99 protein-coding genes, 1 tRNA gene and 1 pseudogene (1 of these 101 only partly in view) are annotated in these 115,343 nt (G+C 73.2%); 35 read left to right on the top strand and 66 right to left on the bottom strand.

What is annotated here, in order from left to right; all coding sequences use genetic code 11:
• On the top strand, positions 1–107 hold the 3' end of the coding sequence (locus J5Y05_RS28545; protein WP_210876173.1) for a methylated-DNA--[protein]-cysteine S-methyltransferase. It extends 448 nt beyond the left edge of the window; 107 of the gene's 555 nt are visible here — the last part of the coding sequence; its start codon lies beyond the left edge, outside the window; it ends in the stop codon at positions 105–107.
• 25 nt (positions 108–132) lie between these two features.
• Here the strand turns inward: J5Y05_RS28545 and J5Y05_RS28550 are convergent, their stop codons facing one another.
• Positions 133–561 carry a VOC family protein gene (locus J5Y05_RS28550; protein ID WP_210876174.1) on the bottom strand — a complete coding sequence of 143 codons (429 nt, stop codon included), beginning with the start codon at positions 559–561 and terminating at the stop codon, positions 133–135.
• 201 nt (positions 562–762) lie between these two features.
• Here J5Y05_RS28550 and J5Y05_RS28555 point away from each other — a divergent pair, with 201 nt between their 5' ends.
• Entirely contained in the window at positions 763–1,671 is a 909-nt protein-coding gene (locus J5Y05_RS28555; protein WP_210876175.1) for a pseudouridine-5'-phosphate glycosidase, read from the top strand.
• A complete protein-coding gene (locus J5Y05_RS28560) occupies positions 1,668–2,612 on the top strand; it encodes a carbohydrate kinase family protein (protein ID WP_210876176.1) in 945 nt (314 codons plus the stop codon). Before J5Y05_RS28555 ends, J5Y05_RS28560 begins: the two co-directional genes overlap by 4 nt.
• Before the next feature lie 157 nt (positions 2,613–2,769).
• On the opposite strand, the gene J5Y05_RS28565 is transcribed toward J5Y05_RS28560, so the two are convergent.
• Positions 2,770–3,564 carry a methyltransferase domain-containing protein gene (locus J5Y05_RS28565; RefSeq protein WP_210876177.1) on the bottom strand — a complete coding sequence of 265 codons (795 nt, stop codon included), beginning with the start codon at positions 3,562–3,564 and terminating at the stop codon, positions 2,770–2,772.
• A 157-nt stretch (positions 3,565–3,721) separates the two neighbouring features.
• On the opposite strand from J5Y05_RS28565, the gene J5Y05_RS28570 reads away from it, so the two are divergent.
• Complete coding sequence (locus J5Y05_RS28570; RefSeq protein ID WP_210876178.1) at positions 3,722–4,852, top strand: magnesium and cobalt transport protein CorA; 1,131 nt, start codon at positions 3,722–3,724, stop codon at positions 4,850–4,852.
• Positions 4,853–5,018: 166 nt separating this feature from the next.
• Here the strand turns inward: J5Y05_RS28570 and J5Y05_RS28575 are convergent, their stop codons facing one another.
• Positions 5,019–5,651: a nucleoside/nucleotide kinase family protein gene (locus J5Y05_RS28575; protein ID WP_210876179.1), complete on the bottom strand. Its 633-nt coding sequence runs from the start codon at positions 5,649–5,651 to the stop codon at positions 5,019–5,021.
• 520 nt (positions 5,652–6,171) lie between these two features.
• Here J5Y05_RS28575 and J5Y05_RS28580 point away from each other — a divergent pair.
• Complete coding sequence (locus tag J5Y05_RS28580) at positions 6,172–7,662, top strand: glutamate synthase subunit beta (protein ID WP_210876180.1); 1,491 nt, start codon at positions 6,172–6,174, stop codon at positions 7,660–7,662.
• A gap of 359 nt (positions 7,663–8,021) precedes the next feature.
• Here the strand turns inward: J5Y05_RS28580 and J5Y05_RS28585 are convergent, their stop codons facing one another.
• Positions 8,022–8,297, bottom strand: a complete 276-nt coding sequence (locus tag J5Y05_RS28585; RefSeq protein ID WP_210876181.1) for a DUF397 domain-containing protein — start codon at positions 8,295–8,297, stop codon at positions 8,022–8,024.
• Positions 8,298–9,158, bottom strand: coding sequence for a Sco1979 family transcriptional regulator (locus tag J5Y05_RS28590; protein ID WP_210876182.1), 861 nt, complete (start codon positions 9,156–9,158; stop codon positions 8,298–8,300). It lies immediately after the preceding gene.
• 247 nt (positions 9,159–9,405) lie between these two features.
• Between J5Y05_RS28590 and J5Y05_RS28595 the strand changes: the two genes are divergently transcribed.
• The gene (locus J5Y05_RS28595; RefSeq protein ID WP_210876183.1) at positions 9,406–10,047 is read left to right on the top strand and encodes an ATP-binding protein; all 642 of its coding nucleotides are present in this window, start codon (positions 9,406–9,408) and stop codon (positions 10,045–10,047) included.
• Positions 10,044–10,478, top strand: a complete 435-nt coding sequence (locus tag J5Y05_RS28600) for a hypothetical protein (RefSeq protein ID WP_210876184.1) — start codon at positions 10,044–10,046, stop codon at positions 10,476–10,478. The genes J5Y05_RS28595 and J5Y05_RS28600 overlap by 4 nt, the downstream gene beginning before the upstream one ends.
• A 148-nt stretch (positions 10,479–10,626) precedes the next feature.
• On the opposite strand, the gene J5Y05_RS28605 is transcribed toward J5Y05_RS28600, so the two are convergent.
• The 4 genes and pseudogenes from J5Y05_RS28605 to J5Y05_RS28620 form a co-directional block, all read right to left on the bottom strand.
• Positions 10,627–10,815, bottom strand: a complete 189-nt coding sequence (locus J5Y05_RS28605; protein ID WP_210876185.1) for a DUF8839 family protein — start codon at positions 10,813–10,815, stop codon at positions 10,627–10,629.
• A 319-nt stretch (positions 10,816–11,134) separates the two neighbouring features.
• Positions 11,135–11,695, bottom strand: a pseudogene (locus tag J5Y05_RS32705) (nucleotidyltransferase domain-containing protein); the annotation flags it as partial.
• 42 nt (positions 11,696–11,737) lie between these two features.
• Positions 11,738–12,700, bottom strand: a complete 963-nt coding sequence (pip, locus tag J5Y05_RS28615) for a prolyl aminopeptidase (protein WP_210876186.1) — start codon at positions 12,698–12,700, stop codon at positions 11,738–11,740.
• Positions 12,701–12,732: 32 nt separating this feature from the next.
• Positions 12,733–13,473, bottom strand: a complete 741-nt coding sequence (locus tag J5Y05_RS28620) for a uracil-DNA glycosylase (protein ID WP_210876187.1) — start codon at positions 13,471–13,473, stop codon at positions 12,733–12,735.
• 202 nt (positions 13,474–13,675) lie between these two features.
• Between J5Y05_RS28620 and J5Y05_RS28625 the strand changes: the two genes are divergently transcribed.
• Positions 13,676–14,179 carry an RNA-binding S4 domain-containing protein gene (locus tag J5Y05_RS28625; RefSeq protein ID WP_210876188.1) on the top strand — a complete coding sequence of 168 codons (504 nt, stop codon included), beginning with the start codon at positions 13,676–13,678 and terminating at the stop codon, positions 14,177–14,179.
• Between the two features lie 62 nt (positions 14,180–14,241).
• Here J5Y05_RS28625 and J5Y05_RS28630 read toward each other — a convergent pair whose 3' ends face one another.
• Positions 14,242–14,934, bottom strand: a complete 693-nt coding sequence (locus J5Y05_RS28630) for a class I SAM-dependent methyltransferase (RefSeq protein ID WP_210876189.1) — start codon at positions 14,932–14,934, stop codon at positions 14,242–14,244.
• 226 nt (positions 14,935–15,160) lie between these two features.
• On the opposite strand from J5Y05_RS28630, the gene J5Y05_RS28635 reads away from it, so the two are divergent.
• A complete protein-coding gene (locus J5Y05_RS28635) occupies positions 15,161–15,424 on the top strand; it encodes a DUF6343 family protein (protein WP_210876190.1) in 264 nt (87 codons plus the stop codon).
• 89 nt (positions 15,425–15,513) lie between these two features.
• On the opposite strand, the gene J5Y05_RS28640 is transcribed toward J5Y05_RS28635, so the two are convergent.
• The 4 genes from J5Y05_RS28640 to rpsA all read right to left on the bottom strand — a co-directional run bounded on the left by J5Y05_RS28640 (position 15,514) and on the right by rpsA (position 19,296).
• Positions 15,514–15,894, bottom strand: coding sequence for a tetratricopeptide repeat protein (locus J5Y05_RS28640; RefSeq protein WP_030417932.1), 381 nt, complete (start codon positions 15,892–15,894; stop codon positions 15,514–15,516).
• Between the two features lie 85 nt (positions 15,895–15,979).
• On the bottom strand, positions 15,980–16,585 hold the full coding sequence (gene coaE / locus J5Y05_RS28645; RefSeq protein ID WP_210876191.1) for a dephospho-CoA kinase: 606 nt from the start codon (positions 16,583–16,585) through the stop codon (positions 15,980–15,982).
• Positions 16,586–16,663: 78 nt separating this feature from the next.
• Positions 16,664–17,602 (bottom strand): PAC2 family protein, encoded by a 939-nt coding sequence (locus J5Y05_RS28650; RefSeq protein ID WP_210876192.1) that lies wholly within the window; start codon positions 17,600–17,602, stop codon positions 16,664–16,666.
• Between the two features lie 200 nt (positions 17,603–17,802).
• Positions 17,803–19,296 carry a 30S ribosomal protein S1 gene (gene rpsA, locus J5Y05_RS28655; protein ID WP_210876193.1) on the bottom strand — a complete coding sequence of 498 codons (1,494 nt, stop codon included), beginning with the start codon at positions 19,294–19,296 and terminating at the stop codon, positions 17,803–17,805.
• Positions 19,297–19,518: 222 nt separating this feature from the next.
• Here rpsA and J5Y05_RS28660 point away from each other — a divergent pair, with 222 nt between their 5' ends.
• Together J5Y05_RS28660 and hrpB are read left to right on the top strand one after the other, a co-directional pair.
• Entirely contained in the window at positions 19,519–20,511 is a 993-nt protein-coding gene (locus tag J5Y05_RS28660; RefSeq protein WP_372450534.1) for a class I SAM-dependent methyltransferase, read from the top strand.
• A gap of 171 nt (positions 20,512–20,682) precedes the next feature.
• Entirely contained in the window at positions 20,683–23,187 is a 2,505-nt protein-coding gene (gene hrpB, locus J5Y05_RS28665) for an ATP-dependent helicase HrpB (RefSeq protein ID WP_210876194.1), read from the top strand.
• Positions 23,188–23,247: 60 nt separating this feature from the next.
• Here the strand turns inward: hrpB and J5Y05_RS28670 are convergent, their stop codons facing one another.
• Complete coding sequence (locus J5Y05_RS28670; protein ID WP_210876195.1) at positions 23,248–25,035, bottom strand: lytic transglycosylase domain-containing protein; 1,788 nt, start codon at positions 25,033–25,035, stop codon at positions 23,248–23,250.
• 245 nt (positions 25,036–25,280) lie between these two features.
• On the opposite strand from J5Y05_RS28670, the gene J5Y05_RS28675 reads away from it, so the two are divergent.
• Entirely contained in the window at positions 25,281–26,141 is an 861-nt protein-coding gene (locus J5Y05_RS28675) for a DUF4184 family protein (protein ID WP_210876196.1), read from the top strand.
• A 751-nt stretch (positions 26,142–26,892) separates the two neighbouring features.
• Here the strand turns inward: J5Y05_RS28675 and polA are convergent.
• Positions 26,893–29,619, bottom strand: coding sequence for a DNA polymerase I (polA, locus tag J5Y05_RS28680; RefSeq protein WP_210876197.1), 2,727 nt, complete (start codon positions 29,617–29,619; stop codon positions 26,893–26,895).
• Between the two features lie 267 nt (positions 29,620–29,886).
• Here polA and J5Y05_RS28685 point away from each other — a divergent pair, with 267 nt between their 5' ends.
• The 7 genes from J5Y05_RS28685 (at position 29,887) to J5Y05_RS28715 (ending at position 39,469) form a co-directional block, all read left to right on the top strand.
• On the top strand, positions 29,887–32,166 hold the full coding sequence (locus tag J5Y05_RS28685; protein WP_210876198.1) for an FdhF/YdeP family oxidoreductase: 2,280 nt from the start codon (positions 29,887–29,889) through the stop codon (positions 32,164–32,166).
• A 63-nt stretch (positions 32,167–32,229) separates the two neighbouring features.
• Positions 32,230–32,715, top strand: a complete 486-nt coding sequence (locus J5Y05_RS28690) for a hotdog fold thioesterase (protein WP_210876199.1) — start codon at positions 32,230–32,232, stop codon at positions 32,713–32,715.
• An 897-nt stretch (positions 32,716–33,612) separates the two neighbouring features.
• Positions 33,613–34,851 (top strand): branched-chain amino acid ABC transporter substrate-binding protein, encoded by a 1,239-nt coding sequence (locus J5Y05_RS28695; RefSeq protein WP_210876200.1) that lies wholly within the window; start codon positions 33,613–33,615, stop codon positions 34,849–34,851.
• A gap of 112 nt (positions 34,852–34,963) precedes the next feature.
• On the top strand, positions 34,964–35,896 hold the full coding sequence (locus J5Y05_RS28700; RefSeq protein WP_210876201.1) for a branched-chain amino acid ABC transporter permease: 933 nt from the start codon (positions 34,964–34,966) through the stop codon (positions 35,894–35,896).
• Positions 35,897–35,901: 5 nt separating this feature from the next.
• Positions 35,902–37,728 carry a branched-chain amino acid ABC transporter permease gene (locus J5Y05_RS28705; protein WP_210876202.1) on the top strand — a complete coding sequence of 609 codons (1,827 nt, stop codon included), beginning with the start codon at positions 35,902–35,904 and terminating at the stop codon, positions 37,726–37,728.
• 5 nt (positions 37,729–37,733) lie between these two features.
• The gene (locus J5Y05_RS28710) at positions 37,734–38,756 is read left to right on the top strand and encodes an ABC transporter ATP-binding protein (protein WP_210876203.1); all 1,023 of its coding nucleotides are present in this window, start codon (positions 37,734–37,736) and stop codon (positions 38,754–38,756) included.
• Entirely contained in the window at positions 38,753–39,469 is a 717-nt protein-coding gene (locus J5Y05_RS28715) for an ABC transporter ATP-binding protein (RefSeq protein ID WP_210876204.1), read from the top strand. Before J5Y05_RS28710 ends, J5Y05_RS28715 begins: the two co-directional genes overlap by 4 nt.
• Positions 39,470–39,607: 138 nt before the next feature.
• Here the strand turns inward: J5Y05_RS28715 and J5Y05_RS28720 are convergent, their stop codons facing one another.
• Complete coding sequence (locus tag J5Y05_RS28720) at positions 39,608–40,264, bottom strand: ANTAR domain-containing response regulator (RefSeq protein WP_210876205.1); 657 nt, start codon at positions 40,262–40,264, stop codon at positions 39,608–39,610.
• 101 nt (positions 40,265–40,365) lie between these two features.
• On the opposite strand from J5Y05_RS28720, the gene J5Y05_RS28725 reads away from it, so the two are divergent.
• A tRNA-Leu gene (locus tag J5Y05_RS28725) sits at positions 40,366–40,439 on the top strand.
• A 135-nt stretch (positions 40,440–40,574) separates the two neighbouring features.
• Here the strand turns inward: J5Y05_RS28725 and pyk are convergent.
• The gene (gene pyk / locus J5Y05_RS28730; RefSeq protein WP_210876206.1) at positions 40,575–42,020 is read right to left on the bottom strand and encodes a pyruvate kinase; all 1,446 of its coding nucleotides are present in this window, start codon (positions 42,018–42,020) and stop codon (positions 40,575–40,577) included.
• Between the two features lie 339 nt (positions 42,021–42,359).
• Here pyk and J5Y05_RS28735 point away from each other — a divergent pair, with 339 nt between their 5' ends.
• Positions 42,360–44,162, top strand: a complete 1,803-nt coding sequence (locus J5Y05_RS28735; RefSeq protein WP_210876207.1) for a bifunctional metallophosphatase/5'-nucleotidase — start codon at positions 42,360–42,362, stop codon at positions 44,160–44,162.
• A 46-nt stretch (positions 44,163–44,208) separates the two neighbouring features.
• On the opposite strand, the gene pepN is transcribed toward J5Y05_RS28735, so the two are convergent.
• Together pepN and J5Y05_RS28745 are read right to left on the bottom strand one after the other, a co-directional pair.
• A complete protein-coding gene (pepN, locus tag J5Y05_RS28740; RefSeq protein WP_210876208.1) occupies positions 44,209–46,719 on the bottom strand; it encodes an aminopeptidase N in 2,511 nt (836 codons plus the stop codon).
• Between the two features lie 154 nt (positions 46,720–46,873).
• Positions 46,874–47,224 carry a chorismate mutase gene (locus J5Y05_RS28745; RefSeq protein WP_210876209.1) on the bottom strand — a complete coding sequence of 117 codons (351 nt, stop codon included), beginning with the start codon at positions 47,222–47,224 and terminating at the stop codon, positions 46,874–46,876.
• A 119-nt stretch (positions 47,225–47,343) separates the two neighbouring features.
• Between J5Y05_RS28745 and J5Y05_RS28750 the strand changes: the two genes are divergently transcribed.
• The 3 genes from J5Y05_RS28750 (at position 47,344) to J5Y05_RS28760 (ending at position 50,344) form a co-directional block, all read left to right on the top strand.
• The gene (locus J5Y05_RS28750; RefSeq protein WP_210876210.1) at positions 47,344–48,240 is read left to right on the top strand and encodes a hypothetical protein; all 897 of its coding nucleotides are present in this window, start codon (positions 47,344–47,346) and stop codon (positions 48,238–48,240) included.
• A 275-nt stretch (positions 48,241–48,515) separates the two neighbouring features.
• Positions 48,516–49,445 carry a rhomboid family intramembrane serine protease gene (locus tag J5Y05_RS28755; protein ID WP_210876211.1) on the top strand — a complete coding sequence of 310 codons (930 nt, stop codon included), beginning with the start codon at positions 48,516–48,518 and terminating at the stop codon, positions 49,443–49,445.
• Positions 49,442–50,344 (top strand): chitosanase, encoded by a 903-nt coding sequence (locus J5Y05_RS28760; protein WP_307854138.1) that lies wholly within the window; start codon positions 49,442–49,444, stop codon positions 50,342–50,344. Before J5Y05_RS28755 ends, J5Y05_RS28760 begins: the two co-directional genes overlap by 4 nt.
• 122 nt (positions 50,345–50,466) lie before the next feature.
• Here J5Y05_RS28760 and J5Y05_RS28765 read toward each other — a convergent pair whose 3' ends face one another.
• The 14 genes from J5Y05_RS28765 to hisI all read right to left on the bottom strand — a co-directional run bounded on the left by J5Y05_RS28765 (position 50,467) and on the right by hisI (position 67,296).
• Positions 50,467–51,930, bottom strand: coding sequence for a glutamate synthase subunit beta (locus J5Y05_RS28765; protein ID WP_210876212.1), 1,464 nt, complete (start codon positions 51,928–51,930; stop codon positions 50,467–50,469).
• Positions 51,923–56,536: a glutamate synthase large subunit gene (gene gltB / locus J5Y05_RS28770; protein WP_372450535.1), complete on the bottom strand. Its 4,614-nt coding sequence runs from the start codon at positions 56,534–56,536 to the stop codon at positions 51,923–51,925. The genes J5Y05_RS28765 and gltB overlap by 8 nt, the downstream gene beginning before the upstream one ends.
• A 405-nt stretch (positions 56,537–56,941) precedes the next feature.
• A complete protein-coding gene (locus J5Y05_RS28775; protein ID WP_210876213.1) occupies positions 56,942–57,673 on the bottom strand; it encodes a VIT1/CCC1 transporter family protein in 732 nt (243 codons plus the stop codon).
• Between the two features lie 281 nt (positions 57,674–57,954).
• Positions 57,955–59,001, bottom strand: coding sequence for a prolipoprotein diacylglyceryl transferase (gene lgt, locus J5Y05_RS28780; protein WP_210876214.1), 1,047 nt, complete (start codon positions 58,999–59,001; stop codon positions 57,955–57,957).
• Between the two features lie 111 nt (positions 59,002–59,112).
• Positions 59,113–59,886: a DsbA family protein gene (locus tag J5Y05_RS28785; protein WP_210876215.1), complete on the bottom strand. Its 774-nt coding sequence runs from the start codon at positions 59,884–59,886 to the stop codon at positions 59,113–59,115.
• Between the two features lie 85 nt (positions 59,887–59,971).
• A complete protein-coding gene (gene trpA, locus J5Y05_RS28790) occupies positions 59,972–60,787 on the bottom strand; it encodes a tryptophan synthase subunit alpha (protein WP_210876216.1) in 816 nt (271 codons plus the stop codon).
• On the bottom strand, positions 60,784–62,070 hold the full coding sequence (trpB, locus tag J5Y05_RS28795; protein ID WP_210876217.1) for a tryptophan synthase subunit beta: 1,287 nt from the start codon (positions 62,068–62,070) through the stop codon (positions 60,784–60,786). The genes trpA and trpB overlap by 4 nt, the downstream gene beginning before the upstream one ends.
• A gap of 275 nt (positions 62,071–62,345) precedes the next feature.
• Entirely contained in the window at positions 62,346–62,519 is a 174-nt protein-coding gene (trpM, locus tag J5Y05_RS28800) for a tryptophan biosynthesis modulator TrpM (protein WP_210876218.1), read from the bottom strand.
• Positions 62,520–62,540: 21 nt separating this feature from the next.
• The gene (gene trpC, locus J5Y05_RS28805; protein WP_210876219.1) at positions 62,541–63,350 is read right to left on the bottom strand and encodes an indole-3-glycerol phosphate synthase TrpC; all 810 of its coding nucleotides are present in this window, start codon (positions 63,348–63,350) and stop codon (positions 62,541–62,543) included.
• 118 nt (positions 63,351–63,468) lie between these two features.
• Positions 63,469–63,831: a DUF2752 domain-containing protein gene (locus J5Y05_RS32710; RefSeq protein ID WP_210876271.1), complete on the bottom strand. Its 363-nt coding sequence runs from the start codon at positions 63,829–63,831 to the stop codon at positions 63,469–63,471.
• Between the two features lie 352 nt (positions 63,832–64,183).
• Entirely contained in the window at positions 64,184–64,426 is a 243-nt protein-coding gene (locus J5Y05_RS28815; protein ID WP_210876220.1) for an HGxxPAAW family protein, read from the bottom strand.
• A gap of 250 nt (positions 64,427–64,676) precedes the next feature.
• Entirely contained in the window at positions 64,677–65,318 is a 642-nt protein-coding gene (locus tag J5Y05_RS28820) for a TIGR02234 family membrane protein (protein WP_210876221.1), read from the bottom strand.
• Positions 65,319–65,380: 62 nt separating this feature from the next.
• Positions 65,381–66,871 carry an anthranilate synthase component I gene (locus tag J5Y05_RS28825; RefSeq protein WP_210876222.1) on the bottom strand — a complete coding sequence of 497 codons (1,491 nt, stop codon included), beginning with the start codon at positions 66,869–66,871 and terminating at the stop codon, positions 65,381–65,383.
• Positions 66,872–66,882: 11 nt separating this feature from the next.
• Positions 66,883–67,296, bottom strand: a complete 414-nt coding sequence (gene hisI, locus J5Y05_RS28830) for a phosphoribosyl-AMP cyclohydrolase (protein WP_210876223.1) — start codon at positions 67,294–67,296, stop codon at positions 66,883–66,885.
• Positions 67,297–67,377: 81 nt separating this feature from the next.
• Between hisI and J5Y05_RS28835 the strand changes: the two genes are divergently transcribed.
• Complete coding sequence (locus J5Y05_RS28835) at positions 67,378–68,013, top strand: TIGR03085 family metal-binding protein (RefSeq protein ID WP_210876224.1); 636 nt, start codon at positions 67,378–67,380, stop codon at positions 68,011–68,013.
• A gap of 10 nt (positions 68,014–68,023) precedes the next feature.
• Here J5Y05_RS28835 and J5Y05_RS28840 read toward each other — a convergent pair whose 3' ends face one another.
• From J5Y05_RS28840 to hisD, 9 genes are all read right to left on the bottom strand, one after another.
• On the bottom strand, positions 68,024–69,301 hold the full coding sequence (locus tag J5Y05_RS28840; RefSeq protein ID WP_210876225.1) for an MFS transporter: 1,278 nt from the start codon (positions 69,299–69,301) through the stop codon (positions 68,024–68,026).
• 113 nt (positions 69,302–69,414) lie between these two features.
• On the bottom strand, positions 69,415–70,170 hold the full coding sequence (gene hisF / locus J5Y05_RS28845) for an imidazole glycerol phosphate synthase subunit HisF (RefSeq protein WP_210876226.1): 756 nt from the start codon (positions 70,168–70,170) through the stop codon (positions 69,415–69,417).
• A complete protein-coding gene (locus J5Y05_RS28850; RefSeq protein ID WP_210876227.1) occupies positions 70,167–70,571 on the bottom strand; it encodes a Rid family hydrolase in 405 nt (134 codons plus the stop codon). Before J5Y05_RS28850 ends, hisF begins: the two co-directional genes overlap by 4 nt.
• Positions 70,568–71,293 carry a bifunctional 1-(5-phosphoribosyl)-5-((5-phosphoribosylamino)methylideneamino)imidazole-4-carboxamide isomerase/phosphoribosylanthranilate isomerase PriA gene (priA, locus tag J5Y05_RS28855; protein ID WP_210876228.1) on the bottom strand — a complete coding sequence of 242 codons (726 nt, stop codon included), beginning with the start codon at positions 71,291–71,293 and terminating at the stop codon, positions 70,568–70,570. The genes J5Y05_RS28850 and priA overlap by 4 nt, the downstream gene beginning before the upstream one ends.
• A gap of 2 nt (positions 71,294–71,295) precedes the next feature.
• Complete coding sequence (gene hisH, locus J5Y05_RS28860; protein ID WP_210876229.1) at positions 71,296–71,976, bottom strand: imidazole glycerol phosphate synthase subunit HisH; 681 nt, start codon at positions 71,974–71,976, stop codon at positions 71,296–71,298.
• Positions 71,973–72,137 (bottom strand): CG2302 family histidine operon protein, encoded by a 165-nt coding sequence (locus tag J5Y05_RS28865; protein WP_210876230.1) that lies wholly within the window; start codon positions 72,135–72,137, stop codon positions 71,973–71,975. Before J5Y05_RS28865 ends, hisH begins: the two co-directional genes overlap by 4 nt.
• Positions 72,138–72,141: 4 nt before the next feature.
• Positions 72,142–72,744, bottom strand: a complete 603-nt coding sequence (gene hisB, locus J5Y05_RS28870; RefSeq protein WP_210876231.1) for an imidazoleglycerol-phosphate dehydratase HisB — start codon at positions 72,742–72,744, stop codon at positions 72,142–72,144.
• On the bottom strand, positions 72,741–73,865 hold the full coding sequence (locus J5Y05_RS28875) for a histidinol-phosphate transaminase (protein ID WP_210876232.1): 1,125 nt from the start codon (positions 73,863–73,865) through the stop codon (positions 72,741–72,743). Before J5Y05_RS28875 ends, hisB begins: the two co-directional genes overlap by 4 nt.
• Entirely contained in the window at positions 73,862–75,187 is a 1,326-nt protein-coding gene (hisD, locus tag J5Y05_RS28880) for a histidinol dehydrogenase (protein ID WP_210876233.1), read from the bottom strand. Before hisD ends, J5Y05_RS28875 begins: the two co-directional genes overlap by 4 nt.
• A 209-nt stretch (positions 75,188–75,396) precedes the next feature.
• Here hisD and J5Y05_RS28885 point away from each other — a divergent pair, with 209 nt between their 5' ends.
• The 4 genes from J5Y05_RS28885 (at position 75,397) to ybaK (ending at position 79,497) form a co-directional block, all read left to right on the top strand.
• Entirely contained in the window at positions 75,397–76,974 is a 1,578-nt protein-coding gene (locus tag J5Y05_RS28885) for an oxidoreductase (RefSeq protein WP_210876234.1), read from the top strand.
• Between the two features lie 204 nt (positions 76,975–77,178).
• A complete protein-coding gene (locus tag J5Y05_RS28890; RefSeq protein WP_210876235.1) occupies positions 77,179–78,192 on the top strand; it encodes a hypothetical protein in 1,014 nt (337 codons plus the stop codon).
• Between the two features lie 11 nt (positions 78,193–78,203).
• On the top strand, positions 78,204–78,941 hold the full coding sequence (locus tag J5Y05_RS28895; RefSeq protein ID WP_210876236.1) for an LON peptidase substrate-binding domain-containing protein: 738 nt from the start codon (positions 78,204–78,206) through the stop codon (positions 78,939–78,941).
• 55 nt (positions 78,942–78,996) lie between these two features.
• Positions 78,997–79,497 (top strand): Cys-tRNA(Pro) deacylase, encoded by a 501-nt coding sequence (ybaK, locus tag J5Y05_RS28900; RefSeq protein ID WP_210876237.1) that lies wholly within the window; start codon positions 78,997–78,999, stop codon positions 79,495–79,497.
• 31 nt (positions 79,498–79,528) lie between these two features.
• Here the strand turns inward: ybaK and J5Y05_RS28905 are convergent, their stop codons facing one another.
• From J5Y05_RS28905 to J5Y05_RS28920, 4 genes are all read right to left on the bottom strand, one after another.
• A complete protein-coding gene (locus J5Y05_RS28905; RefSeq protein ID WP_210876238.1) occupies positions 79,529–80,233 on the bottom strand; it encodes an ABC transporter permease in 705 nt (234 codons plus the stop codon).
• A 34-nt stretch (positions 80,234–80,267) separates the two neighbouring features.
• Complete coding sequence (locus tag J5Y05_RS28910) at positions 80,268–81,092, bottom strand: ABC transporter permease (protein WP_210876239.1); 825 nt, start codon at positions 81,090–81,092, stop codon at positions 80,268–80,270.
• 146 nt (positions 81,093–81,238) lie between these two features.
• A complete protein-coding gene (locus tag J5Y05_RS28915; protein ID WP_210876272.1) occupies positions 81,239–82,213 on the bottom strand; it encodes an ABC transporter ATP-binding protein in 975 nt (324 codons plus the stop codon).
• Between the two features lie 120 nt (positions 82,214–82,333).
• A complete protein-coding gene (locus J5Y05_RS28920) occupies positions 82,334–83,560 on the bottom strand; it encodes an NYN domain-containing protein (RefSeq protein ID WP_210876240.1) in 1,227 nt (408 codons plus the stop codon).
• A gap of 226 nt (positions 83,561–83,786) precedes the next feature.
• On the opposite strand from J5Y05_RS28920, the gene J5Y05_RS28925 reads away from it, so the two are divergent.
• Positions 83,787–83,945 carry a hypothetical protein gene (locus J5Y05_RS28925; RefSeq protein WP_210876241.1) on the top strand — a complete coding sequence of 53 codons (159 nt, stop codon included), beginning with the start codon at positions 83,787–83,789 and terminating at the stop codon, positions 83,943–83,945.
• Positions 83,946–84,029: 84 nt separating this feature from the next.
• Here J5Y05_RS28925 and dnaE read toward each other — a convergent pair whose 3' ends face one another.
• Positions 84,030–87,569, bottom strand: a complete 3,540-nt coding sequence (dnaE, locus tag J5Y05_RS28930) for a DNA polymerase III subunit alpha (protein ID WP_210876242.1) — start codon at positions 87,567–87,569, stop codon at positions 84,030–84,032.
• Between the two features lie 212 nt (positions 87,570–87,781).
• Between dnaE and J5Y05_RS28935 the strand changes: the two genes are divergently transcribed.
• The 3 genes from J5Y05_RS28935 (at position 87,782) to J5Y05_RS28945 (ending at position 90,785) form a co-directional block, all read left to right on the top strand.
• Positions 87,782–89,128 (top strand): DUF2252 domain-containing protein, encoded by a 1,347-nt coding sequence (locus tag J5Y05_RS28935; protein ID WP_210876243.1) that lies wholly within the window; start codon positions 87,782–87,784, stop codon positions 89,126–89,128.
• Positions 89,129–89,206: 78 nt separating this feature from the next.
• Positions 89,207–89,911 carry a hypothetical protein gene (locus J5Y05_RS28940; RefSeq protein WP_210876273.1) on the top strand — a complete coding sequence of 235 codons (705 nt, stop codon included), beginning with the start codon at positions 89,207–89,209 and terminating at the stop codon, positions 89,909–89,911.
• 73 nt (positions 89,912–89,984) lie between these two features.
• Positions 89,985–90,785, top strand: coding sequence for a DsbA family protein (locus J5Y05_RS28945; protein ID WP_210876244.1), 801 nt, complete (start codon positions 89,985–89,987; stop codon positions 90,783–90,785).
• Positions 90,786–90,831: 46 nt separating this feature from the next.
• On the opposite strand, the gene J5Y05_RS28950 is transcribed toward J5Y05_RS28945, so the two are convergent.
• Positions 90,832–91,467 carry a dienelactone hydrolase family protein gene (locus J5Y05_RS28950; protein WP_210876245.1) on the bottom strand — a complete coding sequence of 212 codons (636 nt, stop codon included), beginning with the start codon at positions 91,465–91,467 and terminating at the stop codon, positions 90,832–90,834.
• Positions 91,468–91,572: 105 nt separating this feature from the next.
• Between J5Y05_RS28950 and J5Y05_RS28955 the strand changes: the two genes are divergently transcribed.
• Complete coding sequence (locus J5Y05_RS28955) at positions 91,573–92,709, top strand: mechanosensitive ion channel family protein (protein WP_210876246.1); 1,137 nt, start codon at positions 91,573–91,575, stop codon at positions 92,707–92,709.
• A 50-nt stretch (positions 92,710–92,759) separates the two neighbouring features.
• Here the strand turns inward: J5Y05_RS28955 and J5Y05_RS28960 are convergent, their stop codons facing one another.
• The 4 genes from J5Y05_RS28960 to J5Y05_RS28975 form a co-directional block, all read right to left on the bottom strand.
• Positions 92,760–94,346 carry a Na+/H+ antiporter gene (locus J5Y05_RS28960; RefSeq protein ID WP_210876247.1) on the bottom strand — a complete coding sequence of 529 codons (1,587 nt, stop codon included), beginning with the start codon at positions 94,344–94,346 and terminating at the stop codon, positions 92,760–92,762.
• Positions 94,347–94,502: 156 nt separating this feature from the next.
• Complete coding sequence (locus J5Y05_RS28965) at positions 94,503–95,447, bottom strand: RluA family pseudouridine synthase (RefSeq protein ID WP_210876248.1); 945 nt, start codon at positions 95,445–95,447, stop codon at positions 94,503–94,505.
• Positions 95,448–95,592: 145 nt separating this feature from the next.
• Positions 95,593–96,192, bottom strand: a complete 600-nt coding sequence (gene lspA / locus J5Y05_RS28970; RefSeq protein ID WP_210876249.1) for a signal peptidase II — start codon at positions 96,190–96,192, stop codon at positions 95,593–95,595.
• A gap of 89 nt (positions 96,193–96,281) precedes the next feature.
• The gene (locus J5Y05_RS28975; protein ID WP_210876250.1) at positions 96,282–97,040 is read right to left on the bottom strand and encodes a TraR/DksA family transcriptional regulator; all 759 of its coding nucleotides are present in this window, start codon (positions 97,038–97,040) and stop codon (positions 96,282–96,284) included.
• A 636-nt stretch (positions 97,041–97,676) separates the two neighbouring features.
• Here J5Y05_RS28975 and ileS point away from each other — a divergent pair.
• Positions 97,677–100,823 (top strand): isoleucine--tRNA ligase, encoded by a 3,147-nt coding sequence (gene ileS, locus J5Y05_RS28980; RefSeq protein ID WP_210876251.1) that lies wholly within the window; start codon positions 97,677–97,679, stop codon positions 100,821–100,823.
• A gap of 196 nt (positions 100,824–101,019) precedes the next feature.
• On the opposite strand, the gene J5Y05_RS28985 is transcribed toward ileS, so the two are convergent.
• The 13 genes from J5Y05_RS28985 to J5Y05_RS29045 all read right to left on the bottom strand — a co-directional run bounded on the left by J5Y05_RS28985 (position 101,020) and on the right by J5Y05_RS29045 (position 115,213).
• A complete protein-coding gene (locus J5Y05_RS28985; RefSeq protein ID WP_210876252.1) occupies positions 101,020–102,285 on the bottom strand; it encodes a DivIVA domain-containing protein in 1,266 nt (421 codons plus the stop codon).
• Positions 102,286–102,340: 55 nt separating this feature from the next.
• On the bottom strand, positions 102,341–102,625 hold the full coding sequence (locus tag J5Y05_RS28990; RefSeq protein WP_030417863.1) for a YggT family protein: 285 nt from the start codon (positions 102,623–102,625) through the stop codon (positions 102,341–102,343).
• Between the two features lie 72 nt (positions 102,626–102,697).
• Entirely contained in the window at positions 102,698–103,339 is a 642-nt protein-coding gene (locus J5Y05_RS28995) for a cell division protein SepF (protein WP_030417862.1), read from the bottom strand.
• A 129-nt stretch (positions 103,340–103,468) separates the two neighbouring features.
• On the bottom strand, positions 103,469–104,188 hold the full coding sequence (locus tag J5Y05_RS29000; protein WP_210876253.1) for a YggS family pyridoxal phosphate-dependent enzyme: 720 nt from the start codon (positions 104,186–104,188) through the stop codon (positions 103,469–103,471).
• Between the two features lie 6 nt (positions 104,189–104,194).
• On the bottom strand, positions 104,195–104,923 hold the full coding sequence (gene pgeF, locus J5Y05_RS29005; protein ID WP_210876254.1) for a peptidoglycan editing factor PgeF: 729 nt from the start codon (positions 104,921–104,923) through the stop codon (positions 104,195–104,197).
• On the bottom strand, positions 104,920–106,122 hold the full coding sequence (ftsZ, locus tag J5Y05_RS29010) for a cell division protein FtsZ (RefSeq protein WP_210876255.1): 1,203 nt from the start codon (positions 106,120–106,122) through the stop codon (positions 104,920–104,922). Before ftsZ ends, pgeF begins: the two co-directional genes overlap by 4 nt.
• Before the next feature lie 287 nt (positions 106,123–106,409).
• Positions 106,410–107,204, bottom strand: coding sequence for a cell division protein FtsQ/DivIB (locus J5Y05_RS29015; RefSeq protein ID WP_210876256.1), 795 nt, complete (start codon positions 107,202–107,204; stop codon positions 106,410–106,412).
• Positions 107,205–107,229: 25 nt separating this feature from the next.
• The gene (gene murG, locus J5Y05_RS29020) at positions 107,230–108,324 is read right to left on the bottom strand and encodes an undecaprenyldiphospho-muramoylpentapeptide beta-N-acetylglucosaminyltransferase (protein WP_210876257.1); all 1,095 of its coding nucleotides are present in this window, start codon (positions 108,322–108,324) and stop codon (positions 107,230–107,232) included.
• A 6-nt stretch (positions 108,325–108,330) separates the two neighbouring features.
• Positions 108,331–109,701: a putative lipid II flippase FtsW gene (gene ftsW / locus J5Y05_RS29025; RefSeq protein ID WP_210876258.1), complete on the bottom strand. Its 1,371-nt coding sequence runs from the start codon at positions 109,699–109,701 to the stop codon at positions 108,331–108,333.
• A 74-nt stretch (positions 109,702–109,775) separates the two neighbouring features.
• On the bottom strand, positions 109,776–111,182 hold the full coding sequence (gene murD, locus J5Y05_RS29030; protein ID WP_210876259.1) for a UDP-N-acetylmuramoyl-L-alanine--D-glutamate ligase: 1,407 nt from the start codon (positions 111,180–111,182) through the stop codon (positions 109,776–109,778).
• A gap of 8 nt (positions 111,183–111,190) precedes the next feature.
• Complete coding sequence (mraY, locus tag J5Y05_RS29035; protein ID WP_030417854.1) at positions 111,191–112,282, bottom strand: phospho-N-acetylmuramoyl-pentapeptide-transferase; 1,092 nt, start codon at positions 112,280–112,282, stop codon at positions 111,191–111,193.
• On the bottom strand, positions 112,282–113,688 hold the full coding sequence (locus J5Y05_RS29040) for a UDP-N-acetylmuramoyl-tripeptide--D-alanyl-D-alanine ligase (protein WP_210876260.1): 1,407 nt from the start codon (positions 113,686–113,688) through the stop codon (positions 112,282–112,284). Before J5Y05_RS29040 ends, mraY begins: the two co-directional genes overlap by 1 nt.
• Positions 113,689–113,692: 4 nt before the next feature.
• On the bottom strand, positions 113,693–115,213 hold the full coding sequence (locus tag J5Y05_RS29045; protein ID WP_210876261.1) for a UDP-N-acetylmuramoyl-L-alanyl-D-glutamate--2,6-diaminopimelate ligase: 1,521 nt from the start codon (positions 115,211–115,213) through the stop codon (positions 113,693–113,695).
• Positions 115,214–115,343 lie beyond the last annotated feature (130 nt).

The raw sequence follows: 115,343 nt of genomic DNA on the forward strand, positions 1-115,343 counted from the left end.
ACCGGGTCGTCGAGAGGGACGGCGGCATCGGCGGGTTCGGCGGCGGGGTGGAGACCAAGCGGCGGCTGCTCGCGCTGGAGGGCGTGCTGCCCGAGCCCCTGTTCTGACGGGCGGAGCGCCCACGGCTCCCGCCTACGCGTAGTGCCGGGCCTCGAAGACGTTCCCGTCGGGGTCCTGGAAGTAGAAGCCGCGCCGGGCCGGGCCGCGGGCGCCGTAGGCGTCGTGGGTGTAGCCGGTGACGGGGACCGACCGCTCCTCCAGCCGGGCACGCAGGGCGTCGAAGCCGTGCTCGGTCAGAGCCAGGCACACGTGGTTGACCGGGTGTCCGGCGGCGTCGGCGGCGCCGGGCAGCATCCCCATGCCTTCGGCCATCGTCAGCGGCGCCAGGTCGATGATCGTCTCCTCGTTGACGCGCACGGAGGGGAAGCTCACCGCGCCCTCGGTGTACTCGGCGACGCGCAGGGGCTCCAGACCGACGGCCTTCTCGTAGAAGTCGGCGGCGGCGACCGGGTCGCGCACCCACAGGACGACGTGGTCGAGACGTGTCGTGTTGTCCGTCATGGCTCCCAGGCTGGTCGCGAGCGGGGAGCGGCGCAAGAGGCCGGGGCGGGCCGGGGCCGGGGCCTGTGCCGGCGCGTGGGGCGTCCGGGCTCTCGTGGTTCTGCCGGGGCCGGCGGGGGCCGGTCACGGGGTTTGGCGCCGGGGCCGGCCCGCCAGGGATGAGGGGGAGCCGACGGACGCCGACGGGCAGGAGGCAGACGCGTGGTGCTGATGGTGTCGGAAGAGGTACGGGAGACGGTCGACGCACACCGTCCCGTGGTGGCCCTGGAGTCCACGATCATCGCGCACGGACTGCCGCGCCCGCGCAATCTCGCGGTCGCGCGCGAGCTGGAGGAGACGGTACGGCGGGAGGGCGCCGTACCGGCGACGATCGCCGTACTGGACGGCAGACCGCATGTGGGGCTCGATCCGGCACAACTGGAGCGGATCGCGTACGAGGACGGCATCCGCAAGCTGGGCCACCGCGATCTGCCCCTGGCGGTGGCCGCCGGGGACAGCGGCGCGACCACGGTCTCGGCGACCGCCCTGCTGGCGGCCCGCGCGGGCGTGCGGGTGTTCGCGACCGGCGGACTCGGCGGGGTGCACCGGCAGTGGACCGTGACGCAGGACGAGTCGGCCGACCTCGGCCTGCTGGCGCGCACCCGCGTCACGGTGGTGTGCGCCGGTGTGAAGTCGATCCTGGACGTGGCGGCGACGCTCCAACGGCTGGAGACGCTGGGCGTCGCGGTGGCGGGGTACGGCACGGACCGCTTCCCCGGCTTCTACCTGTCCGACTCGGGACATCCGGTCGACTGGACGCTGGACACCCCGGAGCAGGTGGCCGAGGTCATGCGGGCGCAGGACGCGCTGGGCGGTGCGCGGTCGGCGCTGGTCGTCGCCAACCCGGTCCCCGAGGCGGAGCAGCTCGATCCGGACCTCCACGCGCGCGTGCTCGCCGACGCGCTGCGGGCGTGCGAACGGGAGGGTGTCACCGGCCAGGCGGTCACGCCCTTCCTCCTCGCCCATCTGGTGCGCCACACCGACGGTGCCTCGCTGAGCGCGAACCTGGCCGCCGTGCGGGGCAACGTGCGGCTGGCGGGGCGTGTCGCGGCGGCCTGGGCCGGGCCGTGACCGCCGGGCCGGGCGGGGCGCTGCTGGTCGTCGGGGACGTGATCACGGATGTCGTGGCCCGGCACCGGGGGCCGCTGGCCGTGGGCACGGACACGGCCGCCTCGATCCTGCGGCTGCCCGGCGGCGCGGGCGCCAACGTGGCCTGCTGGGCGGCGTACTCCGGGCGCGGGGACGTACGGCTGCTGGGGCGGGTCGGCGCGGACGAGGCACGCCGGCACGCGCGGGAGCTGGAGGCGCACGGGGTGCGCCCCTTGCTGGCCGTCGACGCCGAGGCGCCGACGGGGACGGTGATCTGCCTGGTCGACGCGGGGGCCGGGGCGGAGCGGACGTTCCTGGCGGACAGCGGGGCGTCGCTGCGGCTCGGCCCCGGCGACTGGTCGGAGGCGCTGCTCGACGGTGTGGCCCGGCTGCATCTGTCGGGGTACCTCCTGTTCTCCGCGTCGAGCCGTGCCCTGGTGGCGGACGCTCTGGCCGGGGCGCACGCGCGCGGGGTGCCGGTCAGTCTCGATCCGGCGTCGGCGGGCTTCCTCACGGAGCTGGGTTCCGACCGCTTTCTGAGCCTGGTGGGGGCGGTGGACGTCCTGCTGCCCAGCGATGGCGAGGCGTGCCTGCTCACCGGCCGGTCCGACGCGGCCGAGGCGGCGGCCGAGCTGAGCCGGCACGTTCCGCTGGTCGTGGTCACGCGGGGTGCCCAGGGGGCGCTGGTGGCCCGCTCCGGCGCGGTGTGCGCGCGGGTGCCCGCCGTTCCCGCCGTCGCCCGGGACAGCACGGGCGCGGGTGACGCCTTCACGGGGGCGTTCCTCGCCGCGCTGCTCGCTGGGGCGGGGGCCGAGGAGGCTGCGGCGGAGGGCTGCCGGGCAGGGGCGCTGGCCGTCGCCCGGGTGGGCGGACGGCCCCCTGCGGGAGGGGAGCGCCGGGAGACCGTGGGGACGGCGGAGTGAGCGCCCGGGGCGGCCCGGGTGGTGGGGATGGGGAAGGCGGTCCCCCGGTGGCGTGGCGCTGCGGGCGGCTGGGGCCCGGGGCGCGCGGGCGGCGGGTAGCAGGCAGCGGGCGGCAGGCGGCAGGCAGGGCTTGCGGCAGGTGACAGGCGGTGGGCCGCTACCCCTTCCGCCCCCAGGCGGAGATCATCGGGGCGGTCGCCAGGTCCATGGTGCCGGTGGCGACGTTGGCGAGGTGGCGGTCGATGTCCTCGTGGGTCGCCAGTCCCGCCGCGACGAGCTGATCGCGGATCTGCCGGACCGTGGCGCTCTCCAGGGCCGTGCAGGCGGGTGAGGTCACCGGGAAGTAGGCGTCGGCCTCCACCCCGAGCAGCCCGGCCTCCCGTAGCAGCCTCGGGAGCCGGCGGCCGTAGGCGAGGTCGGCGCCGCGCTCGGCGAGCAGGTGGCGAAAGCCGCGCCGCAGCCGGTTCGCCAGTTCCTCCGCGGGCCCGTGCTCGTCGGGGCAGAGCAGGGGCTGCAAGGAGGGGTCGGCATCCTCGACCAGCAGGTGCCCGCCGGGGCGCAGCGCCTGGATCATGGAGCGCAACGCCCGTTCGCGGTCGGGGACATGGACCAGGACGAGCCGGGCGTGCACCAGGTCGAAGCCGTCCTCCGGGAGGTCCTCCGCGCCCACGTCGTGCACCCGCACCTCGACGGGCGGCCGGCCGGCCGGGGCGACGTGCGTGGTGTCGATGTCGGTCGCCAGGACGCGGCCGGCCGGTCCCACCTTCGCGGCCAGCCAGGACACCACGGAGGTGCCTCCCGCACCGACTTCCCAGTAGCGCCGGTCCGGTCCGGCGCCGAGCGCTTCGAGGTGACGGAACGTGATGGGGTCGAAGAGGGTGGCGAAGGCGTCGAAGCGCTCCGCCGCCTCGGCCCGCCGGTTGTCGAGGAGGTACCCGTCGGCTCGCGTCATGCGGGGATCATCCCAGTTACCGATGGTTCTCCACAGCCGGGAACCAAGCGGAATTCCCCCTTTCCACAGGCCCGGACGGGGATCGGGGCGACCTGGCAGACTGACGAGTCAGGCGCGGGAGGCACGGCGCGAGGGGACCCACGCAAGGAGTACGCGGATGCCGATGGCCGGCAATGTACGGAGAGTCACGCAGCTCGGGCGGGTCAGGGGGCTGCGCGGGGTGGCACGGCTGACCCGTCGGCGTCCCCCCGTCGACCTGAGTCATCACGCCCGCTCGCCCCTCGGTTCCTCGGTGGTGGACTGCGTGGTCTACCGCGACGGGGTACGGGTCCACGACGGCGGCGGCGACCCCGCCGAGGCCGTGGAGCGGATGCGGCACAAGGGCTCCGGGTTCCTCTGGCTGGGCCTGCACGAGCCGACGGACGAGGAGTTCGCGGGCATCGCGGACTTGTTCCACCTGCATCCGCTGGCGGTCGAGGACGCGGTGGAGGCGCACCAGCGCCCGAAGGTGGAGCGGTACGGGGAGACGCTCTTCGCGGTGTTCAAGACGGTCCGCCACGTCGAGCGGGAGGAGTTCGCGGCGGGCGGGGAGGTGGTGAGCACCGGCGAGATCATGGTGTTCGCCGGCGAGGACTTCGTGGTCACGGTGCGGCACGGCCGGCACGGCTCGCTGGGACCGGTGCGTGAGCATCTGGAATCCCAGCCCGCGCGGCTCGCGAAGGGGCCGTCCGCGGTGCTGCACGGGATCGCGGACCACGTGGTCGACGACATCCTGCACGTCATCGAGGAGCTGGAGGCGGACATCGAGCAGATCGAGGCGGAGGTCTTCGCGGAGAACGGGACCCGGGTCGAGCCGGGCAGGATCTATCCGCTCAAGCGGGAACTCCTGGAGCTGAGACGGGCGGTGGTCCCGCTGGGGCACCCGCTGCACCTGCTGGCGGCGCGGCCCTACCCGGTGGTGGCGGCGGAGATACGGCCCTACTTCCGCGACGTGTCCGACCACGTGTCGCGGGCCACCGAGCAGATATCCGCCTTCGACGATCTGCTCAACTCGATCCTCCAGGCACACCTCGCCCGGATCAGGGTCGCGCAGAACGAGGACCTGCGGAAGATCACCGCCTGGGCGGCGATCGTCGCGGTGCCCACCATGGTCTGCGGGGTGTACGGGATGAACTTCGACCCCATGCCGGAACTGCCCTGGCGGTACGGGTACGGCCTCGCCCTCGGCGTGATCGCCGCCGCCTGCCTGACACTGCACCGCGGCTTCAAGCGCAACGGCTGGCTCTGACCGGCCGACGGGTCCGCCCACACCGGGCACCTCACCGACGGGACCGCCTCGCTCCCCCGGCCCCGCCACCGTGCCGCCGGACCCGTCCCGTGGGCGCCGCGCTGCCGGGTCCGTACCGCGGGAACCGCCGGGCCCGGCGCCGCCTCAGGGCCGGGCAGGGCATGGCTCAGCCGTTCCACGCCGGACGGCGGGGGTCGTCGGCGCGCACCAGGACGTCGGCGGTGCCGGAGGGGTCGGCCTCCCGTTCGTAGCGTTCGAAGGCGGGCAGGGTCCAGTGTTCGCCGTCGGGCGTGCGGCGGCGCAGGGCGGCCGGGGTGAGGAGGAGATGCACGCTCAGGTCGAAGGGGAACCAGTGACGCAGCAGGAGGGGACCGTGCAGCAGCAGAACGCCTCCCGGCGGGAGGTGGGTGTAGGGGCTCCGGGTGGCGCGGTCGGTGACCGGGTCCCACAGGTCCGGCAGCACCCGCCCGCTCTCGCCCGGCTGGAGGGGATCGAAGACCTCGCGCCACAGGGCGCCGGTGTCGTACCAGCCGTCGTAGTAGGCGTCGACGTCCTGGTGGCCGTACTCCAGGCGGACCGAGGCGGGGCGCAGGAAGCCGTCCGCGCCGACGACGAGGCTGGGGCGTCCGCGCAGCCGCAGCGCCTCGGCGACCCGTTCGGCGAGGTCGCCGGGGCGGGCGGCGGGGGCGCCGTCGACGGCGACGCGGCGCCAGGGGGCGGCGTCGGCCGGCTCCAGGTCGAGCAGCCTGTCGGCGAGGCGGTCGCCGAGCCGGTCCCAGGTGATCGCTTCCAGTCGCACAGGCCCATGATGCGCCGTCCCCCGGACCGGCTGCCCGGAGGGCCGCGCACGGTCGCCCGCCGTCGCCGGGGCGTGCCGTTCATCCGGGGTCCGGCGCGGACCGGCCGGGCGGCCGACGGACGCCCTGATCCGTGCCGGTCGGGCGACCACCACCATGAGGCGCCCCCGAGTGCCGACGGTGGGAGACCCGCGAGGGCCGATGGCGGCGGACCCACGGATGCCAAGGGCGGCAGGCCCACGGGCACCGAGGGAGCCGGGTCCGCGAGGGCCGGTGCCGGCAGGCGCACGGGCGCCAAGCGAGCCGAGCCCCCGAGAGCCGGTGCCGGCGGGCCCACGGGCGCCGAGGGAGCCGCGGTCGCGAGGGCCCGTGGTCGGGTATTCGTGCCGCTGTCCTGCGGCGATGCGGCCGGGACGGCCCCGTCCCGCGTCCTGCGGGCCGGGCCGGACGGACGTATCGTGGCCGCAGGAGCGCCGCACGCCGACGCACGGCCTGCCATCCGCGCACGCAAGGGAGACGGCCATGGCCGATCCCCAGGGATTCATGAGCACCCCCCGCGAGGAGTGGCCCCGCAGACCTCCCGGGGAGCGCGTCCGGGACTGGCACGAAGTGTACGTACCGGGTGCGCTGCTGCCCCTCGTCGGCCGGCAGGCCGGCCGCTGCATGGACTGTGGCATCCCCTTCTGTCACGACGCCTGCCCGCTGGGCAACCTGATCCCGGAATGGAACGTCCTGGTCGCCCGGGGCGACTGGCGGGCGGCGAGCGAGCGGCTGCACGCGACGAACAACTTCCCGGAGTTCACGGGCCGGTTGTGTCCGGCACCCTGCGAGACGGGGTGTGTGCTGGCCATCAACCAGCCGGCGGTCACCATCAAGAACGTCGAGTGCGCGATCGCCGACAAGGCGTGGGAGGAGGGCTTCCTGCCCCCGCGTCCGCCGGACCGGCTCACCGGTCAGAGGGTGGCGGTGATCGGCTCGGGTCCCGCCGGGCTGGCGGCGGCCCAGCAGCTCACCCGGGCCGGGCACACGGTCGTCGTCTACGAGCGGGCGGACCGGCTCGGCGGCCTGATGCGGTACGGGATACCCGCGTTCAAGATGGAGAAGCACCAACTGGACCGGCGCATCGGCCAGATGCGGGACGAGGGCACCGTGTTCCGTACGTCGACGGAGATCGGGCGGGACGTCGACGCCGCCGGGCTGCGGGCTTGCAACGACGCGGTGCTGATCGCCACCGGCGCCGCCGCCTGGCGGGAACTGGACGTGCCGGGGCGGGAGTTGGCCGGGGTCCACCAGGCGATGGAGTACCTGCCGCTGGCCAACCGGGTGTGCGAGGGCGACCTGGATGTGTCCCCGCTGTCGGCGGCCGGGAAGCACGTGGTGATCGTCGGCGGTGGTGACACGGGCGCGGACTGCCTCGGCACGGTGGTGCGCGAGGGGCCCGCCTCCGTGACCCAACTGGACATCTACGGACGGCCGGGCGCCTACCGCGACCAGGGGGCCGAGCCGTGGCCGACGTATCCGAAGGTGTACCGGCTCTCGGTCGCGCACGAGGAGGCGGAGCACCTGCGGTCGGCTCCGGAGGCGGACGCGGACGCGCGTCTGTTCGCGGCGTCGGCACTGCGTCTCACCGGGGATGCCCGGGGGCACGTGCGGGAGATACGGCTGGTGGGGGTGGACGCGGCACGGCGTCCGGTGCCGGGGACCGAGCGGACGCTCCCCGCCGATCTGGTGCTGCTCGCGCTGGGCTTCTCGGGGCCGGACCGCGGCGACGGCTTGATCGACCGGCTGGGGCCGGCGCTGGACCCGCGCGGGACGATCGCCCGCGACGAGGACTTCGAGACCAACGTCCCCGGCGTGTTCGCCGCCGGGGACGCCGCTCGCGGGCAGTCGCTCATCGTGTGGGCGATCGCCGAGGGACGGGCGGTGGCGGCGGCCGTCGACCGCCGTCTGACGGGCGGGGACTCGCGGCTGCCGGCACCCATCGGCCCCTCGGACCGTCCGATGACGGCCTGAGGCTTCCCCCGCTCCCCCTCCTCCGGCCCCACGCCCACCGGCCGCGCCCCGTCCCGGGCCGCCGCCGAGCGCCCCGCGCACCCCGACGTACGGGTCCGCGGCCGGGAAGGCCGGGTCCCGGCACGGCGGGGCGTCGGGGGGTCTGCGGAGGCCGGAGGGTCGGGGAACGGGCGGTGATCACCTCCCGGCGTTCCCCCGCCCTCCCGGTGAGGGAAGGCGGCGGAGCGACGGAACGGAACGGGGGGACGGGAGGGAAGCGGGTGGACCGGGACCGAAGGAGAAGGAGAGGGAGAAGGGACGGAAACGGTGTTACGTCAAGAAAAGCTGCTCAAAAAACAAGGCTTAACAGGGCGCGCGTTTCAGGAGAGCAGGAAATCCGCCTCTCCGGCCTTGGCTCCTTGGATGAACGCCGTCATCTCGGCGGAGGTGTAGATCAGCGCGGGTCCGTCGGGGTCGGTGGACTGCCGTACCGCGATGCGGCCGTCGGAGAGCTTCATCGCCTCCAGGCAGTTGCCTCCGTTCCCGCCGCTCCACGGCTTGTGCCAGCCCTCGCTTCCCAGCTCGCGTGCCGGCATGCCGTTGTATATCCGCTGACCGCGCGTCCTCGGGGAACGCTGGGTCGTGATCTGGTTCATTCACAGCTCCTTGCGGAGATCCCGGAGGATCTCCTTCGTGCGATGTGCCGTGGCGGCCTGCGCCGCCATGCGGTCCATGACCTCGAGGTGAGTGGCCACCTCGGCGCGCGCGTCCAGGTAGACGGCGCCGGTCAGGTACTCGCTGTAGACCATGTCCGGGAGTTCCGGCACGGCGAATCGGAACAGCACGAAGGGCCCGTACGTGCCGGGGTGCGGCCCGTTGGCGAACGGGGCCACCTGAAGCGTCACGTTGGGCAGCTTCGTGGCGTCGAGCAGTTTGTCGATCTGGGCCCGCATCACCTCCGGGTCGCCGACCGGCCGGCGCAGCGCGGTCTCGTCCATGACGGCCCAGAGCCTGGGCGCGTCCTTGCGGGCCAGGAGTTCCTGACGCCGCATGCGCAGGTCGACGTGGCGCTCGATGTCCTCGGGCCGGGTCTGGCCTACGGCACCGGAGCGGAGCACCCCGCGCGCGTAGTCCTCGGTCTGGAGCAGGCCGGGGACGAAGTGGGGCTCGTAGGAGCGGATGAGGGCGGCGGCGCCCTCCAGGCTGACGTACATCGAGAACCAGCCGGGGAGGATGTCGTGGAAGCGCTGCCACCACCCGGGCTTGTTGGCGTCCTCGGCCAGCCGGACGAAGGCGACGGCCTCGTCGTCGGCGACGCCGTACGCCTTCAGCAGGAGCTGGAGGTACGGGATCTTGAGCGCGACCTCGGCCATCTCCATGCGGCGGACCGTCGCCGGGGCGACGTGCAGGATGCGGGCGGCCTCCTCGCGTTTGAGGCCCGCGCGTTCCCGCAGGTCCAGCAGGCGCCGGCCGAGGACGACCTGGCCGACCGTCGGCGCGGATCTGGGCTCGCTCACCCGCCCCACCTCCCGAAGAGTGCTGAAAGTCCTGTGATCACGGTTCGTGCGGGTCCGGCCGCGGTGTGCGGACAGCCCTGCGGCGCCATTCGAAGACCTTTTCGAATCTCCGGGTGGATGTTCGATGGTCTGAAGTGGCGCCGCTCGACGTGCTGTTGCGAGCAGTGTGCCATGTCCGTCCAGACCGTCACACAGCACTCTGCAATTTTCAGAGTGACACTTGCCAAGTGTTCACGGCGGGGCGATAGTGGCAAGCGTGATTCCGTCCCCGCCTTTAGGAACAGACGCCACCGCGGGCCGCCTGGGCCGTGGCGCGGCTCTGGCAGCCGGCCCCTCGGGGGCCATGGCCGCCGAGCGCCGGTTCCGTTTCGAGCTGGCCGCACACCCAGGCTCTCCCGCGCAGGCCAGACGCCTGACAAGAGCCCGGTTGACCGGCTGGTCGGTGTGCGAGGACATCTGTGACACCGCGGCCCTGGTCATCTCCGAGCTGGTGACGAACGCGATCGTGCACACCGCGAGCCGCCACATAGTGTGCGAGCTGCACGACGGTGCCGATCTCGTCCGGATAGCCGTCCGCGACGAGGGCTGCGCGCCGGGTCAGCCGCATCCGTCGGCCGACCAGCAGCCCGAGGACGAGCACGGCCGGGGTCTCCTGCTCGTCGACGCCCTGTGCGGGGCATGGGGCGCGCACGAGCACGGTCCGGGCCTGCTGGTCTGGGCCGAGCTGCCGTACAAGGACGACACGCCGCGTGACGGCTCCGAGCCGCGGAACGATCTGGGCTGGGGCGCGCGTCCGAAGCCCGGCCCGGCCGACGGTACGGAGAACGGGGGCACCGCGGAGGGCCGCCGCCGGACGCCGCCTCCCGGGACGGGGGCCCCGTGGCGATGAGTACGGCGTCGGGCGGCCGTCCGCTCGGCCTGGACACTCTGGTCCGGCTGCAACGCGGCCGGCGCGCACCCGCGGCACCCCGCCGGCTGCCCGTGCCGGACGGCATGACGGCCCCGCTGGGCTGCGACGCGGTGGCGGTGCCCGCTCGGTTCGGTCCCCTGGTGATGCCGCGGCTGCCGCGGGTCGGGTGCGTCTACGCCGACGAGGCGCACTGGTGGTGGATCGTCCCGTCCGATTCCGACTACGCGCTGGAGTGGCCCGCGCCCGCCCGGTACGCCACCGGCGCGGTCGTCCCCGACACACCGGCCGTGCCCGGCCTGATCCACCGGCCGGACGACACGGTTCCGTACACCCCGCCGATCCCGCTCTACCTGGCGCTGTGCCGGCTGACCGGGACGACGCCGACGTGGTCGCGTCCGGTGAGCGCCTGACCGACATGCCGTAGGGGGCGGCAGGGGGATCTCTCGGGTATGCGGAGCGGCGGGAGACCGACACGCCCGGGACCGTGAACAGGCGCCACAGGGCGACACGGCACGCGGAGCCGCGACGGCGTGTCGGCACACCGCCGACACGCGCGAATCAGGCGGCGGCGTCGCCGGCCGCCTCGCCACCACCGCGGACGACGACCAGGAACATGTCCGACGCGAGGTCCATCACGACCTCGGCGGGCAGGCCCTCCTGACGCCGCGCGTGGGCGAACTCCTCCGCCGGCCAGGACCCGCGCGGCCCGCCGGCGGGAAAGCGTTCGAGCACCCTCCGCCCGTTCACCCGGCACCTCCCTGTAGCGCTGTACTCGTAGAGTTAAACGCCCATCAGGGAGGGAACGTCTCGTGACGTGACGGGACTGAGACATACCCGACACCCGTTCACCGCACAGCGCGTTCAGTACGTCACCCACCGCTCCTCTCGCTCACACGGTGTAGCACCCCCGCGGGTCGGCACGCGAAACGATCTCGGGGAGCGACAGGGGTTCCTCCTGTGCGACGGCCCGTCAGCGGCAGTGACCGACGGGCCGACGGGAAGAACGGACCCCACGCCGTCGTGCCGGCACAGGAGCTCCACCGCGGACAGCCTCCGGCCTCACCGGTCAGGACATGTCACGGGCCGGGAAGTGAGTCAGCCGCTCCGCTTCCGTCGGGGTCCGGATAAGGATCTCCGGGTCGGAGGTCAGACCGGTCGTCAGTGCGTCGACGGCGTCCGCCAGGCCGGCTCGGGCGAGGAGCCCCTTCTCCTTGGTCACCCACTCCCCGCGTGCGGCGAGGACGGCGTGGGCGGTCTGTGCCGCGGCGAGCACCAGGGCGCCCGCGACCTGGGTGACGGCGCCCCGGGGAGCGTGGCCCGCCTTGGCGTGGGCGAGGGTGGCGGTGGCCATGCCGTGCCGGCGCTCGGGGGCGGTGGCACGCAGGGCGTCCGGGTAGGCGGGGCGCGGGAGCGTGCCGCGCGGTACCTCGTTGACGGCGAGTTCGGCGACCGGCAGAGGCGACCGGCAGACAGGTGGGGATGCCGGCCAGGTGGAACGTGAGCGGCCCGCCTCGGCGTTGGCCCGTCACGCTCCCCCGTTGAAGACACCGCCGCCCCAGGAGCCGATCTCGCCGACCTCTCCGGGCCGGCCGAGGGCGCGTACGCCGGCCGGGTCGAAGGCGCCCCGGTTAGTCGGCGGCGGCAGCGAGCGCCGTACGGAGAAGGCCGGTCAGGTGGTGGGGCGCGCGTAGGTGTCCGTCGCTCGCAGCAGGGCGTCGTCGCCGACGGCGCCTGCGTCGTGTCCGGCCTCGTCGACGATCACCAGGCGGCTGCCGGGCCAGGCGTGGTGGAGCCGCCAGACGATGCCGAGCAGGTTGCCGAAGTCGAGGCTGCCCTGCACGAGGGTGCCGGGGACGCCCTCCAGCAGGTGGGCGTCGCGCAGGACCACGCCCTGGTCGCCGCCCTCGCCGAGGAAGTGGTCGTGGGCCCAGTAGTGCGTGACGGTGCGGGCGAAGCCGAGGCGGAACTCCGGGTCCTCGTACCGGGCGACCGAGCCGGGCGGCGCGGGGATGGTCGCGGTCTCCCAGTCGGTCCACGCCCGCGCGGCACGGGCCCGGACCCGCGGGTCGGGCGACTCCAGCAGGCGGTGGTAGGCGGCGACCGGGTCCTCGCGCTCGCCCTCGGGCAGCTCGGCCAGGAACCGTTCGTGGGCCGCCGGGAAGATCTTGCCCAGTCCGCGGGTCAGCAGTTCCACCTCGGCGCGGGAGCCGGTGGCGACGCCGGTCAGCACCAGTTCGGAGACGACGCCGGGGTGGGTCTGCGCGTACCGCAGCGCGAGCACGGACCCCCAGGACACGCCCCACACCAGCCACCGTTCGATGCCCAGGTGCCCGCGCAGCCGCTCCAGGTCGGCCATCACGTGGGCGGTCGTGTTGACGCTCATGTCGGTGTCGTGGTCGCTCGCGCGGGGCCGCGACCGTCCGGCGCCGCGCTGGTCGAGCAGCACGATCCGGTAGGCGGCGGGGTCGAAGTACCGCCGGTGGTTGGCGCTGGTGCCCGAACCGGGGCCGCCGTGCAGGACCACGGCCGGTTTGCCGTCCGGGTTTCCGCAGGTCTCCCAGTACACCCGGTTGCCGTCGCCGACGTCGAGGAGGCCGTGGTCGTACGGCTCGATCGGTGGATGAAGGCCCATCGGGGCACCCTAGCGCCGCGGGCCCGGACCGCTCATCGGATTTCCGCGGTGCCGCTCTCGTCCGTCGTGGGCAGGCCGGCGGCGCCGGCCGCGGTGCGCAGGACGTCGCGGAGCATGTCGGGGGTGAGACGGCCGGTGAAGGTGTTGCGCTGGCTGACGTGGTAGCAGCCGAAGAGGTGCAGGGGCTCCTCGTCGGGGGCGTCCAGCAGGACGTGCGCGCCGTGTCCGAAGGCCGGCCGGGGCCGGGGCACGGTCCAGCCGGCCGCCGTGAACACGGGCAGCGTGGCCTGCCAGCCGAAGGCGCCGAGCACCACCACGGCCCGCAGGGTCGGCCGGAGCAGCCCCAGTTCCCGGACCAGCCAGGGCCGGCAGGTGTCGCGTTCGGCGGGCGTCGGCTTGTTGGCGGGCGGGGCGCAGTGCACGGGCGAGGTGACGCGTACGCCGTGCAGCGCCAGGCCGTCGTCGGCGGTCACGGAGGTGGGCTGCGAGGCGAGGCCCAGCTCGTACAGCACCCGGTACAGGACATCGCCGGAGCGGTCGCCGGTGAACATCCGGCCCGTACGGTTGCCGCCGTGGGCGGCGGGGGCGAGGCCGATGATCAGCAGGCGTGCGTCCGGCGGGCCGAAGCCCGGCACCGGGCGGCCCCAGTACGTCCAGTCGGCGAAGGCCGGCCGTCTGGTCCGGGCCACCTCCTCCCGCCAGGCGACCAGCCGTGGACAGGCACGGCACCCCGTGATCCGCCGGTCGAGTCGGGCGAGGCCGCTGGTCTCCATGCCTCCACGGTAGGACGCGGGTGGGACGGGCCGCCCGCCGGTGCCGGTAGCGTCGGGTGCCATCCTTGTCGCCCCGCCCCGCCCCCGCCCCTCCCCCCTCCGGGACCCGGCGTGGCATGACCGCCACGACGGCCCTGGCGGCGCGAGCGAGGCGGCAGGAAAGCCGCTCCCGTGTGCGGGGCCGGACGGCTAAGGTCGGAGCATGGCTTCCGAGCATGACGAGGGCGGGCGCGACGCCGGTGCCCCCGGCGGGGAGACCCCCGATCCGAAGACGACCACCGCCGTCGCCGCCGCCGAGGCGGCCCGGCCGCAGCACGGCGAGACCGTCCGCGTCGACAGTTGGATCTGGGCCGTCCGCCTGATCAAGACGCGTTCGCTCGGCGCGACCGCCTGCCGGGGCGGCCACGTCCGGGTGAACGGGGAGCGCGTCAAGCCCGCGTACGCCCTGCGCGTCGGTGACGAGGTGCGCCTGCGGCACGACGGTCGGGAGCGGGTCGTCGTCGTGAAGCGGCTGATCCGCAAGCGGGTCGGCGCCCCCGTCGCCGTCCAGTGCTACCTCGACAACTCCCCGCCGCCCCCGCCCCGGGAGGCCGTCGCCCCGGCCGGTATCCGGGACCGCGGCACGGGACGCCCCACCAAGCGCGACCGCCGGGAGATGGAGCGCCTGCGCGGACTGCACGCCCCCGGCCACCCGGAAGGGCACTGACTCCACGGCGCCGGGCACGGCCGCCCGCACCCGCCTCCATCCGCTGAGCCGGGCCGGTCAGGTCAGGTCATCGGCACCGCCCGCACCCAGGTCTCGTCGTCGGTCAGATACCGGTCCACGCGCAGCCCCGCCTCTTCGAGCGCCGTCTCGAACTGTTCCCGCGTCAGTGCCCGGGAGCGGAAGGTCTGCGTCCAGACCGTCTCCGGGAACACGTACTCCGCGCGGACGCGGTCGACGCCGTCGCCCTCCGGCTCCACCGACGCGATGCGTATGGTGAAGCCGGCCGGGTCCGGGCGTTCGCGCGGGACGTCGGTGTGGGCGTCGGCCCTCTCGCGCTGGATCAGGACGCAGCCGCCCTCCGCGACATGGCGGACGCAGCTCCGCAGCAGGCGGCGCCGCAACTCGGTGTCGCCGGTGTGGACGAGGCACGAGGCCAGCATCACCGCGTCGAAGGTCTCGGCCAGGTCCAGGTCCTCGATGGCCGCCCGTATGGTCCGTGCGCCGCGCACGCGTTCCAGCATCTCGGCGGATTCGTCGACCGCCGTGACGGTGAATCCGCGCTCCAGCAGCGGGTGGGTCACGCGGCCCACTCCGCAGCCCAGTTCGAGGATGCGCGCGCCCGCGGGCACCGCCGCCTCGACGATGTCCGGCTCCGGGCCGACGGACAGCCGCGCGTACACCTCCACGGCGCAGCCGTCCGGGGTGATGGCTCCGGGTCCTGTCCCCTCGTGTCCCGCTCTCGTCTTCGCCTCCATGCCCGTCCAACGGGCCGGGTCCGCACAGCCGTTCCCCCTCCGAACCGATTCACTCGAACGAGAACGCGATGGCCTGCGGCGCGTTTCCCGGGGAGCTTCGCGTGACCGGTACACGGCGGAAGGTCCTCGGTCAGGGCCGGCCCGCCGACCGGGTCGGGGCAGAGACCGGCCCACCGACGTCCCCGACACGTCCGCAGTACCGTGGCCGTAGGAGTGGGTGGTAGCCATGCGTACAGGCAGTGAACCGGCCACCGCGCGCAGTGCGCTGCGGGCGCGGTTCTGGCTGAGCCTGTGGGGCCTGGTCTGGGCGGTCTTCGGCACGACCGTCTTCGCGCTCACCGGGCGTCCCGGCTGGGCCGCCGCGTGCGGTGTGCTGTGGGTGATCGTCATGGTCGACCTGGGCGTGATCGTCCGGCACATCCGGCAGGGCCCGCACTACCAGCCCGGCCGCGACATCCCGCCCTACCGGCCCCCGCGGGACCATCCGTAGACAAGCCCCGTCAGAACCCTCGGCGGTCTCAGGCAGCGCTCGCCCCGCCCCACGCCGTCCGCACCCTCACCCCGTCCTCACCATCGCCCTCACCCGTCGAACCGTGCCTGCTGCACGTACTCCGGGTTCGGGTCCAGGGCCGCGGCCAGCCGGAAGTGGCGTCGGGCCTGGTCGGGACAGCCCCGGCGTTCGTAGGTACGGGCCAGGGCGAAGTGCGCGAAGGCGTTGTCCGGCTCGCGTTCCAGGACGATGGTGAACTCCAGCTCCGCCGGCCGGAGCTGCGCCGCCGCGAAGAAGGCCCGTGCGCGCAGCAGCCGGGCCGCGGTGTTCTCCGGGTGGGCGGCGATGACCCCGTCGAGCAGTTTCACCGCTCCCCGTGGGTCCCGGGCCGCGAGCAACTGCTCGGCGGCGCGGAAGTCGATGACGTCCGTTTCCGGAGTGCGTCCGGTCGAACCGCGGTTCTCGGCCACGACAGAGTCCTTCCTTCGCCGGAAACAGCGGTCAACGCCCGTACGCCGGCCGGTATTCCCGGGGGCGGCCGGAACCGGGTCGTCCTCAGGCGGTGGTGTGGGCCCGGCGGGCCAGTTCGTCCCACACCTCGCGTACGCGGCGCCGCAGTTGGTCCAGGGGTACGTCGTTGTCGATGACGATGTCCGCGACCGCCCGGCGCTCCTCCCGGGTGGCCTGCGCGTTCATGCGGGCGCGGGCATCCGCCTCGGTCATGCCGCGCAGCCGCACCAGCCGGTCGAGCTGGGTGGCGGGGTCGGTGTCGACGACGACGACCACGTCGTAGAGGGGGGCGAGCCCGTTCTCGGTGAGGAGGGGGACGTCGTGGACGACGACGGCGTCACGCGGAGCGGCGGCCTCCAGCTCACGGGAGCGGGCGCCGACCAGCGGGTGGACGATACCGTTGAGGACGGCGAGCTTCTCCGGGTCGGCGAAGACCAGGGAGCCGAGTTTCGGCCGGTCGAGGCGGCCGTCCGCGGTGAGGACGCCGTCGCCGAACGCCTCGACGACGGCGGCGAGTCCGGGCGTCCCCGGCTCGACCACCTCGCGCGCGATGCGGTCCGCGTCGACGAGTACGGCCCCGTACTCGACGAGCAGCCGCGACACCTCGCTCTTGCCGGCGCCGATTCCACCGGTCAGGCCCACCGTCAGCATGGACGGCAGCTTAGGCCCTGCCCCTCACACCGCCCTGAGACGGGGCCCGCCTCCGGCGGCAACGTCCCGCCGGGCACGTCAGCCCTCGCCCTCCCGCTCGGCCAGGAACCGTTCGAACTCGCGGCCGATCTCGTCCGCCGAGGGGATCTCGACGGGCTCGGCGAGCATGTTGCCCCGGCTCTCGGCGCCGGCGGCGGCGTCGTACTGGTGCTCCAGGCCCTGGATGAGGGCGGTCAGCTCCTCGTCGCCCTCCTGGACCTGGCGGTCGATCTCGGTCTGGGTGCGGTGGGCCTCGGTGCGCAGGGAATGCGCGATGCCGGGCAGGACCAGGCCGGTCGCGGCCGTGATGGTCTCCAGGACGGTCAGCGCCGCGTCCGGGTACGGGGAGCGGGCGATGTAGTGCGGCACGTGCGCGGCGACGCCGAGGACCTCGTGGCCGGCCTGCATCAGCCGGTACTCGACCAGCGCCTCGGCGCTGCCGGGGACCTGGGCCTCCTCGAAGGGGCTGCGGTGACCGGGGACGAGGTCGGTGCGGTTGCCGTGCGGGGTGATGCCGACGGGACGGGTGTGGGGGACGCCCATGGGGATGCCGTGGAAGTTCACGGCGAGGCGGACGCCGAGGCGTTCCACGATCTGCCCGACGGCCGCGGCGAAGCGCTCCCACTCGACGTCCGGTTCGGGGCCGGAGAGCAGCAGGAAGGGTGCCCCGGTGGTGTCCTGGACCATCCGCACCTCGATGACGGGGTCCTCGTACTCCGTCCAGGTGTCCCGCTTGAAGGTCAGCAGGGGACGGCGGGCGCGGTAGTCGACGAGCCGGTCGTGGTCGAACCGGGCGACGACCTGGTGGGGCAGCGAGTCCAGCACCTGGTCGACGATCTGGTCGCCGGTCTCGCCGGCGTCGATGTAGCCGTCGAAGTGGTAGAGCATGACCAGTCCGGCCGACTCCTGGGCCAGCGCCAGGTCGACGACCGCCAGGCCCTTCGGCTCCCATGCGTACAGCTCCCGCGGATCAAGCACGTGACCGCTCCCCTCCTCGTGTTCGTCACTCACAACGCGGGCCCCTGCCCGGACATTCCCCGTGGGCGCCGCCGAACAGGTGCTCCCCTCGCGGGCCCGGGTCCCCTCGGCGGACGCGGCGAGGGCCCGCACCCCGATCGGGGTGCGGGCCCTCGCTTCACGAGCTACGGCTCGCCGTGGAGCCTCTGCTCAGCGCGCGCTCAGCTCTGGCCGCCGGCCAGCTTCTCGCGCAGCGCGGCCAGCGCCTCGTCCGACGCCAGGGCGCCGGAGTTGTCGCCGCCCTCGGACGAGTACGAACCGCCACCGGACGCGGCCGGAGCGGCGGCCTCGCCACCCTCGGCAGCGGCCTTCTCGTCCGCCTCGCGGGACTTGATGACCTGCGCCTGGTGCTGCTCGAAGCGCTGCTGCGCCTCGGCGTACTGGGTCTCCCACGCCTCGCGCTGGGTCTCGTACCCCTCGAGCCAGTCGTTGGTCTCGGGGTCGAAGCCCTCGGGGTAGATGTAGTTGCCCTGGTCGTCGTAGGACGCGGCCATGCCGTACAGGGTCGGGTCGAACTCGACCGCGGACGGGTCGGCACCGAACGCCTCGTTGGCCTGCTTCAGCGAGAGGCTGATGCGGCGGCGCTCGAGGTCGATGTCGATGACCTTGACGAAGATCTCGTCGTTGACCTGGACGACCTGCTCCGGGATCTCCACGTGGCGCTCGGCCAGCTCGGAGATGTGGACCAGGCCCTCGATGCCCTCGTCGACGCGGACGAACGCACCGAACGGAACCAGCTTCGTGACCTTGCCGGGGACGACCTGGCCGATCTGGTGGGTCCGGGCGAACTGCTGCCACGGGTCTTCCTGGGTCGCCTTCAGCGACAGGGAGACGCGCTCGCGGTCCATGTCGACGTCGAGGACCTCGACCGTGACCTCCTGGCCGACCTCGACGACTTCGGAGGGGTGGTCGATGTGCTTCCAGGACAGCTCGGAGACGTGGACCAGACCGTCGACGCCACCCAGGTCCACGAAGGCACCGAAGTTGACGATCGAGGAGACGACGCCGGACCGCACCTGACCCTTCTGGAGGGTGGTGAGGAAGGTCTGGCGGACCTCGGACTGGGTCTGCTCCAGCCAGGCACGGCGGGACAGGACCACGTTGTTGCGGTTCTTGTCCAGCTCGATGATCTTCGCCTCGAGCTCCTTGCCCACGTAGGGCTGGAGGTCGCGGACGCGGCGCATCTCGACCAGGGAGGCCGGGAGGAAGCCGCGGAGGCCGATGTCGAGGATGAGACCACCCTTGACGACCTCGATGACGGTACCGGTGACGATGCCGTCCTCTTCCTTGATCTTCTCGATGGTGCCCCAGGCACGCTCGTACTGGGCGCGCTTCTTCGAGAGGATCAGGCGGCCTTCCTTGTCCTCCTTCTGAAGGACCAGGGCCTCGATCTCGTCGCCGACGGCAACGACCTCATTGGGGTCGACGTCGTGCTTGATCGAGAGCTCGCGGCTCGGGATGACACCTTCGGTCTTGTAACCGATGTCGAGCAGGACCTCGTCCCGGTCGACCTTCACGATGACGCCGTCGACGATGTCGCCGTCGTTGAAGTACTTGATCGTCTCGTCGATCGCGGCGAGGAAGGCTTCCTCGTTACCGATGTCGTTGACCGCTACCTGCGGGGTGGTGGCGGTGGTCTCGGTGCTGCTCGTCATGTGGGAAAGGGCTCCGGTACGGACATTGAAGTCGTAGGCACTGCTTGCGCCGGGAGCCCTTTTCGCTCTGAAGAAGCCGGACAGCCAAGGAAGCGCCCCGAAAATCAGTGGCGCCTCAAGAACCGAGGGGACATACAACAGATGCGAGCGCGACCTGCTACGTCTGAGGTGCGCAGGCCCGCAGCGCAACTTGTAGCATACGTGGGCAGCCGGGCAGGGTCAATGCGCGAAGCCGCACACCCGGGACAGATCCTCGCATACCCGGCGGACGAGTCGTCTCCGGAAGCCACAGGGACGCTTCCGCGCCCCGTGCGCGACGTCCGGACCCGGCGTGTCGCACGAGCCGAAAGACCTTCGGAAGAGCCGAAGACTAGTACGAGGGAGCCCGCCATCCAAGAGCCCGAAGGACCCCGGACCGAGGTGCCCGAGCCCGAGGCCACCCGCCGCGCCGCGGGGGTCACGGAGAGTTCCCGCGCCAACCGCGGCTGGTGGGACAGGAACGCGGACGAGTACCAGACCGAGCACGGCACCTTCCTCGGCGACGCGCGTTTCGTGTGGTGCCCCGAGGGGCTGGACGAGGTCGAGGCGGAGCTGCTCGGCCCGTCGGAGGAGCTGACGGGCAAGGACGTCCTGGAGATCGGCGCCGGCGCCGCCCAGTGCGCGCGCTGGCTGGCCGCCCAGGGCGCCCGCCCGGTCGCCCTGGACCTCTCCCACCGCCAGCTCCAGCACGCGCTGCGGATCGGCGGCTCCTTCCCGCTGGTCTGCGCCGACGCCTCCGTCCTGCCCTTCGCGGACGGCTCCTTCGACCTGGCGTGCTCGGCCTACGGGGCGCTGCCCTTCGTCGCCGATCCGCGGCTGGTGCTGCGGGAGGTGCGCCGGGTGCTGCGGCCCGGCGGGCGGTTCGTCTTCTCGGTGACGCATCCGCTGCGCTGGGCCTTCCCGGACGAGCCGGGCCCCGAGGGGCTGTCGGTCTCCGGCTCCTACTTCGACCGCACGCCCTACGTCGAGCAGGACGAGGAGGGCCGCGCGGTCTACGTGGAGCACCACAGGACGATCGGCGACCGGGTCCGGGACGTCGCCACGTCCGGGTTCCGGCTGGTGGACCTGGTGGAGCCGGAGTGGCCGGAGTGGAACACCTCCGAGTGGGGCGGCTGGTCCCCGCTGCGCGGGCACCTCATCCCCGGGACGGCGATCTTCGTCTGCGAGCGCGACTGAGCCACCCCGCGCGCCCCGGCGTCCGCCACGCGCGCGTTCCCCGGCACGCCCGGCCGCCGGCCACGCGCGCGTCGCGCACCCCCGCCTCGCCGCGCGCCACGCGCGCGTAGGGAACGGCCCCCGGCACCCTGGCCGTACGGGGCACCCCGGGCGGCGTACGACACTGGGGGCGTGATCCGTGACGACGCCCTGGACGCCCTGCCCGTACGCGCCGCCCTTCCGGCGTTGCGCGACGCCCTCGCGGACCACGGCACGGCCGTGCTGGTCGCGCCGCCCGGCACCGGGAAGACCACGCTGGTGCCGCCGGCCCTGGCGGGCCTGTTCGGCGACGGGCCGCCGCGGCGGGTGATCGTGGCCGAGCCCCGGCGGATCGCGGCGCGCGCGGCGGCCCGGCGCATCGCATGGCTGCTGGGCGAACGGCCGGGCGGGCGTGTCGGCTACACCGTGCGCGGCGAACGGGCCGTGGGGCGGGACACGCGCGTGGAGGTCGTCACGACCGGCGTGCTGCTCCAGCGGCTCCAGCGCGACCAGGAGTTGACCGGTGTCGACGCGGTGGTGCTCGACGAGTGCCACGAACGGCATCTGGACGCGGACACGACGGCCGCCTTCCTGTGGGACGTGCGGCAGACGCTGCGGCCGGATTTGCGGCTGGTGGCCGCCTCCGCGACGACGGACGCGCAGGGCTGGTCCCGGCTGCTGGGCGACGCGCCGGTGGTCGAGGCTCCGGGCGTGTCGTACCCGGTCGAGGTGGTGTGGGCGCCGCCGGCCCGCCCCTTCCGGCCGCCGCACGGCACGCGCGTGGACCCGGCGCTCCCCGCCCACGTGGCGACGGTGATCCGCGTGGCCCTGTCCGAACGCGACGGTGACGTGCTCTGTTTCCTGCCCGGCGTCGGGGAGATCGCCCGGGTGGCGGGGGCCCTCGGGGACCTCGGCGGCGTGGACGTGCTCCAGGTGCACGGGCGGGCGCCCGCCGCGGTGCAGGACGCGGTGCTGAGCCCGGCCGCGCGGCGCCGGGTGGTGCTGGCGACCTCGGTGGCGGAGTCGTCCCTGACGGTGCCGGGCGTACGGGTGGTGGTGGACGCGGGGCTGGCGCGGGAGCCGCGGGTGGACCACGCGCGGGGGCTGAGCGCGCTGACCACGGTGCGCGTCTCGCGGGCGTCGGCGCGGCAGCGGGCCGGGCGCGCGGGGCGGGAGGCGCCGGGCGTGGTGTACCGGTGCTGGACGGAGGCGGAGGACGCGCGGCTGACGCGGTTCCCGGCGCCGGAGATCAAGGTGGCCGATCTGACGGCGTTCGCGCTCCAGGCGGCCTGCTGGGGTGATCCGGACGCCTCCGGTCTGGCGCTGCTGGACGCGCCGCCGGCCGGGGCGATGGCCGCGGCGCGGTCGGTGCTGGCGGCCGTGGGCGCGGTGGACCCCGCCGGGCGGGCCACCGCGCGGGGTGTCCGGCTGGCGCGGCTGGGGCTGCATCCCCGGCTGGGGCGGGCGCTGCTCGACGCCGGGGGCGCGGAGGCGGTGGCCGAGGTGGTGGCGCTGCTCGGCGAGGAGCCGCCGCGCGAGTACGGGGACGATCTGGCGTCCGCCGTACGGGCGGCCCGGCGGGGCGGGGACGCCTACGGGGCCCGGTGGCGGACCGAGGTGCGCCGGCTGCGGTCGGCGGCGGGCGGGGCGGGCGGACCGGCGCCGGGCGTGGTGGTGCCGTCGGCCGGGGACGCGCTCGCGGGGCTCGTGGCGGCGCTGGCGTACCCCGAGCGGGTGGCGAGGAAGGACGGCGGCTCGCACCTGATGGCGTCCGGGACGCGGGCGGAGCTGCCGGAGGGGTCGGGGCTGCGGGACGCGCCGTGGATCGCCGTGGCGGTGGCCGACCGGCCGGTGGGCCGGGGGCACGCGCGCGTGCGGCTCGCCGCCGCGGTCGACGAGGAGACGGCCCGGCTCGCCGCGGGGGCGCTGCTGACGGAGCGGGACGAGGTGCGCTGGGCGGACGGCGACGTGGTCGCCCGGCGGGTCGAGGCGCTGGGCGCGGTCGAGCTGGCCGCGCGGCCCCTGCGCGACGCGGACCCCGCGCTCGTGCGGCAGGCGCTGCTGGAGGGGTTGCGGCGGGAGGGGTTCGGGCTGCTGCGCTGGTCGGCCGAGGCGCGGGTGCTGCGGCAGCGGCTGGCGTTCCTGCGGCTGCACCGGGGCGAGCCGTGGCCGGACGTCGGCGAGGAGGCGCTGCACGCGCGGGTGGATCAGTGGCTGGAGCCGGAGCTGAGCCGGGCGCGGCGGCGGGCGGACCTGGCGCGGATCGACGCCGGGCAGGCGCTGGCGCGGCTGCTGCCGTGGGCGTCGGGCGAGGCGGGGCGGCTCGACGCGCTCGCACCGGAGCGGATCACCGTGCCCAGCGGCTCCCGGGTCCGGGTCGACTACGGCGATCCGGAGCGGCCGGTGCTCGCGGTGAAGCTCCAGGAGATGTTCGGGCTCCAGCGCTCGCCGGAGGTGGCGGGCGTCCCGCTCCTGGTGCACCTGCTCTCCCCGGCCGGTCGTCCGGCCGCGGTCACCGCGGACCTGGCGTCCTTCTGGCGGGAGGGCTACCGCGGTGTGCGCGCGGAGCTGCGCGGCCGGTATCCGAAGCACCCCTGGCCCGAGGACCCGGCGTCGGCGGAGCCGACCCGGCACACCAAGGCGCGGCTGGGGCGGTGACCCGCCCGGGACACCGTCAGGGGCGCCCCGGTGCGGGCGACACGCCCGGCGCGAGGCCGGTCAGGGCGCGTCGGTGCCGGTGGACGGGCCGGGGGACGGTTCCGCCTCGGGCTCGGCGACCTCCAGGAGGACGTCGAGCGTGGCGCCGCCCGCGGTGGTGAGGCGGAGCACGAAGGTGCCGGTGGTGTCGTCGGCGTACAGCTCGGGCAGGGTCAGCAGGCCGTCGGCGTCGGTGCGCAGCCCGGTGAGGGTGCGGACGGGGTTGCCGTCGGCGTCCTTGAAGTGGGGGCCCTTGTCGTTCTCGGCCGGGTCCTCCTCGGAGGTGACGAGCGTGGCGGTGACGGCGACCTTGCCGGCGGCTTCGCCCTCGCGGGTGGCCTTGACCCGGACCCGGTCCTCGAACCGCTCGCCGGGCACGCAGGTGAGCGGCGTGTCGGCGGTGCGGACGAGGGTGTCGGCGGTGCGTTCGGTGACGGTGGCCCGGTAGGAGAGGCCGGGTATCAGGCGGCCGACGACGGTGGCGCGGACGGTGAAGGCGCCGGTCTTCTCGCCCGCCCGCAGTTCGGGGGCGTGGGCGACGCCGGAGGCGTCGGTGCGGACCGTGGCGACGGCCTCCCCGTCGGCGAAGACGGCGTCGGTGTCGCCGGTGACGGTGAAGCGGACCCGGACGCCGGCGACGGCCTCGCCGTCCTCTGTCACGGCCCGGGTGCCGATGCGCTGGGCGAAGGCGTCGCCCGCGGTGGCGGTGAGCCGTGGCGTGCCGGCGTTCTCCAGGTGGTGCACCGTGTCGGTGGGCGTGGGTGTGGGCGTGGGCGTCCCGGTCGGCGGGTCGCTCGGTTCGGGCTTCGGGGAGCCGGTGCCGGGCGGGGTGGGCTCGGTGGGCCGGGGCGGCGTGCCGGGGGCGGGGGCCGACGGGCTCGGGGTGGTGCCGGGGGTGGCGCCCGGCGCCCGGGGGCCGGTGGAGCCGCCGGTGCCGGTGCCGGGGGTGGTCGGTCCGGGCCGGGTCGTGCCGCGGCCGGAGTCGCTGCGGGCGCCGGGCAGCGGGCCGGTGCCGTCCGGGATCTCGTGGGTGTTCTTGCGGTAGTACTCCAGCCAGGACAGGACCGTGCGGTAGTAGTCCTCGGAGCCGTTGTAGCTGAGTACGGCGCGGCGGAGGTCGGCTTGCCGGGAGAGGTCCCAGCCGTTGCGGCACAGGTAGTGGCCGGCGGCGAGGGTGGCGTCGTAGATGTTGTTCGGGTCCTCGACGCCGTCGCCGTTGCCGTCGCGGCCCGCCCAGGCCCAGGTCGACGGAATGAACTGCATGGGGCCGACCGCGTTGTCGTACCGGCTGTTGCCGTCGTACCGGCCGCCGTCGGTGTCCTTGATGAGCGCGAAGCCGTTGCCGTCGAGCTGGGGGCCGATGATCCGGGTGAGGGTGGTCCCGTCGGCGCCGAGGCGCCCGCCGCCGGCGTGGCCGGATTCCACCTTGCCGATGGCGGCGAGGAGTTGCCACGGGAGGTTGCAGCCGGGCTTGTCCCGGCGCAGCGCCGCCTCGGCCTTCTTGTAGGCGTCGAGGACGGTCGCGGGTATCCCCGCCTCGGCCGGCCCCCGGGATTCGGGGGTGCCGGTGGCCGGTGCGGGTTTCGGGCTGTTGAGCGGCGGCAGTTCGGTGTAGTAGGGCGAGTTGCCGGTGGCGCTGTCGTCGCCGTCCGGGCCGCCTGGGGCGGCGGTGTCGGAGGTGGTACCCGTGCCGGGTCCGCCGGCGGCCACGTCGGGGGCCTGGGACGCGGACAGCGCCGCGACCGCGACCGCCGCCACGGTGGTGGTGACCGCGCCCTTGCGGAGTCGCCTGCCGAATTGCGCCGCCATAGAGTGAACCCCTCCCGTGGACGCCCTCGCGCCCTCGTCCGTCCGTCCCGGCCGCGGTGGTCGCCGAGCCTCTCCGCCCTGGGGGTGACGCTCGGTCCGCGCCGGGGGTTGCACCACGCCGTCCGCGCCGTGGTGTTCGTCTGTTCGACCAGTACGGTGCCCGCAGGCGACCCTACGGCAACTTCCTTTGCGCGGGCACCCGTTCATGTCCGATTTTCACCACTTGCCCCTATGAGGAGCCCGCGTTGCCGTTCACGCTCAGTCATGCCGCCGCCGTGCTGCCCGGAGTGCGGGCCGACGGGACGGGACGGGGACGACTGGTTCCGGCCGTTCTCGTGGCGGGCTCCTTCGCTCCGGACCTGACCTATTACGCGGCCAGTTTCGTCTCCGGGGCGATGGGGTTCGGGGACGTGACGCACTCCCTGCCGGGGGTCCTCACCGTCGACGTCCTCCTCGCCTGGGCCCTGGTGGGGCTCTGGCTGCTGCTGCGGGAACCGCTGGTGGCCCTGGTCCCCGGGTCCTGCCGGGGCCGCGTGGCGGCGCTGGTCCGGTGCGGGGCGCCGCGTGCGCGCCCTCGGGCGTCGCTGGTGGCGTGGTGGTACGGCTCGGCGGTGCTGGGCGCGCTGACGCACGTGGTGTGGGACGCCTTCACCCACCCCGGCCGGTGGGGGACGCGGGTGGTCCCGGCACTCGCCCGGGACGTCGCGGGCTCACCGCTGTACTGGTGGGTGCAGTACGGCAGTTCCGCCGTGGCCGCGGTGGCGATCGGCGCCTTCCTGGTGCGGGCGCTGCGCCGCGTGCCGGCGGGCCGGGCGGCGGGCGTTCCGGACCTGTCCGTACGGGACCGGGTCTGGGCCGGGGTGCTGCTCGGCGGCTGCGCGGTGGCGGGCGCGGTACGGCGGGCGGACCGGTGGTGGGAGGTCTGGGGCGCGGTCGCGGCCCCGTGGGAGCTGGTCCCGTCCCTCTGCTTCGGCGCGGGCGCGGGGCTGGCCCCGGCGCTGCTGCTGTACGCGGTGGCGGTACGGGCGAGGCGTCCGGTGGGGGGCGGCGAGGACGTGGACGGAGAGGCGGAGGCGGCGGGGGCGAGGGGGACGGCGGTGCGGTGAGGGGCGCGTCGGCCCCGCCCTCGTCCGTACGCCTCGCCCCCGGCGCCGACGGCCCACGTGATCGGCCTCGGGTTCAGGGCGCGGCGTCCGGTCCGGCCGGGCGGGGAGCGGGAGGCGAGGCGGGGGCGGGGTTCGGGCGCGCGCCGAGGGCGCCGGAGGCCGTCGTCCGTACGGTCCGGGCCCGCGCCCGCAGACCGTCGGCGAACACCCGGCCCGCACGGGCCAGCCCGGTCCAGCGCCCCGGCGCCGCCCGGCGTGGGGGCACGGTGGGCGATGCCCCGGACGGAGGGGCCGGTGCGGCCCGGTCTCGCGGGGGTGAGCCGGCCGGCTCCCGGCGGCGGGAGGCCGGGGCCCGGCGGCGGAGGTCAGGGGCCCGGCGGGCGAGGCGGCGCAGGGCGCCGGCCGTGCGGCGGGGGGCCGTGGCGAGGGTGAGGGGGACGCGGAGGGTGCTCGCCCTGGGCGCGACGGCCCGGACCGGTGAGAGGGACGGACGGCCGGGGCCGCCGGTCCGCGTCCGTGCGGGTGCGGTCCGTCGCAGGAGCAGCAGGCGTATACCCATGCCCGCATCCTCAGGGCCGCCTCGTGGTGATGCCCCTTTCGCGGGGGCCACCTGAGTGACGGCGCTCTCGTGCGCCCCCGTGGGGCGGGCGGGGCGGCAAGGCCCCCGGAGGAGGGGGCACCGCCGGCCCGGCCCTCCCCCGGGCCCCGCACCCGCACCCGCACCCGCACCCGCACCCGCACCCGCCGGAGGCTAGTGCGCCGCGGATTCCCAGTCGTCGCCCACGCCGACCGAGACGCCGAGGGGGACCTTGAGGGTCACCGCGTCGGCCATTTCGCGGCGGACCAGGGCTTCCACGGCGGACCGCTCGCCGGGGGCGATCTCCAGGACGATTTCGTCGTGGACCTGGAGCAGCATGCGGGAGGTGTGGCCGGCCTCGCGCAGCGCCTTGTCCAGGTTGAGCATGGCGATCTTGACGATGTCGGCGGCCGTGCCCTGGATGGGCGCGTTGAGGGCCATGCGCTCGGCCATCTCGCGCCGCTGGCGGTTGTCGCTGTTGAGGTCGGGCAGGTACCGGCGGCGGCCGAAGACCGTCTCCGTGTACCCGGTGGCCCGCGCCTCGTCGACGACCCGGCGCAGATAGTCGCGGACTCCGCCGAACCGCTCGAAGTAGGCGTCCATGAGGCCGCGGGCCTCGGCCGCCTCGATGTTGAGCTGCTGGGAGAGGCCGAAGGCCGACAGCCCGTAGGCGAGGCCGTACGACATGGCCTTGATCTTGCGGCGCATCTCCGCGTCGACCGCGCCGGGCTCGACGGAGAAGACCTGCGCGGCGGCGGTGGTGTGCAGGTCCTCGCCGGAGGTGAACGCCTCGATGAGCCCCGCGTCCTCGGAGAGGTGGGCCATCACCCGCAGTTCGATCTGGCTGTAGTCGGCGGTCATCAGGGACTCGAAGCCCTCGCCGACGACGAAGCCGCGGCGGATGGCCCGGCCCTCGTCGGTGCGCACCGGGATGTTCTGGAGGTTCGGGTCGGTGGAGGAGAGGCGGCCGGTCGCGGCGACGGTCTGGTTGAACGTGGTGTGGATGCGGCCGTCCGCGGCGATGGTCTTGATCAGGCCCTCGACGGTGACGCGCAGCTTGGCCTGCTCACGGTGGCGGAGCATGATCACCGGGAGTTCGTTCTCGGTCTGGCCGGCGAGCCAGGCGAGGGCGTCGGCGTCGGTGGTGTAGCCGGTCTTGGTCTTCTTGGTCTTCGGCAGGTTCAGCTCGCCGAAGAGGACCTCCTGGAGCTGCTTGGGCGAGCCGAGGTTGAACTCGCGTCCGGCCGCGGCGTGGGCCTCCTTCACCGCCTGCTGCACGGCGCCGGCGAACATCTGCTCCATGGTCTCCAGGTGGGCCCGGTCGGCGGCGATGCCGTGCCGCTCCATGCGGGCGAGCAGGGCCGAGGTGGGCAGCTCCATGTCGCGCAGCAGGTCCGCGGCGCCGACCTCGCGCAGCCGGTCCTCGAACGCCTCGCCCAGATCGAGGACGGCACGGGCCTGCACCATGAGCGCCTCGGCCTCCGCCTCCTCGTCCGCTCCGAAGGCGAGCTGCCCGTCGGCCGCGGCGGCCGGGGCCAGCTCGCGGTGCAGGTACTCCAGGGAGAGGGCGTCCAGGTCGAAGGAGCGGCGGCCCGGCTTGACCAGGTACGCGGCGAGGGCGGTGTCCATGCCGACGCCGGCGACGCTCCAGCCGTGCTCGGCGAGGACCCGCATGGCGCTCTTGGCGTCGTGGAGGACCTTGGGCCGCTCCGGGTCGGACAGCCAGCCGGCGAAGGCCCGCTCGTCGGCCTCGTCGAGCTGCGCCGGGTCGAACCAGGCGGCCGGTCCCGCCCCCGTGGCGAGGGCCACCTCGGCCACCGAGCCGGCGCCCAGCGCCCAGGTGCCGACCAGCGCGACACCGAGCGGCTCGGCGGCGTGCCCGGCGAGCCAGCCGGCCAGTTCGCCGGTGCCGAGGACGGTGCCGTCCAGTTCGACGCCGTCGGCGACGACCGGGGTGGCCTCCGCCTCCTGGGCGCCGGGGTCGACGGCGTAGAGCCGCTCGCGCAGCGACGGGTTGCGGATCTCCAGGGTGTCCAGGACCAGGGCGACGCCCTTGCGGTCGTAGGCGGTGCGCTCCAGGTCGGTGACGGCCTTCGGCAGCGCGACCCGGCGGTCCAGCTCGGTGAGGCGGCGGTTGAGCTTGACGGACTCCAGGTGGTCGCGGAGGTTCTGCCCGGCCTTGCCCTTGACCTCGTCGACGCGCTCGACCAGGTCCGCGAAGGAGCCGAACTGGTTGATCCACTTCGCGGCGGTCTTCTCGCCGACGCCGGGGATGCCGGGCAGGTTGTCCGAGGGGTCGCCGCGCAGGGCGGCGAAGTCCGGGTACTGGGCGGGGGTCAGTCCGTACTTCTCGACGACCTTCGCCGGGGTGAACCGGGTCAGCTCGGAGACGCCCTTGGTCGGGTAGAGCACGGTGGTGTGGTCGCTGACGAGCTGGAAGGAGTCCCGGTCGCCGGTGACGATCAGCACCTCGAAGCCCTCGGCCTCGGCCTCGGTGGCGAGGGTGGCGATCACGTCGTCCGCCTCGAAGCCCTCGACGGCGAAGCGGGAGACGTGCATCACGTCGAGGAGTTCGCAGATCAGCTCGACCTGGCCCTTGAACTCGTCCGGGGTCTTGGAGCGGTTCGCCTTGTACTCCGTGAACTCCTCGGAGCGCCAGGTCTTGCGGGACACGTCGAAGGCCACCGCGAAGTGCGTGGGCGCCTCGTCACGCAACGTGTTGGCGAGCATCGACGCGAAGCCGTAGATCGCGTTGGTCGGCTGGCCCGTCGCGGTCGTGAAGTTCTCCGCGGGGAGCGCGAAGAACGCGCGGTAGGCCAGGGAGTGCCCGTCCATGAGCATGAGGCGCGGACGGCCGCCGCCGGGGGTGCTGTCGGTCTTCTTCGATGCTGTCTCTGCCACGTCCCCGATCCTCCCACGTGCCACCGACAGCCGGGCCCGCCCCGGCCCGGTCCGGCGCGCGGCCCGCTCCCGCCGCCGGGCGCGGCGGTACAGGCGTACGCCCTCCGAGCGGGTGCCCGGCCCCTCCCCCGGCGGGTTCCGGCACGGCTGCGCAACCACCGTCTTCACGACCGCCACCGCATCCCCCCACGGCCGGACGGCCGGGCCGGCGGCGGCCCGTGCGAGGATCGGAGACGTACCTCACACGTGAAAGCGAAGGAGCGAGCGATGGCCAGCAAGCCGCCCAAGAGTGATCCGGTGCAGGACGCGCCGCAGGTCGCCGAGCCCAAGCACGCGGCGGCGGGTCTGACGGCCATCGGCCACAGCCTGCGCATGGCACAGGCGCAGATGGGTGTGAAGCGGACGGCGCTGACACTGCTGAACGTCAACCAGAAGAAAGGTTTCGACTGTCCGGGCTGCGCCTGGCCGGAGCCGGAGCACCGGCACACGGCGGAGTTCTGCGAGAACGGCGCGAAGGCCGTGGCCGAGGAGGCCACGCTGCGCCGGGTGACACCGGCGTTCTTCGCCGAGCACTCGGTGGCCGATCTGGCGACCCGCAGCGGCTACTGGCTCGGGCAGCAGGGCCGCCTCACCCACCCCGTGTACCTGCCCGAGGGCGGTGAGCACTACGAGCCGGTCACCTGGGAGCGCGCCTTCGACATCGTCGCCGAGGAGATCACCGCCCTGGACTCGCCGGACGAGGCCCTCTTCTACACCTCCGGCCGCACCAGCAACGAGGCCGCCTTCCTTTACCAGCTCTTCGCCCGCGAACTGGGCACCAACAACCTGCCGGACTGCTCCAACATGTGCCACGAGTCGTCCGGCTCGGCGCTGTCGGAGACGATCGGCGTCGGCAAGGGCAGCGTCCTGCTGGAGGACCTGTACAAGTCCGACCTGATCATCGTCGCCGGGCAGAACCCGGGCACCAACCACCCGCGCATGCTCTCCGCCCTGGAGAAGGCGAAGGCCAACGGCGCGAAGGTGATCAGCGTCAACCCGCTGCCCGAGGCCGGGCTGGAGCGGTTCAAGAACCCGCAGACGCCCAAGGGGCTCACCACCGGCGCCTCGCTCACCGACCTGTTCCTCCAGATACGGCTCGGCGGCGACCAGGCCCTGTTCCGGCTGCTGAACAAGCTGATCCTGGAGACCGAGGGCGCGGTCGACGAGAGCTTCGTCAGCGAACACACCCACGGATTCGAGGAGTTCGCCAAGGCCGCGCGCGAGGCGGACTGGGACGAGACCCTCACGGCGACCGGCCTGAGCCGCGAGGACATCGAGGCGACGCTGCGCATGGTGCTCGCCTCCGAGCGCACCATCGTCTGCTGGGCGATGGGGCTCACCCAGCACAAGCACTCGGTGCCCACGATCCGCGAGGTCGTGAACTTCCTGCTGCTGCGCGGCAACATCGGCCGCCCCGGCGCCGGCGTCTGCCCGGTGCGCGGTCACTCCAACGTGCAGGGCGACCGCACGATGGGCATCTTCGAGCGTCCCGACCCGGCGTTCCTGGACGCCATGGAGAAGGAGTTCGGCTTCGCGATGCCGCGCGAGCACGGGTACGACGTGGTGCGCGGCATCCGGGCGCTGCGCGACGGCGCGGCGAAGGTGTTCTTCGCGATGGGCGGCAACTTCGTGTCGGCCTCCCCCGACACGGAGGTCACCGAGGCGGCCATGCGGCGGGCGCGGCTCACGGTGCACGTGTCGACCAAGCTGAACCGCTCCCACGCGGTCACGGGCGCGCGGGCGCTGATCCTGCCGACCCTCGGGCGCACCGAGCGGGACACGCAGGCGGGCGGCGACCAGTTCGTGACGGTCGAGGACTCGATGGGCATGGTGCACTCCTCGCGCGGGCGGCTGGACCCGGCGAGCCGGCACCTGCTCTCCGAGCCGGCCATCGTGTGCCGGCTGGCCCGGCGGGTGCTCGGGGAGAAGAGCACGGTGCCGTGGGAGGAGTTCGAGCGGGACTACGGGGCGATCCGTGACCGCATCGGGCGCGTGGTCCCCGGTTTCGAGGACTTCAACGCGCGCGTGGCGCACCCCGGCGGCTTCACCCTGCCGCACGCCCCGCGCGACGAGCGCCGCTTCCCGACGGCGACCGGCAAGGCCAACTTCACGGCGGCGCCGGTGGAGTTCCCGGAGCTGCCCGAGGGGCGGCTGCTGCTCCAGACGCTGCGCTCGCACGACCAGTACAACACCACGATCTACGGGCTGGACGACCGCTACCGGGGTATCAAGAACGGCCGCCGGGTGGTCCTGGTCAACCCGTCGGACGCCCGCGACCTGGACGTGCTGGACGGCTCCTACGTGGACCTGGTCGGCGAGTGGTCGGACGGCGTGGAGCGGCGGGCGCCGGGCTTCCGGGTCGTGTACTACCCGACGGCGCGGGGGTGCGCGGCGGCGTACTACCCGGAGACCAACGTGCTGGTGCCGCTGGACGCCACGGCGGACACCAGCAACACCCCGGCCAGCAAGTCGGTCGTGGTCCGTCTGGAACAATCGACGGCCGGCTGAGCGTTCGCTCGGCAGGCCGACGTACGGATCGGGCCGACGGATCACGACGATTGGAGCCGGCTCATGGGTGAGCGGCAGCAGGTGCAGTTCCCGCAGGAGATCGTCGACGAGTACGCCGCGCTCGGCGTCGACCTGCCGGCGTTGTTCTCCGCCGGGCACCTCGGGACGCGGATGGGTGTGGAGATCGTCGAGGCATCGGCCGAGCGGGTCGTCGGCACGATGCCGGTGGAGGGCAACACGCAGCCGTACGGGCTGCTGCACGGCGGCGCCTCGGCGGTGCTGGCGGAGACGCTCGGGTCGGTCGGCTCGATGCTGCACGGCGGCAGTTCCAAGATCGCCGTCGGGGTCGACCTGAACTGCACCCACCACCGCGGGGTCCGTTCCGGTCTGGTCACGGGTGTGGCCACGCCGGTGCACCGGGGCCGCTCGACGGCGACGTACGAGATCGTCATCAGCGACGAGGAGGACCGGCGGGTGTGCACCGCGCGGCTGACGTGCCTGCTGCGGGACGTGTCCCCCGGCGGGGCGCCGGCCGGCGCGGCGGGGTGAGCCGGGGGGCGCCGCCGGTGCGGCGCCCCTGGGCGGAGGGCCGGGCGGGTGCGGACACCCGTCCGGCCCTCCGCCGTTCCGGCCCCAGCCGCCGGCCGTTCAGCCAACTCCCCTATAAAGGGGACGCCTTGGGCCCCACGAGGGGTGGCCCGGACCCTCTCCTCAGCCCCGGCCGTCCGTGGGGGAGCCCCCGGCCGTCCGGGGGCTCCCCCACCTCCCTCACGGACCCCACGAGGCCCGCCGCCCGCCAACTCCCCCTCGCCGCAGCCCTCCTGAGTCGGCGTCACCGTCGCGGCACCACACCGCCGTCGCCCCCGCCCCCGCAGCGCCCCGCCTCTCGGCCTCGGGTCCCGGGCCCGGGGCGCTCTCGGTGTCCGCGATCCCCGCGGCACCTTTCCAGACATAACCGCATTCCACCCGCAAGATCATTCCCGCGTTCCAGGTGGCGAAATACGGAAAGATCTCGCGGAATGCCGGACTCCTATTCTCGGGGCGTCACGCTGCGTAATGCATGTGTAATACACGTGAACAGTTTCACCCCGAGTACGCGCTATGCCCGACACCTCTCCGAGGCCCCACAGGTCGCCTACAGCAACGATTCCGCGTAATCACCAAAACGCCCGAGACGCCTGAACATGCCCCCTCGGTCCTGCGGGTTCTCAAGATGCGGACCGGGCGAATCAGCCGGAATTCAGCCCTTCTTCCCCACTGTCACCGCTCTGCAATACCCCGTGTCATAACAAGAGAGTCACAGCCTCTGTCAGACCCTCCTCGACCTTCACTACCCGCGCTTAGAGTCACGGCCAGTCACGGCGCAGTCGGAATGTCACTTCGGCGCAGCGCTCGACTCGGCCGTATCCACACGGGGAAGCGGCTGTGCCAGGGAAAGGACTGATCGTGCGTCAACGTTCGCTCATCGCCATCACCGCCGCTCTGGCGGCCGGAGCCCTCACCCTCACCGCCTGCGGCTCACGCGACGACGACGGCGGTTCCGACTCCGGGAACGGCGGTTCCAAGGGCACCACCGTCGTCATCGGCGTCGACGCCCCGCTGACCGGCGACCTGTCCGCGCTCGGCCTGGGCATCAAGAACTCGGCCGACCTCGCCGCCAAGACGGCCAACAAGCAGGAGTTCGTCAAGGGCATCACCTTCGAGGTGCAGGCCCTCGACGACCAGGGCCAGCCCTCCGCCGGCCAGCAGAACGCCGCCAAGTTCGTCGCCAACAAGGACGTCCTCGGCGTCGTCGGCCCCCTGAACTCCTCGGTCGGCGAGTCCATGCAGAAGGTCTTCGACTCGGCCAAGCTGGTCGAGGTCTCGCCGGCCAACACCGGCCCGTCCCTCACCCAGGGCCCGGACTGGCGCACCAAGAAGGTCCGCCCGTACACGTCGTACTTCCGCACCGCGACCACGGACGCGATCCAGGGTCCCTTCGCCGCGCAGTACGTCTTCAACAAGGCCAAGAAGACCAAGGTCTTCGTCATCGACGACAAGAAGACCTACGGCGCCGGACTCGCCGGCACCTTCACCGACGAGTTCAAGAAGCTCGGCGGCAAGGTGGTCGGCACCGAACACATCAATCCGGACACCAAGGACTTCTCCTCGGTCGCCACCAAGGTCAAGAACTCCGGCGCCGATGTCGTCTACTACGGCGGTGAATACCCGCAGGCCGGACCGCTGAGCAAGCAGATCAAGGACGCCGGCGCCAAGATTCCGCTGGTCGGCGGAGACGGAATCAAGGACGACACGTTCATCAAGCTCGCCGGCGCGCAGAGCACGGGTGACCTGTCGACTTCCGTCGGCGCCCCGGTCGAGGAACTGGATTCGGCCAAGAAGTTCGTCGAGGACTACAAGGCGGCCGGTTACAAGGAGGACTACGCCGCTTACGGCGGATACTCCTACGACTCCGCCTGGGCGGTCATCGAGGCCGTCAAGAAGGTCGTCGAGGACAACGGCGGGAAGCTGCCCTCCGACGCGCGGGCCAAGGTCACCGAGGCCATGCAGAACGTCTCCTTCGACGGAGTGACCGGCAAGGTCTCCTTCGACGAGTTCGGTGACGCCACCAACAAGCAGCTCACCGTGTACGCCGTCAAGAACGGGGTCTTCGAGGCCGTCGACTCGGGCACCTACACCGGCTGACCCCACCGCACCACTGCCCACGAGCCGCGCGGGGCGCTGTTCCACAGGCGCCCCGCGCGGACTCGCATCCGGGCCACATCCGTCAACATCCGAACGTCTCGGAGGACATGCGGTGAACGAACTGCCGCAGCAGCTGGTCAACGGCCTGCTACTGGGATCCATGTACGGGCTGATCGCCATTGGCTACACGATGGTCTACGGCATCGTCCAGCTCATCAACTTCGCCCACGGCGAGATCTTCATGACCGGGGCCTTCGGCGCCCTCACGGTCTACGTGTACATCCTGCCCGACGGCACCTCCATGTGGATCGCCCTGCCCCTGATGCTGGTCGGCGCCATGATCGTGGCCGTCACGGTGGCCGTCGGGGCGGAACGGTTCGCCTACCGTCCGCTGCGCGGGGGCCCCCGCCTCGCCCCCCTCATCACGGCCATCGGCCTCTCCCTCGCCCTCCAGCAGGCGGTGTGGGCCTGGTACCCGGAGGCGAAGTCCGCCCGGACCTTCCCGCAGATCCCGGGCGGCCCCTTCCAGATCGGCAGCGTCACCATCCAGACCGGTGACGTCTTCCTGCTGATCGCGGCGCCGGTGAGCATGGCGTTCCTCGGCTACTTCGTGATGCGCACCCGCACCGGGCGCGGCATGCAGGCCACCGCGCAGGACCCGGACACCGCCAAGCTGATGGGCGTCAACACGGACCGCATCATCGTGGTCGCCTTCGCCCTCGGCGCCACGTTCGCCGCGGTCGGAGCCCTCGCCAACGGCCTGAAGTACGGCCAGATCGACTTCCGTATGGGCTTCATCCTCGGCCTCAAGGCGTTCACCGCGGCCGTGCTCGGCGGCATCGGCAACATCTACGGCGCCATGATCGGCGGGGTCGTCCTCGGCATCGCCGAGACCCTGGCCACCGCCTACATCTCCGACATCCCCGGCATGGGCCAGTTCGGCAGCCAGTCCTGGGCGGACGTCTGGGCCTTCATCCTCCTCATCCTCGTACTGCTGTTCCGGCCACAGGGCCTGCTCGGCGAGCGCGTTGCGGACAGGGCGTGACACCGATGACCACACAGACCACCCCTCCCAAGAGCCCCGACATCCCCGCGGCGGGCGCCCCCGCCGGCCTCATCGGCATCCCCGAGCGCATCGCCCGCGCCCTCGCCACCGGCGGCGGCGTCCTGGCCGTCGTCTCCACCTTCCTCGCCTGGACCTGGACGGACGAGTTCCCCGGCGACCTCACCTTCTACGGCTACCCGGGCGGACTCCAGGTCCTGGTCCTGATCGGCGGCGCCCTCACCGCGCTGTTCGGCCTGGCGACCTACGGGGTCAAGGGGCTCGGCTGGCTCACCCCCGCGGGCGGTGACGCGGCGCTCAAGCTCACCTCCCTGGCCACCTTCGCCACCGCCTGGTACACCGTCCTCGCCATCAGCTTCCGGCTCGGCGGCGTGGTCAACCTGGAGCCGGGCGGCTACGTCGTCGCCGTCGTCACCCTGGCCGGGGTCCTCGGCGCCCTGGCGCTGCCCTTCGAGCGGCCCGAGCCCGACCCGATCGACCCCGAGGCGAGCCGCGGGGAGCGCTTCCGGCACGACGCCGCGCACGGCTGGCACGTCGTCAAGGCGTCCTTCGCCGCCGGCACCCCGCGCCCCCTGCGCCGGCTGCCCGCCTCGCTGGAGATCCTCGTCATCGTCGGCATCCTCGCCGTCTGCCTGCTGGTCTTCACGTACGGCATCGGCACCGAGTACGACGAGCTGTTCATCGGCTTCCTGATCACGGCCGGGTTCTGCTTCGCCGCGCTGCACAAGGCCGGTCTGATCGCCCACGCCACCCGGATCACGGCCCGGCACCAGAACATCACCATCTGCGGCGCGTTCGTCGCGGCGGCCTGCTTCCCCTTCACCCAGACCGACGACCAGTACGCGACGATCGGCGTCTACATCCTGATCTTCGCCACGGTCGCCCTCGGCCTGAACATCGTCGTCGGCCTCGCCGGCCTGCTCGACCTCGGTTACGTCGCCTTCCTCGGTGTCGGCGCCTACGCCGCCGCCCTGGTCTCCGGCTCGCCCAGCTCCCCGTTCGACGTGCACTTCCCGTTCTGGGCCGCCGTGCTGGTCGGCGCCCTCGCCTCGCTGGTCTTCGGCGTCCTCATCGGCGCCCCGACCCTCAGGCTGCGCGGCGACTACCTCGCCATCGTCACCCTCGGCTTCGGCGAGATCTTCCGGATCGCGGCCAACAACCTGGACGGCACCTCGGGCCCGGACCTCACCAACGGCTCCAACGGCGTCTCCTCCGTCCCCGACCTGGAGATCCTCGGTTTCGACCTGGGCGTCCACCACGTCATCGGCGGGGTCACCATCGGCCGCTTCGCCAACTACTTCTTCCTGATGCTCCTCATCACGGCCGTCGTCGTCCTGGTCTTCCGGCGCAGCGGCGACTCCCGCATCGGCCGGGCGTGGGTGGCGATCCGGGAGGACGAGACGGCGGCGCTGGCCATGGGCATCCACGGCTTCCGGGTCAAGCTGATCGCGTTCGCGGTCGGCGCCACCCTGGCCGGTCTGGCGGGCACCGTGCAGGCGCACGTGACGTACACCGTCACGCCCGAGCAGTACCTCTTCGCCGGCGCGATCCCGCCGAACTCCGCCTTCCTGCTGGCCGCGGTCGTCCTCGGCGGCATGGGGACCATCGGCGGGCCCCTGATCGGCGCGGCGCTGCTCTTCCTGATCCCCAACAAGCTCCAGTTCCTCGGCAACTACCAGCTCTTCGCCTTCGGACTCGCGCTCGTCCTGCTGATGCGCTTCCGCCCGGAGGGCCTCGTCCCGAACCGGCGCCGCCAGCTCGAATTCCACGAAGAGGCGGCAGCGCCCGACGTCCTGAGCAAGACAGGGGCCTGACCACGATGACCACCGACACCACGACCACGGACACGGCGCCCGCGGCGCCCGGCTCCGGCACCCCGCTGCTCGACGCGCGCGGCGTCACCATGCGCTTCGGCGGCCTCACCGCCGTCCGCGGCGTCGACCTCACCGTGAACAGCGGGGAGATCGTCGGCCTGATCGGCCCCAACGGCGCCGGCAAGACCACGTTCTTCAACTGCCTGACGGGGCTGTACGTCCCGACCGAGGGCGAGGTCCGCTTCCGCGACAAGGTGCTGCCGCCCAAGTCGTTCAAGGTGACCGCCGCCGGCATCGCCCGCACCTTCCAGAACATCCGGCTGTTCGCCAACATGACGGTCCTGGAGAACGTCCTCGTGGGCCGGCACACCCGGACCAAGGAGGGCTTCTGGTCGGCCGTCCTGCGCGGCCCCGGTTTCCACCGGGCGGAGGCGACCTCCCGCGAACGGGCCATGGAACTCCTGGAGTTCGTGGGGCTCGGTCACAAGGCCGACCACCTCTCGCGGAACCTGCCCTACGGCGAGCAGCGCAAGCTGGAGATCGCCCGCGCGCTCGCCAGCGAGCCGGGGCTGCTGCTCCTGGACGAGCCGACGGCAGGGATGAACCCGCAGGAGACGCGGGCCACGGAGGAACTGGTCTTCGCCATCCGCGACCGGGGCATCGCCGTCCTCGTCATCGAGCACGACATGCGCTTCATCTTCAACCTGTGCGACCGCGTCGCCGTCCTCGTGCAGGGACAGAAGCTGATCGAGGGCGACAGCGCCACCGTCCAGGGCGACGAGCGCGTCGTCGCGGCCTACCTCGGCGAGCCGCTGGAGAACGACCCGGGCGCGGCCGAGGCCGCCGAGGTGGAGGCCGCGGAGGCGCACGCCGCCGAGGCGGAGGCCGCCGACGCGGAAGCGCAGGCCGCCGGCGCACAGGCCACCGACGCGGAAGCAGCCGAGGCACAGGCCACCGACGCGGAAGCAGCCGGCGCACAGGCCGAGAACCCGACCGACACCGCGGCCGGCAAGGAGAACGACCGATGACCGCACTGCTAGAGGTCGAGGACCTCCGCGTCGCCTACGGCAAGATCCAGGCCGTGAAGGGCATCTCCTTCACGGTCGACGCCGGCGAGGTGGTCACCCTGATCGGCACCAACGGCGCCGGCAAGACCACCACCCTGCGCACCCTGTCCGGCCTGCTCAAGCCGGTCGGCGGGCAGATCCGGTTCCGGGGCAAGTCGCTGAAGAAGATCCCGGCGCACGAGATCGTCTCACTGGGGCTCGCCCACTCCCCCGAGGGGCGGCACATCTTCCCGCGCATGTCGATCGAGGACAACCTGCGGCTCGGCGCGTTCCTGCGCAGCGACAAGGCGGGCATCGAGAAGGACATCCAGCGCGCCTACGGTCTCTTCCCGATCCTCGGGGAGCGCCGCAAGCAGGCGGCGGGCACCCTGTCCGGCGGTGAGCAGCAGATGCTCGCCATGGGCCGGGCCCTGATGTCCCAGCCGCAGTTGCTGATGCTGGACGAGCCGTCCATGGGCCTGTCGCCGATCATGATGCAGAAGATCATGGCGACGATCGCCGAGCTGAAGGAGCAGGGCACCACGATCCTGCTGGTCGAGCAGAACGCCCAGGCGGCACTGTCCCTGGCCGACCAGGGTCATGTGATGGAGGTCGGCAACATCGTCCTGTCCGGATCGGGCCGGGAACTGCTGCACGACGAGTCCGTCCGCAAGGCGTACCTCGGCGAGGACTGAGAGGCTCGCGGCGGGGGCCGGACAGGGCCCGGTCCCCGCGGAAGAGGCCCGCGCCCCCGTGACGGGGGGCGCGGGCCTCGTGCGTACGCGGTACGGACACCGTGCGCGCGCCCGCGTGTACGGGGGCGCGGGGCGGGGTCAGCCCTTGGCGGCCTTCTTCTCCTCGGCGTCCTGGATGACGGCCTCGGCCACCTGCTGCATGGACATCCGCCGGTCCATGGAGGTCTTCTGAATCCACCGGAAGGCGGCGGGCTCGGTCAGTCCGTACTCCGTCTGGAGCACCGACTTGGCGCGGTCGACCAGCTTGCGGGTCTCCAGCCGCTGGCTGAGGTCGGCGACCTCCTGCTCCAGGGCCTTCAGTTCCGTGAAGCGCGAGACGGCCATCTCGATGGCCGGGACGACGTCGCTCTTGCTGAACGGCTTGACGAGGTACGCCATCGCGCCGGCGTCCCGGGCCCGCTCGACCAGGTCGCGCTGGGAGAAGGCGGTCAGCATCAGCACCGGCGCGATGCTCTCCTCGGCGATCTTCTCGGCCGCGGAGATGCCGTCCAGCTTGGGCATCTTCACATCGAGGATCACGAGGTCCGGCCGGTGCTCGCGGGCCAGTTCCACCGCCCGCTCCCCGTCGCCCGCCTCGCCGACGACCGTGTACCCCTCTTCCTCCAGCATCTCTTTGAGGTCGAGCCGGATCAGGGCCTCGTCCTCGGCGATGACGACCCGGGTCGTCAGGGGAGGCACGTGTGACGAGCCCTCCTCGGGCGCGTCGGCGGGCTGGGGCGACTCGGGGGCGGTCACGTGGGCTCCTCATGGGGGGCAGGGGCACTGCTGACAAGAGCCTACCTAGCTCCTGTATGTTTGAGTCACCGAGGGGCTACACTGACCTTCGGTTCGAAGAGGCTCCGGTAGTCCAATCGGCAGAGACGATGCCCTCAAAAGGCATTCAGTGTGGGTTCGAGTCCCACCCGGGGCACTTGCCTTTGTTTCCAAGGTGGGTCAGGGAATACCGCAAGCGGATGTCCGTATCCCGGACATCCGCTTTCCGCATACTGGACGGACACCCGCCCCCGGCGCCCCCTTCCGGGCGTCTCCCGCGGACCGCCGCCGCCTACGACTCCCCGTGCGCGGTGTCGTCCTCGCCGATCCGGTGCACCCGGACCATGTTCGTGGTGCCCGAGACGCCGGGCGGGGAGCCGGCGGTGATGACGACGACGTCGCCCTTCTCGCACCGGCCGTAGCGCGTCAGCAACTCGTCCACCTGCTCGACCATCCCGTCGGTGGTGCCCGCGTGCGGACCGAGGAAGGTCTCCACGCCCCAGGTCAGGCTGAGCTGGGAGCGGGTGGCCGGTTCCGGGGTGAAGGCGAGCAGCGGGATCGGCGAGCGGTAGCGCGACAGGCGCCGGGCGGTGTCGCCGGACTGGGTGAAGGCGACCAGGAACCGGGCGCCGAGGAAGTCGCCGGTCTCCGCCGCCGCGCGGGCCACCGCGCCGCCCTGGGTACGGGGCTTGTCGCGGCCGGTCAGCGGGGGCAGGCCCTCGGCGAGGAGGTCCTCCTCGGCCGCCTCGACGATGCGCGCCATGGTGCGCACGGCGTCGACGGCGTGCCGGCCGACGCTGGTCTCGCCGGAGAGCATCACCGCGTCCGTGCCGTCGATGACGGCGTTGGCGACGTCCGACGCCTCGGCGCGGGTGGGGCGGGAGTGGTCGATCATCGAGTCGAGCATCTGGGTGGCGACGATGACCGGCTTGGCGTTGCGCCTGGCCAGGGCGACGGCGCGCTTCTGGACGATCGGCACCTGTTCCAGGGGCATTTCGACGCCGAGGTCGCCGCGGGCGACCATGATGCCGTCGAAGGCGGCGACGATCTCCTCGATGTTCTCGACGGCCTGCGGTTTCTCCACCTTGGCGATGACGGGGAGGCGGCGGCCCTCCTCGTCCATGATGCGGTGGACGTCCACGACGTCGCGTCCGCCGCGGACGAAGGAGAGGGCGATGACGTCGAATCCGTTGCGCAGGGCCCAGCGCAGGTCGTCCTCGTCCTTCTTGGACAGGGCGGGGACGGAGACGGCGACGCCGGGCAGGTTGAGGCCCTTGTGGTCGGAGACCACGCCGCCCTCCACCACCGTGGTGCGCACCCGGGGGCCGTCGACGGCGGTGACCTCCAGGCAGACCCGGCCGTCGTCGACGAGGACGCGTTCACCGGGGGCGACGTCGCCGGCGAGTCCGGCGTAGGTGGTGCCGCACTGGTGGCGGTCGCCGGCCACGCCCTCCTCGACGGTGAGCGTGAAGGTGTCGCCGCGCTCCAGCAGGACGGGGCCTTCGGCGAAACGGCCGAGCCGGATCTTCGGACCCTGGAGGTCGGCGAGGGTGCCGACGCTGCGCCCGCTCTCGTCGGACGCCTTGCGGACCCGCCGGTAACGCTCCTCGTGCTCGGCGTGGGTGCCGTGGCTGAAATTGAACCGGGCGACATCCATTCCGGCCTCGACCAGGTCCTTGATCTGGTCGTACGAGTCGGTGGCGGGCCCCAGGGTACAGACGATCTTTGCTCGGCGCATGGGTCCGAGCCTATGCCGTACCGATCGGTAGTGAATTGGCCCCACATGACGAGTCAACCACCGTTGGGTGAAAGGTTGTTGCCCGCTGTCAGGATGTGCGGCGGAGTGCTCCGATGAGCGATTTCCGGCCGGATTTCCTTTCGCTTTTCCGGTCGCCTGTACGAGCCCGTTCCCGGACGGAGCGGCGGCCCGCGCCACCGTGCGGCCACCGGAACGAAACCCGCGCGCACTGTTGACATGCACCCTTCCCAAGACAGAATCTACGCGCGTTGCCGGACGGCCGCCGCCCGCGGGGCCCGTCCGCTGGTCCGTCAGTCGTTCGTTCCCGAGGGAGTCACCATGCCGTTGAACCGCCGGATGTTTCTGGAGGGGTCCGCCGTGACCGGGGCGGGGGTCGCCCTGGCCGGCGCGGCGGCTCCGGTGGCCGCGGCAGGCGAGCGGGGCAGGGGCCCCCGGCACCCGAAGCGGTACGAGCTGACCGTGATGGGCACCACCGACCTGCACGGGCACGTCTTCAACTGGGACTACTTCAAGGACGCCGAGTACGCCGACGCGGACGGCAACGCGAAGGGCCTGGCCCGGATCTCGACCCTGGTGAACCGCGTCCGCCGGGAGCGCGGCCGGCACCACACGCTGCTGCTGGACGCGGGCGACACCATCCAGGGCACTCCGCTGACGTACTACTACGCGAAGGTGGACCCGATCACCGCCGAGGGCGGCCCGGTGCACCCCATGGCGCAGGCGATGAACGCCATCGGGTACGACGCGGTGGCGCTCGGCAACCACGAGTTCAACTACGGCATCGAGACGCTGCGCGCCTTCGAGAGGCAGTGCCGCTTCCCGCTGCTCGGCGCCAACGCCGTGGACGCCCGCACGCTGCGGCCCGCCTTCCCGCCGTACCTCATGAAGACGTTCCGCCCGCCGGCCGGGCCGCCGGTGAAGGTGGCGGTGCTGGGGCTGACCAACCCGGGCATCGCCATCTGGGACAAGGCGTACGTGCGGGGCCGGCTCGCCTTCCCCGGTCTGGAGGAGCAGGCCGCCCGGTGGGTGCCGAGGCTGCGCTCGATGGGCGCCGACGTGGTCGTCGTCTCCGCCCACTCCGGCTCCTCGGGCACCTCCTCCTACGGCGACCAACTGCCGTACGTGGAGAACGCGGCGGCCGAGGTGGCCCGCAAGGTGCCCGGCATCGACGCGATCCTGGTCGGCCACGCCCACGAGGAGATCGCGGAGCTGAAGGTCGTCAACGAGGAGACCGGCCGCACCGTCGTCCTCTCGGAGCCGCTGTGCCACGCCGAACGGCTCACCCTCTTCGACATCGCCCTCGTCCTCGACCGGGGCCGCTGGCAGGTGGAGTCGGTGCGGGCCTCGCTGCGGGACTCCGCCGACGTCCCCGACGACCCGGCGATCACCCGGCTGCTGGCGGACGAGCACGCCCGGGTGGTGGCGTACGTCAACCAGGTGGTCGGCACCGCGACCGAGACGCTGACCACGGCCGAGGCACGGTACAAGGACGCCCCGATCATCGACCTGATCACCACGGTCCAGGAGGACGTGGTCCGGGAGGCGCTGGCGGGCACGGAGCACGCCTCGCTGCCGGTGCTGGCGCAGGCGTCGCCGTTCTCGCGGACCTCGGAGATCCCGGCCGGGGACGTGACGATCCGGGACCTGTCGAGCCTGTACGTGTACGACAACACGCTGGTCGCCAAGGTTCTCACGGGCGCCCAACTGCGGGCCTACCTGGAGTTCTCGGCGGAGTACTACACGCGGACGGCCCCCGGAGCCCCGGTCGACCCGGAGAAGCTGACCAACGCGAACGGGCGCCCGGACTACAACTACGACTACGTCTCCGGGCTCACCTACGAGATCGACGTCGCCCGCCCGGCCGGCTCCCGGATCTCCGCTCTGCGCCACGCGGGCGCCGAGGTGGCGGACGACCAGCGTTTCGTGCTGGCGGTGAACAACTACCGGGCCAACGGCGGCGGCGCCTTCCCGCACGTGGCGACCGCCCCCGAGCTGTGGTCGGAGTCGACGGAGATCCGCACCCGGATCGCGGAGTGGGTCACCGCGAAGGGCGTGCTGGACCCGCGGGACTTCGCGTCGGCGGACTGGGTCCTGACCCGCGAGGGCACGCCGGTGTTCTGACCGGCCGGGGCCCCGGCGCCGTACGCCGGGGCCCCGCCGGGCCGGATCAGCGCGCGGCGGACTCCCGCACCCGCAGGGCGCGGGCCAGGTCGTCGAGCTGGTCGGCGAGCCTGCGCCGCAGGGCCGGGACCGGGCCGGCCTCGTCGAGGCAGCGCCGGCCCAGCTCCAGGGTGCCGGCGTCGACGGCGTGGGCCGGGAAGGCCCAGCGGCCGGCGGCCTCGGCGATGGCGGGGCCGCGCCGCTCGGCGACGGCGGGTGCCTCGGCGAAGTAGCGCTCCACGTAGTCGCCGACCAGGCCGGCCTGCTCGGGCTGCCAGAAGCCCCGGGCGGTCGCGGTGAAGAGGTAGTTGGAGAGGCCGTCGGAGGCGAACATGGCCTCCCAGGCCGCCGACTTGGCCCCGGCGTCGGGGAGCGCGGCCCGGCAGCGGGCGGCGCCCTCCTGGCCGGTGGCGGAGGGGTCGCGGTCGAGTTCCCCGGCGATGGCGGCCTCGTCGACGGCGCCGAGGACGGCGAGGCGGCCGAGAACGCGCCAGCGCAGCTCCGGGTCGAGTTCGGGGCCGCCGGGGACGGTGCCCTCGGCGAGCCAGGCGGCGAGGGTGTCCGGGTGGGCGGCGACGTCGATGACGTGGCGCACGGCGATCAGGCGCAGCCCGGGGTGGTCGCCGTCCTCGGTGCGGCGGATGAGGTCGCGGCACAGGCCGGCGAGGGTGGCCAGGGCGGCGGGCCGCCGGTCGGGCGTGACGTAGCGGTCGGCGACGTGGGCGGCGGCGAAGGTCAGGACGCCGTCCACCAGGGCGAGGTCGGTCTCGTGCGGCAGGTGGGCGCGGGCGGTCTCCAGGTAGGCGCCGGCCGCCAGGTCGCCGTCGCGGACGGCGTCGCGCAGGGCGTTCCAGACGACGGCGCGGGTGAGCGGGTCGGGCAGGGCGGACAGGTGCGCGCCCACCGCGGCGGCGGAGCCGGCGTCGAAGCGGACCTTGGCGTAGGTGAGGTCGCCGTCGTTGGGCACCAGCAGGGCGGGGCGCTTGCCGAGCGGCCGGGGCCCGTCCTGGGGGACGTCGACGTGGACGCGTTCGCGCAGGGTGAGGCGGCCGTCGCCGGCCACGTCCCGGTCGTAGAGGCCGACGGCGACGCGGTGGGGGCGGCTGCCGGCGCGGTCGAGGGTGAGGGCGCAGGTGCCGTTCTCGCCGGGGGTGAGGCGGGGCGTGAGCGTGTCCACGCCCGTGGTCCGCAGCCAGGCGTCGGCCCAGGCGTGGACGTCGCGGTCGGTGGCGGCGGCGAGGGAGTCGATGAAGTCGGCGAGGGTCGCGTTGGCGAACTTGTGCCGGTCGATGTGGGTGTTGATGCCGGCCAGGAAGTCCTTCTCGCCGAGCCAGGCGACGAGCTGGCGCAGGGCGGAGGCGCCCTTGGCGTAGGAGATGCCGTCGAAGTTGAGGAGCGCGGAGGCGGTGTCCGGGACGTGCTCGGGGGCGACGGGGTGGGTGGAGGGGCGCTGGTCGGCGTCGTAGCCCCAGGGCTTGCGGGCGACGCCGAAGTCGGTCCAGGTGCCGGTGAAGCGGGTGGCCTCGGCGGTGGTCTGGTAGCCCATGTACTCGGCGAAGGACTCGTTGAGCCAGATGTCGTCCCACCAGCGCAGGGTGACGAGGTCGCCGAACCACATGTGGGCCATCTCGTGGGCGATGACCATGGCGCGGGTCTGCCGCTCGGTGTCGGTGACGGCGGAGCGGAAGACGAACTCGTCGCGGAAGGTGACCAGTCCGGGGTTCTCCATGGCACCGGCGTTGAACTCGGGGACGAACGCCTGGTCGTAGGAGTCGAAGGGGTAGGGCTCGGCGAACTTCTCGTGGTAGCGGTCGAAGCAGGCGCGGGTGACGTCGAGGATCTCGTCGGCGTCGGCGTCCAGGTGGGGGGCGAGCGAGCGGCGGCAGTGGATGCCGAAGGGCAGTCCGCGGTGCTCGGTGCGGACCGAGTGCCAGGGTCCGGCGGCGACGGCGACCAGGTAGGTGGAGACCGGCGGGGTGGTGGCGGCCTTCCAGTGGCCGTCTCCGGTGTGCTCGGTGACGCCGTTGGACAGGACGGTCCAGCCCTCGGGGGCGGTGACGGCGAGGTCGAAGACGGCCTTGAGGTCGGGCTGGTCGAAGGCGGGGAAGACGCGCTGCACGTCGTCCAGGAAAAGCTGGGTGTAGACGTAGGTCTCGCCGTCGGCGGGGTCGGTGAAGCGGTGCATGCCCTCGCCGGTGCGGGAGTAGCGCATGGCCGCCTCGACGCGCAGTTCGTGGGTGCCGGGGGCGAGGCCCGTCAGCGGCAGCCGGTTGCCGTCGAGGGCCTCCGGGTCGAGGGGGTGTCCGTCGAGGGTGACGGAGCGCAGCTCGGCGGGCTTGACCTCGATGAAGGTGTCCGTACCGCTCCGGTCGCCGAGGACGGTGAACCGGATGGTGGTGCGGGAGTCGAAGGTCTCGTCCCCACCGGTGAGATCGAGGTCGATCGCGTAGTGGTGGACGTCGAGGAGCCGGGCACGGGTCTGCGCTTCGTCGCGCGTCAGTACGGACATGCCCGCCATGCTGCCCGATGCGGTGGGCGGGGCACAGGGGCGGACCGGTACGCGGGGCCCGCCCCGTCCGCTCCCGCTCCGCCGGCCGCCGCGCGGGGCGTCCGGCGCGCTCCCCGCCGTGCGCCCCCGGGGGCCGGGCCGGGTGCCGCGCCGGGCAGCGGGCTCAGGTGCCGGACGGGGTGGTTCCCGTGCCGCCGGTCTCCGCGATGCGCTCGTGGTGGCGGATCACCTCGGCGATGATGAAGGTCAGGAACTTCTCGGCGAAGGCGGGGTCCAGTTCGGCGTCCTCGGCGAGGGCGCGCAGCCGCTCGATCTGCCGGGCCTCGCGGGCCGGGTCGGCGGGCGGGAGCCGGTGGCGGGCCTTGAGGTGGCCGACCTGCTGGGTGCGGGAGAAGCGCTCGGCGAGCAGGTGGACGACGGCCGCGTCGATGTTGTCGATGCTCTTGCGCAGCCGGTCCAGTTCCTCGCGGACGGCGGGGTCGACGGCGTCGGCGCCGGTGGGGCTGGTGGTCATGGGCGATCACCCTACGGGCGGTGGCCGCGGCGCCGCACACCGTCTCAGGCGCTGGGCCCCGCCCGGTCCCGGCGCCGCTCGTACAGTGGAGGCAGGGTCGAGCGGCTTGGGGGTCGGGCGTGGCGAACGGCGGACCGGTCGAGCACGGGTTCCCGCACCTGGAGACGGTGCGGGCCGCCCTCACCGCGCTGTACCGGCGGTTGTCCCCCGACACCGTGCGCACCTTCTCGGCCAGCGTGGCCCCGGCCGACGTGGCGTTCCGCGACACCGACGACCTGTACCTGGGGGCGCAGCGGGTCGCGGGCGAGCTGGTGTCGCACTACCGGCTGCCCGACGCGCGGCTGATCGTCTCCTTCCGGGAGATGACCCACGCGGCCAACGTGGAACTGGCGGCGGGCCCGGAGTACTTCGTGGAGCTGAACGACCGCTTCCGTACGCACCGCCGGGACATCGGCGCGGCGCTCGCGCACGAGGTGGCGCACGTCTACCTGCACCGGCTGGACCTCTCCTTCCCCGGTACGCGGGCCAACGAGATCCTCACGGACACGGTGGCGGCGTACCTGGGCGCGGGGTGGCTGCTGCTGGACGCCTTCCGGGAGGACGCGACCTCGTCGCAGAAGCTGGGGTACCTGACGCCGGAGGAGTTCGGCTACGTCCTGGCCAAGCGGGCGGCGCTCTTCGGCGAGGACCCGGGGGTGTGGTTCACCAGTCCGCAGGCGTACTCGGCGTACGTACGGGGCCGGGACCGGGCCTTCCGGGAGGAGCGGCAGCCGCCGCTGACGGCGGCGGGCTGGGCGGGCCGGCACCGGTACGCGCGTGATCGCCGTCAGGCCCGGGACGGGTACGGGGCCGGACTCGCCGGAGACACGCCGTACTCCTTCACGTCGCCGGGCGAGGGGCCGCTGCGGGTGTCGTTCCCGTGCCCGACCTGCCACCAGCGGCTCCGGGTGCCGGTCAGCGGCCGGGTACGGGCCCGGTGCGGCCTGTGCCGGACGGTCCTGGAGTGCGACACGTAGCACGGCCGCGCGAGGGCGCGAGGGCGGACACCGGGCCGGGTGCCGGGGCGCCGGGCCGGGCGTGTCCGTGACCGCCGTGCGGGTCCGGGACGGGCCGGGCGTGTCGGGCGGTGCCGCGGACCCGCCGGGCCGGGCGTGTCGGGCGTGTCGGGCGTACCGGGCGTGTCGGGAGGCCCCGCGGACCCCGCCGCTCGGCAGGACCACCGATGTTCGCTATTTTGTTCGGCGCCGCACCCACCGGCTCACCGTCCGTCCCGCACCCGAGGAGCCGGCTCGTGGATTCCGAGTCCACCGTCCCCACCTGCTATCGCCACGCCGCGGTGGAGTGCCGGGTGCGGTGTGTCCGCTGCGACCGTTCCATCTGCCCGGACTGCATGCGCGAGGCGGCCGTGGGCCACCAGTGCCCGGAGTGCGTGCGGGAGGGCACGCGGTCGGTGCGCCGGGCCCGCACCCTGGTCGGCGGGCGGGTGTCGACGACGCCGGTGGTGACGTACGCCCTGATCGGCCTCAACGTCCTCGCCTACCTGGGCGAGCTGGTGCGCCCGGGGATCGTGGACCGGTTCGCGCTGGTCGGCGCGCGGCTGGCCGGTCCGGACGGCGGCTGGTACGTCTACCAGGACCGCTTCCCGGAGGGCTTTCGCGCCGAGGGTGTCGTCGCGGGCGAGTGGGAGCGGATGCTCACCGGCTCCTTCCTCCATCTGCCGCCCACCGAGGGCGTGTTCGGCCTGCTGCACATCGCGATGAACATGGCCGCCCTGTGGCGGCTCGGGCGGGTCGTGGAACCGATGCTCGGCCGGGTCCGGCACGCGGTGCTCTACCTGCTCTCGGCGCTCGGCGGCTCCGTCCTCATCCTGCTCCTCGACGACCCCGGGCAGGCCACGGTCGGCGCCTCGGGCGCGATCTTCGGCCTCGGGGCCGCGTACTACGTCCTGGCCCGCCGTATCGGTGCCGACATGCGTCCGGTCAACCGCTTCATGGGCCTGTTGCTGCTGTGGCTGGTGGTCTCCGCCGGGATGACCTCCTGGCAGGGCCACCTCGGCGGGCTGCTGGCGGGCGGCGCGGTGGCGGCGGCGTACGCGCACGCGCCCCGCGACGGGCGCCGCACGGCCGTGCAGGCGGGCGCGTGCGTGGGGCTGCTGCTCCTGCTGGCGGTGGCGTCGGCGATCAAGGTGTCCGTACTGACGGGTGGAGGTATTACCCAGTGAAACGTGCCGGTGTGCTGCTCCTCGCGGCCGTCCCCGTGATCGCCACGGGGGTGTACTTCGTCCTGCCGTCCGACGGGGCCGACGCCCCCGTGGGGCCTCCCCCGGTCGCCGCCCAGTCGGCGCGCGCGGAGGCCAAGGACCGGGCGGAGCAGGAGCGGGAGGCGGACGACGCGGTGATCGCCGCCCTGCCGCCGGGACTGGCCGCGCCGGACAAGAAGGAGCTGGCGCAGAAGCTGGTGGCGAGCGCCGAGAACTCGACCACCGACTGGCGCACCTCGTACGGGAACATCGAGGACCTCGACGACGGCCAGGGCTACACGGCGGGCATCATCGGCTTCTGCACCGGCACCCACGACCTGCTCAACCTGGTGGAGCGCTACACCCGCTCCCACCCGGACAACGGACTGGCCGCCTACCTGCCCGCCCTGCGCCGGGTCGACGGCACCGACTCGCACGAGGGCCTGGACCCCGGCTTCACCGAGGCGTGGCGTGCCGAGTCCGAGCTGCCGGAGTTCCGCGAGGCGCAGGAGTACGAGCGCGACCACGTGTACTTCGAGCCGTCGGTGCGGCTGGCCAAACTGGACGGCCTCGGCACGCTCGGCCAGTTCGTCTACTTCGACGCGATGGTCTTCCACGGCCCGGACCCCGACCCGAACGGCTTCTACGACCTGCGCGAGCGGGCGAAGAAGAAGGCGAGGACGCCCGCCGAGGGCGGTTCGGAGAAGGCGTTCCTGGACGTCTTCCTGGACGTGCGCCACCGGGCGATGCAGGACAAGCGTCCGGGCGGCGACACCACCCGCGTCGACACCGCCCAGCGCCGTTTCCTGAGGGCGGGCAACCTGAACCTGGACACGCCGCTGGAGTGGCGGGTGTACGGGGACCTCTACCGGGTGCCGTGAGCGCCGTGACGGCGCCCGCCCCAGGGTCCGGTCGGGGACGGGGGCGGACACCGTCTGTGTTCCGTACGCCGTTGTACGGGACGCATCGGCGGCGGTCGGGCCGACCGCCGGCGCACGCGGGCTCAGACGGCCAGCGAGCGGTCCGTGGGGCGGATCGGGGCCGGCAGGTCACTGGCCCCGGTCAGGAAGCGGTCCGCGGCACGGGCCGCGGAACGGCCCTCCGCGATCGCCCAGACGATGAGCGACTGGCCGCGGCCGGCGTCACCGGCGACGAACACACCCGGCACACCGGTCTGGAAGTCGGCGTCCCGGGCGATGTTACCCCGTGCGTCCAGCTCCAGTCCGAACTGTTCGACCAGACCGTTCTCCCGGTCGGTGCCGGTGAAGCCGAGGGCGAGGGTGACGAGCTGGGCCGGGATCTTGCGCTCGGTGCCCGGCTTCGGCGTGAAGCCGCCCCCGCCGGTCTCGACCTCGGTCAGGTGCAGCCACTGGACGTTGCCGTCCGCGTCGCCCTCGAAGCGGGTGGTGGAGACGGCGTAGAGCCGCTCGCCGCCCTCCTCGTGGGCCGAGGTGACCTTGTAGAGCGGCGGGAAGGTCGGCCACGGCTGGGTCACCGGGTCCCGCTCCTCCCCGGGCCGGGGCATGATCTCCAGTTGGGTGACGGAGGCGGCGCCCTGGCGGTGGGCGGTGCCCACGCAGTCGGCGCCGGTGTCGCCGCCGCCGATGACGACGACGTGCTTGCCCTCGGCGGTGATCGGCGGGGTGACGTAGTCGCCCTCCTGCACCTTGTTGGCCAGCGGCAGGTACTCCATCGCCTGGTGGACGCCCCGCAGTCCGCGGCCGGGCAGCGGCAGGTCGCGCGGGGTGGTGGCGCCGGCCGCGAGGACGACGGCGTCGTGGCGCTTGCGCAGGTCGGCGGCGCTCAGGTCGCGGCCGATCTCGATCCCGGTGCGGAAGCGGGTGCCCTCGGCGCGCATCTGCTCGATACGGCGGTTGACGTGCCGCTTCTCCATCTTGAACTCCGGGATGCCGTACCGCAGCAGGCCGCCGACGCGGTCGGCGCGCTCGTAGACGGCGACCGTGTGGCCGGCCCGGGTGAGCTGCTGGGCGGCGGCGAGCCCGGCGGGGCCCGAGCCGACCACGGCGACGGTCTTGCCGGAGAGCCGTTCGGGGACGCGCGGGGCGATGTCGCCGCTCTCCCAGGCCCGGTCGGCGATGGAGACCTCGACGTTCTTGATGGTGACCGGCGCCCGGCCGATGCCGAGCACGCACGCCGACTCGCAGGGGGCCGGGCAGAGCCGGCCGGTGAACTCGGGGAAGTTGTTGGTGGCGTGCAGCCGCTCGGAGGCCGCCGCCCAGTCCCCGCGCCAGACGTAGTCGTTCCACTCGGGGATCAGGTTCCCGAGCGGGCAGCCGTTGTGGCAGAACGGGATGCCGCAGTCCATGCACCGGCCGGCCTGCCGGCCGACGACCGGCAGCAGGGAGCCGGGGACGTGGACCTCGTTCCAGTCGCCGAGGCGTTCCTCGACCGGACGGGACACGGCCGTCTCGCGGCCGTGGTGGAGAAAGCCCTTCGGATCAGCCATGGACCGCCGCCTCCATCATCTTCTCGGTGATCTCGGTCTCGGGGAGACCGGCCCGCTCGGCGGCGTCCTTGGCGGCGAGCACTGCCTTGTACGTAGTGGGGATGATCTTGCTGAAGCGTTCTGCGGCGGCCGGCCAGTCGGCGAGCAGCCGCGCGGCGACCGTGGAGCCGGTCTCCTCGGCGTGGCGGCGCACCACCTCGCGCAGCCACTCCCGGTCGGCCTCGTCCAGCGGTTCGACGGCGCCCCGGTTGCCGGGGTTGACGTCGGCGGGGTCGAGGTCGACGACGTAGGCGGTGCCGCCGGACATGCCGGCCGCGAAGTTGCGCCCGGTCTCGCCGAGGACGACCGCGTGGCCGCCGGTCATGTACTCGCAGCCGTGGTCGCCGACGCCCTCGGAGACGACCAGCGCGCCGGAGTTGCGGACGCAGAAGCGTTCGCCGGTCCGGCCGCGCAGGAACATCTCGCCGCCGGTGGCGCCGTAGCCGAGGGTGTTGCCGGCGATGACGCTGTACTCGGCGAGGTGGTCGGCGCCGCGGTCCGGGCGGACCACGATCCGGCCGCCGGACAGCCCCTTGCCGACGTAGTCGTTGGCGTCGCCCTCCAGGCGCAGGGTGATGCCGCGCGGCAGGAAGGCGCCGAAGGACTGGCCGGCCGAGCCGGTGAAGGTGAGGTCGACGGTGTCGTCGGGGAGCCCGGCGCCGCCGAAGCGGCGGGTGACCTCGTGGCCGAGCATGGTGCCGACGGTGCGGTTGACGTTGCGGATGGCCACCCGGGCGCGGACCGGGGCCGCCTCGGCGGCCGTGGGCGCGGAGAGGGCGTCGGCGGCGAGCCGGATCAGCTCGTTGTCGAGGGCCTTCTCCAGCCCGTGGTCCTGGCCGACCGCCTGGTGGCGGACGGCGCCCTCGGGCAGGTCCGGCACGTGCAGCAGCGGCGCGAGGTCCAGCCCGCGGGCCTTCCAGTGGTCGACGGCGCGGGTGATGTCGAGGACCTCGGCGTGGCCGACGGCCTCCTCGACGGAGCGGAAGCCGAGCCCGGCGAGGAGTTCGCGGACCTCCTCGGCGACGAACCGGAAGAAGTTCTCCACATACTCGGCCTGTCCGGAGAACCGCTCCCTGAGGACCGGGTTCTGGGTGGCGATGCCGACCGGGCAGGTGTCCAGGTGGCAGACGCGCATCATGACGCAGCCGGAGACGACCAGCGGCGCGGTGGCGAAGCCGAACTCCTCGGCGCCGAGCAGCGCGGCGACGACCACGTCCCGGCCGGTCTTGAGCTGGCCGTCGGTCTGCACGACGATGCGGTCGCGCAGGCCGTTGAGGAGCAGGGTCTGCTGGGTCTCGGCGAGGCCCAGCTCCCACGGTCCGCCCGCGTGCTTGAGCGAGGTGAGCGGGGAGGCGCCGGTGCCGCCGTCGTGGCCGGAGACGAGCACCACGTCGGCGTGGGCCTTGGAGACGCCGGCGGCGACGGTGCCGACGCCGACCTCGGAGACCAGCTTCACGTGGACGCGGGCGGCCGGGTTGGCGTTCTTCAGGTCGTGGATGAGCTGGGCCAGGTCCTCGATGGAGTAGATGTCGTGGTGCGGCGGCGGGGAGATCAGGCCGACGCCGGGCGTGCTGTGCCGGGTCTTCGCCACCCACGGGTAGACCTTGGGCCCGGGGAGCTGGCCGCCCTCGCCGGGCTTGGCGCCCTGGGCCATCTTGATCTGGATGTCGTCGGCGTTGACCAGGTACTCGGAGGTGACGCCGAAGCGGCCGGAGGCGACCTGCTTGATCGCGGAGCGGCGGGCCGGGTCGTGCAGGCGCTCCGGGTCCTCGCCGCCCTCGCCGGTGTTGGACTTGCCGCCCAGCCGGTTCATGGCGAGGGCGAGCGTCTCGTGGGCCTCGCGGGAGATGGAGCCGTAGGACATGGCGCCGGTGGAGAACCGCTTGACGATCTCGGAGACCGGCTCGACCTCGGCCGGCGGCACCGGCTCGCGCCCGGAGGCGAAGCCGAAGAGTCCGCGCAGCGTCATGAGGCGCTCGGACTGCTCGTCGACGCGCTCGGTGTACTGCTTGAAGACCTCGTAGCGGCCGGTGCGCGTGGCGTGCTGGAGGCGGAAGACGGTCTCCGGGTCGAAGAGGTGCGGTTCGCCCTCGCGGCGCCACTGGTACTCGCCGCCGATCTCCAGCGTGCGGTGGGCGGGGGCGATGCCGGAGGCCGGGTACGCCTTCGCGTGGCGGGCGGCGACCTCCGAGGCGATCACGTCGATGCCCACGCCGCCGATCTTGGTGGCGGTGCCGTCGAAGTACGCGGCGACGAACTCCCGGTCCAGGCCGACGGCCTCGAAGACCTGGGCGCCGCGGTAGGAGGCGACGGTGGAGATGCCCATCTTGGACATCACCTTCAGGACGCCCTTGCCGAGGGCGTGGATGAGGTTGCGGATGGCCTGCTCGGGGTCGGCGCCCCGCAGGAAGGTGCCGGCCCGGACCAGGTCCTCGACGGACTCCATGGCCAGGTACGGGTTGACGGCGGCGGCGCCGTAGCCGATGAGCAGGGCGACGTGGTGGACCTCGCGGACGTCGCCGGCCTCGACCAGCAGCCCCACCTGGGTGCGCTGCCGGGTGCGGATGAGGTGGTGGTGGACGGCGGCGGTGAGCAGCAGCGAGGGGATCGGGGCGTGCTCGGCGTCGGAGTGCCGGTCGGAGAGGACGATCAGGCGGGCGCCGTTGCCGATGGCGGCGTCGGCCTCGGCGCAGATCTCCTCGATCCGGGCGGCGAGCGCGTCGCCGCCGCCGTGCACCCGGTAGAGCCCGGAGAGCGTGGCGGCCTTGAAGCCGGCCATGTCGCCGTCGGCGTTGATGTGGATGAGCTTGGCCAGCTCGTCGTTGTCGATCACCGGGAAGGGCAGCAGGACGCTGCGGCAGGAGGCGGCCGTGGGCTCCAGCAGGTTGCCCTGGGGGCCGAGGGAGCTGCGCAGCGAGGTGACCAGTTCCTCGCGGATGGCGTCCAGCGGCGGGTTGGTGACCTGCGCGAAGAGCTGGGTGAAGTAGTCGAAGAGCAGCCGCGGGCGCGCGGAGAGCACGGCGATGGGCGTGTCGGTGCCCATGGAGCCGATCGGCTCGGCGGCGGAGGCGGCCATCGGGGCGAGGAGGACGCGCAGTTCCTCCTCGGTGTAGCCGAAGGTCTGCTGGCGGCGGGTGACGGAGGCGTGGGTGTGGACGACGTGTTCGCGCTCGGGCAGGTCGCCGAGGTCGATCTCGCCGGCCTGGAGCCACTCGGCGTAGGGCTGCTCGGCGGCGAGGCGGGCCTTGATCTCGTCGTCCTCGACGATGCGGTGCTCGGCGGTGTCGACGAGGAACATGCGGCCGGGCTGGAGGCGGCCCTTGCGGACGACGCGGGCGGGGTCGATGTCGAGGACGCCGACCTCGGAGCCGAGGACGACGAGGCCGTCGTCGGTGACCCAGTAGCGGCCGGGGCGCAGCCCGTTGCGGTCGAGGACGGCGCCGGCCTGGATGCCGTCGGTGAAGGTGACGCAGGCGGGGCCGTCCCAGGGCTCCATCATCGTGGAGTGGTACTGGTAGAAGGCCCGCCGGGCCGGGTCCATCGCGTCGTGGTTCTCCCACGCCTCCGGGATCATCATCAGCACGGCGTGCGGCAGCGGCCGGCCGCCCAGGTGCAGCAGTTCGAGGACCTCGTCGAAGGAGGCGGAGTCGGAGGCGTCGGGCGTGCAGACCGGGAAGATCCGGTCGAGGCGGTCGGCGGGGCCGAAGAGCCCGGAGGCGAGCTGGGACTCGCGGGCGCGCATCCAGTTGCGGTTGCCCCGGACGGTGTTGATCTCGCCGTTGTGGGCGACGAACCGGTACGGGTGGGCGAGCGGCCAGGACGGGAAGGTGTTGGTCGAGAACCGGGAGTGGACCAGGGCGATCGCGCTGGCGAAGCGGCGGTCGGAGAGGTCCGGGAAGAACGGTTCGAGCTGCCCGGTGGTGAGCATGCCCTTGTAGACCACGGTCCGCGCGGAGAGCGAGGGGAAGTAGACGCCGGCCTCGCGCTCGGCGCGCTTGCGCAGGACGAAGGCCCGGCGGTCCAGGGCGATGCCCGCGCTGGTGCCGTCGGTGACGAAGAGCTGGCGGAAGACCGGCAGGGTGGAGCGGGCGGCGGCGCCGAGGAGCTGCGGGGCGACGGGGACGTCGCGCCAGCCGAGGACGGTCAGCCCTTCCTCGGCCGCGATCGCCTCGATCCGCGCGGCGCTGTCCGCGCCGTCCCCGGTGTCCTCGGCGGCCCGCCGGGGCAGGAAGGCGGTGCCGACGGCGTACGTCCCGGCGGCGGGCAGGGGGAAGCCGGTCACCTCGCGGAAGAAGGCGTCCGGGACCTGGCAGAGGATGCCCGCGCCGTCGCCCGAGTCGGGCTCGGAGCCGGTGGCGCCGCGGTGCTCCAGGTTGCGCAGGACGGTGAGGGCCTGCTCGACGAGGGTGTGGGAGGGCTCGCCGGTGAGGGTGGCGACGAATCCGACGCCGCAGGCGTCGTGCTCGTAGGCGGGGTCGTACAGGCCCTGGGCGGCAGGGCGGGGGTCCGTGGACGGCCGGCGGCGGCCCTCCTCGGGATGCTGGCACGGCTGACGCGGCATACGCATCGGCTCTCCCGTCGTCGTCATGTGGCAGGTGGGATGCCGAGGGACGACGCTGGCCCTCTGCTGGGGGTCGGAAAAGTTGGTGCAGAGTACATGATGAAACGCTTCTCGGGCGTTGGGGCACCCGGTTCCACCATGCGGATGATGGGGGGCCTCGGCGGGGACGCCGTGCCCGGGGGGCGGAAGCCCTGGGGGGCCGGGAGGGCGGATCGACGCCCGTGGGCCCGGAGCGGAGGGGGCGCCGTCGCCCGCCTCGCGGTCACGCGGCAGGCATCGTCGTCCGCAGCGCGTACGGCTCATGCCCAGCGCTCCCCCGCTCGAAACCAGTCGAGGACGCCCATCTGAGCACCGGCCCGCGCCGGAGCGGGTGCCGGACCGGCCGGCGCCCGCTCCGCAAGGGGCCTCCGGTCAGCCGACGGCGGTCCCGAACAGGCTGCCCAGCGCGTACGTCACGCCGGCCGCGGCGCCGCCCAGCAGGAGCTGGCGCAGTCCGCTGTACCACCAGGTGCGGGCGGTCACCTTGGCCACCACCGCGCCGCACAGGAAGAGCCCGGCCAGCGCGGTCAGCACGGCGGGCCACAGCGAGGCGGCGCCCAGCAGGTAGGGCAGGACGGGGAGCAGGGCGCCCACCGCGAAGGAGCCGAACGAGGAGACGGCCGCGACCGTCGGGGACGGCAGGTCGCCGGGGTCGACGCCCAGTTCCTCGCGGGCGTGGATCTCCAGGGCCTGCTCCGGGTCGCGGGACATCTGCCGGGCGACCTCGCTCGCCAGCGCGGGTTCGACGCCGCGCGAGACGTAGAGCGCGGCCAGCTCCGCCTCCTCGTCCTTCGGGTACTTGCGCAGCTCACGGCGCTCGACGGCCAGCTCGGCCTCGACCAGCTCGCGCTGGGAGGCGACGGAGGTGTACTCCCCGGCGGCCATCGAGAAGGCACCGGCGGCCAGCCCCGCCAGTCCGGTCAGGATGACGACCTGCCGGTCCAGGGCACCGCCCGCGACACCGGTCATCAGCGCGAGGTTGGACACCAGGCCGTCCATCGCGCCGAAGACGGCGGGGCGCAGCCAGCCGCCGTTGACGTCCCGGTGGGTGTGGTTGTCGCGGTGGGCCTCGTGCAGTGCCGCCTCGTTGTCGATGATAGCCATCTCCACTCCCCCAAGTTAGACACGTTCTATATTTTTACACCAACCAATGTACGCCGCTCCGGATCAACGTGCCAGCAAGGAAAGGCTGGGCTAACCTGCGGTTTCACCGTTTCCGCACAGCCATGTGCACGGTGTCACAGATCGCGCGGGGGACCCTCGGACGGGGTGGGTGATCTCCGCGCGGCGCCCGGACGGTGTAGGGATACGACAACGCCCGAGGGCGCCCGGAGTCTTTCCGGGCGCCCTCGGGCGTGGTGTGGTGTGGCCGGCGGGCCGGGGCGTCAGCCCTTCTGCGCCGGGCCGGCCCCGTTCGCCTCGGGGGCGCGGTTCGCGGCCTCCGCGGTCTTGGCGGTCTTCGCGGTCTTCGCCGTCTTGGCCGTCTTCACGGTCTTCCCGTCGGAGGAATCGTCCTCGGCGGCCCCGGCTGCCTCGGCCGTCTCCCCCGCCGCACCCGTCTCGCTGGTCTCACCGGTCTCGCCGGTGCCGTCCCCGGACCCCTCGCCGAGCGCCTCCGCGCCGGGCTCGACCACGGCCTCCCGGCCGGGACGGGTCCGCGCGGAGACCACCATGTAGACCACGGCGAGCAGGAACACCAGGAGCGCGGTCCAGTTGTTCAGCCGCAGGCCCAGGAGGTGGTGGGCGTCGTCGACGCGCATGTACTCGATCCAGAAGCGGCCCGCGCAGTACGCGGCGACGTACAGCGCGAAGGCCCGGCCGTGGCCCAGCGTGAAGCGGCGGTCCGCCCAGATGACCAGCAGGGCGACGCCCACGCACCACAGCGACTCGTACAGGAACGTCGGGTGGTAGGTGCCCGGCGTCCGTCCGTCGGCGCCGGAGGTGATCTCCAGCGCCCAGGGCAGGTCGGTGGCCCGTCCGTACAGCTCCTGGTTGAACCAGTTGCCCCAGCGGCCGATGGCCTGCGCGAGGGCGATGCCCGGGGCGACGGCGTCGGCGTAGGCGGGCATGGGGATGCCGCGGCGCCGGGCGCCGATCCAGGCGCCCAGCGCCCCGAGCGCGATCGCGCCCCAGATGCCGAGGCCGCCCTCCCACACCTTGAAGGCGTCCACCCAGTCACGGCCCTCACCGAAGTAGAGCTGGTAGTCCGTGATCACGTGGTAGAGCCGTCCGCCGACCAGGCCGAAGGGAACGGCCCAGATCGCGATGTCGGCGACCGTGCCGGCCCGCCCGCCACGGGCGACCCAGCGCTTGTTGCCGAGCCAGACGGCGACGAAGACGCCGATGATGATGCAGAAGGCGTAGCCGCGCAGCGGGACGGGACCGAGGTGGAGCACCCCGCGCGACGGGCTGGGAATGAAGGCAAGTTCCATGGCAGGGTCGACGCTACCGTGTCGGGCGGGACCCGTGCCGGGCAGCCCGGCTACGGGTCCGTAACGGGCGGGGGTCCCGCGTCCGGGCGGCGGCGGGTCCGCCCGGTCCTCCTACCGGTCGGCGTCCAGCACCATCTGCTTCAGCTTGGCCGGGGTCATGGAGCGGTCCTGGTAGATGTTCTCGCCGTTCAGCAGGACGGTGGGGGTGCCGCTGAAGCCTCCGTTCTGGAAGGCCCTGTTGGACTTCTCCACCCAGCCGTTGTGCGTGCCGTCCTTGACGCAGCTCCGGAACCCGGGCGTGTCGAGCCCGTCGACCGTGCCCGCGAGCTTGATCAGCGTGCCGGTGTCGGCGAAGGCGTCGTCCGTCTCCGGCGGCTGGTTCTCGTAGAGCACGTCGTGGTACTGCGGGAACTTGCCGGCGTCCTGGGCGCAGGCCGCCGCGTTGGCCGCCTTGCGGGAGCCGGTGCCGCCCATGTTGCCGTCGATGATCGTCGCCAGGTGGTACTCGACCTTGAGCTTCCCGGCACCGGTCAGCTCGTGGATCGTGGAGCGGTACGCCTGCTCGAAGCCCTGGCAGGCCGGGCAGCGGAAGTCCTCCCAGACGGTGAGCGTCGACGGGGCGCTCTCGGGCCCGGCCGGGAGGGCGAGGCTGTCCTTGCCCAGCGCCCCCGAGGGCGCCACCACCGGGCCGGCCGACTCGCTCCCGTCGTCCCGGCCCACGTTCGCGGCGACCACGCCGACCACGGCGGCGAGGCCGAGGACGCCGACGACGGTCGCGCCGACGATCAGGCCGCGGCGGCGTTTGTCCCGGGACTTCTGCTTCTCGCGCTCGGCCGCCAGCCGCTGGCGGGCGGTGCGCTTTCCGTCTTGGTTCTTCTCGCTCACACCCCGCAGAACGAACCGGGGAGGCGCACAGCGCCTCCCCGGCCCCAGGTCCACCCGTAAGAGGGACCCGTACGACAGGTGACCGTCAGCCCCGTGCGCGGACGCCCTTCGCCAGTTCGCCGGCGAGCGCGCGCACGTCCTCCACGCCGGTGGCGGCGTCGGGGGCGTCGAGCATCCGCTTGACGAACGCCGAGCCGACGATGACCCCGTCGGCGAAGCGGGCGACCTCCGCGGCCTGCTCGGCGTTGGAGACGCCGAGGCCGACGCAGACCGGCAGGTCGGTGGTGGCGCGGGTGCGCCGGACCAGGTCCTCGGCCTCGGAGCCGACCGATTCGCGGGTACCGGTGACGCCCATGAGGGAGGCCGCGTAGACGAAGCCGCTGCCCACCGCGGTGATCTCGGCGAGCCGCGCGTCCCGGCTGCTGGGCGCGACCACGAAGACCGTGGCGAGCCCGTGCTTGCCGGCGTGCTCCCTCCACGGCCCCGACTCCTGCACCGGCAGGTCGGGCAGGATGCACCCGGCGCCGCCGGCCTCGGCCAGCTCGGCGGCGAAGCGCTCGACGCCGTAGCGGTCGACGGGGTTCCAGTACGTCATGACGAGGATCGGCTTGCCGGTGGCCCGGTGGACCTCGCGGACCGTGCGCAGCACGTCGGCGATCCGCACGCCGCCGCGCAGGGCGATGTCGTCGGCGGTCTGGATGACCGGCCCGTCCAGGACCGGGTCGCTGTGCGGGAGGCCGACCTCGACGACGTCGGCGCCGCCCTCCAGCACGGCCTTCATCGCCTCGATGCCGCCGTCCACGGTCGGGAACCCGGCCGGGAGGTAGGCGACCAGGGCGGAACGGCCCTCGGCGCGGGCCCCGGCGAGGGTCTCCTCCAGCAGTCGCACGTTGCCGCTCACTTGGCGTCCCCCTCGATCTCGGCGGCCCCGCCGGCCTCGTCGGCGGCGACCTGGGCGTCGGTGTCGTACAGCCCGAAGTAGCGGGCGGCGGTGTCCATGTCCTTGTCGCCGCGGCCGGAGAGGTTGACCACGATCAGCCCGTCCGGGCCCAGCTCGCGGCCGACCTCCAGGGCGCCGGCCAGGGCGTGGGCGCTCTCGATGGCCGGGATGATGCCCTCGGTGCGCGAGAGCAGGCGCAGGGCCTGCATCGCCGCGTCGTCGGTGACCGCGCGGTACTCGCCGCGGCCGGTGTCCTTGAGGTAGGAGTGCTCGGGGCCGATGCCGGGGTAGTCCAGGCCGGCCGAGATCGAGTAGGGCTCGGTGATCTGGCCCTCCTCGTCCTGGAGCACGTAGGAGCGCGAGCCGTGCAGGATGCCGGGCTCGCCCGCGGTCAGGGTGGCCGCGTGCTCGCCGCTGTCCAGGCCGTGCCCGGCCGGCTCGCAGCCGATCAGGCGCACCGAGGCGTCCGGGAGGAAGGCGTGGAAGAGGCCGATGGCGTTGGAGCCGCCGCCGACGCAGGCGATCGCGGCGTCGGGCAGGCGTCCGGCGCGCTCCAGGAGCTGGCGCCGGGCCTCGACGCCGATGACGCGGTGGAAGTCGCGGACCATGCCGGGGAAGGGGTGGGGACCGGCGACGGTGCCGAAGAGGTAGTGGGTGCGGTCGACGTTGGCGACCCAGTCGCGGAACGCCTCGTTGATGGCGTCCTTGAGGGTGCGGCTGCCGGACTTCACGGAGACGACCTCGGCGCCGAGCATCCGCATCCGGGCCACGTTCAGCGCCTGGCGCCGGGTGTCGACCTCGCCCATGTAGATGGTGCAGTCGAGGCCGAAGAGGGCGCAGGCGGTGGCGGTGGCGACGCCGTGCTGGCCGGCGCCGGTCTCGGCGATGACCCGGGTCTTGCCCATGCGCTTGGTCAGCAGGGCCTGGCCGAGCACGTTGTTGATCTTGTGCGAGCCGGTGTGGTTGAGGTCCTCGCGCTTGAGGAAGATCCGGGCGCCGCCGGCGTGCCCGGCGAACCGGGGCACCTCGGTCAGGGCGCTGGGGCGGCCGGTGTAGTGGGCCAGCAGGTCGTCGAGTTCGCGGGCGAACTCGGGGTCGGCCTTGGCCTTGTCGTAGGCGACGGCGACCTCGTCCACGGCGGCGACGAGCGCCTCCGGGATGAACTTGCCGCCGAACGCGCCGAAGTACCCCTCGGCGCTGGGCACCTGGCCCTCGGGGTCGGGAATGAAGAACTCGCTGGGCATGCGGAAACCTCACGGTGTGGGTGGTGTGCGCTGATCGCCGTGGGGCGTGGGGTGGGCAGCGGCGGGCCGGGGCCGGCCGTCGCGCGGTTCCCCGCGCCCCGGGAGCCGGTCCGTCGGATCATGCCGCACTCCCGGTCCGGCGGCCTGGTGCGCCGCGGGACACCGGGGTACCGGCGCGTCGGCGCCGGCCCCGCGCCGCACGGCGGGAGCCACCGGACCGGCTCAGCCGCGGCGGGGTGCCTCGGCGGGCTCGGGCCTGATCGGGACGGAAGACCTCACGAGGGGCGCTGCCATCGCCGCCCGTTGACCTGGCCGGGCTCGGCTCCGATGTGATAGCGCACCCGGCGGCCGTGGACGCGGCGCGCGGGGGCCCGGCAGCCGCGCGGGCGGCAGCCCCGGGCCAGGTGCGCGTACGCGTCCCTGGCCGCCAGGGTGATCGGGAGCGCCATCGGGGCCGGGCCCATCGCCGGTCAGCTCCGGCCGTGCCGCAGCGCGGGGTGCTCGCCCGCGGCCACCAGGTCGGAGACGGCGGTCTTCGGGTCGCGCCCGGTGACGAGGGACTCGCCGACCAGGACGGCGTCGGCGCCCTCGTTGGCGTAGGCGATGAGGTCGTGCGGGCCGCGGACGCCGGACTCGGCGACCTTGACGATGCCCGCGGGGATCTCGGGGGCGACCCGCTCGAAGGTGCCGCGGTCGACCGTCAGCGTCTTCAGGTTGCGCGCGTTGACGCCGATCACCTTGGCGCCGACGGCGACCGCGCGCTCGACCTCCTCCTCGTCGTGGACCTCGACGAGCGGGGTGAGGCCGATGGACTCGGCACGCTCGACCAGCGACTCCAGGGCCGGCTGGTCGAGGGCGGCGACGATGAGCAGCACCAGGTCGGCGCCGTGCGCGCGGGCCTCCCAGAGCTGGTACGAGGTGACCACGAAGTCCTTGCGCAGGACCGGGACGTCCACGCGGGCCCGGACGGCGTCCAGGTCGGCCAGCGAGCCGCCGAAGCGGCGCTCCTCGGTGAGGACGGAGATGACGGAGGCGCCGCCCGCCTCGTAGTCGGCGGCGAGTCCGGCCGGGTCGGCGATGGCGGCCAGCGCGCCCTTGGACGGGCTGGAGCGCTTGACCTCGCAGATGACCTTGACCGCGTCGCCGCGCAGGGCGCTCACCCCGTCCAGGGCGGGGCGTGCCTCGGCCGCGCGCTCCTTGAGCTCGTCGAGGCTGACGCGCGCCTGCCGCTCCGCGAGGTCGGCACGGACTCCGTCGATGATCTCGTCGAGCACACTCACGCGAGCGGCCCCCTTTCAGACGGCGGAAACCTTGGGTCACTGTGATGGTATCCGCAGCCGGGCACGGGACCGGCATCCGGTCGTCGCCGGTCCCACTACCTGGACGTTCCCCAAATGATCAAGGCAGCAGCCGGCCACCGAAGGGCAGGTTCCGGACAACACCGAAGACCAGCAGCAACGTGCCCAGGGTCCACAGGTGCGCCGGACCGAGCGCGATCCGGAACGGGCGTCCGCGCACCGCGCGGATCACCCAGACGGTCCACAGCACGGCGAAGCCGGCGTAGGCGAGGACGGCGAGCGCGTTGGCGTGCAGGGCGGTCACGAGGTCGCCGTGGACGACGGCGTGGGCGCTGCGCAGGCCGCCGCAGCCGGGGCAGTAGATCCCGGTCACCCGGAGCAGGGGGCAGACGGGGTAGTGGCCGGGTTCGTTGGGGTCGACGGCGCCCACGTAGGCGAAGGCGCCGACGACGGCGGCGAGCACCCCGGCCGGTACGGCCGCCCGGGAGACGGCGCCGCGCGGGCCCCGGCGCGGGGCGTGGCCCGGGTGGCCCCGGTGGCCGGGGTGGTCCGGCGGGAGGGCGGGGCGCGGCGGGGCCTCGGCCCCGGGGTGCGGCGGGGCCCCGGGGTGCGGCGGGGCGGCGGTCGGGTGCTGCGCCGGCGTGCGGCTCTCGGCGTCCACGCCCGCATTCTGCCCGGCACGCTCCCCGGGCGCATCCGAGGGGCGCCCGTCCGCGGGGGTCAGGGCGGGCGGGGCGGACACGTGAGGGGCGGTCCCGGCACCGTGACGGCCGGTCCGCCCCTTCGGGTCCCGCGGGGTCGCCCGCGCGTGGGGGTCAGCTCTTGGCGCCGGCCGGCTCGGCGGGGCGGTTCGCCGGGTGCTCGTGCTTCTGCTGGCCGAGACCCATCATCCGCATGATGCCGCCCACGACGGCGCCGAGGAGCACGATGCCCATGCTGACCCAGAAGCCCACCGGCTCGGCCATCACCATGAACATGCCCGCGACGCAGAACCCGATGAAGGCGATGATGACACCGGTCCAGGCGGCCGGGGTGTGACCGTGGCTGCTGCCCGCCATTGCTTGCTCCTCGTTGCTGTGTGCCTGTCTGAGCAGGATGCTCGTGCCCATTGTCCCGCACCGGCGCGCGCGCCGTGAGCGGGGGTGCTCCTCCGCGCGCCCCGGCCCGGCACGGGCTCTCCGGGCACGGGCGGGCCGTACGCGAGCCCCGGGCACGCGGGTGGCCCACCCCGGGGCCCCCGGCCCGGCGCACGGGCGGTGGCGCGGGCCCGGCGCGAGGCGGCGTGTGCGGGCGTGGGGCGTACGGGGTTCAGGCGCCGGTCGGGTCCTCGCCCCGGTCGAGCGCCTTCCACAGGTCCTCGGGGCGGTCCGGGTCGACGCGGGGGGCGGTGCGCCGGGGCCGGGCGGTGCCGCCGCGCTCGTAGCGGCCGGACATGGCGGGCCACAGCCGGCCGTAGCGCAGCGCGAGCAGCCCGGCGAGGAGCAGCAGGACGCCGCCGACGGCGGCGGCGTAGGGCCAGGCGGTGTGGGTGAGGGCGTCGACGGTGGCGGAGGTGTCGCCGGCGGCCCGCGCGGCCTTCTCGTCGAGCGCGGAGGCGTCGGAGGCGCCGAGCAGGGCCGCGGCGATGGTGCCGGCGCCGGAGAGCGCGAGCAGCGTGGCGACGGCGAGGCGGCCGGCGCGGCGCACGGCGAAGACGGCGACGAGCGCGGCGAGGCCCACGACGGCGAGGGCGGCCGGGACGCCCGTGACGTCGCTGCCGCTGGCGGTCAGGGGGAAGGCGCCGCCGGCCACGGTGGCGGTGCCCTCCGACCACTTCTGCCGGGTGGCGAGCAGGGCGACGGCCGCGCCGAGCGCGCCGCTCAGCAGGGCGGCGGCGAGGCTCCGGCGCCCGCTGCGGGCGGGGGCGGCGGCGGGGGCGGGGGAAGGGGGTACGGCAGTCACGTACTCCACTATCACCCGGACCCCGGGTGCGGCGGCACCCGGGGTTCCGTGGGAAGGGCGTGAGAAACGCCCTATCGACCGAGCCGGTTGGCCATGTGCACCGCCCGGAGCACCGCCGCGGCCTTGTTGCGGCACTCGGTGTCCTCGGCGACCGGGTCGGAGTCGGCGACGACGCCGGCGCCCGCCTGGACGTAGGCGGTGCCGTCGCGCAGCAGCGCGGTGCGGATGGCGATGGCCGTGTCGGAGTCGCCGGCGAAGTCGAGGTAGCCGACGCAGCCGCCGTACAGGCCGCGCCGGGCCGGTTCGAGTTCGTCGATGATCTGCAGGGCACGCGGCTTGGGGGCGCCGGAGAGGGTGCCGGCCGGGAAGCAGGCGGTGAGGACGTCGAAGGCGGTCCGTCCCTCGGCCACCCGTCCGGTGACCGTGGAGACGATGTGCATGACGTGCGAGTACCGCTCGATGGACATGAAGTCGACGACCTCGACCGAGCCGGGCTCGCAGACCCGCCCCAGGTCGTTGCGGCCCAGGTCGACGAGCATGAGGTGCTCGGCGCGCTCCTTGGGGTCGGCGAGGAGTTCGTCGGCGAGGGCCTGGTCCTCCTGCGGGGTGGCGCCGCGGTGCCGGGTGCCGGCGATGGGGTGGACCATGGCCCGTCCGTCCTCGACCTTGACCAGGGCCTCGGGCGAGGAGCCGACGACGTCGAAGCCGTCGAAGCGGAACAGGTACATGTACGGGGACGGGTTGGTGGCGCGCAGCACCCGGTAGACGTCGAGGGCGCTCGCCGTGCACGGGGTCTCGAACCGCTGGGAGGGGACGACCTGGAACGCCTCTCCGGCGCGGATGCGCTCCTTGATGTCCTCGACGGCCGCCTGGAAGTCGCTGCCGCCCCAGCGGGCGGTGTACTCGGGCAGTTCGGAGGGCGGCAGCGCGGCCGGGGGCTGGGCGACGGCGCGGGTGAGGTCGGCCTCCATGGCGTCCAGGCGGGCCACGGCGTCGGCGTACGCCTCGTCGACGCCGGTGGACAGGTCGTTGTGGTTGATCGCGTTGGCGATCAGCAGGACCGAGCCCTCCCAGTGGTCCATGACGGCGAGGTCGCTGGTGAGCAGCATGGTCAGCTCGGGCAGGCGCAGGTCGTCCCGCCCCCCGGGGCCGACCTTCTCCAGGCGGCGCACGATGTCGTAGCCGAGGTAGCCGACCATGCCGCCGGTGAAGGGCGGCAGGCCGAGGTCGTGGGCGAGGTCGCGCGGGGTGTGCAGGGCCTCGACGGTCGCCCGCAGCGCGGCGAGCGGATCGCCGCCGACGGGAATGCCGACGGGCGGGGTGCCCTGCCAATGGGCCTGTCCGTCCCGTTCGGTGAGGGTGGCGGCGCTGCGGACGCCGACGAAGGAGTACCGGGACCAGGTGTCACCGTTCTCCGCGGACTCCAGAAGGAAGGTGCCGGGGCGTTCGGCGGCGAGCTTGCGGTAGAGCGCGACCGGCGTGTCGCCGTCGGCGAGGAGCTTGCGGGTGACCGGGACGACCCGGCGGTCGCCGGCGAGCTTGCGGAAGGTGTCGAGGTCCATGACGGCCGACCCTACTGATCCGCCGCGGCGGGACCGGCGTGCGCGCCGCCGGCCGTCCGGGCGTCGAGGAGCACGTCGGCGTCGAAGCAGGTGCGGGCGCCGGTGTGGCAGGCGGCGCCGACCTGGTCGACCCGGACCAGGACGGTGTCCGCGTCGCAGTCCAGGGCGACGGACTTCACCCACTGGACGTGCCCGGAGGTGTCGCCCTTGACCCAGTACTCCGCGCGGCTGCGCGACCAGTAGGTGCAGCGGCCCGTGGTCAGCGTGCGGTGCAGGGCCTCGTCGTCCATCCAGCCGAGCATGAGCACCTCGCCGGTGTCGTACTGCTGGGCGATGGCGGGCAGGAGGCCGTCGGGGCTGCGCCTCAGGCGCGCGGCGATCTCCGGGTCGAGCGGGCTGGGCCGCCGGGGGGAGCTGCTGGTCATGGGGCCATTGTGCCGCGCCCGGGGCGCGTGGCCCGGCACCGTCCACTGGGCGGACCCGGGCGGCGGTCGTAGTCTGGGCCCATGTCGACTTTCGCCAAGCGTGAACGCCTTCTGCTGGCCGACCTGTTGGAGACGGCGGGTCCGGACGCCCCGACGCTGTGCGAGGGCTGGCGGACGCTGGATCTCGCCGTGCACGTGGTGGTGCGCGAGCGGCGGCCCGACGCGGCGGGCGGTGCCCTGGTCAAGCCGCTGGCCGCCCGGCTGGACCGGGTGAGCGAGGAGTACCGGGCGCGGCCGTACGCGGAGCTGATCCGGCTGATCCGCAGCGGTCCGCCGCGGTTCTCGCCGTTCTCGCTCAAGCAGGTCGACGAGGCGGCGAACACCGTGGAGTTCTACGTCCACGCCGAGGACGTGCGCCGGGCGCAGCCGCAGTGGTCGCCGCGCGAGCTGGACCCGGTCTTCCAGGACGCGCTGTGGTCGCGGCTGGAGAAGGTGGCGCGGCTGATGGGCCGTGGCATCCCGACGGGGCTGGTGCTGCGCCGCCCGAACGGCCAGACGGCCGTCGCCCATCGCGGCACGCCGGTGGTGACGGCGACCGGCGAGCCGTCCGAGCTGCTGCTCTTCTCCTCCGGGCGGCAGAGCGCGGCGACGGTGGAGCTGGCGGGCGACGAGGAGGCGATCGCCCGGCTGCGGGAGACGAGACAACTCGGCATCTGACGGGCGGGCCCTACCCCGGCAGTTCGGCCCGGCGCAGGGCCGGGGCGCACAGGACGACGACGCCGCCGAGCCCGCAGACCGCGGCGCTGACGGCGAAGACCGGGCCGGTGCCCCACAGGCCGATGGCGGCGGCGGAGACCGGCATGCCCAGCGGGGCGACGCCCAGGCTGACGATGCCGCCGACCGCGGTGACGCGTCCCAGGTAGGCCGGGTCCGACTGGGTCTGGAGCAGGGCCCCGCAGAGCGCGCCGCTGAGCCCGGCGAGCAGGCCGACCAGGAGCGCGGTGCCGACGGCGAGGGGCAGGCCGGGAGCGTGGGCCAGCGCCCCGATGGCGACGGCGCCGGGGATGATCGCACCCGCGACGGCGTACCCGGCGCGGGGCACGCGCCCCCGGACGGTCAGCAGCAGGGCGGCGGCGCCCGCCCCGGCCCCGAAGCCGCCCAGCACCCAGCCCATGCCGAAGGCGCCCCAGCCGCGTTCGTCGGCGAGGAGGGCGAGCCCGACGCTGAGCGGGCCGGCGAAGCCGAGGTCGCCGAGGGCGATGGCCAGCATGAGCGGGCCGAGGATGCGGTGCCGGCGGACGTAGACCAGTCCGGCCCGCAGCTCCCGCCACGCGGAGCCGCCCTCGGGGGCCGCCACCCCGGCGGACCCGGCGTCGGCACCGGTCTCCGGGGGCGGCAGGGGGCGCGTCCGTACGGAGACCAGCAGCGGGACGGAGAGCGCGATCAGCAGCCCGGCGCAGGCGAAGGCCGCCGCCGCGCCGCCGGTCGCCACGGCGAGGCCGCCGAGCGGGGCGCCGACGACGGAGGCGAAGCGGACGGCGAGGCCGCGCATGCCCTGGACGCGGGCGAGTTGGTCCCTGCCGGTGATACGGGGCGGCAGCGCGCCGACGGCGGGCAGGAAGAGCGCGTCCACCGTGCCGAAGACGACCGCGAGCAGGGCGAGCAGCCACAGCCCCGGGTCGGTGGCCCAGAGCAGCGCGGCGACGGTGAGGACGGCCACGCAGCGCACGGCGTCGCTGCCGATGACGACCCGGCGCGGTCCCAGCCGGTCGACGATCACCCCGCCGCCGAGCATGAGCAGTGCCCGGGGCACCGCGCTCACCGCCATGACCAGTCCGGCCTGGGCCGGGCTGCCGTGGCGCACGGCGGCCCAGGCGAGGGCGAGGAAGAAGACGGTGTCGCCCAGCATGGAGGCGGTGTAGGCGGCGACCCAGCGCAGCACGTTGGCGTCGCGGTGGGCGGGCCGGGCGGCGGGGGCCGCCGGGGCGGTCAGCGTGTCCGGCACGGACGCGGTCCTCTCAGACACGGGGTGGGGGCGCGTACGGCGCACCCGTACGCGGCCGGAGCGGGCCCCGGCCGGTTCCGCGGCCGGGGCCCGTGGTGCGGGCGGGGCAGGTCCTAGCGGACCGGGTGGCCCGCCTCGCGCAGGGCCTCCTTGACCTGGCCGATGCGCAGGTCGCCGAAGTGGAAGACGGAGGCGGCGAGGACCGCGTCCGCGCCCGCGGCGACCGCCGGCGCGAAGTCGGCGAGCCTGCCGGCGCCGCCGGAGGCGATGACCGGGACGGAGACGTGCTCGCGTACGGCCGCGATCATCTCCAGGTCGTAGCCGTCCTTGGTGCCGTCGGCGTCCATCGAGTTGAGCAGGATCTCGCCGGCGCCCAGTTCGGCGGCGCGGTGCGCCCACTCGACCGCGTCGATGCCGGTGCCGCGGCGGCCTCCGTGGGTGGTCACCTCGAAGGTGCCCGCCTCGGTGCGCCGGGCGTCGACCGAGAGGACGAGGACCTGCCGGCCGAAGCGCTCGGCGATCTCGCGGATCAGGTCGGGGCGGCCGATGGCGGCCGTGTTGACGCCGACCTTGTCCGCGCCGGAGCGCAGCAGCCGGTCGACGTCGTCGGCGGTGCGCACGCCGCCGCCGACGGTGAGCGGGATGAAGACCTGCTCGGCGGTGCGGCGCACCACGTCGTAGGTGGTCTCGCGGTCGCCGGACGAGGCGGTGATGTCCAGGAAGGTCAGCTCGTCGGCGCCCTCGGCGTCGTAGACCTTCGCCATCTCGACCGGGTCGCCCGCGTCGCGCAGGTTCTGGAAGTTGACCCCCTTGACGACCCGGCCGTTGTCGACGTCCAGGCAGGGGATGACTCGGACCGCCAGGGTCATGGGTTCACGGCTCCTCTGAATGCTTCGACTTCTACCGACACCAGGACCCGGGAGTCGACGAAGCCCTCCACGACCAGCAGGGTCGCGGCCGGGCGCACGGAGTCGAACAACTCCTTGTGGGCGCGGCCCACCTCGCCGACGTCGCGGGCGTGTGCCAGGTACAGGCGGGTCCGGATCACGGCCTCGATGCCGAGCCCGAACTCGCCGATCGCCTCGACGGCGGTGGCGAAGGCCACCTTGGTCTGCTCGTACGGGTCGCCCTCGCCGTAGAGCACGTCGCCCCGGAAGGCCGTGGTGCCGGCCACCAGGACGCGGTCGCCCGCCGCGACGGCGCGCGCGAAACCGAAGGACTCCTCCCAGGGGCTCTGGCCCTGCACGCGCCGTACGGCCTCGGACGTCATCGGGACACAGCCTCCAGGGCCTCTTCCAGGGTGAACGCCTTCGCGTACAGGGCCTTCCCGACGATGGCGCCCTCGACACCCAGGGGGACGAGCGCGGCGATGGCGCGCAGGTCGTCGAGGGAGGAGACGCCGCCGGAGGCGACGACGGGGCGGTCGGTGGCCGCGCAGACGTTCTTCAGCAGCTCCAGGTTGGGGCCCTGGAGGGTGCCGTCCTTGGCGATGTCGGTGACGACGTAGCGGGCGCAGCCCTCCTTGTCGAGGCGCTCCAGCGTCTCGTAGAGGTCGCCGCCGTCGCGGGTCCAGCCGCGTCCGCGCAGGGTGGTGCCGCGCACGTCGAGGCCGACGGCGATCTTGTCGCCGTGCTCGGCGATGATCCGGGCGACCCACTCCGGGGTCTCCAGGGCGGCGGTGCCGAGGTTGACGCGGGTGCAGCCGGTGGCGAGGGCGGCGGCGAGGGTGTCGTCGTCGCGGATGCCGCCGGACAGCTCGACCTTGATGTCCATCGCCCGCGCGACCTCGGCGATCAGCTCGCGGTTGTCGCCGGTGCCGAAGGCGGCGTCCAGGTCGACGAGGTGCAGCCACTCGGCGCCGGAGCGCTGCCAGGCCAGGGCCGCGTCCAGCGGGGAGCCGTACGAGGTCTCGGTGCCGGACTCGCCGTGCACGAGGCGGACGGCCTGGCCGTCGCGGACGTCGACGGCGGGGAGGAGTTCGAGCGTGCTCATCTCTACAGGGTCTCGATCCAGTTGGTGAGGAGCTGGGCTCCGGCGTCGCCGGACTTCTCGGGGTGGAACTGGGTGGCCCACAGGGCGCCGTTCTCCACGGCGGCGACGAACGGCTCGCCGTGGGTGGTCCAGGCGACCTCGGGGGCGGCGAAGGCGGGGTTGTGCGTCCGGAGGGTCCAGTCGTGGACGGCGTAGGAGTGCACGAAGTAGAAGCGGGCACCGGGGTCCACCCCGGCGAAGAGCCGGGAGCCGGCGGGTGCCTCGACCGTGTTCCAGCCCATGTGGGGCACGACGTCGGCGCGCAGCGGTCCGACCGTGCCGGGCCACTCGTCCAGGCCCTCCGTCTCCTCGCCGTGCTCGATGCCGCGGGCGAAGAGGACCTGCATGCCGACGCAGATGCCGAGGACCGGGCGTCCGCCGGCGAGCCGGCGGTCGACGACCCAGTCGCCGCGGGCCTCCTTCAGCCCGCGCATGCAGGCGGCGAAGGCGCCGACGCCGGGGACGAGGAGTCCGTCGGCGTTCATGGCCGCGTCGAAGTCACGGGTGATCTCGACGTCGGCACCCGCGCGGGCGAGGGCGCGCTCGGCGGAGCGGACGTTGCCGAAGCCGTAGTCGAAGACGACCACCTTCTTCGCCGCCTTCGCGGTGCCCGCGCGGGGCGCGGGCGTCGCGGCGGTGCTCAATTCCACACCTCCAGCCGCAGCGCGCCGGCGACCAGGCACATCCCCGCGCCGATGGACAGCAGCACGATGAGCCCCTTGGGCATCTTCTGCCGGGCGAAGGAGATGACCCCGCCGAGGAAGAAGAGGCCCACGACGATCAGGGCGGTGGACGAACCGTTCATGGCGTTACAGGGCGCCCTTCGTGGACGGGATGATGCCCTCCGCGCGCGGGTCCCGCTCGCACGCGTAGCGCAGGGCCCGCGCCAGCGCCTTGAACTGGCACTCCACGATGTGGTGCGCGTTGCGCCCGTAGGGCACGTGCACGTGCAGCGCGATCTGGGCCTGGGCGACGAAGGACTCCAGGATGTGCCGGGTCATCGTGGTGTCGTACTCGCCGATCATCGGCGCCATCTTCTCGGGCTCGGTGTGCACGAGGTAGGGGCGGCCGGAGAGGTCGACGGTGACCTGGGCGAGCGACTCGTCCAGCGGCACGGTGCAGTTGCCGAAGCGGTAGATGCCCGACTTGTCGCCGAGGGCCTGCCGGAAGGCGCCGCCCAGCGCGAGGGCGGTGTCCTCGATGGTGTGGTGGGAGTCGATGTGCAGGTCGCCCTCGGTCTTGACGGTCAGGTCGAAGAGCCCGTGGCGGCCGATCTGGTCCAGCATGTGGTCGTAGAAGCCCACGCCGGTGGAGATCTCCGTACGGCCGGTGCCGTCGAGGTCGATCTCGACCAGGACCGAGGTCTCCTTGGTGGTGCGTTCGATTCTTCCGGTGCGACCCTCGCGAGTCATGCGCTCTGCTCCTTCTTCAGTTCACGGACCGCGTCGAGGAACGCGTCGTTCTCCTGCGGGGTGCCGGCGGTCACCCGCAGCCACCCCGGTACGCCGTTGTCCCGGACCAGGACGCCCCGGTCGAGGATCTTCCGCCAGACGGCCCGCGCGTCGTCGAACCTGCCGAACTGGACGAAGTTCGCGTCGGACTCCGTCACCTCGTAGCCGATGGCGCGCAGTTCGGTGACGAGCCGGTCCCGTTCGGTCTTGAGCCGCTCGACGTACCGCAGCAGGGTGCCGGTGTGCTCCAGGGCGGCCAGCGCGGTCGCCTGGGTCACGGCCGACAGGTGGTACGGCAACCGTACGAGCTGGACGGCGTCGACGACCGCGGGGTGCGCGGCGAGGTAGCCGAGCCGCAGGCCCGCCGCGCCGAACGCCTTCGACATGGTGCGGGAGACGACCAGGTGCGGCCGTCCCTCCAGCAGCGGCAGCAGCGAACCGCCGTGGCTGAACTCCACGTACGCCTCGTCGACGACGACCATGGACGGCTTCGCGGCCTGCGCGGCCTCGTACAGGGCGAGGACGGTCTCGGCCGGGACGGAGTTGCCGGTGGGGTTGTTGGGGGTGGTGACGAAGACGACGTCCGGGCGGTGCTCGGCGATCGCGCGCTCTGCGGCGGGCACGTCGATGGTGAAGTCCTCGTGGCGCGGGCCGGAGATCCACCCCGTGCCGGTGCCGCGCGCGATCAGCGCGTGCATGGAGTACGAGGGCTCGAAGCCGATCGCGGTGCGGCCGGGGCCGCCGAAGGTCTGGAGGAGCTGCTGGATGACCTCGTTGGAGCCGTTGGCCGCCCAGACCTCGGTGGGGCCGACCCGGTGGCCGGTGGTCTCGGTGAGGTAGGCGGCGAGCCGGGTGCGCAGCTCGACCGCGTCCCGGTCGGGGTAGCGGTTGAGGCCGCGGGCGGCCTCGCGGACCCGCTCGGTGATCCGCTCGACCAGCTCCTCGGGGAGCGGGTAGGGGTTCTCGTTGGTGTTCAGCCGTACGGGCACGTCCAGTTGGGGCGCTCCGTAGGGGGACTTGCCCCGCAGCTCCGCGCGGACGGGGAGGGTGTCCCAGGGGGTCGGGGGTGTGGTGCCGGTCACGTGCCGTCGGGTACCTTCCACTCGAACCGTGCCTTGACCGCCGCGCCGTGGGCGGGCAGGTCCTCCGCCTCCGCCAGGGTGACCACGTGGTGGGCGACCTCGGCGAGCGCGTCCTTCGTGTAGTCGACGACGTGGATGCCGCGCAGGAAGGACTGGACGGAGAGCCCGGAGGAGTGGCAGGCGCACCCTCCGGTGGGCAGGACGTGGTTGGAGCCGGCCGCGTAGTCGCCCAGGGAGACCGGGGACCAGGGGCCGACGAAGATCGCGCCGGCGTTGCGGACCCGGGCGGCGACCGCGGCGGCGTCGGCGGTCTGGACCTCCAGGTGCTCGGCGCCGTAGGCGTCGACCACGCGCAGCCCCTCCTCCACCCCGTCGACCAGGACGATCGCGGACTGGCGGCCGGCCAGCGCCGGGCGGATGCGGTCCTCGACGTGCTTGGTGGCCTCGACCTGCCCGACCAGCTCCTTCTCGACCGCGTCGGCGAGCCGGGGGGAGTCGGTGACCAGGACGGCCGCCGCGAGCGGGTCGTGCTCGGCCTGGCTGATCAGGTCGGAGGCGAGGTGCACCGGGTCGGCGGTGTCGTCGGCGAGGATCGCGATCTCGGTCGGGCCCGCCTCGGCGTCGATGCCGATACGGCCGGTGAAGAAGCGCTTGGCGGCGGCGACCCAGATGTTGCCGGGGCCGGTGACCATGTTGGCGGGCGGGCAGGACTCGGTGCCGTACGCGAACATGGCGACGGCGGTGGCGCCGCCGGCCGCGTACACCTCGTCGACGCCGAGCAGGGCGCAGGCGGCGAGGATCGTCGGGTGGGGCAGGCCGCCGAACTCCGCCTGGGGCGGCGAGGCGAGCGCGATCGACTCGACGCCGGCCTCCTGGGCGGGTACGGCGTTCATCACCACGGAGGACGGGTAGACGGACCGGCCGCCGGGGGCGTAGAGGCCGACCCGCTGGACGGGCACCCACTTCTCGGTGACGGTGCCGCCGGGCACCACCTGGGTGGTGTGGGTCTCGCGGCGCTGGGCACGGTGGACGAGCCGGGCGCGGCGGATCGACTCCTCCAGGGCCGCGCGGACGGCCGGGTCGAGGCCGTCGAGGGCGCCGGCGAGGGCCTCGGCGGGGACCCGGACCCGGTCGAGCGTGACGCCGTCGAACCGCTCGGCGAAGTCGATCAGCGCCGCGTCGCCCCGATGATGCACGGCCTCGCAGATCGGGCGCACCTTCTCCAGGGCGGCCTCGACGTCGAAGTCGGCTCGGGGCAGCAGGTCGCGCAGGGCGGGTCCCTGGGGCAGGGCGTCGCCGCGCAGATCGATTCGGGAGATCACGGAACCAATTCTCTCAGACCCGCGTCGCGGGCCGTTCCCGCGTATCAGTTGCTGATACGGAACGCCACGGCCGGTCGCGTTCCGTCGCGCCGTGCGCGTGCGTCACGAAAGTCCGTCCTCACGTTGAGTGTTCGACCCGTCACGCAGCGGGCATGAACCGGGAAACGGAGGCACCGACTCGCCAGTGGCCGAGGAGGGAGTGACACGCCGTGACCCAGGGGGCCGGACCGCGCGCCGCGGAGCTGCCGGACGATCTGACCGCCGTCGAGACCGGCATGTGGGAGGCGTTCCGCAACGGCAGCGTGTACGACCTGAGCCACGGGGACGCGCTGGTCGACGACCCGCACGGGGGCCACCCGTGGGGGCCGGAGCGGTCGGTGCGGGCCCGTGTGGTGTGCCGGCTGCTGCTCGACGGGCCACCGGCGCTCGCGGGCCGCGTCTCCTCGCTGCAACTGGTGGGGGTCCGCATCGAGGACTCCTTCGACCTCGCCGGCGGCACGGTGGTGCCCTACGTGGAGCTGCGCCGGTGCCGTTTCGAGCGGGAGGTGCTGCTGCCGGAGACCCGGTTCACGACGCTGCGGATGGTGGACTGCGCGCTCCCGCGGCTGGAGGCGGCCCGGCTGCACACCGAGGGCGACCTGCACCTGCCGCGCTGCCGCTTCCTGCGGGGCATCCGGCTGACCGACGCGCAGATAGGCACCGACCTGCTGCTCAGCCAGGCGGTGGTGCACCGCGACCGCAGCGGCCGGTCCATCGCCGCGGACGGGCTCACCGTCGGGCAGGACCTCCAGGCGGAGATGCTGGAGTCGCACGGCGAGGTGAGCCTGCGCAGCGCCCAGGTCGGCGTGTCGCTGAGCCTGCGCGGCGCCCGGCTGCTCAACCCGTACACGCGGTACGCGCTCAACGCGCCCCGGCTGACGGTGGAGCGCACGCTGTACTTCACCCCGGCGGGTCTCGGGGGCCCGCTGCTGCGGGGCACGACGCCGCCGCAGGGGACGCGGGTGCAGCGGTTCGAGTGCCGGGGCGGGGTGCGGCTGGACGACGGGCGGTTCGGCGACGCGGTCGACTTCGAGCAGGCCCGGTTCTCCTTCGCCGACGACCAGGAGCTGTCGCTGCGCCGGGTGCAGACGCCGGAGCTGCGCTTCCTGGGCGAGCGCCCGGCTCGGGGGCGGGTGGTCCTGTCGGGTGCGCGGGTGGTCAACCTCATGGACCGCGCCGATAGCTGGCCCGGCCCCGGCCGGCTGCACATGGGCGGCTTCGCCTACGAGACGCTGGTGCCGCGCGGCCCGTTCCCGCTGGAGAAGCGGCTGCGCTGGGTGGGGGCGGCGACGGCCGAGTACCACCCGGAGCCGTACGAGCGGCTCGCCGCGGTGCTGCGGGCGGGCGGGGAGGACGAGGACGCCCGGGAGGTGCTCCTCGCCAAGCACCGCCGGCGCCGCGAGACCCTGCCGCTCGCCGCCAAGCTGGTGGGGTACGCGCAGGACTGGACGGTCGCCTACGGGTACCGGCCGGGGCGGGCGGCGGTGTGGATGGCGGTGCTGTGGGCGGCGGGCACGGTCGCCTTCTCGCGCGCCGAGCATCCGCCGCTCAAGAGCGACGAGCACCCGGACTGGAATCCGGCCCTGTACGCCCTGGACCTCCTGCTGCCGGTGATCGACCTGGGCCAGGTGGGCTTCTGGCAGTTGCGCGGCGGCTGGCAGTGGCTGGCGGCGGCCCTGATCCTCCTCGGCTGGGTCCTCGCCACCACCGTCACCGCCGGCGCCACCCGCCTCCTCCGCCGCAACTGACCAAGGGGGGCTGACCGCCCGGACGAACAACGCCGACACGGCCGACGTGCGCCGGGCCCGGAGGCGCCCGGCCCATCCCGGGGGCCGGCGGGGGGGCCGGCGGCCCGGGAGGCAGGCCCTGCGCCGTCGCGCCCGTACCGCACGGCCCCGGAAGGGGACCGCGGTGGGCACAACCTTCCGGTGGGGTCGGCCGTCGTACTGGCCATGTTGCGTGCGTTTCTCCGGGGTGGACCGGCGGCGGGCCGGGTCCGCGGGGCCGGTGCCGACGACGACGTGTTCCTCGACGCCCCCGACGACCGGCTGGGCCCCGCCCTGGTGGCCGCGGCGCGCGGCGCGTACGGGCCGGCGGCGGAGCTGCTCGCCGCGACCCGCGCGCACGCCGAGTGGGAGCACCGCGACCGGTACGCGGGCAGGCTGGCCGCCTTCGCGCGCTCGCGGGCCGAGTGGCTGCGGGAGTGGCGGGCCGCCGCGCCGGACGACCCGGACGCCCTGCTGGTCGAGGCCCGCCTCACGGTGGACCGCTGCTGGGACTCCCCCGCCCGCGCCGAACTGCTGCGCCAGGCCGGCCCCGCCGTCGCCGCCGTCGCCGAGGCGGGCGGACGCGACCCGGTGCCGTGGCGGATCGTGCTGGACACCGCGCGCGGCGCGCACGCCGGGCACACGGAGTTCGCCCGGCTGTGGGCGCAGGCCGTGCGCCGCTCCCCGCACCACTACGGCTGCCACGTCGCCGCCCTGGAGTACCTGGCCGCCGCCTCCCCCGGCGCCCACCGCGAATGCCTGGACTTCGCCGAGACCGCCGCGCAGGACGCGCCCGAGGACGCGCTCGTACGCACCCTGCCCGTGCGGGCCGCCCTCGGCTGCCTCACCGACCGCGGCGGCCCCGGCGTGGAGCGGACGCGGCTGGACGCGGCGGCCGACCGGGCCATCGCCCTCTCCGCGGCCTATCCCGCGGCCGACCCCTGGCCGGCGGAGCTGCGCAACGCGCTGGCGTACGTCCTGGTGCGCCTGGGCCGGCGCCGGGAGGCGGCGGAGCAACTGCGGCTGACCGGCCCGTACGCCACCTCGTTCCCCTGGGACCGGGAGACGGACGACCCCCTCGGCCGGTTCCTCCAGGTACGGGCGAACCTCCAGGCGACGGCGCCCGGCAGGCGGGTGACGGCGGGTTCCGGACATCCCCGGAGGGGGCGCGGCTCTCGCCGCGGCCCCGGCGAGCATTAGGCTTCTACGTCGTGACCACCGTCCGGCTCCCCCTCTTCCCCCTCAACTCGGTGCTCTTCCCGGGACTGGTGCTCCCGCTCAACATCTTCGAGGAGCGCTATCGCGCCATGATGCGCGAGCTGCTGAAGGCGCCCGAGGACGAGCGCCGGTTCGCCGTCGTGGCGATCCGCGACGGCCACGAGGTGGCCCCCAGCGCCCCCGGTATGCCCGATCCCACGGCCCGGCCCGAGCGCGGTCCGGCGGCCGGCTTCGGCACCGACCCCACCGGCGCCTTCCACAAGGTCGGCTGCGTGGCGGACGCGGCGACGATCCGCGAGCGGCCCGACGGCACCTTCGAGGTGCTGGCGACCGGGACGACCCGGGTGCGGCTGGCCTCCGTGGACGCCTCGGGCGACTTCCTCACGGCCGGCCTGGAACCGCTGGCCGAGGACCCCGGCGACGAGTCGGGGGCGCTCGCCGAGGGCGTGCTGCGCTCCTTCCGGCAGTACCAGAAGCGGCTGGCCGGGGCGCGCGAGCGGACCCTCGCGACCAGCGGGGACCTCCCGGACGACCCGGGCGTGGTCTCGTACCTGGTGGCCGCCGCGATGATGCTCGACACGCCGACCAAGCAGCGGCTGCTCCAGGCGCCCGACACCGCCTCCCGGCTCCGCGACGAACTGCGGCTGCTGCGGTCCGAGACGGCGATCATCCGCCATCTGCCGTCCCTGCCGGCGGCGAACCTGACACACGGGCCGACGAGCCACAACTGACGCGTCCCGCGCGACGGGTTTCCAGCGACGAGTACGACCGAGGGGGCCACACCGGATGGCGAAGAAGGCGAACAGACGGCAGCAGGGCGGCACGCCCGCGACGGTCGCGCTGGCGGCGGCCGGGGTGCCCGGCACCGTGCACTCCTACGACCACGACCCCGCCCACCCGTCCTACGGGGAGGAGGCGGCCGAGGCGATGGGGGTCCCCCCGGAGCGGGTGTTCAAGACGCTGGTCGCCGAGGTCGACGGGGCGCTGACGGTCGCCGTGGTGCCGGTGGCGGGCAAGCTCGACCTGAAGGCGCTGGCCTCGGCGGTGGGCGGCAAGCGGGCGGCGATGGCCGACCCGGCGCTGGCCGAGCGCACCACGGGGTACGTACGGGGCGGCATCTCACCGCTGGGGCAGCGCAAGCGGCTGCCGACGGTGCTGGACGACTCGGCATCACGGCACGCGACGATCTGTGTCTCGGCGGGGCGCCGGGGCCTGGAGATCGAGCTGTCCCCGGCCGACCTGGCCCGGCTGACGGACGCGGTCCTCGCCCCGATCGGCCGGACCTGACCCCCGTACGCCCACCGTCCCGGGGCGGGGCCTACGCGGGCGTGTCCCCGTACGGTCCCTGCCCCCGGGCCTCGTCCAGGGTGGTCGGGTAGGGCGGGAACGGGTCGGGGTCCCGGGGGCCGAAGAGCCCGGTCAGCCCGAGGTGGACCAGGAGCGCGGCCACCGGCCAGACCAGCAGGGCGCCCTTCGCCCGCAGCTTGAGCGGCGCCGCGAAGGTCACCCCTTTGCCCGCCTGCCGGGCGTGCGCGATCAGGTCCTGGGTGGGCCCGAGCCACACCCCGACCCGCCAGGCCAGCAGCGAGGCGAGCAGCCCGCCGACGCCGAGCGACACCACGAGCGGCACCCCGCCGCGCCGGCGCAGCAGGAAGACGACGGCCCCGCAGAGCGCCCCGAAGGCGAGCGCGAGCAGGATGAAGGTGGCGTCGACGCCGATGGCCTGCTCGCCCTCGGAGTCCTTGACGTAGACCACCCAGTTGCCGCCGGACTCGTCGCCGACCAGGGGCAGGGTCGGGGCCAGGCGCCACCACAGGACGCCCAGCAGCGCGCCGGAGAGCACCACGGCCACCCCGGCCACCACGGCCTGGCGTACTTCGGTCAACATCCCTGGGCCGTCCTGTTCGCCGTCGGGGTCGTACGCGGTGCCGGGAACGGGGTCACCGGCCGGTGGCGGCACCGGGCCGTCCGGGTACGACGAGTGTCCGTTCGAAGGCGGCGGCGGAGTCAGAGGCGCGGTCACCCGGACATGGTGCCAAACTCGCGGGTGCCGCGCGTCACCGGACGGCCGCCCGGCGGTACGCCCAGGTGGCGACGGCCAGCGAGATCACGCCGACCACCGCGCAGACGGCGAGGTCGCCGAGGACGAACGCCCAGTCGGGCCGCTCGGCGAAGGTCCGCGCGAAGGCTTCCACGCCGTAGGTGGAGGGCAGCAGGTCGCGGGCGAGCCGGACCACCTCCGGCATCCGCTCGGCCGGCAGCACGCCGAGCAGCAGCGCCGCCGACATGCCGAGCTGGCCGAGGAGCGTGGCCAGTTCCGGCCGGGGCGCCAGCAGGCCGAGCGCCGCGCCCAGACCGGCGAGCGCGGCGCCCGCCAGCGGGATCACGGCGGCCAGCACCCACAGGTGGGTCAGCGGCAGCCCGAAGAGCAGACAGCCGAAGACCGCGGTCACCACGGTCCCCGGCACGGTGAAGGACGCGTACGCGCCCGCCGCGCCCAGCACCACGGCGGCCGGCGGCACCGGCAGGGTGGCGTAGTGGTCGAGTCCGCCGCTGGCCCGGAGCTGGCCGAAGTACTGGGCGAGCAGGTTGAGCGCGACGAAGGCGACGACCAGCACCGAGGAGCCGGCGACCACGGCCCGCGCCTCGCCGCCGCCGTCCACCACGCCGCGCATGAGGATCATGATGCCGACGGACTGGAAGGTGGCCACGAAGAGCAGGGGGATGCGGGCGACCCGGGCGCGGGAGAGCTGTGCCCGGTAGACGGCGGCCAGCGAGGGCCACAGCCGGGCGCGCGGGCCCAGCTCGGCCGCGCCGTCGGCGCCGCGCTCGTCGGCGGCCAGGGCTCCGCCCGGCAGGACATCGGCGGGTACGACACTCACGTCGCGCTGCTCCCCTTCACCAGTCGTCGCTGAGCCGGCCTGTTCCCCAGGCGTCACCGGGCCGGTCTCCTCCGGTCCCCACCGGATGGGGGCGCTCCCCCCGTCCGGTACGGACACGGCGGGCCGGGGTCTCACCGCTCCCGTGTTCAAGCCCTCACCAGCCCCTGCCGCGCGGCGCCGCCCAGCGCCAGGTAGACGTCCTCCAGGCTGGGCGTGGCGAGGGTGAAGTCGTCCAGGGCGGCGAAGGCGGCACCGCCGGTGACGGTGGCGACGACCGCGCGGGCCTCCTCCGGGGCGAGCCGCAGCGTCCAGCGGCGGCCCGAGGCGACGGCCCGGTCGCGCAGGGCGGCGACCTCGGGGACGTGCAGCGGGGCGCTCTCGCGCCACACCAGGTCGACGCGGACCTCGCCGGCGACCTTCTCCTTGAGCCCGGACGGCGTGTCGCAGGCGATCACGCGGCCCCGGTCGAGGACGGCGACCCGGTCGAGGACGGTCTCGGCCTCGATGACGTTGTGGGTGACGAGCAGCACCGTCGTGCCGTGCTCGGCGCGGCGGCGGTCGACGGCGGACCAGACGGCGCGGCGGGCGACGGGGTCCATGCCGGTGGTGGGCTCGTCCAGGACGAGCAGGGGCCGCTCCCCCACCAGGGCGGCGGCGAAGCAGGCCAGCCGGCGCTGTCCGCCGGAGAGCTTCTTCAGCGGGCGGGCGGCGAGCGGGGCGAGGCCCAGTTCGTCGAGGACGGCGTCCCGCTCGGCGCGGGCCGCGCGGACGTCCAGCCCGCGCAGCCGTCCGGTGGTCTCGGCGGCGAGGGAGACGGTCAGCTCGTCCAGGGCGGTGGACTCCTGGCCGAGGTAGGCGAGGAGGCGGGCGGCGCGCTCGGGGTGGCGGACGATGTCGTGCCCGAGGATGCCCACCTGGCCGCGGTCGGGCCGCATCAGCCCGGTGAGCTGGCGGACGAGGGTGGACTTGCCGGCGCCGTTGGGCCCGAGCAGTCCGAAGATCTCACCGCGGTGGATGTCCAGGGAGACGTCGTCGGTGGCGCGGACCTCGGGGGTGGCGGGGACGCCGCGCCGGCCGCGTACCGCCGGATAGGTCTTGGCCAGTCCGCGCACCCGGCACACGGCATCGCCACCGGACCGGGGAGCCTGAGGGATGCGCGTACTCACAAGGGACGAGACTACGGGGTCGGCCGGTCCGGTCCGCCTTCGGGTCCGGCGGGACGGGTCGCCGGGGCCCGGGGGTCACTCGGCGGCGGGCGTGCGTTCGGTTGCCGTGCGCTGGTCGATCTCGCGCCAGAAGCCGGCCCGGATCGCGTACCGGTCGTGCTCGTCGATCTGGTCGTCCTTGTGGGCGAGCAGGCCGAAGCGGGCCGCGTAGCGCAGCAGTTCCCCGTCGACGCGGTGCGGGATGCGGGGGTACATGCCGGAGAGCCGCTGGAGGTGGCCCTGGTCGCCGAGGCGTTCGACCCAGCGGCGGGCGAAGACCTGGCCGACCTCGTAGGGGTCGCCGCCGACGGTGGTGATGTCCTCCTCGCGGTCGGCCCAGCGCTGCTCGGCGGTGGTGAGCTGGGCGAGGGTCGGCATGGAGAGCGCCTCGGGCGGCTCGGCCGCGGGCCGGTCGACCCAGCCTTTGTCGGAGGACCAGCGCAGGGTGGCGGTCGGGGGGTGCGGGGCGGGGTGGCCGCCGGGGGCGCGCAGCGCGGCGAGGTCCTTGGGGGTGGGGACGCCCTTGGCGGGCGGTACGCGCTCCTCGGTGCCGTTGCGCGCGGCGGCGGGGGCCGCGGGGTGGGGATGGGGGTGGGGGCGCTCCTCGGCGGGGCGTTCGGCGGTGCCGGGGAGGGCGGACTCGGGCAGCGGCGCGGAGAGGATCGCGGCGATCTCGGGGCGGGGCACCGGGGGCGGGGCGCAGACGCCGCCGAGTTCCTTGGCGCGGACGGCGCCGGTGATCCAGGCGCGGTCCAGGACGCGGCGCTCGTCGGCCTCGGCGACCAGGTCCTCGGACTGGTTGTAGTCGCCGTCGGCGGCCTGCACGGCCCAGAGGTGGACGGCGACGCCGTGCTCCTTGGCGGCCATCATGCCCGGCAGCAGGTCGCCGTCGCCGGTGACCAGGACGATGTCGGAGCAGGCGCGGTTGCGGGCCAGCTCGGTCAGCTCGGCGTGCATGGCGGCGTCGACGCCCTTCTGCGCCCAGCGTCCGTCACTGCGGGTGAGGGCGCCGAGCCGGACGGTGACCCGGGGCATGACGCGCAGCCGGCGGTGTTCGGGCTGCGGGACGCGGTCGGGGGCGCCGTCGAACCAGTAGATGCGCAGCAGCGGCTGCCGGGTGTCCGACTCGGCGCGCTCGCGCAGCCCCTGGACGAGGGCGGTGTGGTCGACGGTGATGCGGGAACGCGACGGCTCACCGGCGAGGAGACTGGCGGCGGCCCCCAGCAGATACCCGGCGTCCACCAGGACGATGCAGCGGTCCACGCGGTCCACCCTCTTTCCGGGAGGTTTGCTTCGGGCTTCCTTCGAGTCTGCCCGACCGTGCGGGGGTTAACGTGTCCGAACTCGATCTTCGGCGTGGCGTGTGCGAACGCGTACGCTCCGACCGGCCGTGTCACGCACGGTAATTGTCCAACATGCGCTTCTTATCAGGTTATGTGAATCTGGTCGCGGCCCTGGCCCCTAGATCCCCCTCAGGAGGCAGATCACCATGGCCAAGAACAAGAATCGTGATCGTAAGCAGCCGCAGACCGAACGCAGCGCGCCGCAGGACCGGCCGGCCGGCCGCGAGACGGACGAGCACACGCCGCAGGTGACCCCCGGCGACATGGCCTCCCGCAAGCGGCAGAAGCGCTTCGGGCACAACTGATCACCCCGTCACGGACGGTGACCGTCCGGAGACGGCGAAGGGGCGCACCCGGTGCCGGGTGCGCCCCTTCGCCGTCGGCGCGGCTCAGCCCGCCAGGCAGGACGGGCCGAGCAGCACCTTGAGGTCGCCGAAGAGCGCCGGGTCCGGCTTCACCCGGTGGCGGTCCAGGCGCAGCACGGTCGTCTTGGTCGGGCCCTGGAGCCTGATCCGGACCTCGCTGTCGCCCCGGTGGTGGGTGAGGATCTCGCCGAGGCGGCTGACCATGGGCGGGGTGACCCGGGTGGCGGGGATGGTGAGGACCACGGGGGCGTTGGTGCCGGCGTTCGACAGGTCGGGGACCTGGAGTTCCATGGCGACCAGCCGCGGCACGTCCTCGCGCTTGTCGAGGCGCCCCTTGACGAAGACCACGGCGTCCTCGACGAGTTGGGTGGAGACCAACTGGTAGGTGGCCGGGAAGAACATGCACTCGATGGCGCCGGCGAGGTCCTCGACGGTGGCGATGGCCCAGGCGTTGCCCTGCTTGGTCATCTTGCGCTGGAGGCCGGAGATGATGCCGCCGATGGTGACCACCGCGCCGTCGCCGAAGTCGCCGCCGGTGAGCTGGGAGATGCCCGCGTCGGCCTTGTCGGCGAGCACGTGCTCCAGTCCGAAGAGCGGGTGGTTGGAGACGTAGAGGCCGAGCATCTCCCGCTCCTGGGCGAGGAGATAGGTCTTCTCCCACTCGTCGTCGCCGAAGACGACGTCCAGCCCGAAGCCCGGTTCGTCGCCCTGCTCGTCACCCATGCCGCCGAAGAGGTCGAACTGCCCCTCGGCCTCCTTGCGCTTGACCGCCACCACGTTGTCGATCATCGGCTCGTACTGCGCGGTGAGGCCCTTGCGGGTGTGCCCCATGGTGTCGAAGGCGCCGGCCTTGATCAGCGATTCGGTGGTCCGCTTGTTGCAGACCACGGCGTCGACCTTGTCCAGGTAGTCGGGGAACGAGGAGTACTTCCCCTTGGCCTTGCGGCAGCGGATGATCGACTCGACGACGTTGGTGCCGACGTTGCGCACGGCGGAGAGGCCGAAGAGGATCACGTCGTCGCCCTGGGCGGCGAAGTTGGACTCGGACTCGTTGACGTTGGGCGGGAGCACCCGGATGCCCATGTGCCGGCACTCGTTGAGGTAGACCGCCGACTTGTCCTTGTCGTCCTTGACCGAGGTGAGCAGCGCGGCCATGTACTCGGCCGGGTGGTTGGCCTTCAGGTAGGCGGTCCAGTAGGAGACCAGTCCGTACGCGGCCGAGTGGGCCTTGTTGAAGGCGTATCCGGCGAAGGGGACCAGCACGTCCCAGAGCCCCTGGATGGCTCCGTCGCTGTAGCCGTTCTTGCGGGCGCCGGACTGGAAGATGACGAAGTTCTTCTCCAGTTCCTCCGGCTTCTTCTTGCCCATCACGCGGCGGAGGATGTCGGCCTCGCCGAGCGAGTAACCGGCGATGATCTGGGCGGCCTTCTGCACCTGCTCCTGGTAGACGATCAGGCCGTAGGTGACGTCCAGGACCTCCTTGAGCGGCTCCTCCAGCTCCGGGTGGATGGGCGTGATCTCCTGCTGGCCGTTCTTGCGCAGGGCGTAGTTGATGTGCGAGTTCATGCCCATCGGGCCCGGCCGGTACAGGGCGGAGACGGCGGAGATGTCCTCGAAGTTGTCGGGCTTCATCATGCGCAGCAGGGAGCGCATGGGTCCGCCGTCGAACTGGAAGACGCCGAGGGTGTCGCCGCGCTGGAGCAGGTCGAAGGTGGTCGGGTCGTCGAGCGGGAGGCTGAGGAGATCGATGTCGATCCCCTTGTTGGCCTTCACCATCTTGACGGCGTCGTCCATGATCGTGAGGTTGCGCAGGCCGAGGAAGTCCATCTTCAGCAGGCCGAGCGACTCGCAACTCGGGTAGTCCCACTGCGTGATGGTGACGCCGTCGGTGTGCCGCACCCAGACCGGGACGTGGTCGGTGATGGTCTCGCTGGACATGATGACGCCGGCGGCGTGCACGCCCATCTGCCGGACCAGGCCCTCCACGCCCCGCGCGGTGTCGATGACCTTCTTGACGTCCGGCTCGTTCTCGTACATGCCGCGGACCTCGCCGGCCTCCGAGTACCGGGGGTGCTTGGGGTCGGTGATGCCGGAGAGCGGGATGCCCTTGCCGAGGACGTCGGCGGGCATGGCCTTGGTGATGCGGTCGCCCATCGCGTACGGGTAGCCCAGCACGCGCGCGGAGTCCTTGATGGCGTTCTTCGCCTTGATGGTGCCGTAGGTGCCGATCATGGCGACCTTGTCGGCGCCGTACTTCTCGGTCACGTACCGGATCACCTCGACGCGCCTGCGCTCGTCGAAGTCGATGTCGACGTCGGGCATGGAGACGCGCTCGGGGTTGAGGAACCGCTCGAAGATCAGTCCGTGCGGGATGGGGTCGAGGTCGGTGATGCCCATCGCGTACGCCACGATCGAGCCGGCCGCGGAGCCCCGGCCGGGGCCGACCGCGATGCCCTGGTTCTTCGCCCACATGATGAAGTCGGCGACCACGAGGAAGTACCCCGGGAAGCCCATCTGGATGATGACGTCCATCTCGTACTCGGCCTGCCGCTGGCGGTCCTCGGGGACGCCGCCGGGGAAGCGGCGGGCCATCCCGCGGCGGACCTCCTCCTGGAACCAGGTGACCTCGGTGTGGCCGTCGGGGATGTCGAACTTCGGCATGAGGTCGCGCTTGTCGAACATGCCGTCGGTGTCGACCATCTCGGCGATCAGGCGCGTGTTGGCGCACCCCTGCTGCCAGGCGTCGGAGGAGTCGATGGCGTACATCTCGTCCGTCGACTTCAGGTAGTAGCCGGTGCCGTCGAACTTGAAGCGGTCCGGGTCGGAGAGGTTCTTGCCGGTCTGGATGCAGAGCAGGGCGTCGTGGGCGGTCGCCTCGTGCGCGTACGTGTAGTGCGAGTCGTTGGTGACCAGCGGCGGGATGCCGAGCTTCCTGCCGATCTCCAGGAGGCCGTCGCGGACCCGGTGCTCGATGTCGATGCCGTGGTCCATCAGCTCCAGGAAGTACCGGTCCTTGCCGAAGATGTCCTGGTAGTCGGAGGCCGCCTTCAGCGCCTCGTCGAAGTGGCCGAGGCGCAGCCGGGTCTGTACCTCGCCGGAGGGGCAGCCGGTGGAGGCGACGATGCCCTCGGACCACTGCGCGATGGTCTCCTTGTCCATCCGGGGCCACTTCTGGAGCCAGCCCTCGGCGTACGCGTCCGAGGAGAGCCGGAAGAGGTTGTGCAGTCCGGTGCTGTTCACCGCCCACATGGTCTTGTGGGTGTAACCGCCGGAGCCGGAGACGTCGTCGCGCTTCTGGTGCGGCTGGCCCCACTGGATCTTCCGCTTGTTGCGGCGCGACTCGGGCGCCACGTACGCCTCGATGCCGATGATCGGGGTGATCCCGGCCTTCTTGGCGGAGTGGAAGAAGTCGTACGCGCCGTGCAGGTTGCCGTGGTCGGACATGGCGATGTGCGTCATGCCCATCTCGTTGCACGCGTCGAACATGTCCTTCAGCCGCGCGGCACCGTCCAGCAGCGAGTACTGGGTGTGGACGTGCAGGTGCGTGAACGGCGCCTTGGACACGGGCGGCCTCCTGGGAGAACTGCGGGCGACGGGCTGCGGACAGTCCGGGGGGTCAGCGTCGAAGTCTATGCCGCGGGACTGACACCGGGGGGCTTCCCCCGCGTACCTTCCTGCGGGGGACCACGGGCACTCCCGTTCCCCTTCGCACGTTGCTCCGCGTGGAGGCTCCGCTCCACTCGTCACGCACCATCCGCATCAGGAGGCACCCAGCGATGTCGGCCCCGCAGCTCGACGACGAGCACCGCGGCGAGGAGATCCTCGCCGTCTTCGACACCGCCTTCGGCGAGCTGCTCGCCGCCGACCCCGCCGCGTTCCGGGTCAAGTTCCGGAAGATGGCGGCCTCGGCCTTCGCGTTCTACCGGGGCACGGCGTGCCTCTTCCACCACGACCTGGACCGGGAGGTCCCCCGCGGCACCGGCCGCACCTACCACGGCCCCTACCTGGACGAGCGGACCTCCCGGGTGTGGGTCCACGGCGATCTGCACGCGGAGAACTTCGGCACCTACATGGACTCCACCGGCCGCCTCGTCTTCAACGTCAACGACTTCGACGAGGCGTACGTCGGCCCCTTCACCTGGGACCTCAAGCGCTTCGCCGCCTCCGTCGCGCTGATCGGGTACGCGAAGGCGCTCTCCGACGGGCAGATCTCCGAGCTGGTACGGGTCTACGCCGAGGCGTACCGGGAGCGCGTCCACGCGCTGGCCACCGGCGCCAAGAGCGACGAGGTGCCGCCCTTCACCCTGGACACCGCCGAGGGCCCGCTGCTGGACGTGTTGCGCGACGCCCGCTCGCTGACCCGGTTCGGGCTGCTGGACTCGATGACCGAGATCCGTGACTTCGAGCGCCGCTTCGCCCCCGGCGGCGGCTCCGTCGAGCTGGACGCGGCGACGCGGTACAAGGTGCTGGACGCCTTCGACGGGTACCTGGAGACGCTGCCGGAGTCCTCGCTGACCCGCCCGGACTCCTACCGGGTCAAGGACGTCGTGGGGCGCCGGGGCATCGGCATCGGCTCGGCCGGCCTGCCCTCGTACAACATCCTGCTGGAGGGCAACAGCGACGCCCTGGAGAACGACGTCGTGATCTACATCAAGCAGGGCCAGACCCCGGCGGTCTCCCGGCACATCACCGACCCGGCGATCCGCGAGTACTTCCGGCACGAGGGGCACCGCACGGTGATCTCCCAGCGGGCCCTCCAGGCGCACGCCGACCCCTGGCTGGGCTGGACCGAGCTGGACGGCGCGGGCCAGCTCGTCGCCGAGGTCTCGCCGTACGCGGTCGACCTGGACTGGGACGACATCGACGACCCGGAGGAGATCGCCGAGGTCGTCGCCGACCTGGGCCGGACCACCGCCACCATGCACGCGGCGGCCGACGACCAGTCCGGGGAGTCCCTGGTGCCCTTCTCCACCGAGCGGGCCATCGACGCGGCGATCGCGGCCGACGAGGAGGGCTTCGCCCCGCTGCTGGTCGACTTCGCCCACGCCTACGGGGCCCGCGCGCGGGCCGACCACCAGATCTTCGTCGACCTCTTCCGCAACGGCCGTATCCCCGGGCTGTGACCGTGGCCCGCCTCACAGAAGTCACAGGAAGCCTTTAGGGGCCTCTTACCGGCCCGCATGACAGACTCGGACCTCGTTATGGACATCTCCGGGACCCCCCTCAGACTCGCGCGCGCGGCGCTGTTCACGGCACTCGTCGTGACCCTCGGCACCGCGTCGCACGTGCTGCTGTCCGGGGTCCCGCTGCCGGTGCGCACGGTGGCGGCGGTCGCCGCCGCCGTGTTCGTCACCGCGTACGCGCTCGCCGGCCGCGAGCGCGGCTTCGGGCGGATCGCCGCCCTGCTGGTCCCGCTGGAGCTGGCCGCCGACACGGTCTTCACCACCGGCCAGCACCTCTGCTACGGACCGGTGGGCGGCCCCGTCGCCGGCCCGCTGCGCTCCGTCGGGCTCGACGTGCTGTGCGGCGACGGCACCGGCCTGGGGGCCCTCGGCGCCTCCCCGCTGACCCGGGTGACCGGGGCCGAGAGCGAACGGCTGGCGGCCCTGCTCGCCCACGCCGACCCCGCCACCGCCTGGCTGCTGCTCGGCGCGCACGTCGCGGTCGGGCTGCTCGCGGCGGCCTGGCTGCGCCGGGGCGAGCGGGCGCTCGCCCAGTTGCTGCGCGCCGTGGCCGCCACCACCTTCCGGCCGCTGCTGGTCGCCGTCGCCGCCGTCGCCGTACGGCAGGCCCCGGCGCCCGGCCGCCCGGCTCCCGCGACGGGGCTGCCGGCCCTGGCCCGCGAGCTGATCCGCACCCACGCCCTGGGACGGCGGGGACCGCCGTGCTCGGTCGCCTTCGCGTGACCTTCCGAGCACCGCAGATCCCCCACCCACCCCGCACACCCCTCGTGTGCGCGTCCCCGGAGAGAACATCACCATGAGCAAGCGGAACAGTCAGTCGGCGAAGACGGCGGCACGTGAGCGGCTGCGCGTGGAGCGCGAGCGCCAGGCCAAGCGCGACAAGATCAAGCGCCAGGTCGTCGTGGCCTGCTCCATCGTCGGCGTCCTGGCGATAGCCGGCGCCATCGGCTACGCGGTCGTGCAGGGCAACAAGCCCTCGGCGTGGGAGGCGGCGGCCGACGCCAAGGTCGTGGCCCCGGCCAACACCTCGGGCAAGGACGGCACCACCGTCCTCCTCGGCGACTCCTCCACGGACAACGTCGTGCACCTCTACGAGGACCCGCGCTGCCCCGCCTGCGCCTCCTTCGAGCAGGGCCTCGGCGAGACCGTCAACAAGGGCATGAAGGACGGCGACTACAAGCTCTCCTTCACCATCGGCACCTTCCTGGACAACAACCTCACCGGTGAGGGGTCCAAGAACGCGCTCAGCGCGCTCGGCGCCGCCCTGGAGGTCGGCCCCGACGCCTTCCTGGAGTACAAGGCCGCCCTGTTCTCCGAGAAGTACCACCCCTCGGAGTCGACCGACGAGTTCGCCAAGGACTCCTACCTGCTCAAGGTGGCGAACACGGTCGACGCCCTCAAGGACAACCAGAAGTTCCAGGACGCCGTGGAGAAGGGCACCTACGACGCCTGGGCGATGAAGATGAGCAAGTCCTTCGACACCGCCGAGGGCGTCGAGTCGACCCCGACCATCAAGATCAACGACAAGGTGATCGAGAACCCGGGCAGCGTCGAGGGATGGCAGGCCGCGCTCAAGGAGGCCGGCGTCACCAAGTGACCCGGGGCCGGGCCGGACCGGGCGGTGACGCCCCGGCGGAGCCGGCCTACGCCCCCTCCGGCCCGCCGGTCACACCCGTCCCGTCCGTCTCGTCCGTCTCGTCGCCGGTCCCCGCCGGCGAGTCGAGGAAGCCGAGCGCCACCCGCCAGGTGGCCTCGGCCGCCTCCTCGTCGTAGTCGGGCAGGCCCGGGTCGGTGTAGAGGTGGCCGGCGCCCGCGTAGCGGTACACCTCCACGTCGGCGCCGGCCCGGCCCATCCGCAGGTACCAGGCGCTGAGCCAGTCGTCCGTCTCGAACGGGTCCGGCTCGGCCACGTGCAACTGCACCGGCAGGTCGTCCACCGAGGCGTCGGGCGCGATGTCCGAGGTGCCGTGCAGGAGCAGCAGGCCGCGCGCCTGGTGGTCGCCGAGGGCGAGGGTCTGGGCGATGGAGGCGCCGAGCGAGAACCCCGCGTAGACCAGGCCACGGTCCGCGTGCGGGGCCGCCGCCAGCACGGCCCGCCTCAGCAGCTCCTCCCGGCCGATGCCCTCCTGGTGGGCCATGCCCTCCTCGACCGACTCGAAGGTGCGCCCCTCGAAGAGGTCCGGCGTCCATACCCGGTGTCCGGCCGCGCGCAGCCGGTCGGCGGCCTCCCGGACCGCCGGACGCAGGCCGTGGGTCGAGTGAAAGAGCACGATGTCCATGCGCCCATCGTGCCAGCCGGGTGTGACAGCGCGGCACGGGGCGACGCCCCGGACGGGACACACCTCACAGGTTCGCTCCCGGCCCCACCGGTTACGTTCGTGGTCATGGAGAACGTACTCCGCCCGCTGATCGTGGTCGGCGGCTGTGTCCTGCTCACCCTGGCCGTCGGCTGGGCCACCGACCTGCTGCTGCGCAAGGCCGACACCCGGCATCACGAGACCCCGCTGTGGGGCCTGTTGCGCCGGGCCGGCGTCCCCTACCAGCTAGTGCTCTGCGCGGCCCTGCTCAGCGGCTTCCACGACGAGGCGCGGCTGCTGGAGGGGCACCGGGTCGGCATCGGCCGGGCGCTGGCCCTGGTGCTGATCGGCTCGGTCGCCTGGCTGGTGGTCCGCGTCGCGGCGGCGGTCGTGGAGACCTCGTACTCGCGCTACGCCCACGCCCGCGCCCGGACCGATCCGGCCCGGGTCCGGCGGGTGCGCACCCAGGTGTCGCTGATCATGCGGGTGGTGACGGCGGTCGTCGGCGTGGTCGCGGCGGCCTCGATGCTGCTGACCTTCCCGGCGATGCGCGCCGCGGGCGCCTCGCTGCTGGCCTCGGCCGGCGTCCTCGGCATCGTCGCCGGCATCGCGGCCCAGTCCACGCTGGGCAACCTCTTCGCCGGGCTCCAGATCGCCTTCGGCGACATGGTGCGCCTCGGCGACACGGTCGTGGTGGACGGCGAGTGGGGCACCGTGGAGGAGATCACGCTGACCTTCCTGACGGTGCGCACCTGGGACGAGCGCCGGATCACCATGCCGGTCTCGTACTTCACCGCGAACCCGTTCGAGAACTGGTCGCGGGGGACCCCGCAGATGTCCGGGACGGTCTACTGGTACCTGGACCACTCGGCCCCGCTGGACGCGATGCGCGAGCGGCTGCGGGACATCCTGCGCGACTGCCCCGCCTGGGACGGCCGGAGCTGCAACCTGACCGTCACCGACACCACCCCCAGCACCATGCAGGTGCGGGCGCTGGTCACCGCGAAGGACGCCGACGACATCTGGACGGTCCGGGTCGAGGTGCGCGAGCGGATGATCCGCTGGCTGGCCGACGAACACCCCTACGCGCTGCCCCGCGTCACCACCGCGACCGCCGCGCCGGCCCCCGGCCACGAGGGGGTGCTGCCGCGCGCCCGCCCGGGACGGAACGGGGAGGCGGGGGACGCGCACCACCCTGGCGAGCGGCCGGCCGGGCACCACTGAGCCGGCCGCCGGACGCCTTCCCCCGCACCCCCCGCCGCCCCCGGTGGCCGTCAGCGCAGGCTGCGCACGTCCAGGTGGCGCAGCACCCGGTCCACGATCTCCGGATCGGCCCCCGGCTCGCTGCGCGCGGCCAGCACCTCGTGCCGGGCGGCGCTCAGCATCTCGCCCTGGATGCGGCGGACCCGGCGCAGCCGCCGGGAGCGCTGCTCCTGGGCCTCGTGGCGCTCCTCGTCGACGATGTCCGGGCTGATCCGGTAGCCGATGTCGAAGGCGCGTCGCAGCATCTGCTCGGCCAGCTCCTCCGGCAGGTCCTCGACCGCCTCGATCTCCCGCAGCCGCAGCCTCGCCGCCCGCGCGGCACGGACGGCGAGCTGCTTCTCGTACTCCTTCTCCCGCTCGGTGTCCGCGCGCACCCCGAGCCGGCCCACCAGCCAGGGCAGGGTCAGCCCCTGCACCAGCAGGGTGGCGATGATGACCCCGAAGGCGATGAAGACGACCTCGTCGCGGTGGGGGAAGGGCGAGCCGTCGTCCGTGCGCAGCGGGATGGCGAGCGCCAGCGCGACCGAGGCGACCCCCCGCATCCCCGCCCACCACATGACGACGGTCTCCCGCCAGGTCATGGGGATGTCCTCGTCCTGGTCGTGCTTGGCGTGCAGCCACCGGGTCAGCCAGGTGGCGGGCAGCAGCCAGACCAGCCGGACCAGGACGACCACGCCGACGACCGCCGCCGTCCAGCCGAGCAGTTCGGCCCAGCGCGCGGAGGTGGTGCGGATCGCGTTGGACAGCTCCAGCCCGATCAGCCCGAACGCGACCCCGGTGACGAGGGTGTCGACCACGCCCCAGACGGTCTGCCCGGTGAGCCGGGTCATCACGTCGTCGGCGCCGACCGCGTACTCGGCGATGAACATGGCGGTGGTCAGCACCGCGAGCACCCCGGAGCCGTGCAGCTCCTCGGCGAGGACGTAGGAGACGTACGGCACCAGCAGGGTCAGCCCGATCTGGAGGGTGGCGTCCTCCAGCAGGTCGATGAGCTTGTACGCGCCCCAGCCGAGCGCGAGGCCCACGGCGACGGCGACGACGGCGGAGAGCACCAGGTCGAGCCCGGCCCGCCACGGGGAGAAGGAGCCGCCTACGGCGGCGGCGATGGCCACGTGGTAGAGGACGATGGCCGTCACGTCGTTGAAGAGGCCCTCGCCCTCCAGGATGGAGACCAGGCGGCGCGGCAGCCCGAGCTGTCCGGCCACGGCGGTCGCGGCGACCGGGTCGGGCGGGGCGACCAGCGCGCCGAGCGCGAAGGCGGCGGCGACCGGCAGTCCGGGCACGATCGCGTGGGCCACGGAGGCCACGCAGGCCATGGTGACGAAGACCAGGGCCACCGCGAGCAGGAAGATCGGCCGCCGGTTGGCCGCGAACTGGCGCCAGGAGGTGCGCCGCACGGCCGCGTAGAGCAGCGGCGGCAGCAGCGTGGGCAGGATCAGCTCCGGCGGGATGTCCACGTCCGGCACGAAGTCCAGCAGCGCCAGGACGATCCCGAAGACGGTCATCAGCACCGGGGCGGGCAGCCGGACCCGGTCTCCGAGGGGGACGCTCAGCAGGGCCCCGAGCAGGAGCACGAAGAGCAGGGCCAACTGATCCACGGTCAGCGCTCCGGTGGCGTCTCGGCGGGCACGGCGGTCCCAGCCTGCCACCGGCCGTCGTGATCAGCCGGTCGGCGCTCCGGTCCCGGGGGACACGCCGGGCGGCCCTCCGGTCGCCGGGGACACGCCGGGCGGCGCGTCCCCCGGGGGCGCGGCTCAGCCGTAGGTCTCCTCGCGGACCTGGTCGAGGGCGCGGGCGAGGTCGGCCGGGTAGTCGCTGGCGAACTCCACCCGGTCGCCGGTGCCGGGGTGGTCGAAGCCGAGCCGCACCGCGTGCAGCCACTGCCGGGTCAGGCGCAGCCGCTTGGCGAGGGTGGGGTCGGCGCCGTAGGTGAGATCGCCGACGCAGGGGTGGCGGTGGGCGGCCATGTGGACGCGGATCTGGTGGGTGCGGCCGGTCTCCAGCCGCACGTCGAGCAGGGAGGCCGCGCGGAACGCCTCGATGAGGTCGTAGTGGGTGACGGAGGGCTTGCCGTCGGCGGTGACCGCCCACTTGTAGTCGTGCTGCGGGTGCCGGCCGATGGGGGCGTCGATGGTGCCGCTGGTCGGGTCGGGGTGGCCCTGCACCAGCGTGTGGTAGCCCTTGTCGACCGTGCGCTCCTTGAACTGGCGCTTGAGCGAGGTGTACGCGCGCTCCGACTTGGCGACCGCCATCAGCCCGGAGGTGCCCACGTCGAGGCGGTGCACGATGCCCTGGCGCTCGGCGGCGCCGGAGGTGGAGACACGGAAACCGGCTGCGGCGAGCCCGCCGATGACGGTGGGGCCGCTCCAGCCGGGCGAGGGGTGGGCGGCGACGCCGACCGGCTTGACGATCACGACGACGTCCTCGTCGTCGTGGACGATCTCCATGCCCTCGACCGGCTCGGCGACGATCCGCACCGGCGCGGGCGCCCGGGGCATCTCGACCTCCAGCCAGGCGCCGCCGCGGACCCGCTCGGACTTGCCGACCACCGATCCGTCGACCTGTACCTTGCCCGTCGCGGCCAGCTCGGCGGCCTTGGTGCGGGAGAAGCCGAACATGCGGGAGATGGCGGCGTCGACGCGCTCGCCCTCCAGGCCGTCGGGAACGGGCAGGGTACGGATCTCGGGAAGCGTGCTCACGCCGTCGAGTATGCCGGACGGAGCGGCCCCGGCCGTCCGCCGGCCCGTACGGCGGACTCCCGCCGGCGCCTGGTACGAGGCCCGGTCCCCGGCTCCGGTGCCGGGCGGGCGCCCGGCCCGGTGGCGGCGGGTCCCCGCGCCCGGCTCAGTCCCGGTGGACGGTGCCGTCCGGGTCCAGGCCCCGGAAGGAGAGCAGCACGATCAGGATGCCGCCGCAGACGATCGCCGAGTCGGCGAGGTTGAAGACGGCGAAGTGCTTGGGCGCGATGAAGTCGACGACCGCCCCCTCGAAGACGCCCGGCGAGCGGAAGATCCGGTCGGTGAGGTTGCCGAGGGCGCCGCCGAGCAGCATGCCGAGCGCGATCGCCCAGGGCAGGCTGTAGAGCTTGCGCGCCAGCCGGGCGATCACCACGATCACGGCCGCCGCGATCACCGTGAAGATCACGGTGAACGCCTCGCCGAAGCCGAAGGCCGCGCCCGCGTTGCGGATCGCCGCGAGCCGCAGCCAGTCCCCGATGATCTCGATGGGCTCGTGGTGCTCCAGCTTGGCCACCACGATCATCTTGCTCGCCAGGTCGAGCGCGTAGGCGATGGCGGCGACCACGAAGAGCACCGCCACCCGCCGCTTGCCCCGGGGACGCTCCGGGGCCTCGGCCTGTCCGGCGTCGGGCCGCTCCCGCTCCTGCCCGTCCCCCGCCGTGTCCGGGGTGTCCGGCGTACCGATGATGCGCTCCGCCTCTGCCACGTGAGTCCCTCAACCTAGGTGCCTGACTGAGCACGAGGGTACGTCACACCCCGCGCGCCCCACGTGCTCAGGCGTGCTCCGGCCGCCGGTCAGGAGCGGCGTTCCTGTTTCTGCTTGCACTCGACGCAGAGCGTGGCCCGGGGGAACGCCTGCATCCTGGCCTTTCCGATGGGTTTGCCGCAGTTCTCGCAGAGGCCGTAGGTGCCCGCGTCGAGGCGTTCGAGGGCGCGCTCGGTCTGGACGAGCATCTCGCGCGCGTTGGCGGCGAGGGCCAGCTCGTGCTCGCGGGTGATGTTCTTGGTGCCGGTGTCGGCCTCGTCGTCGCCCGCCCCGTCGCCGGAGTCGCGCATCAGCCCCTGGAGCGAGCGTTCGGAGGAGGAGATCTCGGTGCGGAGCCGGTCGGCCTCGCTCTGGAGCCCGATGCGCGCCTCCTCGACCTCCTCCCGCGTCCAGGGGTCCTCGCCGGGACGTACGGGGAGGTCGCCGGGGTCGGCGGCGTCGCGTGCCTTGGGCAGGGCGGACGTGGCCGCCGTGGCCGTGCCGGGGGTCTTCTTCGCAACCACTGTCGTGGCTCCCGTCTGCTCCGCGGCCCGCGCCGCGCCCGCCTTCTTGGCCGTGCTCTTCGCCGTGCTCTTCGTGCTCTTCGTGGTCTTCGTGGTCTTCGCCGTGCTCTTCGTGGTCTTCGCCGCGCCCGCCGCCTTCTTCGCCGCGGTCCTCCCGGCCGCCGCCTTCTTCGCCGGGGCCTTCCGCGCGGCGGCCTCCCCGGCCGCCGGCTCCTGGGCCGGGCCCGGTCCGGGCGGGTCCTCGCGCACCGCGGACTGCTTCGCGGCGGTCTCCTTCGCCACCATGGCCGCGGTCCCTTCACATGTGGTGATCTTGCTCCCGAATCGTGCTGGGACGATAAATCGACTCCGGTCCCGCGGCAACGGGGCACGCCGCCCGATTCGCCCCGCCTCGTCCACCGCTCGCGGCGGGCATGCATGCGTTGTGCCCAGCTCACCGCCGGGTAATCCGCCGAGCCGTCCCGGACCCCTCCCGTGCGCGCCCCGGACACCCGTCCGCGCCATTCGGGGCATCCCACCCCAAACCGCACCACGTCCCGGCCCGGGGCGCCCGGCCGGCCCCGCGGCCCGGAAAACCGGTCGGCCGCCACCCTCGCGGCGCCGTACACTGGGCGGAGCGAAAAAGCGTGGATGGGGACGAGTAGCGGCGTGAGCGGCCCAGAGCGACCCGGGGACGGTGTGAGCCCGGGGGCGAGCGCGTCGTGAAGATCACCCCGGAGCCGCCGGAAGAAAGCCGCAGCCCCCTGGCCCGGCGAGTAGAACCGGCCTCGTGACCCCAATGAGGGGGCTCGCCGGTGCACCCGAGGCACCGGGGGCCAAGGAGGGTGGTACCGCGGGAGCGCGCCGCAGACAGCGGCGTCCGTAGCCTCTACGGCTCTCGTCCCTCCGACGGAAGGCAGCACGTCCGCCGGAGGAAGCTCGTTGAACACGCAGCCGCAGTACCGACAGGTACCCGCCCAGGTCGACCTGCCCGCGCTCGAACACGCGGTGCTCGACTTCTGGCGCGAGCAGAAGATCTTCGCGAAGAGCCTGGAGCGGTCCGAGGGCCGCCCCGAGTGGGTGTTCTACGAGGGCCCGCCCACCGCCAACGGCATGCCGGGCGCCCACCACATCGAGGCCCGCGTCTTCAAGGACGTCTTCCCCCGCTTCCGCACCATGCGCGGCTACCACGTGGCCCGCAAGGCCGGCTGGGACTGCCACGGCCTCCCCGTCGAGCTGGCCGTGGAGAAGGAGCTGGGCTTCTCCGGCAAGAAGGACATCGAGGCGTACGGCATCGCCGCCTTCAACGACAAGTGCCGCGAGTCGGTGCTCCGGCACACCGACGCCTTCGCCGAGCTGACGACCCGGATGGGCTACTGGGTCGACATGGACGACGCGTACGTCACCATGGAGCCCGAGTACATCGAGTCCGTCTGGTGGTCGCTGAAGGAGATCTTCGACAAGGGCCTGCTGGTCCAGGACCACCGGGTCGCCCCCTGGTGCCCGCGCTGCGGCACCGGCCTCTCCGACCACGAGCTGGCCCAGGGGTACGAGACGGTCGTCGACCCCTCCGTCTTCGTCCGCTTCCCGCTGACCTCCGGCCCGCTGGCCGGCGAGGCCGCGCTCCTGGTGTGGACGACCACGCCCTGGACCCTGGTCTCCAACACCGCCGTCGCGGCCCACCCCGAGGTCACCTACGTCGTCGCCACCGACGGCACCGAGAAGCTCGTCGTCGCCGAACAGCTCGTCGCCGGCGCCCTCGGCGAGGGCTGGGAGCCCACCGGCCAGACCTTCACCGGCGCCGAGATGGAGCGCTGGACCTACCGGCGCCCCTTCGACCTGGTCGCCTTCCCCGAGCCCGCCCACTACGTGGTGAACGCCGAGTACGTCACCACCGGCGACGGCACCGGCCTCGTCCACCAGTCCCCCGCCTTCGGTGAGGACGACCTCGCCGTCTGCCGCGCCTACGGCCTGCCCGTCGTCAACCCGGTCCGCCCCGACGGCACCTTCGAGGAGGACCTGCCGCTGGTCGGCGGCGTCTTCTTCAAGAAGGCCGACGAACAGCTCACCGAGGACCTGCGCGAGCGCGGCCTGCTCTTCCGGCACGTCCCCTACGAGCACAGCTACCCGCACTGCTGGCGCTGCCACACCGCGCTGCTCTACTACGCCCAGCCCTCCTGGTACATCCGCACCACCGCGATCAAGGACCGGCTGCTGGCGGAGAACGAGAAGACCAACTGGTTCCCGGACTCCGTCAAGCACGGCCGGTACGGCGACTGGCTGAACAACAACATCGACTGGGCCCTCTCCCGCAACCGCTACTGGGGCACCCCCCTGCCGATCTGGCGCTGCGAGCAGGACCACCTCACCGTCGTCGGCTCCCGCGCCGAGCTGACCGGGCTGACCGGCACCGACCAGTCCGCGCTCGACCCGCACCGCCCCTACATCGACGCGGTCACCTTCCCCTGCCCGCAGGAGGGGTGCGGGGCGACGGCCACCCGCGTCCCGGAGGTCATCGACGCCTGGTACGACTCGGGCTCGATGCCGTTCGCGCAGTGGGGCTACCCGTACAAGAACAAGGAACTCTTCGAGTCCCGGTACCCGGCCCAGTTCATCAGCGAGGCCATCGACCAGACCCGCGGCTGGTTCTACACGCTGATGGCGGTCGGCACCCTGGTCTTCGACAGGTCGTCCTACGAGAACGTGGTCTGCCTCGGCCACATCCTCGCCGAGGACGGCCGCAAGATGTCCAAGCACCTCGGCAACATCCTCCAGCCGATCCCGCTGATGGACCAGCACGGCGCCGACGCCGTCCGCTGGTTCATGGCAGCCGGCGGCTCGCCCTGGGCGGCCCGCCGGGTCGGCCACGGCACCATCCAGGAGGTCGTCCGCAAGACGCTCCTCACCTACTGGAACACCGTCGCCTTCCAGGCCCTGTACGCCCGCACCACCGGCTGGTCCCCGAGCGCCGCCGACCCGGCCCCGGCCGACCGCCCGGTGCTGGACCGCTGGCTCCTGTCCGAGCTGCACGCCCTCACCGACCAGGTGACCCGGGCGCTGGAGGGCTACGACACCCAGCGCGCCGGCAAGCTGCTCTCCGCGTTCGTCGACGACCTGTCCAACTGGTACGTGCGCCGCTCGCGCCGCCGCTTCTGGCAGGGCGACAAGGCGGCCCTGCGCACCCTGCACGAGGTCGTCGAGACCGTCACCCAGCTCATGGCGCCGCTCACCCCGTTCATCACCGAGCGGGTCTGGCAGGACCTGGTCGTCCCGGTCACCCCGGGCGCCCCGGAGTCGGTCCACCTCTCCTCCTGGCCCGAGGCCGACCTCGCCGCCGTCGACCCGGAGCTGTCCCGGCAGATGGCGCTGGTGCGCCGCCTGGTCGAGCTGGGCCGGGCCACCCGTGCCGAGTCCGGCGTCAAGACCCGGCAGCCGCTGAGCCGGGCCCTGGTCGCCGTGTCGGGCTTCGAGACCCTCTCCCCCGAGCTGCACACGCAGATCACCGAGGAGCTGAACGTCGAGTCGCTCGCCTCCCTCGGCGAGGTCGGCGGCTCCCTGGTCGACACGGTGGCGAAGGCCAACTTCCGGGCGCTCGGCAAGCGGTTCGGCAAGCGCGTCCAGGACGTGGCGAAGGCCATCGCCGCCACGGACGCCGCCGCGCTCTCCCTCGCCCTGCGCGAGGGCACGGCCTCGGTCGACGTCGACGGGGAGACGGTCACGCTCACCCCCGACGAGGTGATCGTCACCGAGACGCCGCGCGAGGGCTGGTCGGTCGCCTCCGACTCGGGCGCCACGGTCGCCCTGGACCTGGAGATCACCGAGAAGCTGCGGCAGGCGGGCCTCGCCCGGGACGCCATCCGCCTGATCCAGGAGGCCCGCAAGAACAGCGGCCTGGACGTGGCCGACCGGATCGCGCTGCGCTGGACGGCCACCGACCCGGCGACCGTCGCCGCGCTGGGCGAGCACGCCGGGCTCATCGCGGACGAGGTCCTCGCCACGGACTTCGCCCAGGGCGAGGCGGACGGCACCTTCGGCGACGCCTTCACCGACGAGGGACTGAGCCTCGTCTTCCGCCTGCGCAAGGTCTGATCCGCGCCCCGGGCCTCGCGCCCGGGAGCACGACCAGGGCCCGGCCTCCCCCCCTTCGCAGGGGGGGAGGCCGGGCCCTGGTGCGTCGCGGACCGGCGCCCGTGGCCCCGGAGACGCGGAACGGGCCCCGGGTGGTCACCCGGGGCCCGTTCTGAACGCTGCCGTCCGCTAGGCCGTACTACCGGTCACGAGCCCGTCAGTTGTCGTCCTCGTCGATCAGGAAACCGCGCATCGGAGACGGCGCCTGGCCCATCGGCGAGGGGCCCTGCGGACGCACCGGCGCCATCGGCTGGGTCATCGCCGGCGACATCTGCTGCTGGCCGCCGTACGACGGGCCGGCCGGGTTCGGTCCGCCGCCCATCGACGGGTTGCCGCCGTAGGACGGGGCGCTCGCGCCGGCCGGGGCCATCGAGGGCGCCGGGGACGGCGGCAGCGACGCCGCCGCCGGGGCCCGCGGCGGGGCCAGCGAGTCGTCGGACTGGGTCTCCAGTTGACGGAGCTGCGACTCCAGGTAGGACTTCAGCCGCGTGCGGTACTCGCGCTCGAAGCCGCGCAGGTCCTCGACCTTGCGCTCCAGCGTGGCGCGGGCGGACTCCAGGGAGCCCATCGCGACGCGGTGCTTCTCCTGCGCGTCCCGCTCCAGGGCGTCGGCCTTGGCACGAGCGTCCCGCTCCAGGCCCTCGGCCCGCGAACGCGCCTCGCCCACGATCTTGTTGGCCTCGGAACGTGCCTCGGCGATCGCCTGGTCGGCGGTCTGCTGGGCCAGCGAGAGGACACGGGCGGCGCTGTCGCCGCCGGGGCCCTGACCGGGCATGCCGGGACCACCCGGGCCACCGGGACCCTGGGGGCCGCCCATGCCCATCGGGCCGGGGCCCATCTGACCCTGCATCGGACCCTGGCCCATCGGGCCGGGACCCTGACCCATGGGACCGGGACCCTGGCCCATCGGGCCCTGACCCATCTGGCCCTGGCCCATCGGCCCCTGGCCCATCGGGCCCTGACCCATCGGACCGGGACCCTGGCCCATCTGACCGGGGCCCTGCGGACCGCCCTGTCCACCGGGACCGGCGGGCAGTTGCGGTGCACCGCTCGGCAGCTGGGGCGGGCCGCCCATGGGGCCGCCCATCTGCTGCTGCGGCGGGCCCGATATGCCGGCGGGCACCGGAGCGCCGGGTCCTCGCATGCCCTGCTGCTGCGGAGGCATCCCCTGCTGGGGTGGGTGCTGCTGATGCTGCTGATCCTGGGGCGGCTCGGGGGGCTTGCGCATGTTCTGCTGGTTCTGCGCAGCCGCGCGCGTGGCCGCGGCCAGTTTGGCCCGCAGGTCCTCGTTCTCGCGGAGCAGCCGGGTCAGCTCGGCTTCGACCTCGTCGAGGAAGGCATCGACCTCGTCCTCGTCATAGCCTTCTCGGAGGCGGACGGTCGTGAACTGCTTGTTCCGCACGTCCTCAGGGGTCAACGGCATCTCTTCACCTCAACGTAGTCGTCGGCATTCGGCAAGCCCGCATCTCTCTCATCGTTCACAGCCGGCTCACGATCGAGATCAGGATGTAAACGATGATCATCAGCACGAAGAAGGACAGGTCGAGCGCCACGCCCCCGAGACGCAACGGCGGAATGAACCGCCGCAGAAGCTTCAACGGTGGATCGGTGACAGTGTAGGTGGCCTCCAGAACGACCACCATCGCCTTGCCGGGATGCCACGAGCGGGCGAACTGGAAGACGTAGTCCATGACCAACCGGAAGATGAGCACGATGAGGAAGCACATCAGCGCGATGTAGACGACATCCAGAACCACGCTCATGACCTGTGCTTCCCTCTCCCCTGAACCATCCCCCGGACCCGTCCTCGGGCCCGCGCTCACCGGTGCTGCGTCTCAGCTCTGGTTGAAGAACCCGCCCTCTGCGATACGGGCCTTGTCCTCCGCCGTGACATCGACGTTAGCAGGCGACAACAGGAACACCTTCTGCGTCACCCGCTCGATACTGCCGTGAAGACCAAACACCAAACCCGCCGCAAAGTCGACAAGTCGCTTCGCGTCTGTGTCATCCATCTCAGTCAGATTCATGATCACCGGGGTGCCCTCACGGAAGTGTTCCCCGATGGTACGGGCCTCGTTGTAGGTCCGCGGGTGAAGGGTGGTGATCCGGTAGGGCTCTCGTTCCGACACGACCTTGGGCATGATGACGGGTGCGCTCTTTTCCAGGCTTGCGCGTTCTTGTGTGATGGACGCCACGGGCGCGATGCGCGCCGGACGGCTGGATTCCGCCCCGAGCGAAGCGGATCGGGGCACCGGCTCGCGCTGGGCCGGAGGTTGCACGACGCGCACCTCTTCGTCCCGCTGGGGCTGGTGTGATCCGTGCGACTGGTGAGGCGGCTCGTGCCGCCGGTGGTCCCGCTCGGGCTCGGGGTCGAGTTCCGGTTCGAAGTCGTCGTCGGGGTCGAATCCCCGGCCGTCGTACCCATCGTCCTCCACGAGGCCGAGGTAGACCGCCATCTTGCGCATCGCGCCGGCCATGCTCTGAGTCCTCCGCTCTGTGGTGGATCGGCTGACGACTGCCAAGTGCCCGCGATCCACGAGGTCGTTGCCTCCGCCTTTCGGCGGTAATGACCATATTTTCTGCTGTGGTCCGACTTCTTGGCGACGTTACCCGAGCCTGGGGCGGACTCCGAGTACCGCCGTACCGACGCGCACATGTGTCGCCCCGGCCGCCACGGCCTCCTCAAGGTCCGCACTCATCCCCGCGGAGACCATGTTCGCAGCCGGATGGGCCCGGCGCAGGTCGGTCGACAAATCCATGAGGTGATCGAACGCGGCGCGTTGACGTCCGGCGTACTCCCCGGTGAGCGGCGCGACCGTCATCAGGCCGTCCAGGCGCAGCCCCTCGGCCCCGGCGACCAGGTCGGCCAACTCCGGGACGCCCGAGGGCGCCACGCCGCCGCGCTCGCCGCGTCCGCCCGCGTCCGCGTCGAGGGCGACCTGGAGCAGACAGCGCACCTCGCGGCCGGCCCGTACCGCCTCCCGCGACAGGGCGGTCACGAGCCGCGCCCGGTCGACGGACTGCACCACGTCGGCGTAACCGACCACGGAGCGGACCTTGTTCGTCTGCAACTGCCCGACGAAGTGCCAGGAGAGCGGCAGGTCCACGCAGGCCGTCGCCTTGGGCGCCGCGTCCTGGTCGCGGTTCTCGGCGACGTGGCGCACGCCGAGCCCGGACAGGACGCGGACGTCCTCGGCCGGGTAGGTCTTGGTGACCACGATCAGGGTCACCTCGTCGCGGCGGCGGCCCGCGGCCTCGCAGGCGGCGGTGATGCGCTCCTCGACCGCGGTCAGGTTCGTGGCGATCTCGTGCTTACGGTCCGTCATGCCCCATCAGTCCAGCCAGACATAGCCCGCGAGCCGTCCGGTGACCCGGTCGCGGCGGTACGAGAAGTGGTCGTGCGACTCCCGGGTGCACACCGGGGAGCGCGTACGGTCGCGCACTCCGAGGCGCTCCAGTTGCGCGTGCACTCCGGCGCACACGTCGACGGCCGGTGTGCCCCAACTGGTCTCGGCGTACGCCGCCGGCTCCGTCTCGGCGACCTCGTCGCGCATCCCGGCCGGCACCTCGTAGCACCGTCCGCAGACGGCGGGTCCGGTGCGGGCGACGATCCGGGCGGGGTCGGCGCCGAGTTCGGTCATGGCCCGTACGGCGGCGGGGACCACGCCGGCGACCATGCCGGGCCGGCCCGCGTGTGCCGCGCCGGCCACGCCCGCCACCGGGTCGGCGAGCAGGACGGGCACGCAGTCGGCGGTGAGGACGGCGAGCGGGAGTCCGCGCCTCGCGGTGACGACCGCGTCGACGGGCGGGACCGGCCCCTCTCCCCAGGGCCCGTCGACCACGGCCACGTCGGCGCCGTGCACCTGGTCCATCCAGACCACGCGGTCGGCGTCGAGGCCGAGCGCCCCGGCGGCGAGCCGCCGGTTGGCCACGACGGCGGCGGGGTCGTCGCCGACCGCGCCGCCGAGGTTCAGCTCCTCGTGCGGAACGGCGCTCACCCCGCCCCACCGGTCGGTGAAGCCGAAGTGCGCGCCGTTCACGGTGTCGCGCCGGCCTATCACTTCAGGAAGTCCGGCACGTCCAGTTCCTCGGCCGCGCTGTCCGAGTAGGTACGGGAGGACGGCACGGGCGGGCCGGAGAGCGGCGGGAGGTCGTCGACCGGCTCCGGCACGGCCGGCTCCGGGTCCTCCTTGGGCTTGACGCTGCCGAGCGAGCCGAAGGCGGGGCGGCCCTCGGGCTGCCGGACCGGGGCGGGCTGCTCCTCGCGCTTGGCGGAGGACGAGCCGAGGACGTTGTCCCGCTTGGCGGGCGGCTGGCCCCCGTCGAAGCCGGCGGCGATCACGGTGACCCGCACCTCGTCGCCGAGGGCGTCGTCGATGACCGCGCCGAAGATGATGTTGGCCTCGGGGTGGGCGGCCTCGCTGACCAACTGGGCGGCCTCGTTGATCTCGAACAGGCCGAGGTCGGAGCCGCCGGAGATGGAGAGGAGCACGCCCCGGGCGCCGTCGATGGACGCCTCCAGCAGCGGCGAGGAGATCGCCATCTCGGCCGCGGCCACCGCGCGGTCGTCGCCGCGGGCCGAGCCGATGCCCATGAGGGCCGAACCGGCCTCGGACATGACCGACTTGACGTCGGCGAAGTCCAGGTTGATCAGGCCGGGGGTGGTGATGAGGTCGGTGATGCCCTGCACACCGGAGAGCAGCACCTGGTCCGCGGACTTGAAGGCGTCGAGCACGCTGACCTGGCGGTCCGAGATGGACAGCAGCCGGTCGTTGGGGATGACGATGAGGGTGTCGACCTCTTCGCGGAGTTCGGCGATGCCGTCCTCGGCCTGGTTGGCGCGGCGCCGTCCCTCGAAGGTGAACGGGCGGGTGACCACGCCGATGGTGAGGGCGCCCAGCGAGCGGGCGATGTTGGCCACGACGGGCGCCCCGCCGGTGCCGGTGCCGCCGCCTTCACCGGCTGTCACGAAGACCATGTCGGCCCCCTTGAGGACCTCCTCGATCTCCTCGCGGTGGTCCTCGGCCGCCTTGCGTCCGACGGCCGGGTTGGCTCCGGCGCCGAGTCCGCGGGTGAGTTCGCGGCCGACGTCCAGCTTGACGTCGGCGTCGCTCATCAACAGAGCTTGCGCGTCCGTGTTGATGGCGATGAACTCGACGCCCTTGAGACCGACCTCGATCATCCGGTTGATGGCATTGACACCACCGCCGCCGACACCGATGACTTTGATGACTGCGAGGTAGTTCTGCGGTGCTGCCACGTCGAAGGCCTCTCGCCTCGAGTTACGTGTCGCCGGATCGGCCGGAGTACTGCCGCTCCGCGACCCGACGACTGATGCCGATGGGACGGTCCGTAGCCCCGACCCGAACCCTAAAGCTGAAGTTTAGGGTTACCAGTGTGTCCGTTCCTTGGAGTCTTCCGAACAGGACACTAAGTCGACAAGCGGCGCGCGTTCAACGAACACGCCGAACCTCCCTTTTTTCTTTTCACCCTATGTGATCAGCCATAGCGCTGCCCAGCCAGGGTGCTGGCCTGCACATATGCTCGTCAACTCGCTGATGACGCCGGGGCGGTGGGCACGCTCACGTCGAAGTGGCGTGCGTCCGGGGCCGCCTTCATGAGCGCGGTGAGCACCCGGGCCTTGTCCTCGCCGAGTTCACCGCTGCCCCACGTCACGGTGCGGCCGTCGGTCAGCTCCAGCGCGATGTCGTCGTAGGAACGGACCGCGACCTCGCCGGTCACCCGGGCGACGGGCTTCGGGATGCGGCGCGCGACCCGCACCGCCTCGCGCACCAGCCGGTCCTCGCCGAAGCGGCGGACGCTGGCGGCGGCCGGGCCGGACCGGGCGGGTTCGAGCCGGAGCACCGGCACGCCCTTCGGGGCCCTCGGCACGGTGGCGTAGCGGACGCCCTCGTCGTCCACCTCGACGAACTCGGCGCCCTTGCGCACCACCAGGACGGGAGTACGCTCCGTCACCTTCAGCCCGATGCCGTCCGGCCAGGAGCGCTCCACGTCGACCGTGCGGATGCGGGGCAGTTCGCGGCCGAGCCGTTCGGCGATGGCGCCGGTGTCGACCGAGACGAGCGGGTCGCCGAGGGGCACGCCGGCCGCCTCGCGGACCTCGGCGGGGGTCAGCACACGGGTGCCGGAGACCGACACCCGTTCCACCCGCAGCCAGTGGGAACCGTAGAGCAGCCAGAGTGCCGCGCCGGTGGCGAGCAGGAGGCCCGCCACCGAAATGATGATCGTACGGAGCCGGGGCGGCCGGAAACGCCCCGCGGGGGGCGGGCCGGACGACTCCCGTCGGCTTTCACCGCGTTCGGCGGTGGTCGTTCCGGCCACGCTCCCTGCCTTCCGTCGTCCGTCCCTAGCGGTGCGCGCGGGCGGCGATCGCCTCGTACACCATGCCGACGAGGAGGTCGTCGGCGTCCCGGCGGCCGAACTCGGCGGCGGCGCGGGACATCTCGTACAGCCGGTGCGGGTCGGCGAGCACGGGCAGGACGTTCTGCTGGAGCCACTCGGGCGTCAGTTCCGCGTCGTCGACCAGCAGTCCGCCGCCGGCCTTCACCAGCGGCTGGGCGTTGAGCCGCTGTTCGCCGTTGCCGATGGGCAGCGGGACGTAGGCGGCCGGGAGCCCGACGGCGGAGAGTTCGGCCACGGTCATCGCGCCCGCGCGGCAGAGCATCATGTCGGCCGCGGCGTACGCGAGGTCCATCCGGTCCACGTAACTTACCGGGATGTACGGGGGCATCCCCGGCATCTGCTGGACCTGCGGCAGTTCGTTCTTGGGGCCGACCGCGTGCAGGATCTGGATGCCGGCCTGCTGGAGCCAGGGGGCGACCTGCTGGACCACCTCGTTGAGCCGCCGGGCGCCCTGCGAGCCGCCGGAGACCAGCAGCGTCGGCAGGTTGGGGTCGAGCCCGAAGGCGGCGCGCGCCTCGGGGCGCACCGCGGCGCGGTCCAGGGTGGCGATGGCGCGGCGCAGCGGGATGCCGATGTAGCGGGCGTCGCGCAGCTTGCTGTCCGGGGTCGAGACGGCGACCTGGCTGGCGTACCGCGAACCGATCTTGTTGGCCAGTCCGGGCCGCGCGTTGGCCTCGTGGACGATGATCGGCACACCGAGCCGCTTGGCCGCCAGGTAGCCGGGCAGCGCGACGTAGCCGCCGAAGCCGACCACGGCGTCGGCCTTGGTGCGCTCCAGGATCTGCTCGGTCGCCTTGATGGTGCCGCGCAGCCGTCCCGGCACGGTGATCAGCTCGGGCGTGGGCTTGCGGGGCAGCGGCACGGCCGGGATCAGGGCCAGCTCGTAACCGCGCTCGGGGACGAGCCGGGTCTCCAGGCCGCGTTCCGTGCCCAGGGCCGTGATGCCCACGGTCGGGTCCTGCCTGCGCAGGGCGTCCGCGAGGGCGAGCGCGGGCTCGATGTGGCCCGCGGTTCCTCCGCCGGCGAGTACGACATGCACCGAAATTCACCGCTCTCCGGACGAACGCGCCGCCGAGGCACGCCGTCGCATCGTGTTCCAACTCCGGGGATTCCGTTTGGACCCGGTGCCCCCGGTCCCCCGCTTTCTACCAAAGCGGGGTTGCCGCAACGCAAGCGCCGCCCGCGCACCGGGCTCGTCCCGCGCGAAGGCGATCAGCAGCCCGATGGCGAACATGGTCGGCAGCAGGGCGGAGCCCCCGTAGGAGAACAGCGGGAGGGGGACGCCGGCGATCGGCAGCAGTCCGAGGACCGCACCGAGGTTGATCACGGTCTGCGCCATGATCCAGGTGGTCACGCCTCCCGCGGCATACCTCACGAAGGGGTCCTCCGTGCGTCCGGCCACGCGAATACCCGCATAGCCTAGAGCCGCGAACAGGGCGAGTACCGACAGCGTCCCCATCAGACCCAGTTCCTCCCCGGTGACGGCGAAGATGAAGTCCGTGTGCGCTTCGGGGAGTTGTCCCCATTTCTCCACACTGGCGCCGAGTCCGGAGCCGAACAGGCCGCCCGAGGCGAGGGCGTAGAGGCCGTGCACCGCCTGCCAGCAGATGTCCTGCGGGCCGGGGTCGGTGGCGCCGATGCAGCTCATCCGGTCCATGCGGTTGGGGCTGGTCTTGATCAGGTACGCGCCGACCAGCGCGGCGACCGAGAAGACCCCGGCGAAGAGCCGGGTGGGCGCCCCGGCCAGCCAGAGCAGACCGAAGAGGATCATGGTGAGGATGACCGCGGTGCCCATGTCGCCCCCGATCATGATCAGGCCGAGCAGCAGGAAGGCGGCCGGCACCAGCGGCACCAGCATGTGCTTCCACTGGGCCAGCAGGTTGCGGTCCTCCTTGCGGGCGAGCAGGTCGGCGCCCCACAGGATCAGGGCAAGCTTGCCGAACTCGCTGGGCTGGACCAGGTACGAGCCGCCCAGCGAGATCCAGTTCTGGTTGCCGTTGACGGCCACGCCGATCCCCGGCACCTGCACGAGGACCATCAGGCAGACGGCGACCGCGAGGATCGGGTAGGCGAGCGCCCGGTGCAGCTTCACCGGCATCCGCATGGCGGCCACCAGCAGCCCGGCGCCGATCAGCGCGGCCAGGAACTGCTTGCGGAAGAAGTACGAGCCGGGCAGCGAGAGCTGGAGCGCGGTGATCTGCGAGGCCGAGTAGACCATCACCAGGCCGAGCACGGTGATCAGCAGGCTGCCGCCGAGGATCAGGTAGTACGCGGTGAGCGGGCGGTCCCAGGCGCGGCGCAGCCGGGTGTGCAGGCGGCGCAGCGCGTTCTCCTGCCCCGGGCGGGCCGGACGGGCCGCCGACGGCCGCCTGACGGCCCGCTGGACGGGCGGACGCCCGGTACGGCTACCGGGCATCCGTGCCTCCGCTGTACGTCGGCCTGGACCGTCCCACGCGTCCCTCCCGAGGTCGCCCGGCGCAGGCGGCCGGGTCAGGCGCCGAGTGCGCGCACGGCCTGTGCGAAGGACTCGCCGCGCCGGTTGTAGTTGGTGAACATGTCCATGGAGGCACAGGCCGGGGCCAGCAGCACCGTGTCGCCCGGACGGGCGAGCCGCCGCGCCTCCTGGACCGCCTGGAGCATCGCCCCAGTGTCGGTCCGGTCGAGGTCGACCACGGGTACCTGCGGGGCGTGTCGCGCCAGGGCTTCGCGGATCAGGGCGCGGTCGGCGCCGATGAGGACGGCGCCGCGCAGCCGCCCGGCCGCCGCGGCGACCAGCTCGTCGAAGGTGGCGCCCTTGGCGAGCCCGCCGGCGATCCACACGATCGACTCGTAGGCGGCCAAGGAGGCCGACGCGGCGTGGGTGTTGGTGGCCTTGGAGTCGTCGACGTAGGCCACCTCGTCCACGTCCGCGACGTGCGCGATGCGGTGGGCGTCGGGGGTGAAGGCGCGCAGCCCGTCGCGGACCGCCGAGGCGGGGACGCCGAAGGCGCGCGCGAGGGCCGCCGCGGCCAGGGCGTTGGCGACGTTGTGCGGGGCGGCCGGGACCACGTCGGAGACCTCGGCCAGCTCCTGGGCGGCCCGGTGCCGGTCGGCCACGAAGGCGCGGTCGACCAGGATGCCCTCCACGACGCCGAGTTGGGAGGGACCGGGGGTGCCGAGGGTGAAGCCGATCGCCCGGCACCCCTCCTCGACGTCGGCCGCGCGGACCAGTTCCTCGGTGGCCGGGTCGGCCGCGTTGTAGACGCAGGCGACCTGGTTGCCCTCGTAGACGCGGCCCTTGTCGGCGGCGTACGCGGCCATCGAGCCGTGCCAGTCGAGGTGGTCGGGGGCGAGGTTGAGCACCACCGCCGAGTGGGCGCGCACCGAGGGCGCCCGGTGGAGCTGGTAGCTGGACAGCTCCACGGCGAGGACGTCGTACTCCTCCTCCCCGGTGACCGCGTCCAGCAGGGAGACGCCGATGTTGCCGACGGCCGCCGTGCGCAGGCCGGCCGCGGTCAGGATGGCGGCCAGCATCTGCACGGTGGTGGTCTTGCCGTTGGTGCCGGTGACGGCGAGCCAGGGGGCCGCGTCCGGTCCGCGCAGCCGCCAGGCCAGCTCGACGTCGCCCCAGACGGGGACGCCGGCGGCCTCGGCGGCGGCGAACAGCGGCTTGTCCGGCGGCCATCCGGGCGCCGTGACGATCAGCTCGGTGCCCTCGGGCAGGGTCGCGCCGTCGCCGAGGCGCACGGTGACGCCGAGCGCCCGCAACTCCTCGGCCTGCGCCCGCGCGCGCTCGCCGTCGCCGTCGTCGACGACGGTGACGCGCGCGCCGAGGCCGGTGAGGACCTTGGCCGCCGGGACGCCGGAGACGCCCAGTCCCGCGACGGTGACGTGCTTGCCCTGGAATTCCGAAGGCACCGAGGAGGTCACTTGTCCGCTGCCCATCCCGCGTAGAAGAGTCCCAGTCCGACGATCACGCAGATGCCCTGGATGATCCAGAACCGGACCACGACCAGGACCTCGGACCAGCCTTTGAGTTCGAAGTGGTGCTGGAGCGGTGCCATGCGGAAGACCCGCTTGCCGGTGAGCCGGAAGGAGCCGACCTGGATGACCACCGACATGGTGATGAGGACGAACAGACCGCCGAGGATGGCGACCAGCAGCTCGGTGCGGGAGCAGATGGCCAGACCCGCGAGGACGCCGCCGAGCGCCAGCGAACCGGTGTCGCCCATGAAGATCTTGGCGGGCGAGGTGTTCCACCACAGGAAGCCAAGGCAGGCGCCCATCAGGGCGGAGGCGACGACCGCGAGGTCCAGCGGGTCCCGTACCTCGAAACAGGCGTTGGGGTTGGTCAGCGTCTGCGCGTTGGCACAGGACTCCTGGTACTGCCAGACGCCGATGAAGGTGTAGGCGCCGAAGACCAGCACGGAGGCGCCGGTGGCCAGGCCGTCCAGACCGTCCGTCAGGTTCACGCCGTTCGACATCGCCAGGATCATGAACAGCGCCCAGACCACGAACAGCACCGGTCCGATGGTCCAGCCGAAGTCGGTGATGAACGACAGCTTGGTGGACGCCGGGGTGTTGCCCCGGTTGTCGGCGAACTGGAGCGCGAGCACCGCGAAGGCGATGCCGACGATGAGCTGGCCGGCCATCTTCGCCTTGGCCCGCAGGCCCAGTGAGCGCCGTTTGACGATCTTGATGTAGTCGTCGAGGAAGCCGACCAGGCCCATCCCCGCCATCAGACCGAGCACCAGCAGGCCCGAGAAGGTCGGGGTCGCGTCGGCGTTCTCGTCGACGTAACCCGTGATCACCTTCGCCAGGAAGTACGCGGCGATCGTCGCCAGGATGAAGGCGATGCCGCCCATCGTCGGCGTACCGCGCTTGCTGGCGTGCTCGCGCGGGCCGTCGTCGCGGATGTACTGGCCGTACCCCTTGCGGGCAAGGAGCTTGATCAGCAGCGGGGTGCCGACCAGCGTCAGGAAGAGGCCGATGACTCCCGCGAACAGGATCTGCTTCATCATCGGGCCGCGACCTCACCCTCGGCGCCGGCATCGAGCAGCGCCGCGGCGACGCTCTCCAGTCCCACCGATCGGGACGCCTTCACGAGCACGACGTCCCCCGGGCGCAACTCGCTGCGCAACAGGTCGACCGCCGCCTGTGCGTCGGACACGTGCACCGACTCCTCACCCCACGAACCCTCGTTGTATGCGCCCAGTTGCAGCCAGGCGGCTTCCCTGCCCCCGACCGCGACGAGCTTGCTGACGTTGAGCCGGACGGCGAGCCGTCCGACCGCGTCGTGCTCGGCGAGCGCCTCGTCCCCGAGCTCGGCCATCTGGCCGAGCACCGCCCACGTACGACGTCCCTTGCCCATGGCCGCCAGCGCGCGCAGCGCGGCACGCATGGACTCGGGGTTCGCGTTGTAGGCGTCGTTGACGACGGTCACGCCGTCCGGGCGCTCGGTGACCTCCATCCGCCAGCGGGAGAGGGAGCCCGCCTCGGAGAGCGCGGTGGCGATCTCGTCTGCGGACATGCCCAACTCGTGGGCGACGGCGGCCGCGGCGAGCGCGTTCGACACGTGGTGCTCACCGTACAGGCGCATGGTCACATCACGTGCACCGGAGGGTGTGTGAAGCCTGAAGGAAGGCTGTCCGCTGTCCGTGAGTCTCACGTTCTCGGCGCGAACGTCCGCTTCGCCGGACTCTCCGAAAAGGATCACCTTCGCCTTCGTACGGGCGGCCATGGCCCGTACGAGGGGGTCGTCCGCGTTGAGGACGGCCACGCCGTCCTCGGGCAGCGCCTCCACCAGCTCGCCCTTGGCCTCGGCGATCTGCTCCCGGCCGCCGAACTCGCCGATGTGGGCGCTGCCGACGTTGAGGACGAGGCCGACGGACGGCGGGGTGAGCCCGGCCAGGTAGCGGATGTGGCCGATGCCGCGGGCGCCCATCTCCAGCACGAGGAACCTGGTCTCCTCGGTGGCGGTGAGGGCGGTCAGCGGCAGCCCGATCTCGTTGTTGAGCGAGCCCGGCGTGAACACCGTGGGGGCCTTGCGCCGCAGCACCTGGGCGATGAGGTCCTTGGTGCTGGTCTTGCCGGCCGAGCCGGTGAGCGCGACGAGGGTGGCGCCGAGCCGCCGGACCACGTGCCGGGCGAGGGCGCCGAGGGCGGCCTGCACGTCGTCGACGACGATCGCGGGCACCCCGACGGGGCGGGAGCCGAGCACGGCCACCGCTCCCGCCGCGACGACCGCCGGCGCGAAGTCGTGGCCGTCGGCGCGCTCGCCGGCGAAGGCGACGAAGAGGCAGCCGGGCCCCGCCTCCCGGGAGTCCCGGACGACCGCTCCGGTGACCTCGGCGGACGCGTCCGGTATGTCGTGCATCTGCCCGCCGACGACTTCTGCGATCTCGGCGAGGGAGAGGGCGATCACAAGTTCATCCCTGGGTCTTCTGGATAGCTGCGCGAAGCACCTGGCGGTCGTCGAAGGGACGGACCACTCCGGCGATGTCCTGGCCCTGCTCGTGGCCCTTGCCCGCGACCAGCACGGTGTCGCCGGGCTCGGCCCGCGCGACGGCGGCGGCCACGGCGGCGGCCCGGTCCTCGAAGACCTGGACCTCGCCCCGTTCGTGGGCGGGTACGGAGGCGGCGCCCTCCAGCATCGCCGCGAGGATGGCGAGGGGGTCCTCGGAGCGGGGGTTGTCCGAGGTCAGCACGGCGGTGTCGGCGAGCCGGGCGACGGCGGCGCCCATCGGGCCGCGTTTGCTCCGGTCGCGGTCGCCGCCGCAGCCGAGGACGACGTGCAGCCGGCCCTCGGTGACCTTGCGCAGGGCGCGCAGCACCGACTCGACCGCGTCGGTCTTGTGGGCGTAGTCGACCACCGCGAGGTAGGGCTGTCCGGCGTCCACGCGCTCCAGCCGGCCCGGCACGCCCGGCACGGCGGCGATGCCGTCGGCGGCGGTCTGCGGGTCGAGCCCGGCGGCGGCGAGGGCGGCGATCGCGGCGAGGGTGTTGGCCACGTTGAACGGGCCGGCCAGCGGCGAGGTGGCCGCGATCCGCTCGTCCTTCGGGCCGACCGCGGTGAAGGTCGAGTCGAGCGGGCCGACCGTGACGTCCTCGGCCCGCCAGTCGGCGTCGGGGTGGCCCTCGGCGGAGTAGGTGACGACCGGGACGGTGGCCTCACGGGCGATGCGGCGGCCGTGCTCGTCGTCGGCGTTGACCACGCCGAGGCGGCTGCGGGCGGGCGTGAAGAGCTGCGCCTTGGCCTGGTGGTAGTCCTCCATGCCGGAGTGGAAGTCCATGTGCTCCGGGCTGAGGTTGGTGAAGACGGCGACGTCGAAGACGCAGCCGTCGACGCGGCCGAGCACCAGGGCGTGGCTGGAGACCTCCATGGCGACCGCCTCGGTGCCGCGTTCGCGCATGACGCCGAAGAGCGCCTGGAGGTCGGTGGCCTCGGGGGTGGTGCGCTCGGAGGGGATGCGCTCGTCGCCGATGCGCGTCTCGACCGTGCCGATGAGCCCGGTCGCCTTCGTGGAGCGCAGCCCGCCCTCGACGAGGTAGGCGGTGGTGGTCTTGCCGGAGGTGCCGGTGATGCCGATCTGGAGGAGGTCGCGCCCGGGGTGGCCGTAGATGGTGGCCGCCAGTTCACCCATCCGGGCGCGGGGGTCCTCGACGACCAGGGCCGGCAGTCCGGCCGCGGCGGCGCGCTCGGCGCCGGCCGGGTCGGTCAGCACGGCGGCGGCACCGAGGCCGGCGGCCTGGGTGACGAAGTCGGCTCCGTGGAGGCGGGCCCCGGGCAGCGCGGCGTACAGGTCACCGGGGCGGACGGCGCGCGAGTCGTGGGTGATCCCCGTGATCCCGGCGGTGCTTCGCGGTGCGGTGACACCCAGTTGACCGGCGAGTTCCGCGAGGGATGTCGCGGAGGTCCGCACCGGCCGGGGCGGTCCCGGATAGGTCACGGGATGACCCTTCTGGGTGGTTTGGGACTGATCAGCGTGTGGCACGGCGGTGAGCGTACCGGGCCCACCCGCCTCCGGGCGAAGTGAGGTCCGGGGGGTGTTCTGGTTCCCCGGATCGGGGGTGATCGTT

It is taken from the genome of Streptomyces tagetis (assembly GCF_018069565.1).
In the GTDB taxonomy this organism is placed as follows: Bacteria; Actinomycetota; Actinomycetes; order Streptomycetales; family Streptomycetaceae; genus Streptomyces; species Streptomyces tagetis.

Coding starts and splice junctions, on each gene's coding strand:
- J5Y05_RS28550 (WP_210876174.1), bottom strand. CDS start 561: ATGACGGACAACACGACACGTCTCGACCACGTCGTCCTGTGGGTGCGC.
- J5Y05_RS28565 (WP_210876177.1), bottom strand. CDS start 3,564: ATGACGCGAGCCGACGGGTACCTCCTCGACAACCGGCGGGCCGAGGCG.
- J5Y05_RS28570 (WP_210876178.1), top strand. CDS start 3,722: ATGCCGATGGCCGGCAATGTACGGAGAGTCACGCAGCTCGGGCGGGTC.
- J5Y05_RS28580 (WP_210876180.1), top strand. CDS start 6,172: ATGGCCGATCCCCAGGGATTCATGAGCACCCCCCGCGAGGAGTGGCCC.
- J5Y05_RS28585 (WP_210876181.1), bottom strand. CDS start 8,297: ATGAACCAGATCACGACCCAGCGTTCCCCGAGGACGCGCGGTCAGCGG.
- J5Y05_RS28600 (WP_210876184.1), top strand. CDS start 10,044: ATGAGTACGGCGTCGGGCGGCCGTCCGCTCGGCCTGGACACTCTGGTC.
- pip (WP_210876186.1), bottom strand. CDS start 12,700: ATGGGCCTTCATCCACCGATCGAGCCGTACGACCACGGCCTCCTCGAC.
- J5Y05_RS28620 (WP_210876187.1), bottom strand. CDS start 13,473: ATGGAGACCAGCGGCCTCGCCCGACTCGACCGGCGGATCACGGGGTGC.
- J5Y05_RS28625 (WP_210876188.1), top strand. CDS start 13,676: ATGGCTTCCGAGCATGACGAGGGCGGGCGCGACGCCGGTGCCCCCGGC.
- J5Y05_RS28630 (WP_210876189.1), bottom strand. CDS start 14,934: ATGGAGGCGAAGACGAGAGCGGGACACGAGGGGACAGGACCCGGAGCC.
- J5Y05_RS28635 (WP_210876190.1), top strand. CDS start 15,161: ATGCGTACAGGCAGTGAACCGGCCACCGCGCGCAGTGCGCTGCGGGCG.
- coaE (WP_210876191.1), bottom strand. CDS start 16,585: ATGCTGACGGTGGGCCTGACCGGTGGAATCGGCGCCGGCAAGAGCGAG.
- rpsA (WP_210876193.1), bottom strand. CDS start 19,296: ATGACGAGCAGCACCGAGACCACCGCCACCACCCCGCAGGTAGCGGTC.
- J5Y05_RS28660 (WP_372450534.1), top strand. CDS start 19,519: ATGCGCGAAGCCGCACACCCGGGACAGATCCTCGCATACCCGGCGGAC.
- J5Y05_RS28670 (WP_210876195.1), bottom strand. CDS start 25,035: ATGGCGGCGCAATTCGGCAGGCGACTCCGCAAGGGCGCGGTCACCACC.
- J5Y05_RS28685 (WP_210876198.1), top strand. CDS start 29,887: ATGGCCAGCAAGCCGCCCAAGAGTGATCCGGTGCAGGACGCGCCGCAG.
- J5Y05_RS28690 (WP_210876199.1), top strand. CDS start 32,230: ATGGGTGAGCGGCAGCAGGTGCAGTTCCCGCAGGAGATCGTCGACGAG.
- J5Y05_RS28705 (WP_210876202.1), top strand. CDS start 35,902: ATGACCACACAGACCACCCCTCCCAAGAGCCCCGACATCCCCGCGGCG.
- J5Y05_RS28710 (WP_210876203.1), top strand. CDS start 37,734: ATGACCACCGACACCACGACCACGGACACGGCGCCCGCGGCGCCCGGC.
- J5Y05_RS28715 (WP_210876204.1), top strand. CDS start 38,753: ATGACCGCACTGCTAGAGGTCGAGGACCTCCGCGTCGCCTACGGCAAG.
- pyk (WP_210876206.1), bottom strand. CDS start 42,020: ATGCGCCGAGCAAAGATCGTCTGTACCCTGGGGCCCGCCACCGACTCG.
- J5Y05_RS28735 (WP_210876207.1), top strand. CDS start 42,360: ATGCCGTTGAACCGCCGGATGTTTCTGGAGGGGTCCGCCGTGACCGGG.
- pepN (WP_210876208.1), bottom strand. CDS start 46,719: ATGGCGGGCATGTCCGTACTGACGCGCGACGAAGCGCAGACCCGTGCC.
- J5Y05_RS28745 (WP_210876209.1), bottom strand. CDS start 47,224: ATGACCACCAGCCCCACCGGCGCCGACGCCGTCGACCCCGCCGTCCGC.
- J5Y05_RS28765 (WP_210876212.1), bottom strand. CDS start 51,930: ATGGCTGATCCGAAGGGCTTTCTCCACCACGGCCGCGAGACGGCCGTG.
- gltB (WP_372450535.1), bottom strand. CDS start 56,536: ATGCGTATGCCGCGTCAGCCGTGCCAGCATCCCGAGGAGGGCCGCCGC.
- J5Y05_RS28775 (WP_210876213.1), bottom strand. CDS start 57,673: ATGGCTATCATCGACAACGAGGCGGCACTGCACGAGGCCCACCGCGAC.
- lgt (WP_210876214.1), bottom strand. CDS start 59,001: ATGGAACTTGCCTTCATTCCCAGCCCGTCGCGCGGGGTGCTCCACCTC.
- trpB (WP_210876217.1), bottom strand. CDS start 62,070: ATGCCCAGCGAGTTCTTCATTCCCGACCCCGAGGGCCAGGTGCCCAGC.
- trpM (WP_210876218.1), bottom strand. CDS start 62,519: ATGGCGCTCCCGATCACCCTGGCGGCCAGGGACGCGTACGCGCACCTG.
- J5Y05_RS28815 (WP_210876220.1), bottom strand. CDS start 64,426: ATGGCGGGCAGCAGCCACGGTCACACCCCGGCCGCCTGGACCGGTGTC.
- J5Y05_RS28825 (WP_210876222.1), bottom strand. CDS start 66,871: ATGGACCTCGACACCTTCCGCAAGCTCGCCGGCGACCGCCGGGTCGTC.
- hisI (WP_210876223.1), bottom strand. CDS start 67,296: ATGACCAGCAGCTCCCCCCGGCGGCCCAGCCCGCTCGACCCGGAGATC.
- J5Y05_RS28835 (WP_210876224.1), top strand. CDS start 67,378: ATGTCGACTTTCGCCAAGCGTGAACGCCTTCTGCTGGCCGACCTGTTG.
- hisF (WP_210876226.1), bottom strand. CDS start 70,170: ATGACCCTGGCGGTCCGAGTCATCCCCTGCCTGGACGTCGACAACGGC.
- J5Y05_RS28850 (WP_210876227.1), bottom strand. CDS start 70,571: ATGACGTCCGAGGCCGTACGGCGCGTGCAGGGCCAGAGCCCCTGGGAG.
- priA (WP_210876228.1), bottom strand. CDS start 71,293: ATGAGCACGCTCGAACTCCTCCCCGCCGTCGACGTCCGCGACGGCCAG.
- J5Y05_RS28865 (WP_210876230.1), bottom strand. CDS start 72,137: ATGAACGGTTCGTCCACCGCCCTGATCGTCGTGGGCCTCTTCTTCCTC.
- hisB (WP_210876231.1), bottom strand. CDS start 72,744: ATGACTCGCGAGGGTCGCACCGGAAGAATCGAACGCACCACCAAGGAG.
- J5Y05_RS28890 (WP_210876235.1), top strand. CDS start 77,179: ATGTTGCGTGCGTTTCTCCGGGGTGGACCGGCGGCGGGCCGGGTCCGC.
- ybaK (WP_210876237.1), top strand. CDS start 78,997: ATGGCGAAGAAGGCGAACAGACGGCAGCAGGGCGGCACGCCCGCGACG.
- J5Y05_RS28925 (WP_210876241.1), top strand. CDS start 83,787: ATGGCCAAGAACAAGAATCGTGATCGTAAGCAGCCGCAGACCGAACGC.
- J5Y05_RS28935 (WP_210876243.1), top strand. CDS start 87,782: ATGTCGGCCCCGCAGCTCGACGACGAGCACCGCGGCGAGGAGATCCTC.
- J5Y05_RS28940 (WP_210876273.1), top strand. CDS start 89,207: ATGGACATCTCCGGGACCCCCCTCAGACTCGCGCGCGCGGCGCTGTTC.
- J5Y05_RS28945 (WP_210876244.1), top strand. CDS start 89,985: ATGAGCAAGCGGAACAGTCAGTCGGCGAAGACGGCGGCACGTGAGCGG.
- J5Y05_RS28950 (WP_210876245.1), bottom strand. CDS start 91,467: ATGGACATCGTGCTCTTTCACTCGACCCACGGCCTGCGTCCGGCGGTC.
- J5Y05_RS28955 (WP_210876246.1), top strand. CDS start 91,573: ATGGAGAACGTACTCCGCCCGCTGATCGTGGTCGGCGGCTGTGTCCTG.
- J5Y05_RS28975 (WP_210876250.1), bottom strand. CDS start 97,040: ATGGTGGCGAAGGAGACCGCCGCGAAGCAGTCCGCGGTGCGCGAGGAC.
- J5Y05_RS28985 (WP_210876252.1), bottom strand. CDS start 102,285: ATGCCGTTGACCCCTGAGGACGTGCGGAACAAGCAGTTCACGACCGTC.
- J5Y05_RS28990 (WP_030417863.1), bottom strand. CDS start 102,625: ATGAGCGTGGTTCTGGATGTCGTCTACATCGCGCTGATGTGCTTCCTC.
- J5Y05_RS28995 (WP_030417862.1), bottom strand. CDS start 103,339: ATGGCCGGCGCGATGCGCAAGATGGCGGTCTACCTCGGCCTCGTGGAG.
- J5Y05_RS29000 (WP_210876253.1), bottom strand. CDS start 104,188: ATGACGGACCGTAAGCACGAGATCGCCACGAACCTGACCGCGGTCGAG.
- ftsW (WP_210876258.1), bottom strand. CDS start 109,701: ATGCCCGGTAGCCGTACCGGGCGTCCGCCCGTCCAGCGGGCCGTCAGG.
- mraY (WP_030417854.1), bottom strand. CDS start 112,282: ATGAAGCAGATCCTGTTCGCGGGAGTCATCGGCCTCTTCCTGACGCTG.